The organism is Actinomadura monticuli (assembly GCF_041463655.1).
Lineage (GTDB): Bacteria > Actinomycetota > Actinomycetes > Streptosporangiales > Streptosporangiaceae > Spirillospora > Spirillospora monticuli.
The window spans coordinates 461,374-574,040 of sequence record NZ_JAXCEI010000002.1 but is presented as its reverse complement, the minus strand read 5'-3'; the positions used below and the strand labels follow the sequence as shown (position 1 = coordinate 574,040).

Below are 112,667 nucleotides of genomic sequence, written 5' to 3'. Positions count from 1 at the left end.
GGCGAGCACCACAACCTGGCGATCCTGGGCCATTCGCAGGCGTGCGTGGCGACGCACCCGTCCGATATGGCGGTGGCGCTGGCGGCGCTGGGCGCGTCCGTGCGGATCCAAGGGCGAGAGGGGCTCCGGACCATCCCCATCGACGAACTCCACCGGCTGCCCGGCGACGAGCCGGAGCGCGACACCACGCTGGAGCCGGGCGACCTCATCACCGCGGTGGAGGTTCCCGCGCTCGGCATGCCGTCCCGCTACCGCAAGGTCCGGGAACGCTCGTCGTTCGCCTTCGCGCTCGTCTCCATAGCCGCGGCCCTGGACGCGCGCGACGGCACGGTGCGCGACGTCCGGCTGGCCTTGGGCGGTGTGGCCCACAAGCCGTGGCGGGCCTGGCGTGCCGAGGACGCGCTGCGCGGCGCCGAGGCGAGCCGGGAGTCGTTCACGCGCGCCGCCGAGGCCGAACTGGACGCCGCCGAACCGCTGCGCGACAACGCCTACAAGGTGCCGCTCGCGCGCAATCTGATCGTCCAGTCGCTGATGGAGCTGGGCGGGGTGGAGGAGCCATGACCGACCGGCTGGAGGGCCGCGACAAGGTCACCGGGCGGGCGCGGTACGCGTTCGAGTACCCGGTGGAGGACGTCGCGTACGCGTCGGCCGTCCAGGCGGACGTCGGCAGGGGCGAGATCAGGTCGGTCGACACCGAGGCCGCGTTGCGGCTTCCCGGCGTCATCGCCGTCCTGTCCTGCGAGAACGCGCCGAGGCTCGCCGACACCTCGGACGGCGAGCTGGCCCTGTTCCAGTCGCGGACGGTCTCCTACCGGGGCCAGTTCGTCGCCGCCGTCGTCGGGGAGACGCTGGAGACCGCGCGGGAGGCGGCCCGCCTCGTCCGGGTCGAGTACGCGGCGGAGGAGCCGGACGTCACCCTGCGCACCGACCATCCCGGCCTCTACAAGCCGGAGAAGGTGAATCCCGCGTTCCCCGCCGACACCGAGCAGGGCGAACCGGAGGACGCGTTCGGCCACTCGGCCGTCCGCGTGGACGTCACCTACACGACCCCGGCGGAGCACAACAACCCGATGGAGCCGCACGCGACGCTCGCCCAGTGGAACGGCGACGGCTCCCTGACGCTCTACGACTCCACGCAGGGCGCGTCGTCCGTCTCGGCCACGATCGCCGGGGTGTTCGGGCTCGACCCGTCCGAGGTGCGCGTCGTCGCCCATCACGTCGGCGGCGGGTTCGGCTCCAAGGGGACGCCCAGGCCGAGCGTCGTCCTGGCGGCCATGGCGGCGCGGGCCGTGGGACGTCCCGTCAAGTTCGCCGTACCCCGGCAGCAGATGTTCGCCACGACCGGGTACCGGACGCCGACGATCCAGCGGATGAGGCTCGGCGCCGACCACGACGGACGGCTCACCGCCGTCCTGCACGACGTGTTCGAGCAGACGTCCACCGTCAGGGAGTTCGCCGAGCAGACCGCGACGCCCACCCGCGTCATGTACCGGGGCGCCAACCGGCGCACGACCCACCGCGTGGTCCGCCTGGACGTACCCACGCCGTCCTGGATGCGGGCCCCGGGCGAGACGCCCGGGATGTACGCGCTCGAATCCGCCATGGACGAGCTGGCCATCGCCGCCGGCATCGACCCCGTCGAGCTGCGCGTCCGCAACGACACCGACCGGGAACCGGAGAGCGGGCTGCCGTTCAGCTCCCGCAACCTGGTCGCGTGCCTGCGCGAGGGCGCGGACCGGTTCGGCTGGGAGGGGCGCGACCCCGCCCCGGGCGTCCGGCGGGAGGGGCGCAAGCTCATCGGCACGGGCGTCGCGGCGTCCACTTATCCCGCGTACATGCGGCCCAACAAGGCGACGGCCCGCGCCGAGCCCGACGGGACGTTCACCGTCCGGATCGCCGCCGCCGACATCGGCACCGGCGCCCGCACCGCGCTCGCCATGATCGCCGCCGAGACGCTCAAGGCCGACCTCGACCACGTCAGGATCGAGATAGGCGACAGCTCCCTGCCGCGGGCGACCGTCGCGGGCGGCTCCGCCGGGACGGCGAGCTGGGGCACGGCCGTCTACCGCGCCTGCGAGAGCCTGCGCGGCAGCCTGAACGGCGGGCGTGGGGGGTCGTCCTTCCACACTGGGAACGGCGAGGTTCCGCCGGAGGGGCTGGAGGCGACCGCCGACACCTCCGCGGAGCTCAAGGCCCGGGACGAGTACGCCCGGCACGCGTTCGGCGCGCAGTTCGCCGAGGTCGAGGTGGACGCCGACACCGGCGAGACCCGCGTCCGGCGGATGCTCGGCGTGTTCGCCGCCGGGCGGATCATCAACCCGAAGACGGCCCGCTCCCAGCTCATCGGCGGAATGACGATGGGCATCGGCATGGCGCTGATGGAGGAGAGCGTCATGGACACCGGGTTCGGCGACTACCTGAACCGCGACCTGGCCCAGTACCACGTCCCGGCCTGCGCCGACGTCCGCGACATCGACGCCGTGTGGGTGGAGGAGTCCGACCCGCACCTGAACCCGATGGGCGCCAAGGGCATCGGCGAGATCGGCATCGTCGGCGCCGCCGCGGCGGTCGGCAACGCCGTCCACCACGCGACCGGGATCCGCGTCCGCGACCTGCCCATCACCCCGCCGAAACTGCTCCGGGGGCCCTGACTCGGGACCGCCCCCGACATGACCGGTTGAAAAGTTCACTATCAAGGTGATCCACGTCACGCGGGTGGGTATCGATCCCCTGCTCGGGGGCGCTCCCTACCCGCGAGGTGGTCCCGTGTACCAGCAGGTCCTCGATCCCGTCGCCGACTCGCTCGGCTGGAGCTCACTCGTCGCCGCGCTGCCGCTGGCCGTGCTGTTCGTCCTGCTCGGGGGCGTCCGCATGCGGGCGTGGCTGGCGTCCCTGATCGCGCTGGCGGTCTCCCTCGCCGTCGCGATCTGGACGTACGGCATGCCCGCCGATCAGGCGTTCCTCGCCGGAACCGAGGGCGCGGCGTTCGGCTTCTACCCGATCCTGTGGATCGTCATCAACGCGCTCTGGGTCTACAACATCACCGTCACGACCGGCCACTTCGACGTGCTCCGCCGGTCGTTCGCCCAGGTCAGCGACGACAGCCGGCTCCAGGCCGTGCTGATCGCGTTCTCGTTCGGCGCCCTGCTGGAGGCCCTCGCGGGCTTCGGCACCCCGGTCGCCGTCACGTCCGTCATGCTCATCGCGCTCGGCTTCAAGCCGATCAAGGCCGCCGTGCTCGCGCTGACCGCCAACACCGCGCCGGTCGCGTTCGGCGCGATGGCGACCCCGATCCTCACCCTCGGCAAGGTCACCGGGGAGTCCAGCGACACGCTCGGCGCCATGGTGGGGCGGCAGACCCCGATCCTCGCGCTGTTCGTCCCGCTCGTCCTCGTCTACATCGTGGACGGCAGGCGAGGCTTCCGCGAGACGTGGCCGACCGCCCTGTTCTGCGGCTTCGCGTTCGGCGTCGCCCAGTACGTCACCGCGAACTTCATCTCGGTGCCGCTCGCCGACGTCGTCGCGTCCCTCGTCTCCGCCGCCGCCGTCGTCCTCGTCGTCCGGCTGCGCCCGCGGCCCGCCGCGGCCCGTCCGGCCCCCGTCGCGGGCGGCGCCGCCGACGAGCCCACCCCCGAGTTCGCCGCCCGCGTCGAGTCCGGCGGCGAGCCCGACTCGCGCGCCGAGGTCGCGCGCGCCTACGCGCCCTACGCGATCATCATCGCGGTCTTCGTCGTCTGCCAGATCGACCAGGTCAAGGACCTGCTGGACAAGGCCACCCGGACGTTCTCCTGGCCCGGCCTCGACCTCGCCGGCCCGACCGGCAAGCCGCTCAGCCTGCCCACCTTCACCTTCAACTACCTGACCACGCCCGGCACGCAGATGCTCGTCGCCGGGCTGATCACCATGGCCGTGCTCGGCGTCGGCCTCGGCAAGGCCCTGCGCGCCTACTGGACGACCCTCGTCCAGCTCAGGTGGGCGATCATCACCGTGATGGCCGTCCTCGCCCTGGCGTTCGTGATGAACGCGTCCGGGCAGACGGTCACGCTCGGCACCTGGATGGCCGGCGCGGGGGGCGCGTTCGCGGTGCTGTCGCCGATCCTCGGCTGGCTCGGCACCGCCGTCACCGGGTCGGACACCTCGTCCAACTCGCTGTTCGGCGCCCTGCAGGTCACCGCCGCGAACAAGGCCGACCTCGACACCGTGCTGATGGCCGCCACGAACAGCTCCGGCGGCGTCCTCGGCAAGATGGTCTCCCCGCAGAACCTCGCCATCGCGGCCGCGGCCGTCGGCCTGGACGGCAAGGAGGGCGACATCTTCCGCCGCGTCGTCCTCTGGAGCCTGCTGTTCCTCGCCGGGATGTGCGTGCTGTCGGGCCTCCAGTCCACCGGCGTCCTCGGCTGGATGGTCCCGTGACCGGAAGCGGAGGCGGACGCTACTGCCAGTAGTTCTCCACCTCGCCGGCGGGACGGACCTCGGCGTCGTCCGGGTTCTGTCCCGCCGCCAGCCGGGCCCGCCGCTGGCGCAGCAGGTCCCAGCACTGGTCGAGCGCCACCTCCAGCCGCCGCAGCCGGTCCTGTGCGGCGGCGTCGGTGGTCTCGGCGCGCTCATGGGCCCTGCGAAGGTCGTGCTCCTCCTCGATGAACTCGTTGATCCGGTCCAGAATCGCCTTCTCGTCCATGAAATCCGCCCGGTGGGGTTCATAAGATGCCGACAGGTGAGAGCCTGGCACATACGGGGCCGCGCACGGTAGCGGCGCTCCGTCCAAGGGCGAGGTGCAGATGACGGTCTGGCGGATCACCGGCGGCGAGGGCGCCTCCGGGGCCGGGGAGCGGACGGCTCCCCAGTACGACATCGTCGAGCACGACACGGCGCTCCTGCACATCGCCGCCGCGTCGGCCGCGCCCTGGCTGCGGATGAGCGGCGAGATCGACGTCTCCACCGCTCCCGGCGTCGTCTCCGCCCTGCACGCCGCGCTGTCCCGCGTGCCGGGGGACGTCCACGTCGACCTGGCCGCGCTGTCGTTCATGGACGTCGCCGGCCTGCGCGCCTTCACCGGCGTCGCCCGCGACCTCCACGAGCAGGGCCGCCTGCTCGTCCTGCACACGGTCTCGCCGCACATCGACCGGCTGTTCCGGCTGATCGGCTGGCACACCACGCCGGGCCTCACGATCCACTGCCGTCCCACCGGTCGCTGACCGGGGCCGCGAAGGTCGTCCCAAGGTCGTCCCAAGGTCATCCGATCGTCATCGGGACGTCCGGGCGAGGCAAACGATGGGGTTGATGCCGGAGACTTTCCCGTGCATCCGGCGTGTGGGCAGTTTGACCCTCAATACGACGGTTAGGGGGGTTTTGTAGCTCTCCGATTGCAGAGGGGGATCTCATGGCAAGGCGAAGAGAGCGAGCGGAAGCGCCGATGTCCGGCGAGCGCGGCGCGGCCGCGACACCCGCCGAGGGCGCGGCCACCGCGGCGCCGCACCGCGGCGCGGACGTGCCCGGCGAGCACGCGTTGTGGGAGGACCGGACGCGCGTGTTCCTGCAGCCCATCGCGGCACCGTCCATCCTCGGGCTGTTCGGTTTGGCGGGGGCGACCATGATGGTCGGCGCGTGGCAGGCCGGCTGGTACGGCAATGCCGCCACCCCGCTGATCCTCTGGCCCTTCGTGCTGTTCTTCGGCGGTCTCGCGCAGTTCGCGGCCGGCATGTGGGCCTACCGGGCCCGGGACGGCCTGGCCACCGCCGTGCACGGCATGTGGGGCGCCTTCTGGATCGCCTGGGGCCTGTTGTTCATGCTCGTCAGCATCGGCTCGGCTCCAGCGGCACTGGCACCGATCCTCGGCACCGTCCGGGAGGGATTCGCGTTCTGGTTCGTGGCCTTGGCGGTGATCACCGGGATCTGCGCGCTCGCGGCACTCGGTGAGAACATCGTCTTCGCGCTGCTCCTGGGGTGCCTGGCCGTGGGCGCGGGCTTCACCGCGGCGGGCTTCTGGGCTCCGTCCAACTGGAGCCTGGACGTCGGCGGCTGGCTGTTCGTCGCGACCGCGGTCATCGCCCTGTACGCGGCGGCGGCGATGATGATGGAGAACACCTTCGGGCGGACGATCCTGCCCACCGGCAAGTACCGTGCGGGCGGCAACATCCCGGGCGGTCGCGGCATTCGCCCCCTGGAGTACCGGCACGGTGAACCGGGGGTGAAGATCGGGCAGTGATCTTCGGCGTGTCGCCTTGACATTCCCGTTGCCATATCCTGGGTCGATCCATGGAGATCCGGCTCGGAGGGGAGCGGGAATGTCATTGGCGGTACGGAGGACCTGGCGGCGCCTCGTCCAGACCTACACCGCGCTGTGCGCGCGCGACGACGCGGCGAAGCACGGCGTGACGATTCCCAGCGGGGTCTGGGCGTGCGTGCGCTGCCATGAGCCGCACCTCGAACTGTCCGCGCTCCAGCACCACCTCCGCACCGAGCACCCCGGCGCCACCGCGGGCTGAGGCCCGCTCGACCGTGCGCCGGAGCCTTGTGCGCACCGCGCGCCGTGAGCCCCGCGCCGGCGCGCGACCGCGCGGCGCCGGTCGCGCCGGTCGCGCCGCTCGTGCCGCTCGTGCCGCGAGTGCCGGACGGGCGGCGCCGAGCGCGGAGTGACACCGGACGTGCACGCGTCCGGTGTCTTCTGCTGTATCGGTCTGTCCGTTTCCATCTGTTTTTCGCGGTGGCCGGACCCGGCGCGTCCCGGCTTATTGGCAGTGTGCTAATAGCGTGTTACAAGTAACTCACCACTTATGGGTCGGGGGCCTGGCACCAGGAGGGTCGCCGTGACGACACGCAGAAGGTTCCTACGAGACGCGGGAGTGGCGGGCGCAGCCACCGCGGGCGCGATGGCCGTGGGGCAGCTCCCCGCACGGGCGGCGACAGGGCGCGTCGCCGTCCTCGGCGCCGGCGTCGCCGGACTCACCGCCGCACACGAGCTGATCGACCGAGGCTTCGAGGTCGAGGTCTACGAGCGCACCGCCCTCGGCGGCAAGGCGCGCAGCATCTTCCCGCCGGGCACCGGGACGGGCGGCAGGCTCGACCTGCCGGGCGAGCACGGATTCCGCTTCTTCCCCGGGTTCTACTTCAACCTCACCGACAACATGCGGCGCACGCCCTTCCCCGGCAACTCCAAGGGCACCTGGAACAACCTCGTCCGGGCCGACGCGTACATGATGTCGAGGCAGGGACGCCCCGACCTCACCATCCCGTTCCCCTTCCCGCTTCCGCCGGAATCGCGGATCTACGACGTCAACAGCTTCCTCGCCACGATCGCCTCGGGGCTCCAGACGATCGCCAAGCTGACGGTGACCGAGGCCGCGTTCGCCGCGCAGAAGCTCCTCGTGTACGTCACCAGCTGCGACGAGCGCAAGCTCGGCCAGTGGGACAACATCACCTGGGCCGACTACATCCGCGCCGACTGGTACTCCGACGAGTACAACAAGTTCATCGCCGACGGGACGATCCGCAACCTCGCCGCCACCAAGTCCAAGGACGCGAGCACCCACTCGATCGCGATGGTCGGCGAGGCCACCGTGTGGAGCATCATCGGGCTGGGCAACGAGCCCGGCGGGTCCGTCGACCGGGTGCTGAACGGCTCCTCGTCCGAGATGTGGCTCGACCCCTGGATCGCGCACCTGCGCAACCTCGGCGTCAAGTTCAACGTGGGCTACGAGGTCAACTCGCTCAGCGTCTCCAACGGCAGGATCACGTCCGCGGGCGTCAAGGGCAAGTCCCCGATCTCCGCCGACTGGTTCGTCGTCGCGATGCCGTGCGAGCGGACCGCGACCCTGCTCAGCGACGCCGTCCTGAACGCCGACCCGTCGCTGGCGAACATCCGGGGCCTGCGCACCGACTGGATGACCGGGCTGCAGTTCTTCCTCAAGAAGAAGCTGCCGCTCGCCCCCGGCCACGTGAACTACGGCGACTCGAGCTGGGCGGTCACGTCCATCAGCCAGGAGCAGTTCTGGAAGCGGGACTTCTCCACCTACGGCGACGGCACCGTCCAGGACTGCCTGTCGTCGATCATCTCCGACTGGTTCACGCCCGGCACGTTCAACAAAAAGCGGGCGACGGACTGCCTGCCGAACGAGATCGCCGCCGAGACGTGGCGGCAGATCAAGGCGCACCTCAACGACAGCGGCCAGACCCTCCTCACCGACGCCGACCTGCACTCGTGGTTCCTGGACCCGGCGATCATCCCGAACGGGAGCGGCGGCGTCACCAACGACACCCCGCTGTTCATCCAGCAGCCCGGGTCGTGGAAGCTGCGCCCGACGGCCAAGACCAAGATCCCGAACCTGTTCCTGGCCGGGGACTGGGTCAAGACGCCGATCAACGTCACCACGATGGAGGGCGCCAACCAGGGCGGCCGGCAGGCGGTCAACGCGCTGCTGGACGCGGCCGGCTCGAGCGCCTCGCGGTGCGACGTCCACGAGCTGTACGAGCAGCCGCTGTGGGCGCCGTTCAAGGCCAACGACAAGCTGCGCTATGCGCTGCGGCTGCCGCACCAGTTCGACGTCCTCGACCCGCGCTTCCCCGGGAGGTGACCCTAAGGAAGGGCGCGGCGCGCGACCAGCGCCGCGTGCAGTAGCCGCAGGTCGCTCGGCCGGGCCGGATCGAGCCCGGTCAGAGCGCTGATCCGGCGGACGCGGTAGGCCACCGTGTTCGGGTGGACGTGCAGGGCCGCGCCCGTCGTCCGCCGATCCAGGTCACAGGCCATGTAGCGCTCCAGTGTGCGGAGCAGCTCGGGCTTGCGGTCGAGCGGCGCCAGCAGGGCGGCGAGCCCGGCGAGCGCGCCGCTCGGCCGGCTGAGCTGGTAGTCGAGCAGGACGTCCGCGAGCCGGTACAGGCCCGGCGGGCGGCCCGCCCGCTGGACCAGGTCCATGATCTCGGCGGTCTGCGCGGCGGCGGCGGGGATCCCGGCGGGCCCGGTGATCTCCGCCGCCGCCGTGATCCGCGTGTCGGCGCACTTCGCGGCCCGCGCGACCAGGTCGTACACGTCGTCCCAGCTCGCGGAGAAGGGCAGCAGAGCCGTGCCGCCGGAGGCGTCCAGGGAGGTGAGGGCGGGCTCGTCGGCGACCTCGTCCAGGACCGTCCGGACCCGCCGGATCTTGCGGCGCGCCGCGATCCGGGCGCGCTGGCCCGTGCCCGCCTCGTCCGGATGCGGGGCGAACGCCAGCGTCAGGACCGCGTACCGGGGCGCCGGCCGGAGCCCGGCGGTCTCCCCGGCGAGCAGCGCGGTCATCAGCGCGTGCCGGCCGCCGTGCTCCTGGCTGTCGAGGATCTGCCGCACCTCCAGGTAGGCGGCGCTGACCGCCGAGATCAGCAGCCGCTGGAAGTCCAGGAAGTAGCCGAGCGCCTCCTGGAAGGCGGACAGGTCGGCCGGCTCCGCGCCGGCGCTCAGCTCCTCCCACGCCATCGCCGCGCCGATCTGGTACGCGGCCAGGATCGCGTCCAGCGGCACGTTCTCCTCGGCCCGCAGCGCCGCCGAGTCGCGCTGCCGGGCGAACTCGTGCGGCTCCGCCGGGCGGCGCCGCTCCAGGACGTCCGCGAACTGCCGGAGGCTGTGCTGGACGATCCCGGCGATGTCCCCGGCGACCTCCTCCTGCGGCAGCTCCGCGTAGACGGGCAGCTCGGCGAGCAGCCGTGCGACGACGCGCCGGGTCAGCCGCGGGGCGCGGGCCCGCAGATGGGCCGCCATCGGCCGCCCCGCCATGCACAGCGCCCTGCCGCTCACCTCGGCGCCGGCCAGTTCCGCGCCGTTCACCACGGCGCCTGCCTCGGTGCCGCACACCTCCGTGGCGCCCGCTTCCGTGCTGCCCCCCGCCGTGCTGCCCCCCGCCGTGTTGTCCCGCGTCACAACGGCTCCCGCAAGAGTCTGTTTTCAAGCCAATTGAACGGTCTGTCCAGATTCTGGACGATCACGGCGACATCGTCCATGACGCCGGGAGTTGGCATGAAGCGTCTGTTGCACGGCATGGTCGGCGCGCTCGTTCTCGCGGGAACGGCCCTCGCCGCGACCCCCGCCCACGCGGCCACGGTGGAGTACGTCGCCCTCGGCGACTCGATGGCCTCCGGGCCCCTCATCCCCGACATCACCGGCCCGATCGGATGCGGACGCTCCACCCACAACTACGCGCACGAGCTCGCCGACGCGCTGAACGCCGACCTCCGCGACGTCACCTGCAGCGGCGCCCGGACCAAGCACATGACCGAGGGGCAGAGCACCAGCGTCGGCGGCGTCGACACCGGCACCGTGCCTCCCCAGTTCGACGCCCTCACCGCCTCGACCACCCTGGTCACCCTCACGATCGGCGGCAACGACGTCGGCCTCGTCGGCGTCGCCGAGGACTGCGTCAACCTCGACCCCACCGCCACCCCCTGCAAGGGCGAGTTCGAGGCCGAGGTCGCGCAGAAGACCCGCGACCTCGGCCCGAAGCTCGGCGCCGTCCTGGACGGCATCCGTGCCCGCTCCCCGAAGGCGCGCATCGTCGTGACCGGATACGGCCTCTACATCAAGCAGAACGGCTGCTGGCCCTTCCAGCCCGTCCTGCCGACGGACGCCAACTTCCTCCAGGGCGCCGTCAACGCCATGAACGACGTCATCCGCGTCCAGGCGAACGCCCACGGCGCCACCTACATCGACCTCGTCACGCCGAGCGCCGGGCACGACGGCTGCCAGTCGGCGTCCAAGCGGTGGATCGAGGGCTACGTCCCGCTCAACCCCGCCGCCCCGCTGCACCCGAACGCCCGCGGTGAGGCCGCCTACGCCGGCATCATCGGCAGCGCGCTGGGAGCGTAGTCTCCGGAGGATGAACGAGGAGATGCGCGCCAACACCGCCGCCTACGAGCAGACGGTCCGTTCGACCCTCGCGCTCGCCGGGACGTTCACCGGCGACGACTGGGACCGTCCGACCGACTGCCCCGGCTGGACGGTCAAAGACCAGCTGTCCCATCTGGTCGGCATCGAGCTCGATCTCCTCGGCGACCCCTCACCCGACGTCGACGTCCCCGAGTTCCCCCACGTCCGCAACGACTTCGGCCGGGCCCTGGAGGCGGCGGTGCACCTGCGCCGCCCCGTCCCGGGCCCGGCCGTGGCGGCGGAGCTGGCGGACGCCCTGGAGCGCCGCCTCGCCCAGCTCCCCACCCTCGACCCCGACCGCGTCGTCACGATGCCGGACGGCCGGGAGGGCCCCTACTCCCGCCTGATGATGGTCCGCGCCATGGACTGCTGGACGCACGAGCAGGACGTCCGCCGCGCCGTCGGCCGCCCCGGCAACCTGGACGCCCCGGCGGCGCACTGCTTCTGGACCCTCTTCAGCGGCGCGCTGCCGCTCATCGTCGCCCGCCGCGCGAAGGCCGCGCCGGGCGAGTCCGTCGCCTTCGCCATCTCCGGCCCGCCCGACTTCGAGGCGGCCGTCGAGGTCGGGGAGGACGGACGGGGCCGTCCGTCGTCCGGCGCGGCGCCGACCGCCGAGCTGGCGATGGACTGGGAGACCTACGTCTGCCTGACCGCCGGCCGCCGCGCCCCCGGCGAGGCCGCCGTCCGCGTCACGGGCGACCCGGATCTGGCCGCCAGGGTCCTCGCCGCCATGGCCGTCACTCCCTGAGGGCGCGCCCCGGCAGGCGGTACGTCCGCCACGGGTCGAGGCGGCGCTCCAGGAGCGCGCGGAGGCCCGCCGGAACGGCCCCCCGTCCGGCCCCGCGGACATCCCCGCCCCCGCCGACCGCCGTCCGGCCGCGGGGGAGTGGTTCGGCGGCGGCCCGTCTCGCTGACCCGTCCCGCTGACCCGTCCCGCTCGCTCAGCCGCGGTTGAGCTCGCCCGTGCCGATGACGTTGAGGGCGTCGGCGTCCTGCCAGACGACATGGACGCCCGTGCCCTGCAACGACAGGGTGATGTAGGCGTTCGGCGTGCACGTCCCCCGCACCGTGCGCGTGAGCCGTTCGAGCACGCGAAGGCGTTCGCCCGAGTGCGACACCACCGTCAGCGTCCCCGAGCACCGCATCGCCGGGGACGCGAGGTCGAACGAGCCCGTCTTGTGGTCGACGTCGAGCGTGATGTCCAGCTCCCACCGGTCGCCGGACGGTCGGACGATCGTCCCCCTCCACTGCCCGCCGAACTTCCGGCCGTCGTCGTCGTGCGTGCCGAAGGGGTCGGGCAGCAGCCAGCCGCCGATGGGCACGAGGGCGATCAGGAACGAGACCGCCGACCACAGCGTGAGCTTCTTCTTCTTGTTGGTCATCGCGCTCTCCCAGGGTTCAGGAGCGGCGGGCCAGCCGGCGCCGGAGCACCAGCCAGGCCGCACCGCCCAAGGCGATCGTCATGACGAGGAGCACACCCACATCGGAGATCATCTGGCCGGGGCGGTGCTGCCACAGGACGTCGTCCGGCACCCCGGGGAACGCGGTCCCCGGCACGTCGGACGAGGCGGCGAGCGCCGCGGTGGCCCACCGGGAGGGGAGCAGCCAGCTGATCGCGTTCAGGACGGGGCGCTCCGACAGGTCGAGCAGGCCGCCGCTCAGCGCGACCTGGCAGATCGCCGTCGCGGTCGCCCAGCCGACCGCGCGCTCCACGGTCGGGGCGGCGGCCGAGATCAGCAGCCCGAGGCACATGGCGGTCAGCGCGCCGGCCGCCAGGCAGACCGCCATGTCGGCGTCGGCGCCCAGCAGCAGGGAGTCCGTCGCGGCCGGGCGCAGGAGCCGGAAGACGCCCACGGTGATCATCGCCTGGAGCACCGCGACGACGCCGAAGACCGCGGCCTTCGCCGCGACGACCGCGCCGGTGGACACGCCCGCGCGCCGTTCCCGGCACAGCACGGGGAACTGCGCCACCAGGTCCCCGTAGGTGATCGACTGGCCCGCGAACACGCAGGCGGTGATCAGCAGCGTGAGCGCCTGGACGGCGTGCCCGTTGGTCCCCGCGGGGCCGCCCAGCCCGGCGGCGGAGGCGCCGAGGGCCGCCAGCAGCCCGCCGAGCGCGGGGATCGCGGGGATCTGGAGGAGCGCGAGCGGCCCGCGCGCCCGCAGCAGCGCCAGTTCCCGCGCCGCCAGGACGGGGAACTGCCGGACGGCGCGCCGCCGGGGCGCTTCGGCGCGCAGCGGCGGCTCCTCCGGCGGGGCGGGCGCCGCCGCGGCCAGCCGGGCCGCCTCCGCGGGCACCGGGCCCGCGAGGAACCGGGCCGCCGCCTCGCCGGAGTCGTGGCGGGCCGTCGTCATGAGGTCGGCGAATCCGGTCTCGCCCATGTCATCGAGGACGGCGCCCGGCTCGCCGTAGTACAGCGGGCGGCCGTTGTCGCCGATCACCAGCACCTTGTCGACGCCGTCGAGCTGGTCGGTCGCGTGGGTGACGACGGCGACGGTGCAGTCGCCGTCCGCGATGCCGCGCAGCAGGCGCATCACCGACCGGGCGCGCCCCGCGTCCAGCGCCGACGTCGGCTCGTCCAGCATCAGCAGCCGGGGGCCGCCGAGGATCTCGACGCCGATCGAGACGCGGCGCTTCTCCCCGCCGGACAGCGAGCGGATCGGCGTGCGGGCCAGCTCGGCGATGTCGAGGTGCTCCGCGATCTCCGCGACCCGCGCCGCGCGCCGCGCCGCCGTGCTGCCGGCCCCGGGCAGCAGCCGGGCCGCCTGCCGCAGCACCTGGCCGACCGTGAGGCTCTCGTGCAGGTCGACCTGCTGCGGGACGAACGCGACCATGTCGCGGATCTGCTCGGCCTCGGTGCCGAGGTCGAGCCCCGAGAACAGCAGCCGTCCGGACGTGTCGACCTCGCCGAGCAGCGCCTTGAAGAAGGTGGACTTGCCGGCGCCGGACGGCCCGATCACCGCGAGGATCTCCCCCGAGCGCAGCACGATCGACAGGTCGCTCAGGGCGGGCCGCGGCCGCCGCGCCCCCGGCCGCCACCCCGCGCGGTACGTGGCCGACAGCCCGCTGATGACCAGCGAGGCGCCCCGCGCCCGGCGCGTCTCGCGCAGCGTCTCGTCGTCGAGCAGCGTGAACACGCTGTCGGCGATCGAGAACGAGTCGCCCGCGCGCAGCCGCGCCCACATGATCCGCCGGCCCCGGACGTAGGTCGGCTCGCCCTGCCCGTGGTCGCGGATCTCCAGCCCGGTGACGTCCTGCCGCCGGAGCGTCGCGTGCCGCGCCGCGACGCCCGGGTCCGGGACGTCGATGTCGGCGCCCGGCCCGCTGCCGAGCACGGTCATCGGCCCGCCGATGCGATGCAGCCGGACCTCCGCCCCCGGTCCGCCGGCCGCCGTCCCCGGTCCGCCGGCCTCCGCCACGCCGGGCTGCTGGACGCCGGGCCCGGCCGCGGGGCGCGGCCCGCCGGGCTTGTGGGCGCGGGGTCTGGCCCCGCCGGGTTGCGGGCCGGGTGGGCGCGTGCCGGGGTCGGCTCCGACGGGGTTCGGCCGGCGGGGTGGAGGGGGCGCCGGCACCGGTTCGCTGAAGCCGAGGAGGAGGTCGGCGCGCCCCGTGCCGAGCACGAGGGTCACCGCGGTGTCCCGTGCGGGGTCGAGATGGATGAGCATCTCGTCCCGCGGCGTCCCGTTGACGCGCGTCTCGTCGACGTGCGCGGCCGGGCGCAGGATCCAGTGGCCGAGGAAGCGCAGCCACGCGACCGGCTCGGACGCGCCGCCGAGGTCGACGCGCACGTCCGCGCCCGCGCCGGCGCCGATGGTGTGCTCGCCGGACGGCGCGAGCTTCGTCACCGAGTCGCGGACCGTGACGTAGAGGGCATCGGACATGGGGGCCTCTCGGTTCAGGCGAGCATGATCACGAGGACGATGAACGCGATGGCGAGCACCACGGCGACGGCGAACCCGGTCGGGATCTCCGTCCCGGACGAGGCCGCCGAGGGCGCCTCGGGCGGGGACGCGGACGGCCCGGCCGTGAACGGCCCGGCGGCGTCCGGGCGGGGAGCCCCGGCCGGATGCCACCGCCGCCGCATGCTGGCGTCGGTCTGCACGTAGAGCGCGCGGGGGGTGACGAGCGTCGGCCACACCGACGCCTTGTCGCGCAGCAGCTCCACGGCGTCGGCGGGCCGCCCGCCGCGGCACAGCTCGACGAGCACGTCGCAGGTGCGGGTCTGCATGACCGCACGGAGCCGGTCCCGGTCGGTCGCGGGCGCCGCCGTGTTCTCCTGCAGCGAGCGGACGACCAGCAGGGCGAACTTGTACAGGTCCGTCCGCACCCCGAACGGTTCGGGCCAGGGCGCCTTCCAGTCGGCGGGGTCGCGCTGCGCGTGCGCGGGCTCCCCGGACAGCGGGACGCAGGCGTCGCAGTCGACCAGCAGCACGTCCGCCGTGGCGCCGTCGAAGGAGAACAGGGCGTTGCGCGGCTGCAGGTCCCCGACGGCGTACCCGTGCCCGTGCAGCCACAGCATCGTCCGCAGCACGCGGGCGAGGACGGCGAGCTTCACCGGGGGCGGGTAGTACTCGAACCCGAGCTTGCGGGCCTTGGCCTCCGGCCGCGCGAGCGCGTCGAGATGCCGCGGCAGCGACCACGCCTTCGAGTGGCCGTTGGCGTCCAGGAACATCGCGGCGGGCGCGGGCCGCACGAGAACGCCCTGCACCGCCCGGCCGTCCATGACGACGGACCGCGGCCACGCGCAGGTGCGGTCGAGTTCCGCCCGTTCGTCGCCGCCCAGGCCGAGGCGCCAGTCCGCCATCGCCGCGAGGGCCGGCAGCCGGACCTCCCCGCGCACCTCGGGCGTGTAGGTCTTGAAGACGTACTCGCCGCCGTCCGGGGCGATGCACCGCGCCAGCCTCGCCGACTGCCCGCCCGGCGGCGCGAGGACGCCCACCGGGGCGAGGTCGGCGGCCTGCACGTACACGGGGAGGGCGCCCGCGGCCCTAGCAGCGCCGGTCATGGGTTCCCGGCCAGAGGGCCACGACGGTGCGGTCGTCGGTGAAGGTGGCGCGGCGGAAATCGACGTCCCGGACGAAGCGCAGCAGATCGGGTGGTCGCCCCCACTCCTCCGCGAGCGACACCGACAGCTCGCTGCGGTTGCCGAGGGCGGTGGCGAAGCCGTCGGTGGCGAGCATCAGGACCTCGTCCGGCTCCCATTCGAAGGTGGTGGCGCGCAGGTCGTCCAGGCCGGGCGGCAGCGCGGGTGTGATGTCGTCCCGGACGTGCCCGGACGGACGGCCGGGCCCGAGCGCGAAGGACCACTCGCCGGCGGCGGGGCGCAGCAGCAGCGCCGGCGAGTCCCCGACGGCGGCGATGTGCACCGTGCGGCCCGGCCGGGGGTCGGCCGGGGCGAGGAGGACCAGCAGCGTCGTGCGCCCCGGCCGCGGGCTCCCCGGCCCGCCGCCGACCGTCCGCAGCCGGTCGTCGATCTCGGCGGCCGTGCGGCGGAAGACCGGCTCCCAGTCGCGCGGGCCGAACCCGCCGCGGCCGCGCCCGCCGAGCGTCCGCTCGGCGGGCGCCCGTTCGGTGACCGCCTGCTCGGTGAGTCGGACCGCGGCGGCGACGGCGGCCTGCGCGGCGACCTCCGCGTGCGCGGTGCTGCCGACCCCGTCCGCGACCGCGGCGACGATCCAGCGCCCGTCGGCGGAGGCGCCGACGCAGAACGCGTCCTGGCGCGGCTTGCCGTCCCGCATGTGGGCGCTGCCGCGGCAGGACGCGGCCCGGATCGTCACGCGGCCGACGCAGCCGCCCTCCGCCTGCAGGCTGGAGCGGCCCTCCAGCACGGTCTCCGGCAGGGCGACCGACACGGCCGCGGGCCGGCGCCCGGTGTAGCGGACGAGGTCCGGGTCGGGTGCGGGCGGCGGCGCGGCCGGGAGCGCCGCCGGGCGCCGGTCCGCGGCCGGGGCGCCGCCGCCGGTCCACGGGGCGCGCGGCCTCGTCCACGGTGCTCCCGGCAGTGCCAGGGCGAGTTGCCGCAGCCCCGCGAGGCCGCACGCCCCGCTGACGAACGCCAGGACGAACTGTCCGAACGACACCTGTTCCTCCGATCCCCGGCGGTCAGCCGGCCGCGAGCGGGCAGGCCCAGGCCATGCCCTCCGGGACGCGGACCGCCAGGTCCCCCTGCGCGACCGAGGCCGAGATGCTGATGAACAGGGTGTCGATGAGCGCGCCCAGCACCTCGCTGACGTCCATCGCCCGGTCGGCGATGAAGGCCAGCCGCCGCCCGCCCTGCTCGGACGCCACCCGGCACAGGACGTTCCGCCGCGCCTGCCCGAACCCGAAGGCCACGAGCTGGGGGCGGAAGTCGAAGTCGGGCGCGAGCAGCCGGTTGCGGGCCGGCAGCCACACGCTCTCCGGCTGGTCGCGGTCGCCGACGAACGGGATGCCGTCGGTCAGGAAGAACACCGCGGGTTGCTTGAGGTCGTAGGTCTGCGCCAGCCGCCGGCAGTCCTCGTCGATGCGCCGCCGCAGCAGGTCGAAGACGACCGCGTAGTCGGTCTGGTCGCCCCGGTTGAAACGCCGGAGGTCGTCGGTCTCGCCCGGCCGGGTGAGCGGCAGCAGGACCTCCGCCCGGCTGGAGAATTCGATCACGCTGATGAGCGCGGCGTCGCAGATCGTCTGGTCGAGCTCGGCGCGGTAGATCAGATCGGGAACCGCGTCCTGGAGAACGTCCAAGGGTATCCGCGCCGAAGTGTTGAAATCAGGGTCCCACATGGTCTGCGACACGTCGCAGACGACGTAGAAGGGGAAGGCGCGTTCGCGCCCGCCGTAGTCCAGCACCGTTTTCCTCCCGTGGTGTCGGCTCTCGCCCGCCGGCGCCGATCAGCAAATGATCGATTTCTCCGATCGGGTGACCTTCGGCGGCAGCCCCGGCTGCCGAAGGTGTGCGATCACGAGATCGCGGAGAAGCCGGTAGGCGAATGCGTCCATGCAAGAAACGGGAGCTTGTCTCACGTCCGCGAGCGACAGGGCCGCCGGGCCCCAGGCGGTGCCGCCCTTGTCGGCCAGGGCCGCGCAGGCAGCGCCGAGCCCCTGGTAGACGAACTGGACCCTCTTCGCGCCGAGCCTGCCGATGGAGTCGCAGTCGTGGCTGTTCAGCGCCGCGTGCCACTCCGACGGCTGCTCGCCGGCCGGCGGCGCCACGGTGCTCCAGACCACGCTCGCCGGCTCGGCGGCCGGACCCGGCCTCTTGCCGGGTTCATCCGTTTTACTCGACTTTGTGACTTCCGGCGCGACCCGTTCCGGGTCCCCGGATCCCCCCTTGGTGATCGCGGCGATCGCGCTCACCAGTGAAACGCTGAGCAACACCGAGGCCGCGATTATCCGCGGCGAACTCGCGGCACGCTCCATTGACCCCTCCGTCCGGCATCGTGCCCACCCCCGTGGCGATGCGCGTCCGACGATTATGAGTCAATGGCAATGCAAATGTGAAGTGGTTTCCTGATCCCGGTAAGCAGTAATTGTGCACACTCTGCGACCGGAACCGCCGTCGTTTATCCCGCTATGAAAGTTGCCTTGCTGGCCGCATTGGGACGCCACTCCCGGGTAAATACGGATGGCACCGGCCGCCGAAAGGGGATTTCGCGGAACGAAAGGCACGAATCGGCGGGCGCGTCAGCGGTGCCGGATCGCGCCGGGGAACTGGGAGGCGAGCAGGTCGGGGGACTCCTCGCGGCCGTCCAGAACCCGGTTGGTGCGGGTCACGGCGCGCCAGCCGTCGCCGGTGCGGCGCAGGTGCCAGTGGTTGGCGGTGGCGCGGCGCAGGGCGAAGCCGTCCCTGTTGACGATCATGAGGGTGTAGCCGACGGCGGTGGCCTCGTCGCCGTCCACGGTGACGTGCGGGGGGCCGACGAAGTGGGCGCAGCCGCCGGCGATCCAGCGCTGGTGGTTGGCCGAGCGCACCATGGCGTCGATCTCGGCCTGGCCGGTCATCAGGATCTCGTCCACGTCGTAGACGCCGTCGGGCTCCCACAGGGCGGCGACGTCGGCGGCGCAGCCGCTGTCGACGAGGGGGCCGTAGGAGAGGATCAGCCGGGTGATCTCGCGCTCGTCCTCAAGGGTGCGGAGGCGCTCTTCGAGGGCGGCCAGGCGGGATTCGACGGTCACTGCTTCTCCCCGAATGTCAGGCCGTAGGTGTCGGCGAGGTCGCGCAGGGCGGCCAGTTGCTCGCGGTAGTGCGTCACGGAAGTGGAGGCGAACTTCACGCCGGCGATCGTGGCGCCGGCGTCGCGGAGCCTGGTGAGGGCCGTGCCCGCCGCCTCGGGGTCGTTCAAGGGGTCCAGGAGGCGGGACGGGGCGAGCACCACGTCGAAGCCGTCCGGGACGTCGGCCTCGGCGAGCATCTCGGCGAGGGCCTTCAGCGGCAGGCCGAACGGGACCCAGCCGTCGGCGGTCAGGGCGCGCCGCAGCGAGCGGCCCGAACGGCCGCCGATCCACAGCGGGACCCGCTCCTGGACGGCGTGCGGCTCCACGACCAGGCCCGAGAAGCGGTAGTGCGGGCCGTCGTGCTCGGGGACGCGGCGGCCGAGCGCGGCGCGCAGGGCGGCCAGGGCGTCGTCGGCGCGGGCGCCGCGGCCGGCGAACGGGGCGCCGAGGAGGTCGAACTCCTCCTCCAGGCTGCCGACGCCGAGCCCGAGCGTGAGCCGGCCGCCGCTGATCCGGTCGAGCGTCCCGTACCGCTTGGCGATCGCGAGGGGGTGGTGGTAGCCGAGCACCAGGACCTGCGTGGCGAGCCGGATGCGGGACGTCCGGGCGGCGAGGTAGCCGAACGTGGCGAGCGGGTCCCAGTAGACGCCGCCGCGCCGCTCGGCCGCCTCCGCGGGGACGGCGACGTGCTCGCTGCAGGTGAGGTGGTGGTAGCCGAGCCGGTCGGCCGTCTCGGCGATCGCCGCGATCTCCTCGATTCCCGCGTCCCGCTCCCATGCGGCGTTGCCGGGCGGCGGCTGCGCCACCACCGGCGTGACGATACCGACACGCATCGTTGCTCCCCTCCTCGGCAGGAAAACGTTCTATCACGGACTCCGCGACGGTCAGGGCATCGCGTCTCACTGCCTAAGCTTCGCTGACCTGGACATACATCCCCTCTTGGCAGAGCACCAAGCGGTTGCTACATTCCAGGTAACAAGAATTCATTTCAGTCGGGTTCTGGGAGGTGCGATGACCGAGGCGATGATGCGCGAGGCAGCGGCGCCGGAGGCCATGACGACGGTGTCGGCGGATGCCGCGCGGCGGGAGTCGCCGCCGTCGATGATCGAGCGGATGACGCTGATCCTCGACGCGTTCAACGGGCCGACGGCCCGGCTGACGCTGGAGGACGTCGCGCGCCGCACCCGGCTCCCGCGCTCGACCGCGCACCGGATCCTCGACCAGCTCGTCCGGCAGCGCTGGCTCGCGCACCACTCGTTCGGCTACGGCCTCGGCCAGCGCGCCCTCGGCCTCGGCGGGCAGGACGGCGGGCACGGCAAGATCCGCGAGGCGGCGGCGCCGCTGCTGCACGAGCTGCAGATCACCACCGGGCTCGTCGCGCACCTCGCCGTGCTGGACGGCGCCGAGGTCTTCTACCTGGACAAGCTCGGCGGGCGGCTCGCCACGTCCGTCCCGTCACGGGTCGGCGGGCGCGCCCCGGCGCACTGCACCGCGCTCGGCAAGGCGATGCTGGCGTGGCTGGAGCCCGAGCAGGTGGACGCGCTGCTCGGCGAGAACATCAGCCGGTTCACCAACCGCACCATCGGCGAGCTCGGCACCCTGCACCAGGAGCTGCACCGCATCCGGCAGCGCCGCGGCCTGGCGTTCGAGCGCGGCGAGTCCTTCCCCGGCATCGCCTGCGTGGCGGCCGCGATCCGCAGTGCCGAGGGGCCGGTCGCCGGCATCTCGCTGGTCGGCGACATCCGCACGCCGCTGGAGAACGTCGCGCCGCTGGTCGTCACCGCCGCCCGCGAGATCTCGCAGATCCTCTTCCCCGGCTCGGCGCCCGGCGCCGACCGTGCGCGCGGCCGGCGCGCCGCCCCCCACCGCCGGAGCCAGGAGTCGACATGGTCGGCGGAGACGATGAACCGGCTGCTCGCCGTGGACGGACGCGGCGACTGGATGTGACCCCGCGTCCTGCGGGGCGTCCGGCGGGGCGTCCGGCGTCAGCCCCAGCCCCACCGGTCGCCGAGGCCCCACGGGTCCGGGGCGATCGGCGCGTCCGGCTCGCCGACGCCGAACCGGCTGCGGAAGAACACCATCGGACGCCGCCAGACGCCGTGCCGCACCTCGTGCCGCTCGACCTCCAGGACCCGGCCGATCACGATCTCGTGGTCGCCGGCCTCGTGCACGTCGTGGACGACCGCGTGCACGGCCAGCAGGACGTCCGGCAGCCTGGGGGTGCCCCACTCGGTGACGTCCCAGTCCAGCCCGTCGAACTTCGTGCCCCGGCTGGAGCCGAAGCGCTCGCACAGCTCGCGCTGCTCCTCGCCGAGCACGTTCACGCTGAACCGCCCGGCGGTGCGGATCCGCGGCCAGGACCGGCCGCGCTTGTCCGCGCAGAACAGGATCAGCGGCGGTTCGAGGGACACCGACGCGAACGACTGGCAGGCGAAGCCGACCGGTTCGCCGCCGTCGAGTGCGGTGACCACGGTGACCCCGGTGGCGAACTCCGCCATCGCCTTCCGGAAGTCCGCCGGGTCGGGCGCGGCGGCGTCGGAGGGCGTGCGGCCGGTGTCTGCGGTGAGCGCTGGCTCGGCTGGCATCTGTTCACCTCGGGGATCGGTACGGGACGCTGTCATGGTTCGGCGACGTCCTGTTCAACACCAACATGTCCAACAACAATGCCCAATAAGCGGCAATGTCCAATAAGCGGGGTGGACGTTTCGCCGGTCAAGGGGCCGGTGCGCCTGAAACGTAGGCATGCCCCGGACGGGCGGCGCGTACCGGTCCCGTTGAGTGGAAGCGCCTGCCCCACCGGCCCCGGGAGGCCCGGATGAGACCCGCGTCCCGCTGATCGGGATCGGCCGGGTGACCTTGCCTCCACCAGAATTACGTTCCCGTCAAGCCACCGTCGAAGGACTGGGAGATCATGCCTGCGGAGCTGACCTACGAGTCGACGTTGCGCGAGCTCGCCACCGACCAGGGCGTCCTGCGCTACCACGAGGCCGGCGAGGGCCCGCCGCTGCTGCTGCTGCACGGATCCGGTCCGGGCGTGACGGGCTGGCGCAACTACCGCGGCAACCTCGCCCGGTTCGCCGAGCACTTCCGGTGCCTGGTCCTGGAGTTCCCCGGGTTCGGGGTCAGCGACCCGACCGACGAGCACCCGATGATGGCCGCCGGCGGCGCCGTCATACGGTTCCTGGACGGCCTGAACCTGGGCCAGGTCGACGTGATCGGCAACTCGATGGGCGGCATCGTCGCCACCCAGGTCGCGCTGCGGCACCCCGAACGCGTCGGCCGCCTCGTCACGATCGGCGGCATCGGCCGGAACGTGTTCAGCCCGGCGCCCGGCGAGGGCATCAAGCTGCTGGCCGAGTTCACCGACGAGCCCACCCGCGAGCGCCTCGTCCGGTGGCTGCACTCCATGGTCTACAACCCGAAGGTCGTGACCGAGGAGCTGATCGAGGAGCGCTGGCGGCAGGCCACCGACCCCGACACGCTCGCCTCCGCCCGCCGCATGTACGGGTCGAAGGCGATGGCGGCCCGCGCCAAGGCGATGGCCGCGTCCGACGAGCCGCCCTACTGGGCGATGCTCCACAAGCTCAAGGCCAAGACCCTCATCACCTGGGGGCGCGACGACCGGGTCAGCCCGGTCGACATGGCGCTCGTCCCGATGCGGACGATCCCCGACGTCCAGGTGAACATCTTCCCGAACTGCGGGCACTGGGTGATGATCGAGCAGAAGGCCGCCTGGGAGAGCGCGGTTCTCGCCTTCCTGACCACCAAGGAGCAGGGATGAGCGCCGCCCCCGAGTGGGACCACGAGTACGACCTCGTCATCGTCGGCAGCGGCGGCGGCGGGATGACGGCGGCGCTGACCGCGCACGACGCCGGGCTGTCCGCGCTGATCGTGGAGAAGGGCAAGAAGTTCGGCGGCTCCACCGCGCTGTCCGGCGGCGGCATCTGGATCCCCAACAACCCGACGCTGAAGGCGCGCGGCCACGACGACAGCCGCGAGTCCATCCGCCGCTACCTGGACCTGCTCACCCAGGGACGCGTCCCCGCCGCGCGGCTCGACGCCTACGTCGACAACGGCCCCGCCACGATGGAGCTCATCGGCAAGAGCAAGTGGATGCAGTTCTTCTGGACGAAGGGCTACGCCGACTACCACCCCGAGCTGGAGGGCGGCCGGCCGCTCGGCCGCTCCATCGAGGCCAAGCCGTTCGACACCCGCAAGCTCGGCGACGACGAGCAGTACCAGCGGCCGAACAACATGAAGGGCCCGCTCGGCCTGTGGATCACCGCGAAGGACTACCACGACCTCGCGATGGCCAAGCGCACGTGGGCGGGGCGGCGCGCGTCGCTGGTCGCGGCCTGGCGGGTCTCGTCCAACATGGTCCGCCGCCGGCACATGTCGACCGGTGGCCGGGCCCTCGTCGCCCGGCTGCGGATGGCGCTGAAGGACGCCGGGATCCCGCTCTGGCTGAAGACCGCGATGTCCGAGCTGGTCACCGACGAGGACGGCCGCGTCGTCGGCATCGTCGCGGCCCGGCGCGACGGCGGGACGCTGCGCATCCGCGCGCGCAAGGGCGTGCTGCTCGCGACCGGCGGTTTCGACCACAACCAGGAGATGCGCGACAAGTACCTGCCCAAGGGAGGGCAGGAGGACTTCGCGATGGGCGCCCGCGAGAACACCGGCGACGGCATCCGCGCCGCCGAGGGACTCGGCGCGGCGCTGGACCTGATGGACGACGCCTGGTGGATGCCCGCCGTCCGGCACCCGGCCGGGGCGACGATCCCGCTGGTGTCCGAGCGCGCCATCCCGCGGCAGGTCATCGTGTCCCAGGACGGCAGGAGGTTCACGAACGAGGCCGCGCCCTACGTCAACTTCGTCCACGACCAGCTCGAGGGCGGCCACGTCCCGGCCTGGTTCGTGATGGACGCGAAGTCCCGCGCCCGCTACCCGTTCGCGCAGATCCTGCCGGGCGCCCCGATCCCGAAGGCGTTCTACGACGCGGGCATCGCGTTCAAGGCGGACTCGCTGGCGGAGCTGGCCGGCAAGATCGGCGTCCCGGCGGACGCGCTGACCGAGACCGTCCAGACGTTCAACGGGTACGCCCGCGCGGGCAAGGACCCGGAGTTCGGGCGCGGCGACTCCGCCTACGACCGCTACTACGGCGACCCCAACCTGAAGAACCCGAACCTCGACCCGCTGGAGACGGCGCCGTACTACGCGTTCCGGCTGGAGGTCGGCGACCTCGGCACCAAGGGCGGCCTCGTGTCGGACGAGCACGCCCGCGTCCTGCGCGAGGACGGCTCCGTCATCGAGGGCCTGTACGTGACGGGCAACTCGTCGTCCTCGGTGATGGGCAACGAGTACGCCGGCCCCGGCGCGACCATCGGCCCGTCCATGGTGTTCGGGTACATTGCGGCGCGGCACGCCGCTGGAAAGGCCGCGGAACGGTCATGACGGCTCTGAAGGCGCGGGTGGTGGAGGTCGTCCACGAGACGGCCGACGCGCATTCGCTCGTGCTCGAACCCGCGGAGGGCGACCGGGACCGGTTCAGCTACCGGCCCGGGCAGTTCCTCACCGTCCGGGTCCCGGCGCGGGACGGCTGGGCGGCGCGCTGCTACTCGCTGTGCAGCTCGCCGCACACCGACGACCGGCTGAAGGTCACGGTCAAGCGGGTCGCGGGCGGCCTCGGGTCCAACTGGATCTGCGACAACGTCACGGCCGGCGACGTGCTGGAGGTGCTGCGCCCCGCGGGCACCTTCACGCCGCCCTCGCTGGACGACGACCTGCTGCTCGTCGCGGGCGGCAGCGGCATCACCCCGGTGATGTCGATCCTGAAGTCGTGCCTGGCCGGCGGGAGCGGCAGGATCGCGCTCCTGTACGCCAACCGGGACGAACGGTCGGTGATCTTCGCGGACGAGCTGCGGGAGCTGACCGAGGCGCACCCCGACCGGCTCACGGTCGTCCACCTGCTGGAGTCGGTGCAGGGGCTGCCGACGCCCGCCGTCCTGCGGTCCCTGGCCGCCCCCTACACCGGGCGGCAGGCGTTCGTGTGCGGGCCCGAGGTCTTCATGGACCTGGCCACGGGCGCGTTCACCGACCTTGGCATGCGCGTCCACGTCGAGCGCTTCTTCTCGCTGGAGGGCGACCCGTTCGAGGAGCCCGAGGAGGCGGCCGGGGACACCGGGGATGCGGGCGAGGTCGAGGTCGAGATGGACGGCGAGACGCGGACCGTCCCGTGGCCGAAGTCCGAGCGGCTCCTCGACGCGCTGCTGCGCGCGGGCGTGGACGCCCCGTTCTCCTGCCGGGAGGGCAACTGCTCGGCCTGCGCCTGCATCCGGCTGGAGGGCGAGGTCACCCTGGACGCCAACACGGTCCTCGACGAGCAGGATCTCGCCGACGGCCTCATCCTCGCCTGTCAGGCGAGGCCGGTCAGCGACCGGCTGAAGATCACCTACGACGGCTGAAACACATCACGGGAGACAGGCGATGGCGAACCGCGTGCTTGACACGATCATGGAGAGGGCGGAGCAGATCCGCGAGCTGGGCCCGTCCAACGAGGCCCTCGGCCGGCTGGACGACAAGGCCGCGCAGATCCTGAAGGACGCGGGCGCCATCCGGCTGCTCCAGCCGGAGGCGCACGGCGGCCTGGAGGTGCACCCGCGCGAGTTCGCCGAGACGGTGATGGGGATCGCCTCGCTCGACGGCTCCACCGGCTGGATCGCCGGCATCGTCGGCGTCCACCCGTGGGAGATGGCCTACGCCGACCCGAAGGTTCGCGAGGAGATCTGGGGCCAGGACCCCGACACGTGGATCGCGTCCCCGTACGCGCCGATGGGCATCGCCCGGCCGGTCGACGGCGGCTACATCTTCAACGGCCGCTGGCAGTTCTCCTCCGGCACCGACCACTGCGACTGGATCTTCCTCGGCGCGATGCTGGGCGACGACGAGGGCAAGATGCTCATGCCGCCGCAGTCGCTGCACATGATCCTGCCCCGCTCCGACTACGAGATCGTCCAGGACTCGTGGGACGTCGCCGGGCTGAGGGGCACCGGCAGCAAGGACATCATCGTCAAGGACGCCTTCGTCCCCACGTACCGGACGCTGGAGTACTCCAAGGTCGTGGACGGCTCCGCGCCCCGCGAGGCCGGGCTGACCAACCCCGCCTACCTGATGCCGTTCTCCTGCGTGTTCCCGCTCGGCATCACCTCCGCGGTGATCGGCATCGCCGAGGGCGCGCTGCACCACCACCTCGCCTACCAGCGCAACCGCGTCCAGATCACCGGCACCAAGATCAAGGACGACCCGTACGTGCTGTACGCGATCAGCGAGGCCGCCGAGGAGATCAAGGCGTCCCGGACGGCGCTGCTCGACAACTGCTCGCGCATGTACGACATGGTCGCGGCCGGGCACGTCCCGACGTTCGCCGAGCGCGCCGCCGGCCGCCGCACCCAGGTGCGCGCCGCCTGGCGGGCCGTGCACGCGATGAACGAGATCGTCGTCCGGTCGGGCGGCAACGCGATGCGCACCGACAACCCGATCCAGCGGTTCTGGCGGGACGCGCACGTCGGCCTCGCGCACGCCATCCACGTACCGGGCTCGGTCTACCACGTGAGCGCCCTGACCGACCTGGACATAGAACCCCCCCAGGGCCCGATGCGCTCCATGATCTGACCGCCCCCGCCCCGTTCACTTGCGGCGTGTTGTTGTTATGGGCGCCTCCATAACAACAACACGCCGCAGTTCAACGGAGCAGGGACAGGCCGGCGACCAGCTTGGGTGTCCAGATCACCCTGCCTAGGTATTGCTCCGCCTCCGGGTGCGTGACCAGCCAGACGACGGCCGCCGCGGGGGCCTCCTCGGGCGTCGGCTCGAAGCCCTTCTCCTTGAGGGCGTCCAGGCCGCCGCGCGCCGCGCCGGCGTCCGTGACCACGAACCCCGGGTCGAGGTTGAACGCGCGGACGCCCCGTTTCCGGTACTCGGCGTTGACCGCGCCGGCGAGCCGCCCGAACGCCGCCTTGGACGCCGAGTAGGCCACGCCCCAGCCGCCCGCGCCGGGCGGTCCGGGCGGGTCGCTGGTCGCCGACCCCGAGCACAGGTTCACGATCGTGCCGCCGCCCTGGTCGAGCATCGCCGGCAGGACGGCCTGAAGCAGGACGATCTGGTTCACGTAGTTGCCCGCGACCGTCTGCTCGGCGACCCTGACGTCGAGGTCGAGGAACCGTTCGTGCGTGCCCGCGATGTGCGCGACCGCGTTGTTCACCAGGACGTCGACGCGGCCCCACGCGTCCAGGACGGTCTGCGCGGCGGCCCGCACGCTCGCCCGGTCGAGCAGGTCCATCCGGACGGGCAGGGCGCGCGCGCCGAGCGCCTCGATCTCCGCCCGCGTCGTCGCCAGGCTGCCGGGGACGGGGATCGCCGCCGCCGTCCCGTGCCGCGGCGGTATCCGGCCCGCCCCCTCCTCGACGGTGCGCGCGGTGAAGGCGACGTCGTGCCCGGCGGCGGCGAGCGCGAGGGCCGTCCGCCGGCCGATGCCCCGGCTCGCCCCGGTCACGAGCGCGACCGGTTTCGTTGCTGTCATGCTCCGATGACACCCGCCGTCCGGCCCGGTCCGCCGCGCGACTCTCACTGAGCGGGAAGGACGCGGCGGCGCACCACGCGGTTTGGCAGGTTGAGCATGGACCGCCGCTGCGCGGGCCGCGACATCGAAGGGATCGAGGACAGTGACGCAGATCCGAGGGCTGGGTTATCTGAAGGTCCAGACCCAGCACATCGACCGCTGGCGCGAGTTCGCCCTCGAAGGGCTCGGGTTCGCCGAGGGCAGCGGCCCGGACCCCGACGGCCTGTACCTGCGCATGGACGAGCGCCGGTCGCGGCTCCAGCTGCTGCCCGGCGACAGCGACCGGGTGCTGGCCGTGGGCTGGGAGGTCCGCGACCAGTTCGCGCTGGCCGCCGTCCGCGAGGCGGTCGAGAAGGCCGGGACGGCCGTGACGGCGCTGTCGCCCAAGGAGGCCGCGCAGCGCGACGCCGAGGAGGTCATCGCGTTCACCGACCCGGGCGGCACGCCCGTCGAGGTGTTCTTCGGCCCCGTCCTCGACCACAGCCCGCTCCGCACCGCCTTCGCGCAGAAGTTCGTCACCGGCCCGATGGGCATGGGGCACGTCGTCCTGCCGACGCCGAACTTCGCCGAGACCGTCACGTTCTACACCGAGGTGCTCGGGTTCCTGCCGCGCGGCGCGATGAAGGTCGGCGGCGGCCATGTCCGCATCCGCTTCATGGGCGTCAACCAGCGGCACCACAGCCTCGCGATCTGCCCGGCCCCGCACGACGGCGACCCGGGCCTCGTCCACCTGATGGTGGAGGTCGACACCCTCGACGCGGTCGGCATCGCCCTGGACGCGGTCAAGGAGAAGGGCTTCTCGATCTCGTCCACGCTGGGCCGGCACACCAACGACAAGATGGTGTCGTTCTACGTCCGGGCGCCCGGCGGCTGGGACGTCGAGTACGGCTGCGAGGGCATGCTCGTCGACGAGACGTACTACACCGCCGAGGAGATCACCAAGGACAGCTACTGGGGCCACGACTGGTCGGGCTCCGAGCCGCTGGCCGCGTTCACCCCGCAGAAGAAGGGCTGACCCCGGTGGCGAAGCCTTCGGTGGAACCGGTCGCCGCCGCTGACGTGGAGTTCGACCACGAGTGCGATGTCCTGGTGGTCGGTTACGGGGCCGCCGGCGCCGCCGCGGCGTACGAGGCCGCGACGGCGGGCGCGGACGTGCTCGTCCTGGAGCGGTCGAGCGGCCCCGGCGGGACGTCCGCGCAGTCGGGCGGGGAGCTGTACCTCGGTGGCGGCACGCGGGTGCAGAAGGCGTGCGGCTTCGACGACACGCCGGACGACATGTTCGCCTTCCTCAAGGCGGCGCTCGGCCCGCACGCCGACGAGGAGAAGCTGCGGCTGTACTGCGACGGGAGCGTGGAGCACTTCGAGTGGTTCCGCGCGCGCGGCGTCCCGTTCAAGGAGACCCTGTTCGACGCGCCGGGCTGGATGCCGTACACCGAGGACGGCCTGATGTGGCTCGGCGAGAACGCCTGGCCGTACACCACCATCGCGCGGCCCGTGCCGCGCGGCCACCGCCCCGAGACGCCCATGTTCGCCGGCGGCGTCCTCATGGAGAAGCTGATCGCGGCCGTCGCCGAGGCGGGCGCGGTCACCCACCAGGACACCTACGCCACGAACCTCGTCGTGGACGGTGCCGGCCGCGTCGTCGGCGTCGTCGCGCGCACGTTCGCCGAGACGGTGGCGTACCGGGCGCGCAAGGGCGTCGTGCTCACCTCCGGCGGGTTCGTCGACAACGAGGAGATGCTCGCCGACCACGCCCCGGTCCTGCTCGGGCACGACAAGGTCAGCGACGGCACCAGCGACGGGTCCGGCATCCGGATGGCGACCGCGCTCGGCGCCGCGTCCCGCCGCATGGCCTCGGTGGAGATCGCGCTCACCGCCAACCCCGCCGTCATCTGCCGGGGCATGCTCGTGGACGGCCTCGGCCGCCGCTTCATCAACGAGGACGTCTACCCGGGCCTGTTCAGCCACCGGGCCGTCCAGCACCAGCCCGGCCCCTACTGGGCGATCATCGACGAGGCCGGCCACGACGAGATCGCCGAGGCCGACATGTGGGGCGTCCGGCCCGCGCACGCGGCGGAGACGCTCGCGGAACTGGAGGAGTCCCTCGGCCTGCCGCCCGGTTCGCTGGAGGCGACCGTCGAGACCTACAACCTGTACGCGGAGAAGGGCGAGGACCCCTACTTCCACAAGGACGCCAAGTGGCTGCGTCCCCTGAAGGGGCCGTTCGCGGCGATCGACCCGCGCGACGGGTTCTTCGGCGCGGGCAAGCACGGCGCCGGGACGGGCGCCGGCGGCTTCACCCTCGGCGGCCTGGACACCACCGTGGACGGCGAGGTCCGCAACAACTCCGGCGACGTGATCCCCGGCCTGTACGCCGCGGGCCGCACCGCCTCCGGCATCCACGGCGAGGGCTACATCAGCGGGACGTCCCTGGGCGACGGCACGTTCTTCGGCCGCCGTGCCGGGCGCGCCGCCGCGTCTGGGAAGGTTCCTGAATGAAGTACGCCGTCCTGCTCCCCGTGGCGGCGGGCGTCACCGCGGATCCCGCGTGGATCGGCGAGTACGTCCGGCACGCCGAGACCTGCGGATTCGAGTCCGTCGGCGCGGTCGAGCACGCGGTGGTGGCGAGCGCCTATTCGAGCGTCTACCCGTACGACGCGTCGGGCCGCATGGAGCTCGCCGACGACCTGGACATCCCCGACCCCCTCGACCTGCTGGCGTTCCTCGCCGGGCAGACGTCCCGGATCGGGCTCGCCACCGGCGTGCTCGTCCTGCCCAACCACCACCCGGTGGTGCTCGCCAAGCGGCTCGCCACGATCGACGCCCTGTCGGGCGGACGGCTGCGGCTCGTCGTCGGGATGGGCTGGATGCGCGAGGAGGTCGAGGCGTGCGGCGCCGACTTCGCGTCGCGGGGACGGCGCGGCGACGAGCAGCTCGAAGTGCTCCGCAAGCTCTGGGCCGACACCGCGCCCGAGGGGGCCGCGCACGACGGGGAGTTCTTCCAGTTCAAGGGGCTGATGAGCTACCCGAAGCCCGTCCAGGACGGCGGTGTGCCGATCCACGTGGGCGGCCACACCAAGGCCGCCGCGCGCCGCGCGGGCCGCTACGGCGACGGCCTCCAGCCGCTCGGCGTGGCCGGTGACGAACTGCGTTCGCTCGTCGGGCTCATGCGCGAGGAGGCCGAGAAGAACGGCCGAGACCCGGACGCGCTGGAACTGACGCTCGGCCACTCGCTGTCGGCCGTCACCCCGGAGAAGGCGGCGAAGCTGGGCGCGCTGGGGGCGGGCCGCCTCGTCCTGCGCGGCGCGCCGAGCAGGGACCTGAACGAGGCGAAGGACGAGCTGTCGGCCTGCGCCGAGCGCCTGGGCCTTGCATGACGCTGGGATTCGCGGACCGGGTCGCCCTGGGCGACCTGGTCGCCCGGTACGCGCTGCACGCCGACCGCCGCGAGATCGACGCGATGGGGGAGCTGTTCACCGAGGACGCCGTGCTCGTCCTGCCCGATGCCCCGGACGAACTCGACCCGGTCCGCACGTTCACCGGACGCTCGGAGATCGCCGCCACGCTGTCGGTGCTGAACGGCATCCCGGTCACGGTCCACGCGCTCGTGGGGCAGGTGTTCGGCGCGGGCCCGGAGCCCGGCACGGCCACCGGGGAGATCGCCTGCGTCGCCCACCACATGACCTCTCGCGAGGACGGCAAGGTGTCCGACCTCGTCTGGCACTGCCGCTACACCGACGCCTACCGGCTGGACGGCACCGCCTGGCGGATCGCCCGGCGCGAGCAGCGCATCGACTCGATCGAGACCCGTCCCGTCCGGAGGTGGCGCGGTGCGTGAGGGCACCCGGGTCAGCGTCGTCACGGGCGGCGCGCTCGGCATCGGCGGCGCGATCTCCCGCCGCCTGGCCGCCGGCGGCGACCTGGTGATCCTGAACGACATCGACGCGGACGCCGCCGCCCGCGCGCAGGCCGACATCGACGCGGCCGGCGGCCGGTGCGTCACGGTGATCGGCGACATCGTCGAGGACGAGACGGTCGAGCGGGTCGCCGCCGCCGTTCCCGGCCGGGTGAACGTCCTGGAACACACCTGGGTGCCCTTGGCCCGCTTCGGCGAACCCGACGACTACGCCGCCGTGGTCGCGTTCCTGGCTTCAGATGACGCCCGCTTCGTCACCGGCCACACGATCCCGGTGGACGGCGGCACCCTCGCCGCGTCCGGCTGGTTCGTCCGCGCCGACGACCAGGGCTGGACGAACCGCCCCCACCGCGCCTAGGGAGTACCGATGCCCGCGCTCCAGGACGACCGCCCCGACCACGAGATCACGTTCGCCGAACTGGTCGCCGCCCGCGCGGACGACGACCGTCCCGCCCTGAACTTCGAGGACGCGTCCTGGACGTGGCGCGAGGTCATCGAGGAGGCCCGCCGCCGCGCGACCTTGGCTCGTGCGGCGGGCGGACATGCCGGTCTCTTCCTGGAGAACGGCCCGGAGCACCTGTTCTGGCTGCTGGGCGCCGCCCTGGCCGGCGTCCCGGTCGTCGAGCTGAACCCGACTCGGCGAGGCGCCGAACTGGCGCGCGACATCACCCACACCGACTGCGCGCTGCTGGTCACGGAGACGAGCCGCGCCCCGTTGCTGGACGGTCTGGCGGACGTCCCGACGCTGACGATCGACACCGCCGCCTACACCGAACGCCTGGCGACGGCCTCGTTGGCGGACGTCCGGCCCGTGTCCCCGAAGACGATCTTCTCCCTGGTCTTCACGTCGGGGACGACATCGGCCCCCAAGGCGGTGATCTGCACCCAGGGCCGCCTCGGCCGGATAGCCGTCCAGCAACGCGACCGCCGAGGCTTGACCGGTGACGACGTGTTCTACGTGGTCATGCCGATGTTCCACTCGAACGCCCTGATGGCGGGCATCGCCCCGGCCGTGGCGACGGGCGGCCGCATGGCCCTCCGCCGCAAGTTCTCGGCCTCCGGCTTCCTCCCGGACGTCCGCCGCTACGGCGTCACGTTCTTCAACTACGTCGGCAAGCCCCTCAACTACATCCTGGCCACCCCCGAGAAGCCGGACGACGCCGACAACACCCTCCGCATAGCCTTCGGGAACGAGGCGAACGAACGCGACATCGCCGACTTCTCGCGCCGCTTCGGCTGCACGGTCATCGACTCGTACGGCTCCAGCGAAGGCGAGATCCGCCTGAACCGCGTCCCGGGCACACCGCCGGGCTCCCTGGGCGTGGCCGAGCCGGGCACCCTGGTCATCGACCCGGACACCCTCCAGGAGTGCCCCCGCGCCGGATTCGACGCCCACGGCACGCTCCTCAACGCGGAAGAGGCGATCGGCGAGATCGTCGACACCAACGGGGCGGCCAAGTTCGAGGGCTACTACAACAACCCGGAAGCGACGGCGAAGCGCGTCCGCAACAACTGGACATGGTCAGGCGACCTCGCCTACCGCGACGCCGACGGCTACTGGTACTTCGCCGGCCGCAACGACGACTGGCTGCGCGTGGACGGCGAGAACTTCGCCGCGGCCCCCATCGAACGCCTCCTGGCCCGCTACGAACCCTTCACAGAGATAGCCGTCTACGCCGTCCCGGACGCCCACGTAGGCGACCAGGTGATGGCGGCGGTGTCGCTGCCACCGAACGAGACGTTCGACCCGGCCTCCTTCACCGCCTTCCTGAAGGCCCAGCCGGACCTGGGCACCAAGTGGACCCCCCGCTACATCCGCATAGTGGACGCCCTACCGCGCACCCCCACGAACAAGGTGATCAAACGCCCCCTGCGCGAAGCGGCCCTCAACACCCCGGACCCGATCTACGAGCACCGCAACGACACCTACGAACCCCGTCCCTCCTAACGCCGCAGGATGCCCCCGGCCCTCTGCCTGGATGGACGATCGCGGGAGCCCGACGAGTGCTCATCCAGCGAGCCTCTGCGGAGTGCCGTCCCCTTCAAGGAGGATCAACACGCCGCCGCCCAACGGACGAGGCCGCGCGAGGATGGGGGCATGTATTGCCTTGAGGCGGTCGTAGCCACCGAACCCGTGCTCCGCGAACTGGCCGCCGGTGTTCCCGAGGCGCGTGTGGTTCTCCTCGGCCAGCATCTCTCGCTCCTGCCGATGACCAACGCTCTGTTCGACGCGGTCACGGTCGCCGGAGCACCCGAACTCGCCGGGTTCTGGAAGGCGCCCGCAGGTCTCGGTCGCGTGCTGGCCGCATGCTCGGCGACAGGACCGGCGGCCTACATCGAGGCCGACTACTTCGGCGGGACGGGGACGCAGTCAGCGCAGGTCTGGGACGCGGGAAAGGTGGTCCTCGGCCCCCTGCACCTGGGCGAGCAGGAAACGTTCGCGGCCGGCGGCAGCCCGATCTCCCAGGCACTCCGACGACTCGGGGCCGCCAGGGGCGACCACATCGACGAGTTCGACGCCGTCGGCCTCGGCCGTCACCGCCACACCGACGACTGGCTACCGCCCACGAGTTGACCGTCCGCGACGACCGTGACGCCGCGCGAGCGGCCCAGGCGAAGAGCGCGTTCGGCGTGGACCCCTCGGCACTCGTGATCTACGGCGCCCGCGAACTGGCGCGCGCGGACGGACTCGGCAACGTCACTTTCGAGCCGGCCGACGCACAAGTTCACCGCTTCCCGCCAGAGCGCTTCGACCTGGTGATGCCCGGATGCGGCACGGTGTTCTCAGACGGCCCCGTGACCGCCCTCTCGAACCACAACAGCACCTGTGAACTTCAGGATTCGTCATCCAGTCCCGGAATGACGGCAAAGGACGTCATTCTCCGAAGAGATCGCCTGGTACCCCTGATGTCCAGGTCTCCTGTTGCGGTGACGTGAAGCCCATTCGCGTGTGCCCTCACGGCTTCGTTGTACTCGGGCTCGCCGAGTTCGACTCGGTATCTCCGAGCCACGCCGGAATCGTCGGCCACCCCTTGAATGACCGCTTCTCCGCGTCCAAATCCGCCCTCGCGGAACAGCCGGACGATGAGCCCGGTGACGGTGACACCGGCCCTGGGCTGTCTTGTCCGCAGGTAATCGGCGGCTTCGCCGAGGATCCGCTGCTGCCCCGGCGTGACCCGTAGGAGGGCGGGCTCTGTAGATCCGCCGGCCAATGGTGATTGAGCGAAGCGCATCTGGTAGATGTCATGGTCCGGTCCGCCCAAGGAACTCAGAGCGGCCAGTTCTGTGGCGTTGGGGGCGTCCGGGGTGAATTCGCCGAAAGAGGAGATCGGCAGGTTTCCCTCGCTGACCTCCTCTGCCAGTTGCTGCGCCTTCCGCGTGCTCGCCAGCATCCGGTTCGTCACCTTCCGGCCGAAAGGTTGCGGCGGGACTTCGACCAGCGCGTCCTGGCCCGGCGGAATCGACTCGCCCGACTCGTCCGAGTAGATGTCCGCCAGTGGCAGGGCCAGCGACAGGACGAAGCTTCCCTGCTGGGTGGACAGCCTCGCCTGGGACGCATACGCCTCCGCGCGCTGTGGCCGCCGTGGAGGGAGGACCAGTGAGTTGGAATCCAGCGAGGCCGCCGCGGCCACCACGAAGTTCTTGATCGCGGAAATCGCGGAATGGGCGAGCAGCAGTGGTGCCTCGCCCGGCGGGGCATCCGGGGTCAGGCGGACGGCGATGTTATCCGCTCCGCCGAACTTGATGTCATCGGCTATCTCTTCCGGGAGACGTCGCTCGACGAAGGAGAGCGTTTTGAGTGCGTCCGCCACGCGATCCGCGTAGTCGCGAACGCGCTGGCTTGTCGGCAGCACGACGCGGATACTGTCATGTGCGCCGGGACGTGGCCGCCACATGCTGGTCCGATCGTCGGTGTCTTCAGCAATCCAGCCGGAATTCGTCAGGTAATTCGTGACCGCCGCGAGGTCTGGCACGTTCGCGACCGCTGCACCGGAAGAGTCCGCGCGACTCACGGCTGCTCCCAGACGTTGATGGGGGGAACGGGAGTCGATCGTCGAATTCCGTGCGTTTTGAGCAATCTGTGCAACCCTGGCTGATCCAGAGTATTTCCGAAAGGAAGGTGTATTGCCTGACTTGTCCCGTTCCTTGAGGGCTCCATGCCCTCAAGTGAGATCCACGCCCCGCGACCGCGGAGGAGCGTTCCCTCGCTGTGAAGGCGCACGTTCTCACCTTCCTTGGGAACGCCGATTACCGCAAGGACCCTACCAACGGCATGGTCGGTACGCCGGAGCGCATCGTACGTTTCAAGATCCAGATCGTAACCAAAGTCGCCGGACCTCAGCCGTCTCAACTCGATGGTCGTCTTGACCTGCACGTTCACCGTCGGGAAGTACGTCCCGAGGCCGGTTCCCGGATACACGAGCTGCACGTCCGCCTTCTGGAGGTCCACCGTGGTCGGCCGACCGTGGAGGAGACCGCACCCGGCGGCGACCGCCTCCAGCCAGGCTTCTCCGAAATCGCCCTGGAAGGTGTTCTGGTCTTGATCTCGCACAAGTGCCGATTGTGCCGCATCCAGTAGCGGAGTGTGGCCGTATGAGAACTCTGTGTTTCATGGTCGTGGCCGCGTGGTCTTGGGGTACCTCCCGGTTGAGAGTTTCTCTGGGTGGGTGTCGTGTGCGGTGGTGGGGCGATCGTCTTGTAGGTGAGCGGTTGTCGGTCAGAGGAGGTGAGGGGTGTGTCGGACGAGGACGGGAAGTGGGCGGCGCATCGGGCGTTGGTGGATCGGGTGCTGGGCGGGGACGGGCGGGCGTCCGCGGAGGAGCGGGCGCGGGCCTTCCACAATGACGGGCTGTCGCCGCCCTTGGACGTGCTGGTCGGCAAGGTCGTCGACAGCCCGGCTCAGGTCACGGACGCGGACGTGGCCGCGGTGACGGCGGCGGGGTGCACCGAGGACCAGGTCTTCGAGCTGGTGGTGTGCGCCGCGGTCGGCCAGTCGGCCCGGCTGTACGAGGCGGGGCTGGCGGCTCTGGCCGAGGCGACCGGGGAAGGCGGGCCGGATCATGCGGCTTGACATTCTCAACCACGGTTACAGGGCGCGGGCCAAGGTGTTGTTCGCGGTCATCCGGCTGTTCTCCGGGCATCCGGTGCCGGACGCCGCCAGGCTGGTGTTCTACCGGCCCGATTTCTACGGCGATCGGGCCAAGGAGTTCACGCATGAGGCGATGCGCGGGCCGTCCGACTGGTCGGTGGGGGACCGGGAGTTGATGGCGGCCTATGTGTCCAAGGTGAACGAGACCGAGTTCTGCGTCGGCGCGCATACGGCGACCGCGAGCCGGGCCTATCAGGACGGGACGCGCGTCACGGCTGTACTGGACGACCTGGAATCGGCGCCCGTCGGGGAGCCGTTGCGCGCGACGCTGGGGATGCTCGGGAAGCTGACCCGGGAGGGGAGCGTCAGCGCGGACGACATGCGGGACGTGCTGGCGGTCGGGGTCTCGCCTCGGCAGGTCCGGGACGCGCTGGCGGTCTGCGCCGCCTTCAATGTCACCGACCGGCTCGCCGATGCGTTCGGGTTCGAACTGCTCACCCCGGAGGGTTTCGACGCGGGGGCCAAATACCTGCTCAAAAGGGGTTACCGGTAGCCGGGTCGCCGGCCTTCCGCCTTCCGCACGTGTCCGCCGCCGCATTGCACGGCAGACATTCGGCCCGTTCGTATGGAAAAGTTCGGTGTTGATCATCGGCGGGTGCGGGAGGGCGTGCGGGTGTCCGGCGGGAAAGCGAAGCCGCTCGAGGCGGGTGATCCGAAACGGATCGGTGAGTACCGGCTGCTGGCGCGGCTGGGGGCGGGCGGGATGGGGCGGGTCTACCTGGGCCGCTCCAAAGGCGGACGGGTGGTCGCGGTCAAGGTCATCCATCCGCACCTCGCCGAGGACGCGCAGTTCCGGCGGCGGTTCGAGCAGGAGGTCGCGGCGGCGCGGCGGGTCGGGGGCATCCACACCGCGCAGGTGGTGGACGCCGACACCGGCGCCGAGCCGCCCTGGCTCGTGACCGAGTACATCGCCGGTCCGTCGCTGCACGAGGCCGTCGGGGAGCATGGCGCGTTCTCCGCGGAGGCGGTGGCGGGGCTCGGCGCGGGGCTCGCGGAAGGACTGCTGGCGATCCACGAGCGGGGCGTCGTCCACCGGGACCTCAAGCCCGGGAACGTGCTGCTCGCCCAGGACGGCCCCCGCATCATCGACTTCGGCATCGCCCGCGCGCTGGACGCCACGTCGCAGACCACCCGCACCAGCGTGGTGGGCACGCCCGGGTTCATGTCGCCCGAGCAACTGCGGGGACGCGAGGTCGGGCCGGCCAGCGACGTGTTCTGCCTGGCCGCCGTGCTGGCCTTCGCCGCCACCGGCCGGCGGCCGTTCGGGGAGGGGCCGATCGAGGCCCTCGGCTACCGGGTCGTCAACGAGGAGCCCGACCTGGCCGGCGTGCCGGAGTCGCTGCGCCCGCTGATCGCGGACGGCCTGGCGAAGGATCCGGACGACCGGCCCGGCCTCCACGCGTTCCTCGAACGCTGCTCGGCGGTCGTCCAGGGCGGGGACCCGCCGCTGCCGGAGCCCGTCACCACGATGATCGCCACGCGGGTGGCGGAGACGGAGGTGCTGGCGCCGCCGCGGGAGGGGGGCACCCCGCGGGTCCCGGCGCTCGGGCGGCTGAAGCTCACGGCGGCCGCGGCGGTGGGCGTCCTGCTGGTCGCCTTCGCCGTCTGGGCCGTCGCGGACGGCGGGGACGAGCCCGCCGCCCCCGACGCCGCCGTCCAGGTGACCACCACGTCGGCGTCCGCCGCCCCCCGGACGTCCCCGCCTCAGATGTCCGACAGCCCGAGTGCGTCCGAGTCCGCCGCTCCCAGCCCCGATCCGACGCGGAGGGCGTTCGAGAAGATCTCGGCCGGCGACTGCCTGGACGCCCACCACGACGAGTCCGGCGACTGGAACAGGAGCAGGCCGCGGGCGGTCGCCTGCGGCCGCTCGGACGCCTACCTCAAGGTCTACAAGGTGGCCGTCGACACCGCCGGCTGCAGGAACGGGAGCCCCGGCGACCTGGACGGCGAACTGTGGTGGAGCCATGGTGAGGAAGGGAACGAGATCGTCCTCTGCGTGCGGCGGCAGTTCCGTCCGGGCGAGTGCCTGCTGGCCACGGAGGGCGCGGAGGAGAATACGGTCGCCGTCAGCAACAGCGACCTGATGACCGTGTGGCCGTGCGGGGAGGCCGCTCCGGGCGGGTACGACTTCGTCCTCCGGGTCACCGCGTTCACCGGCGGCGCCTGCCCGTCCGGCGGCAGGAGGGTCTCCTGGGACCTCGGCAGCCGCACCCTCTGCACCCGCATCGTCTGAGGGGCCCGCCCCGGCGGGCGGTTGTGATCAACATCAAGAGGTGCCGTTGTCCTGCGATGATGCGGTGGTTTGTCGGTTGACGTCGCAATCGTGGTGGTGCACGTTTGATGCCGCATTTAGACTCCTCATGATCGGGGAGGCGCGATGGGAGAACTGCGGGTCAGCGAGGCCGATCTGCGCAAGGCGGCGGCCCGGCTCGGACAGGCCATCGACCAGATGGACCAGGATCTCGCCGCGTTCAAGGGCGAGCTGTCCGGCTTCGGGCAGCCCTGGGGCGGCGACGACATCGGGATGCTGATCGGCGCCTGCTACCAGGGCGCGTACGACCTCGCGATGGAGTGCTACGACAGCAACCTCGACGAGCTGGACGGCTTCGCCGAGGACCTCGAGGAGATGGCCGACAACTACAAGGACGCGGAAGACCTCTCCGAGATCGAGGTCAACCGGGTCAGGGAGATCCTCGGCTGATGGGGTTGCAGCTTCCGGGGGAGTTGATCTCCCTCCTCGGCATGCTCGGCTACACGTGGCCGGAGGCGGACGAGACCAAGCTGTTCGAGATGGGGCAGCGCTGGGTGGACTTCGGCGGGACGCTGTCCTCGCGCGTCGGCGAGTCCGGCGGCGCGGCGCAGGCCGTGCACGCCGCCGGCACGGGCCAGGGCTTCGAGGCGTTCCAGCACGCGTGGACCGCTCCCGAGGCGCCGGACTCGCTGCTGCGCGAGGCCGTCACCGGCACGACCGTCGTCGGGATCGGGCTGATCGTGGCCGCCGCGATCGTGCTCGCGCTCAAGATCAGCGTGATCGTCCAGCTGGTGATCCTCGCGATCCAGATCGCGCAGGCGATCGCGACCGCGGCGGTGACCTTCGGCGCCTCGCTGGCGGAGATCCCGATCTTCAAGGAGATCGCCGGGCTGATCATCGACCAGCTCATCGGGATGGCGCTCGACAAGATCCTGGGCGGCTGAGGCGCGGCATGGGACGTGGAAAACGGGGCAGGGCGCGGCGGAACACCAACCGGGGCCGCGGCGCCGCCAGGGGCATGTTCAAGAAGATGGGCCTGCAGGACCTGATGAAGCCCGCGCCGGGCCGCCGCCGGCCCCAGGGGGCCAGTCCGCGGCCGCGGGTCGGGACGCCGAACAACCGCAAGTTCGACGGCCTGGTGAACCGCGCCCGCACCCTGAAGGCGCGGGTCGGCAAGCGCAAGAACGTCGCGACGTCCGACTACGAGGTCTTCCCGCCCGGACGGGGCAGGGAGCGCGGGCAGATCGACACGGTGAGCGGCCGGGGCAACCAGGCGGACAAGGGCTTCACCGACACCGACCGCTCCGGGGACGACCGGCTGCCGAACTACAAGACCGACAACCACGACCGCAGTTTCGACTCGGAGAAGAAGATTTACGAGGACTTCTCCCGGAAATTCCCCGATACGCGCACGAGCGGTCGTATCACCATCTACACCGAACGCCATCCCTGCGACGGATGCTCCATGTCCACCCAGGATTTCCTGCGCCGCTATCCCAATATGAACGTGGACATCGTCTACACCTACCGGGACGTCGACGGCGGCGCCCCGACGATCGGCACGCAGAACAAGTTCCCCGGCGACCACGTGAACAACAGGGTCACCACCCACCACTACACGCGCGGAGCGAGGTAGTCTGCCGAAGATGAGCCGCAAACGCGACCGGGCGGCGCCGGACGCCCTCGACCCGCGGCGCTTCACGATCGCCGAGTACCGGCGGCAGGTGCTCGCGCGGCGGCGGGTGCTGCCGGGTGAGCTGGCCGGATGCTCGCCCGGCGAGATCGACACCCTCATGTACACGCAGCAGGTCGGCCGGGTGCCGTGGCTGTACCGGGAGTTCCTCGGCGCCATGGGAAAGAACCCGCACCCGCTCATGGGAACCGTCGAGTGGTCCTATCCCGACCTGCGCCAGGCCAAGGACGAGGTCATCGGGGATCTGCGCTCCGACGGCGTCGACACGTCCTTTCTCGATGACGCGCTGGTGATCGGTCTCGGCTCCGGTCATTTCATCTTCTACATTCCCGGCGCGAGCACCGCACCGGACGATCCGCCGGTATGGACGACCAGCGACGGAAGTGACCGGAAGCAGATCCATGCGACGTTCCGCGAATTCCTGCTGTCCATTCTGGACGGCGACGGCCACCCAGTGGAGATCAAGTGAGCGATGACGGGTTCTCGGTCGCCCGGTTCCGCGACCGGCTGGTCGCCGAGGGGCTGGCGAACGCGCAGGACTTCCTCGGGTGCTCGGACGAGGAGATCGGCGCCGTGGTGCGGGCGCAGCGGGTCATCGCGCTGCCCGCGCTCTACCGGGACTTCCTCGCCGTGATGGGGAAGCGCCCCTACCCGCTCATGCAGGGCACCGACTGGGCCTACCAGGACCTCCTCGAACTGCGCCAGGACGCGGCCGAGCTGCTCCGGGAGAACGACGTCGACGAGGCCCTGCTCGACGACGCCCTGGTCATCGCGATGCACCAGGGATACGTCCTGTACTACATCCCGCACGCGTCGACCGCACCGGCCGACCCGCCGGTGTGGACGTACGTCGAGGGCGAGGAGCCGCGGCAGTCGTTCGGCACGTTCCGCGAGTTCCTCGTCTCCCTTGAGGTCATGCGCCGCCGCGAGATCGCGACCTACCGCGACCTGGAGGCGTCGGGGCGGTTCAGCATGACGCGGGTCGAGGACGACGGCTGAGATGGACGGCAACGTCGTCACCGCCGACCTGAAGGCCGGCGGTGTGCGGGACTCGTTCGACGCCGCGACCGGTGAGACGGCGCGCGCGGCCTCGCCCCGCTTCGCCGTTCCCGCGCGGGACGCCGGCCACGCCGAGTACCTCGTCCTGGAGGCCGCGGCCGCCCGGGTCGCCAACCGGCGGGCCAAGGGCTTCCTGCGCATGTACAGCGAGCACTACCCGTGCCCGTCGTGCCGCGACGCGATGCAGCAGTTCCTGCGGGCCTACCCGCGGATGAGCATCGAGCTGGGCTACAGCCGCGGCGAGCCGGAGGAGTTCGCGCCCGACCCGGTCAACCCGAGGATCGAGTTGACCCTGGTCGAGGCGTGACGGTCACGGGGACGGCGGCGTGCCGCCGCTCCGGGCGCCGATGCGGGTCATCAGGTCGTCCAGGCTCTGCGTGAACGCCGCCATCTGCCGCAGGCCCTGGTCCTGGGCGTCGCGCAGCCGCTCGGCGAGGACGTCGGGGTCGATCGCGGTGTCGGCGGCCTGCGACCTGGCGCGCAGCTCGCGCAGCGCGGCGTTGACGGCGGACTTCAGCTCCTCCGCCAGCTCCTCGGACGGCATCCGCAAGGCCCGCGGGTCGAGTTCCACCGACGTCAGCTCCCCGCCGGCGCCGGCGACGACCCGGACCTTGCCCTCGGCGCCCTCGCCGCGTCCCTCCATCTCCTCGGCGCCCGGCGGACGCGTCGCACCCCCGCGGATCTGATCGAGGAGACCGCGCGTCTCGCTCAGCATCCGGTCGAACTCGTTGATATCCGCCATTCCGCCTTCCTCGGTCGTCGGCCGAGATCACCCTATTGCCGTCCGGGCGGCGTCCGCTCGCGGAGGGCGGCCCGTCCGTCAGGTCAGGAGGACCGCCTTGCCCCGGCCGTGGCCGGTGGCCACCTCGCGGTGCGCGTCGGCGGCGCGTTCCAGCGGGAACGCCGCGCGCACATGGATGCGCAGGCGGCCCTCGTCGTAGAAGCGGGCGGCCTCGGCCACGCGGGACGCCGACCGCTTCTCGGGCGGGGTCGTCCGGACGCCGAGTCCGGCGGCGCGGTCGTGGTCGACCAGCGTGACGATGCGGGAGCGGTCCTCGACCAGGTTGAGGGACACGTCCAGCGCGTGGCCGCCGGCGCCGTCGAGCGCGGCGTCGACGCCGTCCGGGGCGAGGTCGCGGACGCGCTCCTCCAGACCCTCCCCGTAGGCGACGGGTGTCGCGCCGATCGAGCGCAGGTAGTCGTGGTTGGCCTCGCGCGCCGTGCCGATGACCGCCGCCCCGGCGATGCGGGCGAGCTGCACGGCGACCGTCCCGACCGCGCCCGCCGCCGCGTGGACGAGCAGCGTGTCGCCCGGCCCGACCCTCATCTCCTCCAGCGCGATGTGCGGGGTCATGACGGCGGCGGGGAAGCCGCCCGCCACGTCCCACGGCATGCCGGCGGGCTTGGCCGTCACCGCCTCTGCCGGGACGACGACGTACTCGGCGTAGGCGTTGAGGCGGCAGTTGCCGAGCACCTCGTCCCCCGGACGGACGGTCGTGACGCCCGCGCCCACCCCGTCCACGACGCCCGCGAACTCGTTCCCCGGCACGCGCGGGAAGCCCTCCGGCGTGCCGGGCGGCGTCCACCCCTCCCGGACGGCCAGGTCGAACGGCTGCACCCCGGCCGCCGCCACCCGGACCCGCACGTCGCCGGGGCCCGTCCGCGGCACGGGGACCTCCAACACCTTCAGCACGTCCGGTCCGCCCGGCTCGGTGAATCCCGCGACCCGCATGAGATCGTCCCCCTTCGTCGTCGATCAGGAGGAACGCTAAGACCTCAACCAAACCTGAGGTCAATTCGTCACCGTTAGGATGCCCGGAATGAGCCGTATTTTCAGCCGTTTCTTGGACGGTGCCGTCTGCGCGTTCGAGCCCGTCGCGGATGGACCGCTGGAGCCGGTGGCGATATTCCACGCGGGCGTCGAGGAAGTGTGCGCACACTCGGTCGCGCCCGATCTGAAGCGCGCCGTCTACGCGACTCGGCACGCGGTCGTCTGCGTCGGACGGGACGCCGGCGAACAATGGCGGTACGAGCTGCGACCGCGGTCCGGCGAACGGTACGGGCACCGGCCGGCTTGCGCCTTCTCGCTGGACGGCGCGGAGGTGTGGGTGTACCGGCCGGACGCGATGGCGGGGCGAGGCCCGACTGACCGGTGGGTCGTCCTCGACGCGGGATCGGGGGAGGTCAGGGGGGAGGCCGCCCTGGAGACCGCCGGCCACGGCGGGGAGCATTTCCGGCACATCAGCGGAACCTGCGTTCTGCTCGACGTGGGGGAGGGACAGGACGGCACCGTCATCTACCGGGGCGCGCTCACCGGGGAGGGGCTCGAACTGCACCGCTATCCGTGGGGCGACCGCTGCCTGATCGATTTCGCCCCGGACGGGGCGCGTTTCATGACCGTGAACCACGACCAGGGCGATGTGGCCTTCCATGACTTTCCCGGCGGCGGCGTCCTGCTGCGCCTGCCGCTCGACGCCTTCGGGCATGACGCCGACGATGCGTCCGTGGAGTGGAGCGGCGGTTACCTGGAGGCGGACACGGTGATCGTCACGGTCGGCGGGGAGACCGAAGACGGGGAGGACTGGCACCGCCACTACCGGGTCGATCCGTCCGACGGAAACGTCCTCGGGCCCTTCGACGCGGGCTCGCAGCACGCCTATGACGTCGAGCCCCTCGGGGACGGCTCCTGGCTGGTGTCCGACGGCGCTGGCCGCCCGGTACGGACGAGAGCGCGCCGCTAAGTCGCGAAAGCCTCGATCGCGGACCAGACGGCAGTGGGTTGCTCTTCCTGGGCGAAGTGGCCCGCGTCCCGGATGGTCGCGGTCGTGAGGTTCTCGACTCCGGCCTTGCGGAAGCCCGCCGCGTAGGCCGAGATGTCGCCGCCCTCGCCGTCCCCCCGCAGGTAGAGCACGGGTGTGGTGGTCGGGTCCGTGAGCGCGGCGTTGTCCTTCGCGTCCTGGGGGAAGGCGCGGTAGAGGTCGAAACCGGCGGTCAGCGCGGTGTCGCTCTCGTACGCGGCCACGTGGGCGGCCCGCGACTCGGGGGTGATCCTGGACGGGTCCACCGACAGCACGTCGTAGAAGTACTCGAAGTACTCGGCCTGCCGCCCTCGCACGAGGGTCTCGGGCAGGGAGGGAACCGCGTGCAGCCCGAAATGCCAGATGTAGGGGTTCCGCAGGACGTCGTTCCACGGGTCGACCCCGGGGATCACCGTGTTCATGATCACCACGCGGTCCACCTCGTACCGGCGCAGGCATGCGTAGGCGATCATGCCGCCCGCGTCGTGGCCGACGAGCGTGAGACCGGTCAGGCCGAGCCGCTCCACCAGCGCGTGGACGACCGCGGCCAGCTCGCGCTTCGAGCCGCCCGCCGCGCCGGTCGACTCGCCCGTGCCGGGGAGGTCGATCGCGATCAGGCGCGCCCCGGGCGGCGCGGCGAGCATGACGCCCCGCCACGTCCGCCACGACTCCGGCCAGCCGTGCAGGAACAGGTACGGCCGGCCGGAGGGATCGCCCGACTCCGCGACGTGCAGCGACAGGCCGGCGACGGGGACGTGGGCATGCTGGATCGGCATGCCCCCTGTCTAGCGCGTGCCTAGGACGGTTCCGGCAGCATCCGCTTCATGGCCTCGTGCGCGCCCAGGACCTTCCGGTCGCGCGGGAAGCCCGCGCGCTTCTGCGCCGCCTCGTAGTTGCCGCCCGCGACCCAGACCGGGCCGTCCTTCAGGTGTTCCAGGCCCTCGCGGGCGATGTCGTCGGGTTCGGCGACGTTGAGGCCCGGCATGTCCATGTTGAGTCCGGCGCGTTCCATCGCCGGGGTGCGGGTCACGCCGAGGACGAGTTCCAGGACGTCCACCCCGTGCTCGCGCATCTCCAGCCACAGCCCCTCGGCGAACACCCGCCCGAAGGACTTGACCGCCGAGTAGATGCTGATCTGCGCCTGCCCCATGTACCCGGCGAGCGACCCGACCAGCAGCAGGCCGCCGCGTCCCCGCCCCTTCATCAGCGCGCCGAAGTGGTGCGTGAACGCGAGCTGCGCGGTGATGTTCAGGTCGATGACGCCCTGGAAGCGTTCCAGGTCGCCGGTGACGAACTCGTGGCCGTAGCTGTTCGCGCCCGCGTTGAAGACCAGCAGGCCGACGTCCAGGCCGTCGGTGACCTCGCGGACCCTCTTCAGCGGGTCGGGGGAGACCAGGTCCAGTTCCAGCGTGCGGACCTCCACCCCCTTCGCCCGGACGGCCGCGGCGGTCTCCGCCAGCGGGCCGGGCTTGCGGGCGATCAGCACCAGGTTCAGGCCCGCGTCGGCGAGCCGGTGGGCGAACGCGGCGCCGACCCCCTCCGAGCCGCCGGCGATGACGGCCCACGGGCCATACTCGTCGATCATTGTTCTCCGTCCAGGTCCGGGGTCCAGGCGACGCCGTTGATGTGCGAGCCGCCGTCCGCGAACAGGGTGTTTCCGGTCAGGTAGCGGGCGCCCTCGGACGCGAGGAACACCGCCACCGGTGCGATGTCGGTCTCCGGGTCGCCGAGGCGGCCCATCGGGTTGGCGCGGTCGGCGGCGGCCTCGATCTCCGGATGCTCGGCCGCCATCCGCCGGAACGCCGCGCTCTTGGCGCCCGGGCAGATCGCGTTGACGACCACCCCGGCCGGCGCCCATTCGCGGGCGGCCGTGCGGGTCAGCGTCCGGAGCGCCTCCTTGGCCGAGTTGTACTCCAGGGTCCCCATGTGGGCGTTGACCCCGTTGAGGGAGCACATGTTGACGACGCGCCCCCACCCCCGCGCCTTCATGTGGGGGAACGCGGCCTGCATCGCCCACAGCGGGCCGTAGTAGCCCATGGCGAAACCGCGGGCGAGCTGCTCGTCGGTCTTGTGCTCGACGCGGCCGACGGTCCCGGCGCCCCAGGCGTTGTTGACGAGGACGTCGACCGAGCCCCACGTCTCGACGGCCGCCGCGACCATGGCCTCGACCTGCGCCCGGTCGGTCACGTCCGTCCGGACGAAGCGGGCGTTCTCCCCGATCTCGGCGGCCACCGCCGCGCCGGTCTCCGCGTTCAGCTCCGCCACGACGACGCGGGCGCCCTCCGCGGCGAACCGGCGGGCGACGCCGCGTCCGATGCCGTCGCCCGCCCCGGTCACGACCGCGACGCGCCCCGCCAGCGCGCCCGCCGCGACGGTCACTCGACCACCTTGATGGCGCCGGTCAGCGCCGCCTCCTGGATCGCCGAGCGCAGCGCCGGGCACGTGTCGTGCGGATGCTCGATGCCCACGCACGCGGCCCTGGCCGCGGCGTTCCACTGGATGCTCGTCTGCTCCCAGCTCGACTTGCGCACCAGCACCTGCGCGGCGCAGCGGCGGCAGGCGACCGGGAGCAGCGGGCCGTCCAGGAGGCGCTCGTCCTGACGGGACGTCACGCCGGGGCCTCCGCGGCGTCCAGGCGGGCGAGGTTCTCCTCGACCTCCTTCTTCCACGACTCCACCGGCCGGGTCGTGTCGATCTCGAACTCGAACCGGTCGGTCATCTCCGGCTGCACGTCGGCGACGTCCACGTAGAACTGCTGGTACCAGCGGCGCAGCTGGTAGACGGGCCCGTCCTCCTCGCACAGCAGCGGGTTGTCGATGCGGGTCTTGTTCTTCCAGATCTCGACGTCCTGCTGGAAGCCGAGCAGGATGAACTCCGACAGCTTCTGCGCCGTCGCCTCGGCCGCCTCCGCCGGCAGCTTGTCGCTGTGCTGCACGATGATCCCCGAGTGCAGCGAGAACGAGTTCTCGTCGATCGGGTAGTGGCAGTTGATCAGCACCGAGTTCAGGTCGTACCCCTCGTAGTGGTACGTCAGCTCGTCGATCATGAAGGAGGGGCCGTGGTAGGACGCGACGGAGGTGTTGCCGAGCATCCGCGGCCCGCCCCCGCCGCCGCCCCCCTCGCGCTGCCGGCGGGAGTCCTCGCGGGTCACGCCCTTCATGATCTGGGTGGCGGTCTGCTTCTCGAAGATGTTCTTGAAGTACGTCGGGAACGACTGGTGGATGTAGAAGAAGTGCGCCATGTCGACGACGTTGTCGATGACCTCGCGGGCGTTGGTGTGGACGATCTGCTCCGTCCAGCGCCAGTCGGTCCAGTCGTCGCGGGTGGCGCCCGCGATCAGCGGGATCGTCACGTCCTCCGGCGGCTTGTTGCCCTCCGGGTCGTTCCAGACGAACAGCAGCCGGTCCTGCTCCATCGTCGGCCACGAGGCGGTGCGGGCGCGCAGCGGGACGCGGCGTGAGTACGGGATCTGCTTGCAGCGGCCGTCGCCGCCCCAACGCCAGTCGTGGAACGGGCAGGCGATCTCGTTGCCCTTGACCGTGCCCTGGGAGAGGTCGCCGCCCATGTGCCGGCAGTAGCCGTCGAGGACGTTCGTCTTCCCGTCCGCACCGGTGAAGACCACGAGCTTCTGCCCGAACGCGTGGACCGTGTGGGGCTTGCCGTCCTTGTACTTCTCGGCCAGCCCGAGGCAGTGCCACCCCCGGGCGAAACGGGAGGAGATCGCCTCCGCCTCGATGGCGCGGACGGCGTCCGACTCGGTTGCGGTCACGGTGGATCATCCCTTCAACGATGGATGGGTGATTCGAACGTTAGGTCGCAGGTCACCGTCCCGACCGGCGAGTCCCGGTGGCCGGGACGCACGGCCCCGCGGCGACACGGCAGCATGGTCTCCTGCAAGGGCCGTAATAGGGAAGACGGGAGCAGGGATGAGCAACGAGGTCCTGGAAGCCGTGCGCGGGCTGCTGCCGGGCATCGCCGAGCGGGCCCGGTCCGTCGACGAGAAGGGGAGCATCCCCGCGGAGACGATCCGCGAGCTGTCCGCCGCCGGCGTGTTCCGGATGCTCCAGCCCGCCCGGTACGGCGGCGCCGAGGACGACCCGGTCGCCTTCTTCGAGGTCGTCCGGGAGATCTCCGGGGCCTGCGGCTCGACCGGCTGGGTCGCCGCGATCCTCGGCGTCCACTCCTGGCACCTCGGCCTGTTCCCGGACGAGGCGCAGCGGGAGGTGTGGGGCGCCGGCCCCGACACGCTGATCTCCTCCTCGTACTCGCCCATCGGCCGCCTCACCCCGGTGGAGGGCGGCTACGAGCTGAGCGGCCACTGGTCGTTCTCGTCCGGTGTCGAGTTCGCGTCCTGGGCCCTGCTCGGCGCCCTGGTCGTCGGCGCGGAGGGGCGCCCGGTCGACTTCATGACGGTGCTCGTCCCCGCCCAGGACTACGAGATCCGCGAGGTGTGGGACTCGATGGGCCTGCGCGGCACCGCCAGCGACGACATCGTCGTGGAGGGCGCGTTCGTCCCGTCCCACCGGGCGATGCGCAACTTCGAGCAGGCCCAGCTCCGCAACCCGGGCCGCAAGGTCAACGGCGGCCCCCTGTACCGGATGCCGTTCGGCACCATCTTCACCAGCACCGTCACCGCCAGCGTCATCGGCATGGCGGCGGGCTGCCACGAGCGGTACGTGACCCGCATGCGCGACCGGATCCGGCTCAGCCTCGGCGGCGGCCGCTTCGTCGAGGACCCGCACGCCCAGGTCGCCGTCGCCCGCGCCGCGTCCGAGATCGACGCCGCGATCCTGCAGACGGACCGCAACGTCCGGGAGATCCACGAGTACGCGGCCCGCAACGAGAAGATCCCGATGGAGCTGCGGCTGCGCGCCCGCCGCGACCAGGTGCGCGGCACCGAGCGCGCCATCGAGGCGATCGACATCCTCTTCAAGACCGCCGGCGGCAACTCCCTGCACCGCGGCAACGTCATCGAACGCGCCTGGCGCGACGCCCACGCGGGCAGCGTGCACGTGGCGAACGACGTGGAGCACGCCCTGTCGATGTGGGGCCGCGGCGTCTTCGGCCTGAAGGTCGAGGACAACCTGGTCTGAATCCGGCGCACGCCCCCTAGGAGAGGCGTGCGCCGGATACCCGCCGGGAGGCCCCCTTCAGGAGGACCTTCAGGAGTTGGTGCGCGCGGCGGGGCGGTGGTGGTGGAGGTGCCGGAGCGCCTTCGCGAACGCCCGCGCGTGCGCGGCCTCGTCCCCGGCGATCTCCGTGAAGAGCGCCGCGGCCTTGAGGTTCCCCTCGGCCCGCGCGGTGCGGGCGAAGCCCGGATACATCTTCGTGGCCTCGTAGGTCTCGCCGGCGATGCTCCGGCGCAGGTTGTCCGCGGTGCTGTGGACGAATCCGGCGAGCACCGCCTCCCCGGCGAAGTGCTCGGTCAGCTCCACCGCGGCGGCGCGCCGGAACAGCTCGGCCACCTTGGGGTGGCGGGCCTTCGCGTGCTCGGCGTACAGCGTGTACTTGGCGTTCGCGAACGCCTCGCCGCGCATCGCGGTCTCCAGGTTGCGGAGCGTCCGCTTCGACCGCACCTTCGGCTTGCCCGCGACGACCTTGACGGGTTCGGCCATGAGCCCGGCGGGGACGTCCCCGCGGTGGTGCGTGACGGCGTACAGCGCCTTGGTGAAGTCGCGGGCGTGCCGGGCCTCGTCGCGGGCGATCTCGCTGAACAGGCGGGCGGCGTTGTAGTCCTTGTCCTCCCGCGCCTCCCGGGCGAACCGCGGGTACATGCGCGTCGCCTCCTCCCGCTCGCCCGCGATGCTCTCGCGCAGGTTCGACGCGTCGTCGCGGACGAAGCCGATGAGCCGGGCCTCCTGGGTGAAGTGGTCGTGGAGTTCGGTCCGCGCGGCATCGTCGAACAGGCGGCGCACCTTGTCCAGGCGCTCGTACCCGGCCTGCTTGGCGTAGAAGTGGTAGCTCGCGTGCGCCATGGCCTCACCGTGCATCGCGGTGAGCGTGTTCTCCCGGGTCTTAGGGTGGTTCTCCGTGGCGGACGCGGCCTGCGATGGGATCGCCGCCCCGATCATCATCGCCGCCGCGCAGGCGATACCGGCGCAGGTCCGGGTGAGCCCCGATGCGGTCATCCTCTGCCCCTCCTCGATCGTGCGACCGGCGACAGAACCGCCACCGGTCACGCAATGAACACATTCGACTACAGTGTGTGTATAACACTGGTCGCATGCGCTACCCGGAACAGACCGCGATTCGGTCAAGGCGGACGGCGAATCGGCCGCGAGGAGGCGCCCATCCGGTGCCGGCGGGCGCGTGGCCCCGTCCGGTCGGGGGACGGGGCCGCGCGCTCCCGGTCAGCAGGTGCTGGGCGGGGCTTCGCCGTTCTGGATCGCCTGGGCGAACGTCAGGGACGTCTCGAAGGACGCGTTGATGGCGCCCCGGTGGTCGGCGCCCTCGAACGGCCGGTAGGCGATGCCGCCGTAGCGCTTGCAGAGGTCGGCCACGACGTTCTGCGTCGCGGCGGGGGAGACCTCGCGGTCGGCGGTGCCCTGGGCGACCAGCGTCGGGACCCTGACGTCCAGGCCGAGCGCCTCCTGCGCGTTGTAGTACTCCTCGAAGCGGGTGAGGTCGGCGTCGGGGCGGAACACCCTGTTCAGGGGCAGGTTCGCGCTGAGCTGCTTGAGCTGGAAGAGGCAGGCGTCGGTCCGGCCGGCCTTGGCCACGGCCGCGGCCTCGGGCGTCAGGAGGTCCTCGGGGACGAAGGACGGGTCGGCGGCGTGCGCGCCGTTGAGCAGGACGAACAGGAACGGCAGCGCGATCTCGGCCCCGGGGTACTGCGCCTTCACGTACTGCGCGGTCTGGCTCATGGAGGAGCCGGGCGCGATCGCCACCGCGCCCTTCAGCCGGAGGTCCCGGGGCTTCTGGTCCGCCGCCGCCGTGTACAGCGTCGCCTGCCCGCCCTGGCTGTGGCCCGCGACGAACCAGTCGCGCCCGATGCGGTGGTCGGCCTTGCGGGCGGCGCGGACGATGTCGATGAGGGTGTTCGCCTCGCTGACGCCGTTCATGTACGGGTGCCCGCCGGGCGTGCCGAGGCCCTCGTAGTCGGTCTGGACGACCGCGAAGCCGTTCGACACCCACCTGTCCAGGTACGCCTCGGTGATCGACAGGTAGTCGCGGACCGGGCCGCCGGCGGCGTCGGCCGACGGGGCGCAGTTGTCGGCGGTCCCGGTCGTCCCGTGCGCCCAGCTCAGCACGGGCCAGCCGCCGCGCGGCGGCTCGCCCTCCGGGACGGCGACGGTGCCCGTCACGGTGATCCGCTTCCCGCCCACGCCCTCGGAGGTGTAGGTGACGAACCTGTTGGCGGACGCGCTCGGCAGCGCCGCCAGGTTGGTCAGCGGACGGCTGTCGATCAGCTTGCCGCGCTGCCCCGGCGGCACCCCCTCGCCGCCGGCCCGGGCGGGGACGGCGGCGACGCCGGCCGCCCCCGCGAGGGCGACGGCGGCGACGGCGAGGCCGGCCGAGCGCGCCTTGATCGATTTCACGTGTGGTTCCTCCTGATGTGCTGGACGGCCCGGTAGGCGAACGCCATCGCCGAGCCGATGGGGACTCCGGGGCCCGGGTACACGGGCCCGGTGAACGAGGCACTGGTGTTGCCGGCGGCGTAGAGGCCGGGGATGGGGCGGCCGGAGCCGTCCAGGACGCGGGCGTCGGGGTCGGTGCGCAGCCCGCCCTTCGTGCCGAGGTCGCTGAGCACGACCCGCGCGGCGAAGTACGGGGGCTCGTCGACGGCGACCACGCAGGGCCTTCCGCCGGAGAAGTAGCGGTCGTAGGGGTCCTCGCCGCGGTGGAAGTCGTCGTCGGAGCCCTTCCCGGCGAAGCCGTTGAAGCGTTCCACGGTCTCGGCCAGGACGCCGGCGGGCAGGCCGATCCTCCCGGCGAGCTCGTCCACCGTCGCGGCCCGGACCCACTGGCCGGAGGCGACCTGCTCGTCCATCGCCAGCGGCGGGACGGAGATCGCCGGCAGGCCGCCGGAGCGCGCGTCGAAGATCAGGTGGAAGGGGCCCTCGGCGGCGGCTATCCGCCGGCCCATCTGGTCGTAGGGGAGCGACTCGTTGGCGAACCGCCGCCCGGAGCCGTCCACGATCAGGCCGCCGCGGAACCCGAGCGTGAACGCGGGCCGCCCGTCCGGGGTGAGCAGGCCGGGGCAGAACCACGCCTGGTCCAGCAGCCCGGTGGACGCGCCGATCCGCACGGCGGCCTCGATGGCGTCGCCGGTGTTCGCGCCGTCAGGGGCCATCGTCCAGTCGGCGGCGCCCGGCACGCCGTGCGCGGCCCGCAGCCCGGCGGACGACTCGAATCCGCCGGCCGCCAGCAGCACGCCGCGCGCCGCCCGCAGCCGCAGGGCGCCCGCCTCGACGCCGGCGACCCGGCCGTCCTCCATGACCAGGCCGGTCAGCGGCGTCTCGGTCCGCACGGAGCCGTTGCCGGTCGCGGTGAGCGCCAGCAGCAGCCGCCCGATCAGGGCCCGCCCCTGCGCCATCGGCTTGTCCGAGTGGCCCCGGCCCGCCCGGTCGCGGTCGACGGGCGGGCGCACCAGGTCCGCGAGCTCGCCGAGATCCTCGACCGGCAGCTCCAGCGGGACGAACGACCGCCCCATGTCCAGGCGCCCGGGGGCGGCGAAGTAGTCGGGGAACGCCTGGAACGTGAACTCGAGCGCGGGGTCGCTCTCCAGGAACTCCACCAGCTCGGGAGCGGTCGACAGGAACGCCTCACGGCGCTCCTCCTCGTCATCGCCGAGCAGGGCGCGCAGGTAGGCGCGGGCCCCCTCGGTCGAGTCGCCGATCCCGGCGCGCTGCTGCACCGCGGTCCCCGGCAGCCAGATCGCCGACCCGGAGTAGGCGGACGTCCCGCCGAGCACCCGCGTCTTCTCCAGCACCACCGTCCGCAGCCCGGCCGCCGCCGCGGCCAGCGCGCCCGCCATCGCACCGGCGCCCGACCCGGCCACCACCACGTCGTATTCGTCGTCCCACCGGGTGTTTCCCACGTGACATCCCCTCCCGATCTCGGCGCGCGCACAACGTAAACGGGGGCCGAGCCGCGGCGGGACGCGCCGTCCCACTGACCGGTATCGGCGATCGCGGGGACGGCGCGGAATCCGGATATTGTTCCTTGTCAGCACACGGATGGACCCGGAGGGAGGGCCGTGGCGAGGATCGCAGCGGCGAGGGCGTCCGCCGAGCCGAGCTCACCCGAGCAGCACGACCGGCGGCAGCGCATCCTGCGCGCCGCGTCGCGCATCGGTGCGGAGAAGTCCCTCGAACGCGTCCAGATGCACGAGGTGGCGAAGGCGGCCGGCGTCGCGATCGGGACCCTGTACCGCTACTTCCCGTCCAAGGTGCACCTGTTCACCGCGGTGATGGCGGCGCAGGTCGACCGGCTCCGCGAGCAGGTCGGCGAGCCCGCGCCCGGCGTCGCTCCCGAGGACGCGGTCGCCGACATGCTGGTGCAGGCCAGCCGGAACCTGATGGCCCAGCCCGTGCTCTCGGCCTCCATGCTGCACGCGTCCAACACCGCGCACGTCGCGACCGTCGCCGACACGATCCACATCGACAGCACGTTCCGCGACATCCTGCTGCGCGCCGTCGGCATCGAGGTCCCGACCGCGCAGGACGTCACGCTCGTCCGGCTGCTGATGCAGTGCTGGTACGGGGTGCTCCAGTCGAGCCTGAACGGCCGCGCGTCCATGGCGGACGTGGAGAGCGACATCCGCCTCGCCTGCCGGCTCCTGCTGGCGCCCCGGTCCAACGCCGCCCAGACCTCCCAGTGATCGGGACGGCCCCTGCGGACGTCCCGGGGGCGCGGCTAGCGTGCCGCCATGAATCGCTATGACGGCGTGAAAGTGCTGCTCACCGGGGCGGCGTCCGGGATCGGGCGGGCCACGGCGATCCGCCTCGCCACCGAGGGCGCCGCGGTCTACGCCGTGGACATCTCCGAGAAGGGCCTCGCCGAGACCGCCGGGGCGGTCACCGGGCCCGGCACGGTCACGACCCGCCCGGTCGACGTGACCGACGAGGACGCCGTGATCGCCGCCGTGGCGGACGCCGCCGCGACGCTCGGCGGCATCGACGTCCTCGTGAACGTGGCGGGCGTCCACAAGACCACCCCGATCGAGACGCTGACCGTGGCGGACCTGAACCGGCTGTTCTCCGTCAACCTCGTCGGGACCGCCCTGTTCTGCCGCGAGTCGCTGAAGCACCTTCCCGACCGCACCGGCGTGATCGTCAACACGGCGTCGCTGTCGGCGACGCAGGGGAACCCGTTCATGACGGCGTACTCGGCGTCCAAGGGCGCGGTCCTGGCGTTCTCCCTCAGCCTCGCCGCCGAGCTGGCCGCCCGCCGCATCCGCGTCGTGCCGATCTCCCCGGGCGCCGTCGACACCCCGCTGACCAGGGCGTCCGACATGTTCCCGCCGGGCCTCGACCTGAACTACTTCACCAAGATCCGGTCCTACTACGGCGCCGCCGACCCGGAGATGATCGCCGCGGCGATCGCGTTCGCCGGCTCGTCCGACGCCGCCTACTACACCGGCGCCGACTTCCGGGTCGACGGCGGCGCACACACCTAGGAGGCAGATCATGGCACGCACCATCGCCGTCAGCGGTTCCGCGTCCGGCATCGGCGAGACCCTCGCCGGGCAGCTGCGGGACCAGGGCGACACCGTCATCGGGATCGACCTGCGCGACGCCGACGTCTGCGCCGACCTCAGCGTCCCGGAGGGCCGGGCGAGCGCGGTCGCGGAGACGCTGGACAGGGCCGGCGGGCGGCTCGACGGCGTCGTCGCCTGCGCCGGGGTCTCCGACTTCACGATCATGCCGGTCAAGGTGAACTTCTTCGGCGTCGTCGGCCTGCTGGACGGCCTGCGCCCGGCCCTCGCCGCGGCCGAGGCGCCGCGCGCGGCCGTGGTCGGCTCGATCTCCGGCACCCACCCGGTGGACGACGACGTCGTCCGCCACTGCCTGGAGCTCGACGAGCCGGCGGCGATCGCGGCGGCGACGAAGGTCGAGGAGAGCGGCTACGGGGGGCAGCTGTACCCGTCGTCGAAGTCGGCGCTCGCCCAGTGGATGCGCCGCGTCAGCGTCACCCCCGAGTGGGCGGGCGCCGGCATCCCGCTGAACGCGATCGCGCCGGGCGTCGTCCTGACGCCGATGAGCGCCCCGCTGTTCGAGGACGAGGGCATGGTCGAGGTCATGAAGGAGGCCGTCCCGATGCCGCTGAACGGCTTCGCCGGCCCGGAGGTGATCGCGGAGGCGCTGCGCTGGCTGGTGTCCCCGGCCAACACCCACATGACCGGCCAGGTCATCTACGTGGACGGCGGCGCCGAGGCCGTCCTGCGCGGCCCGTCCGACTTCTGAGGTGGAACACCGGCGGCCGCCCCTCGCGCCGAAGGCGGCCGCCGGTGGGTCTGCGGGCGGGCTCAGTACTTGCTGGTGCCCGTGTTGTCGAGCGCCGCGACGCTGTAGGCGGCGTAGGTCCTGTGCGCGTCGCGGTCCGCGAAGTACGGGGTGACCTGCGCGCCGAACTCCTCGACGGAGAAGACGCCGTCGGCCGCGGTGAACTTCTCCTCCACGGTCGGCGCGGCCATCAGCGCGACCATGTCGCCGTAGACGACGAACACCTGCCCGCTGATCTTCTCGGCCGCGGGGGAGGCCAGGTAGCCGACGAACGTGCCGACCCGCTCGGGGGCCATGGCGTCGAGGCCGCCGGGCGCGGTGCCCTCGGCGAAGGTCGCCTCGGTCATCGCGGTCCGGGCGCGGGGGCAGATCGCGTTGGCGCGGACCCCGTAGCGGCCGAGGCCGGCGGACGTCGACAGCGTCAGCGCGACGATGCCGGCCTTGGCGGCGGAGTAGTTCGGCTGGCCGGCGGACCCGAACAGGAACGCCTCGGACGCGGTGTTGACCACGCGTCCGTAGACCGGGCCGCCGGCGGCCTTGCTGGCGGCGCGCCAGTGCACGGCGGCGGCGCGGGACAGCGACGCGTGCCCCTTGAGGTGGACGTGGATGACGTCGTCCCAGTCCGACTCGGACAGGTTGAACAGCATCTTGTCGCGCAGCACGCCCGCGTTGTTGACCAGGACGTCCAGCGAGCCGAACGTGTCGACGGCCGCCGACACCAGGGTGTCGCCCATCGACCAGTCGCCGACGTCGCCCTTCACCGCGACGGCCTCGCCGCCCGCCTTCCTGATCTCGGCGACGACGTCGTCGGCCGCCGGTCCCATGTCGTTGACCACGACGTTGGCGCCCTGCGCGGCGAGGGCGAGGGCCTCGGCGCGGCCCAGCCCGGCGCCCGCGCCGGTGACGATGGCGGTACGGCCCGCCAGGGACAGGTCAGCGTTCATCGCAGCCTCCGGATCGATGTTCAGGTCGCAGGCCGGAGGCTAGTACGAATTCTAGTTCTGCTCCCCGGCGCCGTCCCGCTGAGTGGGTATTCGCAGGCCGCGTGAAAGGCGAAGACCGCTGAGTGGGACGGAACTTGCCCCACGATGAGAATGAATTCTAGTCTCGCCGCCATGACGCTGAATCTGGCGACCCTCTTCGAGGCCGTCGCGGCGGCCCTGCCCGACCGCACGGTGCTGGTCTGCGGCGACCGCCGGCTGACCTACGCCGACCTGGACGCGCGGGCGGACGCGGTGGGGCGGCGGCTGCGCTCGGCCGGCATCGCGCCCGGCGAGCACGTGGGTCTCCACATGCTGAACGGCATCGAGTACGTGGAGGCGCTGCTCGGCTGCCTGAAGATCCGGGCCGTGCCGGTCAACATCAACTACCGGTACACCGACCGCGAGCTGCACCACCTCTACACCGACGCCGGGCTCGCGGGCCTGGTCGTCGACGACGCGTTCGCGCCGGCCGCCGCCCGCGTCGCCGGGGAATGCCCCGCGCTGCGCGCCGTCTCCGTCGTCCGGACGGGCGAGACCGCCGAGAAGCCGGAATGGCCGTCGGGCGTCAGCGTCGGCGACTACTCGTCCGAGCCCGGCGAGCCCGACCCGTCCCTCCGGGAGGGGCGCTCCGCCGACGACCACTACGTCCTCTACACGGGCGGCACCACGGGCAACCCGAAGGGCGTCGTCTGGCGGCACGAAGACTTCTACATGGCCGCCCTCAAGGGCGGTAACCCGTACGGACCGCCCCGCCTCAGCGCCGAGGAACTGGCCGCCGAGGCGAAGAACGGGTTCGAGCTCAGCTTCCTGCTGACGATGCCGCTCATGCACGGGGCCGCGTCCTACACGCTGCTGATGGCGCTGCTGACCGGGGCCAGGACGATCCTGATGCGGCGCTTCGACGCGATGGACGCGCTCCGCGCGATCGACCGCGAGAAGCCGATGATCGTCGCGGTGGTCGGGGACGCGATCGCGCGGCCGCTCGTGGACGCGATCCGCGCGCACGGCGCCGAGTACGACCTCTCGTCGTTCAAGGTGCTCGGCTCGGGCGGCGCCATCCTGTCCCGCAGCGTCCAGGACGAGTACGCCGAGCTGATCCCGGACATCCACATCAACAACGGGTTCGGCGCGTCCGAGTCGGGCGTGGACGGCAGCATCAGCGTCGGCGCCGACGGCCTGATGCGGCTCGGCGCCGACGCCAGCGTCACCGTCGTCGGCGCGGACATGAAGCCGATCCCGCCGGGCTCGGACGAGGTCGGCTACGTCGCGCGCTCCGGGCACGTCCCGCTCGGCTACCACAACGACCCCGAGAAGACCGCGCGGACGTTCCCCGTCGTGGACGGGACGCGCTGGTCGGTCCTCGGCGACATGGCTCGGGTCGAGGCCGACGGCACGGTCGTCGTCCTCGGCCGCGGCTCCGGCTGCGTCAACACCGGCGGCGAGAAGGTGTTCCCCGAGGAGGTCGAGCAGGCCCTCAAGGCGCATCCCGCGGTGATGGACGCGCTGGTCGCCGGCGTCCCCGACGACCGCTTCGGCGAGCGCGTCGCCGCCGTGGTGGAGCTGCGCCCCGGCGCGTCCGCGACCGCCGAGGACCTGCGGGAGCACTGCCGCGCGCACCTCGCCGGATACAAGATCCCCGCGCTGGTGGCCTTCACGGACGCGGTCGTCCGCTCCCCGTCCGGCAAGGCCGACTACCGCTGGGCCAAGCGCGTCCTCACCGAGAAGAACTAAGGCCCGCCCAGAAGGACCAAGGCCCTGCCGACAAGAACCAAGGCCCACCGACAAGAACCAAAAGGAGACCTTCCATGCCAGAGGCCGTCATCGTCGATGCCGTCCGGACGCCGGTCGGCAAGCGCCGCGGCGCCCTGTCCGGGCTGCACCCGGCCCGGCTGCTGGGGCTGACGCAGCGCGGGCTGCTGGACCGCGCCGGCGTCGACGCGGCGACGGTCGGGCAGGTCGTCGGCGGCTGCGTCACGCAGGCGGGGGAGCAGTCCAACAACGTCACCCGCAACGCCTGGCTCTACGCCGGGCTGCCCTACACGACGGCGTGCACGACGATCGACTGCGCGTGCGGGTCGTCCCAGCAGGCCGTGCACATGGTCGCCGGGCTGATCGCGTCCGGGGCGATCGACACCGGCATCGGCTGCGGCGTCGAGGTGATGAGCCGGGTGTTCCTCGGCCAGGCGCTCACCCCGGAGACCGGCAGCCCCGCGCCCGAGGACTGGGACATCGACTACCCGGACCAGTTCACCGCCGCCGAGCGCATCGCGAACAAGCGCGGGATCACCCGTGGGGCCGCCGACGCGTTCGGGCTGTCGTCGCAGGCCAAGGCCAAGGCCGCCTGGGCGGACGACCGGTTCGCCGGGCAGGTCCTCCCGGTCGAGGCGCCCGTCATGACCAAGGAGGGCCCGACCGGCGAGACGGCCGTGGTCACCCGCGACCAGGGGCTGCGCGACACGACCGCCGAGGCGCTCGCCGGGTTGAAGCCGGTCATCCCGGACGGCGTCCACACCGCCGGGAACTCGTCCCAGATCAGCGACGGGGCCGCCGCGGTGCTGCTGATGTCCGCCGAGCGGGCCGCCGAACTGGGGCTCCGCCCCCGCGCCCGGATCGTCGCGTCCGGGATGGTCGGCTCCGACCCGTACTACCACCTGGACGGGCCGATCGACTCGACGCGGCACGTTCTGGCGCGGGCGGGCATGAAGCTGTCCGACATCGACCTCGTCGAGATCAACGAGGCGTTCGCGTCGGTCGTGCTGTCGTGGGCGTCCGTGCTCGACGCGGACATGGACAAGGTCAACGTCAACGGCGGCGCCATCGCGCTCGGCCACGCGGTCGGCTCGACCGGGGCCCGCCTCATCACGCAGGCCGTGAACGAGTTGGAACGGTCCGACCGGTCGACCGCCCTCGTCACGATGTGCGCCGGCGGCGCGCACTCCACGGCCACCATCATCGAACGGATCTGAGCATGACCATCGGGTTGACCGAGGAGCACCGCGACCTGCGCGACGCCGTGCGGGCCTTCACGTCCCGGCACGTGACGCCCGCCGTGGTGCGCGCCGCCGTGGACGCCGAGCGCGAGAAGCCGCCGCCGTTCTGGGACGACCTCGCCGCGCAGGGGCTGCTCGGCCTGCACCTCCCGGAGGACGCGGGCGGCGCGGGCTACGGGCTGGTCGAGCTGGCCGTCGTCCTGGAGGAGCTGGGGCGGGCCGTCACGCCGGGGCCGTTCCTGCCGACCGTCCTGGCGAGCGCCGTGCTGTCGCGCGCGGGGCACACCGGGCACCTGCCGTCCCTGGCGGACGGCAGCGCGTTCGGCGCGGTGGGCCTGGACGCGGGGAGCCTCGCGCTGACCCGCTCCGGCTCGGGCGCCACGGTGACCGGCGTCTCGGGGCCCGTCCTGGGCGCGCCGCTGGCGGACGTCCTCATCGTCCCCGCGAAGGACGGCGACGGGACGGCCTGGGTCGTCCTGCCCCGCGACGCCGTCGCCGTCGACGAGCTGCCGAGCCACGACCTGACCCGCCGCCTGGCCACGATCTCCTGCGACGGCGCCGAAGCGCCGGTCCTCGACACCGGCACGCAGGGCGTCCGCGACCTCGCCGCGGTGCTGTTCGCCGCCGAGGCGTCCGGCCTGGCCGACTGGGCGACGGCGACCGCCGCCGGCTACGCCAGGGTCCGCGAGCAGTTCGGCCGCCCGATCGGCCAGTTCCAGGGCGTCAAGCACCGCTGCGCCCGGATGCTCGCGCACGCCGAGCAGGCCCGCGCCTGCGCCTGGGACGCCGCCCGCGCCCAGGACGAGCCCGACCCGCGCGAGGCGTCGCTCGCGGCGGCCGTGGCCGGGGCGACCAGCGTCCAGGCCGCGTTCCAGACCGCCAAGGACTGCATCCAGACCCTCGGCGGCATCGGCTTCACCTGGGAGCATGACGCGAGCCTCTACCTGCGGCGGGCGCAGACCCTCCGCATCCTGCTCGGCTCCACCGCGTCGTGGCGGCGCCGGGTCGCCCGCCTGACGCTGGACGGCGTCCGCCGCGAGCTGAGCGTCGAACTGCCGCCCGAGGCCGAGGAGGTCCGCGCCCGCGTCCGGGCCGAGCTGGAGCCCGCGAAGGCCCTGGACGGCACGGAGCGGCTCACCTACCTGGCCGACCGCGGCTACACCTCGCCGCACCTGCCCGCCCCGTGGGGCAAGGGCGCGGACGCCGTGGCCCAGCTCGTGATCGCCGAGGAGATGCGCGCCGCCGGCCTCCGCGCGCACGACATGATCATCGGCAACTGGGTGGTGCCGACGCTGATCGCGCACGGCTCGCCCGCCCAGCACGAGCGCTTCCTGCCCGGCTCGCTGCGCGGCGACGTCCGCTGGTGCCAGCTCTTCTCCGAGCCGGGCGCGGGCTCCGACCTCGCCGCGCTGTCCACCCGCGCGGAGAAGGTGGAGGGCGGCTGGAAGATCACCGGCCAGAAGGTGTGGACGTCCATGGCCCGCGAGGCCGACTGGGGCATCCTGCTCGCGCGCACCGACCCGTCCGTCCCGAAGCACAAGGGCCTGTCGTACTTCCTCCTGGACATGAGGTCCCCGGGGATCGACATCCGCCCGCTGCGCGAGCTGACCGGCGACACCCTGTTCAACGAGGTGTTCCTCGACGGCGTCTTCATCCCGGACGACCTGCTCGTCTCCGCCCCCGGCGACGGCTGGAAGCTCGCCCGGACGACCCTCGCCAACGAGCGCGTCTCGCTGTCGAACGACTCGTCCCTCGGCAGCGGCGGCGAGGCCCTGCTCAAGCTGGCGGCGGACGCCGACGACGAGCGGCTGACCACGCTCGGCGGCATCCTCTGCGACGCCCAGTCGAGCAGCCTGTTCGGCCTGCGCACCACGCTGCGGTCCCTCGCCGGCGGCCAGCCGGGCGCCGAGTCGAGCATCGGCAAGCTGATCGGCGTCGAGCACATCCAGCAGGTGTGGGAGACGGCCATGGACTGGATCGGCCCCGACGCGCTCTCCGGACGCGGCGAAGGCGGCATGAAGGATCCGACCTGGATGTTCCTGAACTCCCGGAACATGTCCATCGCGGGCGGCACGACGGACGTGCAACTGAACATCATCGGGGAGCGCATCCTCGGCCTGCCCCGCGACCCGGTGGCGTGATGGCCATCGACCTGCGCTCGGAGTTCCAGGCCCCCGCCGTGGACGCGGCCGCCGACGCGGCCCGCCGGGTGATCGACGCCCTGGTCCGGTCCGGCGGCATGACGGACGCCGACATGTCCGCGATCGCCGACCGGCTCAACGCCGTCGCCGACGACCTGGAGGCGGCGGCCCCGCCCGTGGCGGACCGCCTGGTCGACATGTGGCGGGGCGACGGCATCACCCGCCACGACCCCGTCGCGGGCCCGGAGAACCCGATCGCGCCGCCGCTCGAATACTCGGCCGTGGACTCCCGCACCATCGAGGCCGTGACGACGCTGGGCCTGCCCTACCAGGGGCCGCCGTCCTGCGTGCACGGCGGAGTGTCCGCACTGCTCCTCGACCACACGCTGGGCGTGGCCAACGGCTGGGCGGGCGTGTCGGGGATGACGGCGGAGCTGACCCTCCGCTACCACCGCACGACCCCGCTCTTCGAGCCGCTCACCGTGACCGCCCGCCAGGTCTCCGTGGACGGCCGCAAGATCCGCACGACGGGCGAGATCACGGCCGGCGGCGGGACCTGCGTGTCGGCCGAGGGCCTCTTCATCGCCAAGCACCCGCCCCGCCCCCGCTGACCGGCCGCTCCACCACCCACACGGGTCGGCGCACTCCACGCCGACCCGCATCACCTACAGCCTCCACCACCCCGAAGGCGACGCCGCCTGGCCCGTTACCACCAGGTGGACGGGAACATCAGGTGCTTGAGCTCTGGATGACCCCCCTCCGTCCGGTCCGCCGCGATGATCGCCCGCGTGAAAGTCCGTTGATCTGCGGCGTGTTGTTGTTTTCGGTGCGCTCATAACAACGACATGCCGCAGGTCAACGCGCCCGGTCAACGAGCCCACCGCCTGCCTGGCCGAGCAGGGGGAGGTAGCGGTCGAGGCGGGCGGCCGCCTTGAGCATGGCGAGGCCTTGGGCGGTCAGCTTCCGCCGCCAGTCGTCCAGGGCGCGGGCCAGTTCGCCGGTGCCGCCCGCCGACCGGATCTGCCGCACGACCACGGAGATCTGCTCTAGGGGGTAGCCGCCGCGCCTGAGAAGGCGGGCGAGTTCCGCGTCGCGGACGCGCCGCCGCGTGCACCTCGGTGTAGACGCGGTACCCGCTGGGGGTGCGCTCCGCGGGCGGGACGAACCCGTCCCGCTCGTAGTTGCGCACCGCCTGCGCCGAGATGCCGTGCTCGCGCGCGAGGTCGGAGGGCCGGTAAGTGATCACCGGTCCGAGACTCTACAGCGCGCCGCGCCGCCGGTCAGCGCGCCGGACGGTGTTCGTAGACGCTGACGTGGCGCCAGGCGTCGGCCGTGAACGGCTCGCCTTCCCAGCCCGCCCACCGCTCCCGCAGCCGGAGCCCCGCGATGCGGGCCATGAGGTCGAACTCCGGGGGATGGGCCAGGCGGAGCCTGATGGGGTCGAAGACGACGCCGTCCGCGCTGATGCGGACGTGGTTCTTGTCGAGGATCTGCGTCACCGGGTCGTACCGGCACACGTCCAGGCCGACGGCGTCGACGTCGATGTGCGCGGGGTCGACGAACTGGTGACCGGGCCTGGACGGGGCGGTGGGGACGCGGCATTCGAGGACGAACACCCCGTCGCGGGCAAGGTGCCGGGCGGCGTTCTCGAAGCAGCGGACCTGGCCGTCCTGGGTGAGGACGTTGCCGATCGTGTTGAACACCAGGTAGACGAGCCCGTAGGTGCGCCCGGTGGCCGCGCGGGACATGTCGCCCATGGTCACCTCGATCCGGTCGCCGTCCGGCTTCTCGCGCATCCGGGCGACCATGTCGGGCGACTGCTCGATGCCGTCCACCCGCACGCCGGTCCGCGACAGCGGCAGCGCGACGCGCCCGGTGCCGACCGCGAACTCCAGCGCGGGACGTCCGGCGGCGAGGCCGGCGAGGAACGCGGCGGTCTGCTCCTCGTCGCCCCGGGTCTCCTCGGCGTCGTAGCGCTCGGACACGTCCTTGCCGAAGCTGGCCCGCGGGTCGAAGCCGCTCATGTCGTGATGTGTCATGGGAAGAGTCCACGCCGGGCGGGCGCGGCGGCCAACGGATGTAGCGTGGGGCTTAATGATCAGCTTCGGGCTCGGCGTCGAGGACCTCGCGGACACGCGGTTCGCCCTGTCCCCGCTGGACGACACGCTGCTGAGCCTGCGCGTGCTCCGCGAGCCCGGCCTGCAGGCGCTGCACCTGCCGTGGCGCAGGTCCGCGCTCGCCCGGCTCGACCCGCGCGACGTGGGGCTGCTGACGTCGCTGGTCGGGACGCGGCTGGCCGTCCCGGACTTCCTCGGGCCCCGGCCCGCGACGTTCGCGCCGGTGTTCGAGGAGCAGCTGGCCCTCGTCCGGCGGACGCCTCCGGAACGCGTCCGCCGGGACATGGAGGCCGCCCTCGTGCGGGCGGCGCCCCGCGACGATGAGGCGGCCGCCCGGCTCCGCGACGAGGCGTGCGACGCGCTGCTGCGGTACTGGCGGGCGGTGCTCGAACCGGTCTGGCCGCAGATGCGGCTGGTGCTGGAGGCCGACATGACCTACCGGGCGCGGCGGCTGGCGGTGGGCGGCGCGCGCCTGCTGTTCGCCGACATGCACCCGAACCTGGCGTGGCGGGACGGCGTGCTCCGCATCGACAAGATGGTCGGGCACCACCACGTGCCCGCGGCCGGGCGCGGGCTGCTCCTCATGCCGGCGGTGTTCGCCCACAAGCCCGCCCCGCCCGTCCACCCGGACCAGCCGCCCAGCCTGCTGTATCCGAGCCGGGGCGTGGCGAGCCTGTGGACGCCCGCGCCGGCGCCGGATCCCGCCGCCCTGGTGCCGCTGCTCGGCGCCCGCCGCGCCGCGCTGCTCGCCCTCCTGGACGAGCCGCTCCCGACGGTGGAGCTCGCCCGGCGCCTGAAGGTGACCCCCAGCGCCGTTTCGCAGCACCTGCGGGTGCTGCACGGCGCGGGCCTGCTCGCCCGTGCCCGCGACGGGCGGCACGTCCTGTACCGGCGGAGCCCGCTCGGCGACCGCCTCCTCAGACCGTGAGCGGGGGTCAGCCGGCCAGGCGGCGGCGCATCTCGGCGTCGTAGTCGGCCATCGGCCGGAGGCCCACGGCGGCGCGGCGTCCTTCGAGGTTCTCCGGCTCCTTGCGCGTGTCGCGTGTCCGGCCGTTTCGCTGGTCCGTGCCCGCTACGTCCATTCCGCCCGGAAGAGCTGGTGCGGGAGGCCGTCGCTCCAGCGGCCGGTCGCGGCGAGCGACGCGGTGAGGCGGCCGAGTTCGTCCGCGGCCATGACACCGCGTTCGCCTTCGACGACGACCACGACGTTCTCGTCGGCGTGGTCGATGTACGGGTGGCCGGTGTGGTTGGTGGAGACCAGGCAGGGCCGCACCCGGGCCGGGCCCAGCGCGGCGGCCGTCTCCGCGGGGAGCAGTTCGCGCAGGAGGGTGAGCGCCGGGGCGATGTCGTCCTCGGCGCCCCCGGTACGGACCCACGCGGCGATCTCGTCGCGCGTGCCGAGCGGGTTGTCGAGCAGGCTGGTGCCCGAGCACTTGATGTACCAGCGGCCGTCGGGGTAGCGCAGCGGCGTCATGACGATGCCGCCGTAGAGGAGTTCCTCGCCGCGCTGCTTGTAGTACATGATCCCGGGCAGGTCGACCGCCTCCGGGCCGGGGACCTCGATCAGCACGACGGTGGCGCCGAGCGTGTCCATGGCGAGCCTGCGGGGCAGCAGTCCGCCCGCGTTGGTCGACGCTCCCGTGGCGACGACCACCGTGTCCGCGGTCCACGACGTGCCGGACCGGGCGGTCAGCCGGCGGCGGGGGCCGTCGGCCGCGATCGCCGTGATCTCGTCGCGGACGAGCGTCGCGCCGGCGGCGGTGGCGGCGGCCAGTTCGGCGGTGGTGAGGTCGCGCGGGTTGACGATGAACGCGTCCCGCTGCACCACGCATTCATGGCCCGGCTCGAAGGTCAGGTGCGGGTACCGCTCGCGGAGCCGGGCCTCGGAGAGGTGCTCGACGGGCTGCCCGACATCCTCGGCGTTCCGCACCAGCCTGCCGAGGTCGAACCATTCGGACGGCGTGCCGCCGTCGAGGGCGGCCGGCATGACGGCGAGCGAGTGGACCGGCCGGGTGAACTCCACTCCGGTGCGCCGCGCGAGTTCGCCGAAGCGCCGGATCGAGCGTGCGGCGAGCAGTGCGGCGACGAGCGGCACTTCGAGGACGTGCCCGAGCCGTCCCTGGTCGTAGTGGCCGGACCACACGCCGTCGTGGCCGGCGAAGTCCGGGGGCTCCGCCGGGCCGACGATCAGGACGCGCGCGCCCCGGTCGGCGAGGTGCCGGGCGGTGGCGGCACCGATGGGGCCGGCGCCGACAACGGCGACGTCGAATCCGGTGTCTTCCTGCATGGGGTTGCCTTTCACTCGGTGCACGCGGCGGACTCAGTGCACGCGGCGGGTCTGGGAGACGGTGCGGTGCAGGTCGACACCTAGTCGCGGCACGACCTCGTGCAGGAACGGCTGCGGGTCCACGCACGCCTCGGGCGCGAGGACACCGGTCCGGTCGATCTCCCCGTCGACGAGCCGGCGCAGGAAGGCGGCAGCGGGGATCGCCGTCATGTCGCCCTTGTCCTTCAAGAACTTCTTGGTCATGTCGTGGTGCATCTCGATGACCACGGACGCCGCGGCGCCGTCCTTCTCGCCTTCGGCGCGGATGTGGAACGCGGCTCCGATGGGGTCTCCGGAGATGTCGACGCCGACGGCGCGCTCGCCCTCCGGCGTGCAGAAGTGCCGGGCGAGGAAGGACTGCGGCGACAGGGGGAGGCCGCCGCGTTCGGGGCTCATCAGGCCGAGTTCGGCGAACCGGCGGTAGATCTCGTTGCCCTCGCTCTGCCACCAGGTGAACCGGCAGGTGGCCTCCTTGAGGCCCGGGATGAACCGGGGCAGCGTGAGCGGCTCGGCGTGCCCGAAGTAGCCGAACTCGCGGAGGCCGTACGGGGCGAGCAGTTCGAACGTCCTCGGATCGCCCCACGCGGGCACCTTGCGGTACTCGCCGCCGAGGAACTGGGTGACCTCGCCGCTGAGCGAGTGGAACATGTGCTCCAGGATGGTCGGCCCGAGGTTGGGAACGAACGGGAGGCCCATGACCACGTGGACGGCGTCCGCGCGGTCGAGTTCGTCGCACGCCCAGCGCGCCATGAGGTTGGTCATGCCGGGCGCAGAGCCGCAACTGGTGAGGACGGTGACGCCCGCCGCCTTGGCCCGCTCGTCGTACGCGGGGTCGGTCACCAGGGCCTCGGCGACGTCGAATTCGTCGCAGATGTCGATGTAGTGCGCTCCGGCGCCGATGGCGGCGTCGATGATCGGCAGTGCGAAGCGGTAGAACGGGCCCACGCCGTTGAAGACCACGTCCGCGCCGGCGACGACCGCGGCGATGCTCTCCGGGTCGGTCGCGTCGAAGCGCGCGTGGCCGGCGCCGACGGCCGCGCCGAGGGCCTTCGCGCGGTCGCCGTCGAGGTCGGCGACCACCAGGTCGTCGATTCCGTCGAACGCGGCGGCGCTGCGGGCGACGCGGCTCGTGACCGAGCCGCAGCCGAGTATGGCGACCTTCACGTGGACCTCCGGGGAAAGGGCATGCGTCCAGAGCCGGCGGATCGCCGGTGGCGGGGCCGGGCTGCGGACGGAGACGGGTACCGGTGGACGGCATCGGCCGCACACCGGAACGGTGGGAATCGCCCCGGTGGAAAGCCGACGGCCTGACCACCGCGGGGCATGGTCCATGATGGGACCACCTTGAAGCTAAAGTCAACACTATGACCCTTTTGGTGGATCGAGATGAGCGACGGCACGACGCGGCCGGCCCCCGCAGCGCACACGTCACCGGCGGACGCCGCCGAACCGCCGCGTGAACGCGTCCGCACCGGCGGTCGCAGCGAACGGGTCCGCCAGGCCGTCGCGCAGGCCGTCCTGGACCTTCTCGCCGAACGCGTCGTCGACTTCGGCCCCAGCGAGGTCGCCGCCCGCGCGGACCTCAACCGCAAGACCATCTACCGCTGGTGGCCCACCTTCGCCGACCTGGTCCGCGAGGGGCTCAACGCCCATTCCAGCACCGTCGAGGTGCCCGACACGGGCTCGTGGGAGCGGGACATCCGCGAACTGGCGCACCGTCTCGCGGCGTTCTTCGCCGGCCCCGTCGAGGTCGCCACCAACGCGATCATCGCCGCGCGCGGCACGCCCGAGTTGAGCGCGCTCATCGTCGAGCACTTCGAGCCGATCCAGGAATCCTGGCGATCCGTGGTCACCCGCGGCATCTCCCGCGGCGAGGTCCACCCGGACTGCTCACCGGAGGCAGTGCTGAACACGCTGGCGAGCCCGCTCATCCTCACCCCGCTCACCCGGCATCGGTCCGCCACCCGGCAGGAGGTCGACACCCTGGTGGACCTCGTCCTCCGCGCGACCCGCCCCTGAGGCGCGCCGCAAGCAGATCGAGACCGAAACCTCCTGATCTCGGGGCGTCGAGTCAGGACACCGAGTCCTCGACCTGCTTGCGCAGGACCTTCCCGGTCGCGTTGCGGGGGAGCGGGTCGGTCGTGATGTGCCAGCGGGACGGGACCTTGAAGTAGGCGACGCGCTCCTTCATGAACGCGGTCAGCTCCTCGGCCGTGGGCGGGTCGCCGGCGGCGACGACGACCGCCGCGACCTCCTGGCCGAGGTCGGCGTGCGGGATGCCGACGACGATGCACTCGGAGACCCCCGGGTACTCGGCGAGGATGTTCTCGATCTCGACCGGGTAGACGTTCTCGCCGCCGCGGATGATCAGGTCGGAGCGGCGGGTGGTGAGCCGCAGCCGGCCGTTGTCGATCACGCCGATGTCGCCGGTGCGCAGCCACCGGTCCGGGTCGATGCTCGCGGCGGTGGCCTCCGGGTCCCGCCAGTAGCCGATCATGTTGAAGGCACTGCGGGCGCAGACCTCGCCCTCGGTGCCGTCAGGGACCGGCTTGCCCTCGGGGTCGCGGATCTCCACCTGGACGCCGAGGTTCGGGGCCCCGAGCGTCCCCGGCGCCTCCGCGAGGTCCATCGGGGTGGCGACGGAGATGGCGGTGCACGACTCGGTCAGCCCGTAGCTGTCGACGAGGGCGCCGCGCGCCGGCGGGAACACCGACTGGAGCCGCTCCTTGAACGCGGGCGAGGACGGCGCGGAGGCCAGCGCGAACGCGGTCAGCGACGACAGGTCGTACTTCGACAGGTCGTCGTGCTGCATCATGCGGTGCGCCATCGTGGGGACGGCGCCCCAGTTCGTGACCTTCTCCCTCTCGACCAGGCTGAGCACCTCGTCCACGTCGAAACCGCCCATGTGCATGACCACGGCGGTGCCGGTGGCGAGGCGCGGGACGGCCAGGTTGTGCAGCGACGCGATGTGGAACAGCGGCAGCGCGAGGAGGTAGCGACGGGAGGAGGCGTCGATGCCGAACGCGCCCATGATGGCGTCGTTGTACCGGTGGTACTCGATCACCGAGGTGAGGTTCCGGTGCGAGTGGACGGCGCCCTTCGGGCGGCCCGACGTGCCGCTCGTGTACAGGATGACCGCGGGGTCGTCCTCGGCGACGTCCGGGACGTCCAGCTCCGCGCCGGGGTAGCGGGAGGTCAGCGAGGGGACGTCCTTCTCGATCGTCAGCACGTCCTCGGAGATCAGCGCGGCCCGCTTCGCGTCGGCGATCACGATCTTCGGGTCGGTGTGGCCGAGCGCGTACTCGATCTCCTGCGCCGTCCACCAGGCGTTGTAGCCGACCGCGACCGCGCCGGCGGCGATCGCCGCCCAGAACGAGATGATCCACTCGGGGCTGTTCGCGGCGTTGATCGCGATGCGGTCGCCGGGCCGGACGCCGAGGTCGTCCCGCAGCGCCTTCGCCATCGACGCGACGGCGGCGGCGTGCTCGGCGAACGACAGCCGGCGGGACGCGGTGACGATGTAGTCGCGGTCGCCGTGGGCCGCCGAGCGGGCGAGCACCTCGCCGAGGCTGCGGGCCCGGTTCGCGAACACCGGAAGGCGCGTGCCGAGCACGTCCTCCTCCCGCAACTCGAACTCGCCGCCGGGACCGGTCAGCTTCGCGATCATCTCCATCGGACCCCTCCTCCTCGCCGGAACGGTCCATTGTGCGCTGGGGCACACCGGCGCCACCAGGGTATTCCGCTCAGCGGGACGGTCACGGACCGTGTCCCGCCGAACTCATTCCCGCTGAGCGGGACTGGGCCTTTTGCGTGCGCCGCGTCACATCACCATGACCGCACCAGGACTGAGCAGACCGGACTGACCAGGCATGACCTGGACGGGCCGGGCTGGGCGCGCAAGCAGGACTGAGCGGAGAACCAATGGCAAGCCTCAGCGACAAGGTCGCGATCGTCACCGGAGCGGGACAGGGCGTCGGGCAGGGCATCGCGCTCGCGCTGGCCTCCGAGGGCGCCGCCGTCGCGGTGCTCGGCCGCACGGCGGCCAAGCTGGACGCGACGTGCGAGCTGATCCGGGAGCGCGACGCGAGGGCCGAGCCGTTCGCGTGCGACGTCGCCGACACCGAGTCGATCCCCGGCGTGGTGGATCGGGTCGCCGAGACGTTCGGCGGCATCGACATCCTCGTCAACAACGCCTACTCGGGCTCCTTCGGCCCGCTGCTGGAGATGAGCGACGCGAAGTTCCGGAAGGGGTTCGTCACCGGCCCGTTCGCGGCGTTCGCGTTCATGAAGGCGTGCCACCCGCACATGAAGGCGCGGGGCGGCGGCAGCATCGTCAACCTGGTCACCTCCGCCATGGTCCGCTGGGACCCGGCCACGTACGGCGCCTACGCCGCCGCCAAGCAGGCCCTCCGGTCGCTGACCCGCACGGCCGCGGCCGAGTGGGGGCCGGACGGGATCCGCGCCAACAACATCGCCCCGCACGCCCTGTCCCCGGGGCTGAAGTGGTGGGCGGAGAACAACCCCGAGGCGGCCGAGGAGTTCCGCAAGACGATCCCGCTCGGCTACATCGGCGACTGCGAGGACGACATCGGCAAAGCCGTGGTCGCGCTCGTCCAGCCGGCGATGCGCTACCTCACCGGGGCGACGATCCCGCTGGACGGCGGCCAGGCCAACTTCGGCTGACGCCGCCCCGTTCCGCGCTGACCTTCCCCCGCGTCCGAGCGACCCCGCCCAAGCGGGGCGCGACAACCCGCAGCACTCCATAACTCGCAGCACCCCCCGTCTCCCGGCGCCAGAGGGTCGCCGGTAGACGCGGATTACCCACGAACCCCGTCCCCCGCCTGCCCGAAACACCACTTGCCGCCGCGGCGGCCAGTGAAAGGAGTACGACCTATGAAGGTCGACAAGATCGGACGCCTCGCCGCAGGCGTCCTCGCGGTGGCGCTCGTCACCGCGTCCTGTTCCAGCGAGCGTTCGGGCACGGACGGCGTGTCCGAAGGCACCGGCTCGGACGGCGGCGGCGCCGCGGCGAGCAAGGCGTTCGGGACGCTGCCGTCCCCGTGCGGCCCCGGTGACGCCAAGGGCAAGACCGACCAGGGCATCACCGACGACGCCATCACCATCGGCTTCGGCGACGACCGCGGCTTCTCCGCGGCGCCCGGCCTGTCCAAGGAGATGGGCGACGCCGTCGCCGCGATGATCGACTGGTGCAACCAGCAGGGCGGCATCAACGGACGCAAGATCAAGGGCAACCAGTACGACGCCGCCTACATGCAGTCCGCGAAGGTGATGCAGGAGGCCTGCAAGCAGGACTTCATGCTCGTCGGGCAGGGCTTCGCGATGGACGAGGCCGCCGAGCAGTACCGGGTGGCGTGCAAGCTGCCGACCGTCGCCGGCTACACCGTCGGCCCGAACTCCTCGATGGGCCCGATGAAGTACGAGGCCGTCCCGTACCCGGTGGACCTGATGAACATCGGAGGGCTCCGCCTCGCGGAGAAGCTCTTCCCCGACTTCAAGGACAAGACGGACATCCTCCAGTCGACGTCGCCCGCCGTCAGCACCGGCAACAACAAGATCGCCAGTGCCATGAAGGACATCGGCGTCAAGCGCGTGGACTGCGGCGTCCGGCTGAACGACAAGGGCGAGAGCAGCTACATGCCCTTCGCCGAGAAGATCAAGGACTGCGGGGCGAAGGTCCTGTGGTCGTCCGACTCGCCCGACCCCGGCCAGTTCAGCCTGCTGGAGTCGATCGAGCGGGCCGGCGCGGAGCCGAAGTACGTGTTCGAGTCGACCTGGTACAGCCCGCTGGTGTCCAAGTGGAACACCTCGGGCGCCGGTGACAACCTGCACATCGGCATGATCTTCCAGCCGCTGGAGAACGCGGACAAGGTGCCGGCGGTCAAGCAGTACGTGGACGCCGTGAACGCCAAGAAGGGCAAGATCGCCATGCTCGGAATGCAGGCGACCTCGTCCTTCCTGCTGTGGGCGCAGTCCGCGCAGAAGTGCGGCTCGGACCTCACCCGGCAGTGCGTGATCAACGAGCTGTCGAAGGTGCACGAGTGGACGGGCGGCGGCCTGCACGCGCCGACCGACCCGGGCAACAACAAGCCGGCGTCCTGCTCGCTCATGGTGAAGCTCAACAAGACCACGTTCGAGCAGGTCATGCCGAAGAACGCCGGCGAGTTCGAGTGCGGTCCCGAGTTCGTCGTCAAGACGGACCCGAAGACCTGGGGCGCGAAGCTGAACGACGACCGGATCTCGACGAAGTTCCTGACCGGCGACGTCATCAAGCCCCAGTCCTCCTGATCCGACCCGCCGGAGGCGGTACCACATGGCGGTGAGCAAGTGACGACGTTCCTCACGTACACGATCCTGGGCCTCGTCCTGGGGTCGGTGTACTCCATCGCGGCCTCGGGCCTCGTACTGACGTACAACACCTCGGGCATCTTCAACTTCGCCCATGGCGCGCAGGCGATGTTCGGCACGTTCCTGTACTGGCACTTCACCGAGCGGTGGGGATGGCCGGTGTGGCTCGCGCTGATCGTCGTGATCGGTTTCGTCGGTCCTGCGATGGGCGCCGCACTGCACGCCGCGATCATGAAGGGGCTGCGCGGCACCGCCGACGTCACGAAGATCATCGTGACGGTGGCGGTGCTGCTCGGCACCGTCTACCTGGCCCAGTGGATCTGGAACCCGGACGAGGCCCACACCGTGGACATGTTCTTCGGTGCGGGCGCGAAGATCACGCTGGCCGGCGTGGTGATCCGGTACCACGAGATCGTCTGCCTGGCCGCCGCCGTGGCGATCGCCGTCGGGCTGCGGGTGCTGTTCACCCGCAGCCGGACGGGCGTGGTCATGCGCGGCTCGGTCGACGACCCCGACCTGCTGCGCCTCAACGGCCACGACCCCGAGCGCGCCGCGATGCTGTCGTGGGCGCTCGGCTCCACCCTCGCCGTCCTCGCCGGGGTCCTGATCGTGCCGATCAGCGGCGGCGGCCTGGACGCGAACATGCTCACCCTGCTGGTGATCGACGCGTTCGCGGCGGCGATGTTCGGCCGGCTGCGCAGCATCCCCCGCACGTTCGTGGGCGCGATGGTGCTCGGTCTGGCCGCCAACTACGTGCTCGCCTACCTGCCGTCGGCGGGCACGTTCACCGGCAATCTGCGCGTCTCGCTGCCGATGATCCTGCTGTTCGTGGTGCTGGTGGTGCTGCCGCAGGACCGGCTGCGCGGCGCCGCGATCCGGACCCGCGAGCGGTACCGGGTGCCGACCGTCCGGGGCGCGGCCGTGTGGGGCCTCGTGCTCGTCGCGGTCGTCTACCTCTACAGCCTGCTGCTGTCGGACGGCGCGATCACCACGTTCTCGCTCGGCATGACGTTCGCGATCATCGCGCTGTCGCTGACCGTCCTGACCGGCTACGCGGGCGAGCTGAACCTCGCTCCGCTGGCGTTCGGCGCGGTCGCGACCGTCGTGGCGTTCCACGCCGGCGTGGTGGGCACCGGCCTCGACGCGCGGATGAACATCCAGGGCGTGCTGCTGGCCGTCGCGGCGGCGGCGATCGTCGGCGGGCTCGTCGCACTGCCCGCGCTGCGGCTCCGCGGCCTCTACCTGGCCCTCGCGACGATGGCGTTCGGCGAGTTCCTGTCGAACATGGTGCTGCGCGACACCACCGAGCACGAGCTGTTCGGGATGACGTTCACGCTGTTCCCGGACGGATCGCTGGTCATCCCGCCGCTCAAGGTCGGCCCGCTCGACCTGCGGGACGGGACGACGTCGCTGATGACCGCAACGGTCCTGTTCGCGCTGATCGCCGTCGGGCTCGCGGCCCTTCGCAACAGCGGGTACGGGCGGCGGCTCGCGGCGATGAAGGACAGCCCGGCGGCCTCGGCGATGCTCGGCCAGAACCTGGTCCGGCTGAAGCTGAGCGTCTTCATGATCTCCGCGGCGATCGCGGGCCTCGGCGGCGTGCTGATGTCGGCCGCGACCGGGACCGTCGCGCAGGAGAACTTCACGTTCCTCGGCAGCCTCGCCTTGCTGATGCTCGTCGTGGTCGCGGGCATCGGCTACATCAGCGGCGCCCTGTTCGGGGGCCTGATGGCGGGCGTCGGGTCGGCGGTGCTCGTGTCCACGTTCAGCGACCTGGCGCTGGACAACGAGGGCATGGCCACCATCTACACCACGCTCGGTCACCTCATCATGGTCAGCACGGCGCTGCTCGGGATGGGCGTCGGCAGGAACCCGAGCGGTTTCCTGCACGACCTCATCGAGGGCTACCGGGCGACGCGGAACGCCAAGCCCGTCCTGTACGGGGCGGCGGCGCTGTGCGCCGTCCTCTACCTGCTCGCGCTCACCGGTGTGATCGGGACGTGGACGTTCGCTCTGGTCGCGCTCTGCGTGGGCATGCTGCTGCCGGTCTTCGGCCGCATGTACCTGGACGAGGGGCGGCGCGACCGCCCGACTCCGCTGGAGCTGATCGGCGTGGACGAGCCCTACACCGACGAACTGCGCGCACGCCTCGACCGCGAACTCGGCCTGCCCGCCGTCCTGGAGAAGGGAGGTTCTCGTGCCACTGCTTGAGACACAGGGCATCACCGTCCGGTTCGGCGGCAACACCGCCGTCGACGATGTCGGCCTCACCATGGCCGAAGGCCAGATCACCGGCCTGATCGGACCGAACGGCGCCGGCAAGACGACGATGTTCAACACCATCACCGGCTTGCAGAAACCGGCGTCCGGCCAGGTTCTCCTGGACGGCGCCGACATCACCAGACTGTCCCCGGCCAAGCGCGCGCGGCGCGGCATGGCGCGGACGTTCCAGCGCCTGGAGCTGTTCCTGTCGCTCTCGGTCCGCGACAACGTCCGCGTCGCGGGCGACATCCTGCGCAGCCACAGCCGCAAGCGCTTCGACCTGGACGAGCGGACCGACAGGGTCCTCGAACGGACCGGGCTCACCGACATCGCCGACCGCGATGTGTCCGACATCCCGATCGGACGGGCCCGCGTCGTGGAGGTGGCGCGCGCGCTGATGACCTCACCGCGCGTCCTGCTGCTGGACGAGCCCGCGTCCGGCCAGACCGAACGGGAGACGGAGGCGTTCGCCGAGATGCTCACCGGCCTCGCCGGTGAGGGCCTGACGATCTGCCTCGTCGAGCATGACCTGCCGCTCGTGATGAAGCTGTGCTCGACCATCCACGTCCTCGACTACGGCGCGCTGATCGCGTCCGGCACGCCGGCGGAGATCAAGGAGTCGCCCGAGGTCATCGCCGCCTACATCGGCACCGAGGAGGCATCGCATGGCTGACCCGAAGGCGGTCCCCGCGCCGCGCACCGCCGCCGGGGAGGCGAGCCCGGAGCCGCTGCTCGAGCTGGTGGACGTCCGCGCGGGCTACGGCGCGATCGAGGTGCTGCACGGCGTCGACCTGGCGCTGCGGCCCGGGTCGCTGCTGGCGCTGCTCGGCCCGAACGGCGGCGGCAAGTCGACCACCATGCGCGTCTGCGCGGGCCTGCACGCCCCGACCGGCGGGGAGCTGCGGTTCGCCGGGCGCAAGGTGAACGGCATCTCGGCGCAGGACGCGGCCCGCCTCGGCGTCTGCTCGATCCCCGAGGGCCGCGGGATCTTCCCGAACCTGACGGTGCGGGAGAACCTGTGGGCCGCCACCGGAACCGGCGCGAAGCTGGAGGATCTGGAGGAGAAGGCGTACGCCCGCTTCCCCCGCCTCGGCGAGCGCCGCCACCAGCTCGCCGGATCCATGTCCGGCGGCGAGCAGCAGATGCTCGCGCTGTCGCGCGCGCTCGGCACCGACCCGGCGGTGCTGCTGCTCGACGAGCTGTCCATGGGCCTCGCGCCCATGATCGTCACCCGGATGTACGAGACGGTCGCCGAGCTGGTCGAGGGCGGCCTGTCGGTGCTGGTCGCGGAGCAGTTCGCCCGCGCCGTCCTGCCGATCGCCGACACCGCCGCGCTGATGCTGCACGGGCGCGTGGTGGCGGCCGGCCCGCCCGAAGAGATCGAAGACCGGCTGTCCAGCGATTACCTGGGAGGTTGACCCATAATGCTCACCGAGGAACGACGCCAGCAGTTCAAGGACGACGTGGCGGGCCAGAAGCTGAAGACCGACCAGTCCCGCTTCGACGGGGTGCTCCGCATCGTCGGTCTCGTCGCGATGGTGGCCGGCGTGGCCGGCGTCTTCATCGCCTACAACGTCTCGCTCGCCAAGGACGACATGCGGGACGTGGGCTCACTGCAGACCCTCGCCCTCGGGTTCCTGGCGGTGACCGTCCTCGGCGCGGCCCTGTACCTCGCCGCCGCCGTCACCCGCGTCCTGCGGCTGTGGCTGCTGCGCCAGCTGGTAGAGCAGCAGGCGCAGACGGACCAGATAGCCGCCGCCCTCCGCAAGGACGCCTGACCCTCACGTTGACCTGCGGCGAGTCGTTGTTATAAGCCACCGGATAACAACGACACGCCGCAGGTCAACGAAGCGGCGGGCGAGAGGCCGCGGGGCCGACGCTCCCGGTCAGCGGGATGCCCGGAGTGCCCGGACGGCCCGCTGATTAACGTCTAGCCCAGATGGAGGACTCTGAATGAACGACGCGAAGCCCGACGTGTCCAAGCTGCCCAACGTGCCTGACGTGCCTGACGTGCCCGATGTGTTCGCCCCCGCCAAGCTGGGGCCCGTCACGCTCCGGAACCGCACCGTCAAGGCGGCGACGTACGAGGGGCTGACCAAGGACGGCCAGGTCACCGACGCGCTGATCGACTTCCACGTCCGGCACGCGCGCGGCGGCGTCGGGATGACGACCGTCGCCTACTGCGCGGTCGCGCCGGAGGGCCGCACCGACCGCCGGCAGATCTACTGGCGCGAGGAGGCGATGCCCGGCCTGCGGAAGCTGACCGACGCCGTGCACGCCGAGGGCGCGGCCGTCCAGGCGCAGATCGGGCACGCGGGACCGGTCGCCAACCCGAAGAGCAACAAGCTGCCCGCGCTCGCGCCCAGCCGCCACTTCCACATGACGACGCAGACCTTCACCAAGGCCGCCACGCCGGCGGACCTGAAGCGCGTCGTCGAGGGGCACGCCCGCGCGGGCACGATGGCGATCGAGGCCGGTTTCGACTCGATCGAGATCCACATGGGGCACAACTACCTGACCAGCTCGTTCCTCAGCCCCAAGGTCAACCACCGCAAGGACGAGTACGGCGGGTCGCTGGAGAACCGGGCCCGGCTGGCCCGCGACATCGGCCGCGCCGTCCGCGACGCCGTCGGCGACCGCATCGCGATCACCGCGAAGCTGAACATGGACGACGGCGTGCCCGGCGGCTTCTGGATCGACGAGGCCATCCAGGTCGCCCGGTGGCTGGAGGCCGACGGCTCCGTCGACGCCCTGCAGATGACCGCCGGCAGCTCCCTGCTCAATCCGATGTACCTGTTCAAGGGCGACGCGCCGCTGCACGAGTTCGCGGCTGTGATGAAGCAGCCGACCAAGCTCGGGATCAAGCTGATCGGCAAGCACTTCCTGAAGTCCTACCCCTACGAGGACCTCTACCTGCTCAAGGACGCCCGCCAGATCCGCGCCGCGGTGAAGCTGCCGATGATCCTGCTCGGCGGCGTCACCGACAGGGCCGGCATGGACACCGCCATGGCGGAGGGCTTCGAGTTCGTCGCGATGGCGCGCGCCCTGCTGCGCGAGCCCGACCTGATCAACCGGATCAAGGACGACCCCGCGACCGAGTCGCTGTGCATCCACTGCAACAAGTGCATGACGGCGATCTACGGCGGCACCCACTGCGTCCTGTCCACCGAGCCGGCCTGGGGCAGCGCGAGTGCGTGACGAGACGATCGCGGGGATGCTGCTGGCACGGCTGGGCGACGACAGGCCGGGCCTGCGCAGCCGCGAGCGCACGTGGACGTGGGACGAGGTCGTCCGGGAGAGCGCGGCGCGCGCGTCGCTGGCGCGGGAGCTGCGCCGGGACGGGCCGTTCCACATCGGCGTGCTGCTGGAGAACGTCCCCGAGTACATCCTGTGGCTGGGCGCGGCGGCGCTGAGCGGCGCGACGATCGTCGGCGTCAACTCGACGCGGACCGGCGCCTACCTGGAGCAGGAGGTCCGGCACACCGACCTGCAGCTCCTGGTCACGGACCGGGCGGGGCTGAAGCTCCTGGACGGCCTCGACATCGGCGTCCCCCGCGACCGTTTCGTCCTGATCGACGACGGCGGCTACCCGGCCCGGGTGGACGCCCACGCCTGCGAGCCCGCGGCCGACGCGTCGGTCACCCCCGGGACGCAGCTGCTGCTGCTGTTCACGTCCGGGACGACCGGGGCGTCCAAGGCGGCGCGGTGCTCGCAGGGCCGGCTCGCCGAGCTGGGCCGCGACAACAGCGCCAAGTACGACGTCAAGCGCGACGACATCAGCTACTGCTCGATGCCGCTGTTCCACGGCAACGCCCTGATGGCGCTGTGGGCGCCGTCGCTCGCGGTGGGCGCGACCGTCGCGCTGGCGCCGAGGTTCTCCGCGTCCGGGTTCCTGCCGGACGTCCGGTTCTACGGCGCGACGTTCTTCACCTACGTCGGCAAGGCGATCGGGTACGTGCTGTCCACGCCCGAGAAGCCCGACGACGCCGACAACACCCTCACGCACGGGTTCGGCACCGAGGCGTCCCCCGAGGACAAGGCCGAGTTCCTGCGCCGCTTCGGCGCGAAGCTCGTCGAGGGCTACGGCTCCAGCGAGAGCGCCGGCATGATCAAGCGGGACCCGGCCGCGCCGCCGACCGCGTTCGGCCGCCCCGCCCACGACGGCGTCCGGATCGTCAACCCGGAGACGCGCGAGACGTGCGCCCCGGCGGTCCTGGACGAGCACGGCCGCGTCACCAACGCCGAGGCCGCCGTCGGCGAGATCGTCGACGTGCACGGCGCCGCGAAGTTCGAGGGCTACTACAACAACCCCGAGGCGGACGCCGAACGCGTCCGGCACGGCTGGTACTGGACGGGCGACCTCGGCTACGTCGACGGCGACGGGTTCCTGTACTTCGGGGGGCGGTCCGGCGACTGGATCCGGGTCGACTCGGAGAACATCTCCGCGCTGCTCACCCAGAACGTCGTCCGCCGCCACCCGAAGATCGTGGACGCGGTCGCGTTCGGCGTCCCCGACCCGCGCTCCGGCGACCAGGTGATGGCCGCGATCGAGATCCCCGAGGGCGTCGAGTTCGCCGACCTGGACTTCGCGGCGTTCCTCGCCGCCCAGGACGACCTCGGCACCAAGGGCGCGCCGCGGTTCGTGCGCGTCTCGCACGCGCTGCCGACGACCGGTTCGGGCAAGCTCAAGAAGAAGGAGCTCCAGCTCGACGGCTGGCGCACCGCCGACCCGGTGTTCCGGTGGGCGGGCCGTGCGGTCAAAGGAACGGGGGCGCCCGAGTACGTCCTGATGACCGAGGCGGACAAGGCGGCGCTCCGCGCGGAGTTCGTCGCCGCCGGCCGCCGGCGCTTCCTCCCGTGAACGGCAGAAAGGGCAGGTATGGATCTGCGTGAGTCCGACGCGCATCGCGAACTGCGCGCGGAACTGAGGGCGTACTTCGCGGGCCTGCTGCCCGAGGACGTGCGGCGCCGCGCCGGCGAGCAGGGCGTCGGCGGCGACCGGTTCCGCGAGATCGTCAAGATGCTCGGCAACGACGGCTGGCTCGGCTACGGCTGGCCGGCCGAGTACGGCGGGCAGGGCAGGTCGATCGCCGAGCAGTACGTGTTCTTCGACGAGGTGCAGCGGGCCGGGCTGCCGTTCCCGTTCGTCACCGTCAACACGGTCGGCCCGACGCTGATGCGCTTCGGGACGGACGAGCAGAAGAAGAAGTACCTGCCCGGCATCCTCTCGGGCGACATCGTGTTCGCCATCGGCTACACCGAGCCCGAGGCCGGCACCGACCTCGCGTCGCTGCGGACCAAGGCCGTCCGGGACGGCGAAGGGTTCGTCATCGACGGCAGCAAGGTCTTCACGAGCGGCGCCAACACCGCCGACCACATCTGGCTCGCCGCCCGCACCAACCCCGACGCCCCCAAGCACAAGGGCATCTCGATCCTCATCGTCCCGACCGACGCGGACGGGTTCTCCTGGAGCCCGATCCCGACGGTCGGCGGCATGGTCGTGACGTCCACGTACTACAACGGCGTCCGGGTGCCCGCGTCGTCGGTCGTCGGGGACGTCGACGGCGGCTGGAGCCTCATCACCACCCAGCTGAACCACGAGCGCATCGGCCTCGCCGCGCTCGGCGGCCGGATGATCCGGCTGTGGGAGGACGTCCGCGACTGGGCCCGCGACAACGGGGCGCTGGAGCTGCCCTGGGTGCGCGCCGACCTCGCCCGGACCTACGCCCGGCTGGAGGCGATGCGGCTGATGAACTGGAAGATGACCATGGCGGTCGACGCCGGGGAGCTCACGGGCGCGCAGGCCGGGGCCACCAAGACGTACGGGACGGAGACGCACATCTTCGTCCAGCGCACCCTGACCGGGGTGCTCGGGGCGGCCGGGCGGATCCGTCCGGAATCGCCGGGTGCGGTGCTGTACGGGCAGATCGAGCAGCTGTCCCGGCAGGGCATCGTCAACACGTTCGGCGGCGGCGTCAATGAGGTGCTGCGCGACATGGTCGCCGTCCAGGGACTGGGTCTGCCGAGGATGAAGCGGTCATGAGCGACAGCGGTCACGACGACTACGAGGACAGGCTGCAGGCGTGGGTCGGGCGCGAGCTGCTGACCCGCCGCTTCGGGCAGGACCCGGTGAACGTCCCCATGATCCGGCACTGGGTCGAGGCCATGGAGGACGACAACCCCGTCCACCTGGACGAGGACGCCGCCCGCGAGACCGGACGCGACGGCGTGGTGGCGCCCGCGTCGATGGTGCAGGCGTGGACGATGCGCGGCTACGCGGCGTCCGTCCGCCCCGACCCGGCGCCGACCGGGTCGGACGAGCTGACGGCGCTGCTCGCCGAGGGCGGATACACCTCCGTCGTCGCGACCGACTCGGAGTTCGAATTCGTCCGGGAACTGGTGCCGGGCGACCGGGTCAGCGTCGAGGAGGTCGTCCAGTCGATCTCGCCGGAGAAGAAGACCGGGCTCGGCGCGGGCCGCTTCATCTCGACCCTGCGCACCTACCGGGACGCGTCCGGCGAGGTCGTCGCGACGCAGGGCTGGCGGCTGCTGCGCTTCCGCCCCGCTGAGAAGCCGGCGCCGAAGGCGCTGCGCCCGCGCCCCCCGATCAACCCCGACAACGCGTTCTGGTTCGAGGCGGCGCGCGAGCACCGGCTCGTCATCCAGCGGTGCGCGGACTGCAAGTCGCTGCGGCACCCGCCCGGCCCGTGCTGCCCGCAGTGCGGCTCGTTCGCGTGGGACACCGTGGAGGCGCAGGGGGACGGCCACGTCTACAGCTATGTGGTCAACCACCATCCGCGCCATCCCGCGTTCGACTACCCGCTGGTCGTCGCGGTGATCGAGCTGGCCGAGGGCACCCGGCTGATCGCCAACATGACCGGGGTCGCGCCGGCGGACGTCGAGGTCGGCATGCCCGTCGTCCTCGACTGGATCGACCCGGACCCCGACCTGTCCCTGCCGGCCTTCCGCCCGGCCGACGCCGCTAAGGAGAGCTGATGGACTTCACCCTGGGCGAGGAGCTGGAGGCCGTCCGGGACCTGGCCCGGCAGATCTTCGCCGACCAGGCCACGCAGGTGCGGATCAAGGCCGCCGAGGCGTCCGAGCGCGGGCTCGACGAGAGCCTGTGGGCGGAGCTCGGGGACACGGGCCTGCTCGGCGTCGCGCTGCCGGAGGCGGTGGGCGGGGCCGGGCTCGGCGTCGCCGGGCTGGCCGTCCTGCTGGAGGAGCAGGGGCGGGCCGTCGCGCCCGTCCCGGTCTGGCCGGTCGTCACCGCCGCGCTGGCGCTCGCCTCGCACGGGTCGGCGGCGCAGCGGGAGATCCTGCCCCCCGTCCTGGACGGGTCCGTGCGGCTGACGGTCGCGCTGGAGGAGTTCGGGCCGTCCGACCCGGCGTCGCCGCGCTGCGCCGCCGTCCGGGACGGCGACGGGTGGCTGCTGACCGGGACGAAGGCGGTCGTCCCCACACCTTTCGGGACGAGTCACGTGCTGGTGTCGGCCTCCTCGGCGGACGGCCCCGGGCTGTTCCTGGTCGAGACGTCCGCCGGCGCCTGGGAGCACGCCGAGACCACCGCGCACGACAGGGCCGGCCACCTCACGCTGGACGGGGCACCGGCGCAGGCCCTCGGCGAGGGCGCGCTCGCGGAGGCGCTGCGGACGGCCCGGGTGTCGCTGGCCGCCGTGCAGGTCGGCGTGGCCGACGGCGCGCTCCGCATGGCCGCCGACTACCTGGCCGGACGCGAGCAGTTCGGCCGCCCGCTCGCCACCTTCCAGGCCGCGCAGCACCAGCTCGCCGACTGCTACATCGAGATCGACGCGCTCCGCGTCTGCCTCTGGCACGCGATCTCGCTGATCGCCGCCGGGGAGGACGCCGAGACCGCCGTCCTGGTCGCCAAGTGGTGGTCGGACGAGGGCGGGCTGAACGTCGTGCACCGCGTCCAGCACCTGCACGGCGGCATCGGCGTGGACGTCGACTACCCGGTGCACCGCCACTTCCTGTGGGGCAAGCAGCTCTCCGGGACGCTCGGCGGCGCGTCGTCCGACCTCGACCTGCTGGGAGCGGCCCTGTGACGACGGGCACCGTGAAGCTCGACGACGTGACGGTGGGGGAGGAGCTGCCCGAGCTGCGCATCCCGCTCACCCGCACGATGATCGTCGCGACCGCGCTCGCGAGCCGCGACTACCAGGACGTCCACCACGACCCGTCGCTCGCCGTCGAGCGCGGTTCCAAGGACATCTTCATGAACATCCTGACGACCAACGGGCTCGTCGAGCGGTACGTGACGGGCTGGGCCGGGCCGGGCGCCGTCGTGACGGCCATCAAGATCCGCCTCGGCGCGCCCAACTACCCGGGCGACACCATGGTCCTGACCGGCACCGTGGCGGGCAAGCACGACGACGGCCGGGTCGAGGTCGCGGTGCGCGGCGTGAACGAGATCGGCCCGCACGTGACCGGCACGGTCGTCGTGCGGCTGCCCTCCGTCCGAGCACAGGGGAGTGACTCATGAGCGTCCTGCCAGGGGCGGCCGCGATCGCCGGGATCGGCGCCACCGAGTTCTCCAAGGAGTCCGGCCGCAGCGAGCTGCGGCTCGCCTGCGAGGCGGTGCTCGCCGCGATCGTGGACGCGGGCCTCCAGCCGTCCGACGTGGACGGGATGGTGACGTTCACCGCCGACACCAGCTCCGAGATCCACATCGCCCGCAACCTCGGTATCGGCGAGCTGAAGTTCTTCTCCCGCATCGGGCACGGCGGCGGCGCGGCGTGCGGCACCGTCCAGCAGGCCGCGATGGCCGTCGCGACCGGCGTCGCCGACGTCGTCGTCTGCTATCGGGCGTTCAACGAGCGCTCGGGCACCCGCTACGGCCTCGGCCAGGCGAACCGGCCGATGGACGTCAGCGCCGACAGCGCCGCGTACGCGTGGATGAACCCGTTCGGGCTGTCGACCCCCGCGCAGTGGGTCGCGATGTTCGCCCGCCGCTACATGTACGAGTACGGCGCGACGAGCGAGGACTTCGGCCGCGTCGCCGTCGTCGACCGGGCGCACGCCGCGACGAACCCGGCCGCGTGGTTCCACGGCCGCCCGATCACCCTGGCGGACCACCAGGCGTCCCGCTGGATCGCCGAACCGCTCCGGCTCCTCGACTGCTGCCAGGAGAGCGACGGCGGCCAGGCCCTCGTCGTCGTCTCCGCCGAGCGCGCCCGCGACCTGCCGCACCGTCCCGCGCTGATCTGGGGCGCCGCGCAGGGGTCCGGCAACGACCAGCACATGATGACGAGCTACTACCGGTCCGAGATCACCGGCATTCCGGAGATGGGCCTGGTGGGACGGCAGCTGTACGCGCAGTCGCGGCTGACCCCGGCCGACGTCCAGGCCGCGATCCTCTACGACCACTTCACGCCGCTGGTGCTGCCGCAGCTCGAAGAGCTCGGCTTCTGCGCCAAGGGCGAGGCCAAGGACTTCATCGCCGACGGCAATCTCGAACTCGGCGGCCGGCTGCCGGCGAACACGCACGGCGGCCAGCTCGGCGAGGCGTACATCCACGGCATGAACGGCATCGCGGAGGGCGTGCGGCTCGTGCGCGGCACGTCGGTGAACCAGCCGGGGGACGTCCACAACGTCCTGGTCACCGCCGGAACCGGCGTGCCGACCAGCGGACTGATCCTGGGAGCCGACGCGTGACCGGGCGAAGCGAGCCGGGGGGTGCGGGGGGCCGCCCCTCCACGGGCGGCAGGAACGAGTGGCACGGCAAGGACCTCGGCACCAGGACCGTCGGCTACGACGAGACGCAGGCCATCCTCTACGCGCTCGCCGTGGGCGCCGCCGCCTCCGACCTCGATCTGGTCTTCGAGGAGAGGCTGCGCGTCCTCCCCACGTTCGCGCTGACCCTCGCGCAATGGGCGCCGGACGTGCTCGGCTCCGCCGGGGCGTTCGACGTGCGGACGGCCGTGCACGGCACGCAGCGGCTCCGCGTCCTGAAGCCCCTTCCCCGCTCGGGCAGCGTCGAGATGACGGCCCGCGTCGCCGAGGTCTGGGACAAGGGTTCGGCGGCCGTCTTCGACGTGGCCGTGGAGAGCGAGTACTTCGCGGCGACCTGGTCGCTGTTCGCCCCCGGCCGCGGCGGGTTCGGCGGCGACCGGGGGCCGTCCGCCCGCCGCCGTCCCGAAGCGGCCCCGTCCGGAGAGCTGACCGTCCGGACGGCCGGCAACCAGGCGGCCCTCTACCGCCTCCTCGGCGACCGCCACCACCTGCACATCGACCCGGAGGCGGCGAAGACGGCCGGAATGCCGCGCCCGATCATGCACGGCCTGTGCACGCTCGCGGCGGCGACACTGCCGATCGCCGCTTCCCTGGGCGCGCACCCGGCCGACCTGGTGGAGCTCGAAGGCCGCTTCGCCGCCCCGGTGTTCCCCGGCGACGCGCTCCGGATCGAGACGTGGAAGGACGACGGCCCGGCGGTCCTCTTCGAGGCCGCCGCGGACGACAGGACGGTCATCTCGGCGGCCCGCGCCCGCTTCGCCTGAGGGCCGCGGGCCTCACCCCGTGGCGGTGTCGCCCTCGTCGCGGGGCAGGGCGCCGGGAAGCTGCCTGCGGGAGCTGATCCCGAGCTTGGTGAAGATCTTGCGGAGGTGCCACTCGACGGTGCGCGGGCTCAGGAAGAGCCGGGCCCCGACCTCCGGGTTGGACAGGCCGTCCCGGACGAGCAGCGCGATCTGCTTCTCCTGCGGGGTCAGCTCGTCGCTCGCCGAGGTCTCGTTCCCGCGCTTGCGGACGGTCTCGCCGGTGGCGAGGAGCTCGCGCCTGGCCCGCTCGGCGAACGCCTCCATCCCGATCGCCGTGAACATGCCGTAGGCGGTGCGCAGGTGGGTGCGGGCGTCCACGCGGCGGCGGTCCCGGCGCAGCCACTCGCCGTACAGCAGGTGGGCGCGCGCCAGTTCGGGGCGCAGCAGCGTGCGGCCCAGCCGCTCGATCGCCTCCCGGTAGAGGGCGCCCGCGTCCGCGTCGTCGTCGCTCAGCAGCGCCCGGCAGCGGGTGAGGATCCCCTGGGCCCAGTCGGTGTCGCACGGTTCGGCGGCGTCCGCCAGCTCGTCGAGCGCCCTGCGCGCCGCGGTGTCGTCGCCGACGCGCGCCGCCGCCTCGACGAGCTCGGTCAGCACCCACTGGCCGGTGCACACGTCGGCGGTCCGGACGCAGTCCCGCGCCGCGGCCAGCGCCTCCTCGTACCGGGACAGGCCGTTGCCGAGCACCGCGCCCGCCCAGTGCGCGACCGCCGCGCCGTTCAGCTGGCCGTCCGCGCTGGTCCACGCGATGCTGTCGGCGATCAGCGCCGACGCCTCGGCCTCCCTGCCGCGCAGCGCCGTGAGGTGGAGCCTGGTGTGCTGCGCGATGGGCATGCCCGTCGCGGCGGCGACGGCCTCGGACTCGGCGACGAAGCCCGCCGCGTCCGCGAACTCGCCGGTGAGCAGGCTCGCGATCCCCAGCGAGGACAGGTACATGGGCAGCTCGGTCAGGGCGCCGGCCGCGCGCACCACCTCGGCGGCGCGGGCATAACCGGCGATCATGGCGCGGTCGTCCCAGAGGTAGGGGCTCACGGCGCAGGCCGTCCAGCCCCATTTCAGGATGTCCTCCGGCGGGCACTCCGCCAGCGCCGCCTGCGCCTCCCGCAGCTTGGGGATCGCGGCGCGCCGGCCGCCGGTGACGGCCAGGGCGTAGCCGTCGAGGACGAGATCGAGGGCGCGCGGGCTCCGGTCCGGGGCCGGGAGCGTTCCCATGGCCTGCGAGATCGCCCGCAGGCCGTCCCGGTCGCCGGCGGCGAACGTCGCGCCGGCCCAGGCGAGGAGGTAGGTCTCCCGCGCCAGGTCCGCGTCGAACGGCTCCAGCCGCCGCGCGGCCGCCAGCAGCATCGGCGGCGCCTCGTCGTTGAAGCCCGCCGCGAACGTGAGGCGGCCGCGGACGAGCTGGGCCCGTACCCGCTGGAACTCGCTCCGGGCGCTCCGATCGGCGGTGGCGACGAGCCTGCGCGCGGCGTCGAGATCGCCGGCCCGGAGGCTGGCGTCGGCGGCCGACAGGGCGCGCTCGGCGCGCTTCGACGCGTCGGCGGTCAGCGTCGCGGACCGCTGCAGGAACGCCGCCGCGGCGGCGAGCCCGCCGCGCCCCTGCGCCCGGTCGGCGGACCTCTCCAGTTCGGCGGCGACGTCCTCGTCGGGCCCGGTCGCCGCGGACGCGAGGTGCCAGGCGCGGCGGTCCGGATCGGTCCGCGCGTCGGTGGCCTCCGCCAGCGCCAGATGGGCGGCCCGGCGGTCCTTCTCGGCCGCCGACCCGTACACGGCGGAGCGCACGAGCGGATGCCGGAAGATCACCCGCACGTCGAACGCCAGCAGCCCGTCCGTCCCGCTCGCCAGCGCGGCCGCCGAGGCGATGCCGAGGCGTTCGGCGGCCCGCCGCACCAGGGTGGGGTCGCCGGTCGGCTCGGCCGCGGCGACCAGCAGCAGCAGCCGGGTCTGCTCGGGCAGCTCCTCGATCCGGGTCAGGAAGCTGCGCTCGATCCGTCCCGGCAGCGCGGCGGCGGCGTGCGGCAGGCCGAACCCGCCGGCGAGCTGGGTCACGCTCAGCCCGCTCGACAGCTCCAGCAGGGCGAGCGGGTTGCCGCCGGTCTCGGCCACGAGCCGGTCGCGGACGTGCCGGTCGAGCCGGGTGCGCGCCACCGACTCCAGCAGCGCGTGGGCGTCCTCGGCGCGCAGCCCGGCGACCTCCAGCTCCGGCAGCCCGAGCAGCTCCCGGGCCCGTTCCCGGGAGCTGAACACGAGGCCGACCGACTCGGCCAGCAGCCGGCGGGCGACGAAGCCGAGGACCTGCGCCGAGGCCCGGTCCATCCAATGCGCGTCGTCGACCGCGCACAGCAGGGGGGCCTCCTCGGACGCCTCCGACAGGAGGCTCAGCACCGCCAGCCCGACCAGGAAGCGCTCCGGCGGGGGCCCCGCCCGCGTCCCGAACACCGTCTCCAGCGCGTCGCGCTGCGGCGCGGGCAGGCCGCCCAGCCCGTCCAGCAGCGGCGCGCACAGCTGGTGCAGGGCGGCGAACGGCAGCTCCATCTCGGACTCGACCCCGGCCGCGCGCAGCACCCGCATGCCCGCCGCCGCGTGCTCGGCGTAGTCCAGCAGCGCCGACTTCCCGACGCCGGCGGGGCCGTGCATCAGCAGCACGCGGCTCTGCCCGGTGCGGACGGCCTCGACCATCTCGTCGAGGAGGGCGCACTCCTGCCCCCGTCCGAGCAGCCCGACCTTCTCGCCGTGCCCCGTGCCGTGCGTCGTCTGGTCCACTGCCCCCGCCTCGACTGCGGTCACCGCCGTTAGGCCCGGTCAATTATGTCCGAATCATCCTTGGGCTGGGAGGTACGGCGGCGTCGGCCCGGGGTGCGGCAGGGCCTGGCCGCCGGCACGCCCGCGTCCCGGCGGAACGCGCGGGAAAGTGCCGCTGCCCGGCCCGCCGTGCGGTCCAGGCGGTGCCGAATAAAGGCGCAATAAAATTCGCGGGGACCCGCCGGGATGGCGCGGCGCTCTCCCGCGCGGTGCGGCCGTCATCGGTCGTCGCGGGCTCGATCGGGAGTCGACGGGCCGTGGGACGTCACCGTCCCCGCGCCGGAAGCCCCGCCGCCCGTGAGTTCGCAGGTCGCGGACGTGCGGGCGGGCGGTGACGGCAGCATCCGACCAAGGGCGGGGCCGCGCGTGGGCAAAGCGTGACATTTAACCGCAAATGCCTGAAATGCCACCGTCGCAGTGCCGCCGTTCCCGATCCCCCTCGGGGCGCCCCCCGCCCTGGCCGGGAACGGCCGCGGAAGGGCTCCTCCGATGCGACGCCTGCTGCTGTTCCTGCTACCGGCCGTCCTGGCCGCGGCGCTGGTCGCCGCCCTGGACGCGCCGGCGTCCGCGACCCCGCCCAACATCCCGTCCGCCGCCACGGCCGCGAGCCGCCTCGCCACCCTCACCGTCGCCGCCGAATCGCACCAGAGCACCTACGACCGCGACCTGTTCCCGCACTGGATCACGATCTCCGGGGCGTGCAACACCCGCGAGACCGTGCTCAAGCGGGACGGCACGAACGTCGTCACCGACTCCTCCTGCGCCGCGACGTCCGGCAGCTGGTACTCGCCCTACGACGGCGCCACCTGGACGGCCGCGTCCGACCTGGACATCGACCACATGGTCCCGCTGGCCGAGGCGTGGTCGTCCGGCGCCTGGGCCTGGACGACGTCCCGCCGCCAGACCTACGCCAACGACCTCGGCGGCCCCGAGCTGTGGGCCGTCACCGACAACGTCAACCAGTCCAAGAGCGACAAGGACCCCGCCGAGTGGCAGCCGCCGCGGAGCGCGTTCCGCTGCACCTACGCCCGCGCCTGGATCCAGGTGAAGTACTACTACGGCCTCACCGTCGACGCTGCCGAGAAGAGCGCCCTCACCTCGATGCTCAACACCTGCTGACCCGCCCCGGCCCGCCGCCCGGCTTGGACGGGCGGCGGGCTGTCCCGGAGCGGGTCGGCTTAGCGCCGCCGGGTGATCCGCGCCGCCGGTCCGGCGGGGATTTACGCATCTCGCGTCCGCTCCGCCGGCCTGCCTCCGGGGCGGCGGCGGAGCCGGCCCCACGGCTTGGCGACGGCGAGGACGGTGGCGAACGTCAGGGTCGTCAGGGAGACCGCCGGCGGGAAGAACAGGTTCGAGATGAAGGCCGGTTCGGGGGTGTCGGCGGTGAAGGCGCGTCCGTACTCGTTCACCTCGTCCATGCCCGGCTGGAGGGCCACCAGGATGAGGGTGCACAGGATCAGGTTGAGGACGAGCTTGACCGCCACCCACCAGTAGCGCACCAGGCCCCAGCGGGTGCCGAGGCCCAGGATCACGCCTGTGACCAGGCAGATCAGCGCGGACGTCAGCATGGGCCACACGACGAAGGTCGCGAGCGCCCGGTAGGCGAGGCCCCGGACGTCGTCGCTGGTGCCGAACCGGCCGGTCAGGACGAGGACGGCCACGATGACGTCGATCCCGATCCAGGCGCCCGCGGACACGATGTGGACGATCAGCGTCGTTCTGCGCCAGTTCCGGCCGAGCCGGAAGCGGCCGTCCGTGCGGGCTCGGATGCGGTCCTGCTCCTGTGTCGCCATGTCTCCGGGTCCTTTCTGGACGTCGTCCTTCTGGACACGACGATGCTGGGCGGGTGCGGGGCGTGTCGTCGGGTGCGCGGCGGCATCGCCCGTACGACGGGCGGCGCAGGGAGGGGGCGGCCCGTACCACGGCCGGCGTATTAGAGAACCTCTCTAGAGAATGTCTCTGGAAATCGGTAGGGTGCCCGGCATGGGCGAGGCGTTGCGAGTGGCCGTCACCGGCGGGAACCGGGGCGTGGGACGGGCGGTGGCGGCCGAGGCCGCCCGGCGCGGGCACCGGGTGGTGATCGTGGCGCGGCGGCCGGACGCGGGGGCGGCCGCCGCCCGCGAGGTCGGCGCGGAGCTGGTGGTGGGCGACCTGTCGTCCGTCCGGGCGGTGCGCGAGCTGGCCGGCGGGCTGGCCGACGTCGACGTGCTCGTCCACAACGCGGGGCTCTGGCCCAGCCGCCGGGAGCTGAACGAGGACGGGTTCGAGCAGGCGTTCTTCACCAACCACCTCGCGCCGTTCCTGCTGAACCGCCTGCTGGAGGACCGGCTGCGCAGGGTGGTGCAGGTCAGCGCGGCCCTCTACGTCACGGGCAAGGTCGACCCCGACCGGACGCCCACGGGCGAGGACTTCCACCTCGTCAACACCTATGCCGGCACCAAGCTGGCGAACCTGATGATGGTCCCGCTGTTCGCCGAGCGGTGGAAGGACGCCGGGGTGACGATCGACGCGGTGCATCCCGGCGTGCTGCGGACGGACCTCGGCTCCCGTCCCGGCGTCCGCGGTCTCGTGCTGCGGACGATGAAGTGGGCGTTGAAGCCCGTCCGGATGAGCGGCCCGCCCGTCGCGGACCTGATCACCGCCGAGGGGACGGGCCGGTACTTCCAGGTGCGCAAGGAGAAGCCGCTCAAGCCGAAGGCGCTGGACGGGCCGCTGGCGGCCAGGCTCTGGGCCGACGCCGAGAAAGTCCTCGATGTCCCCTAAGCGCCAGGGCACTAAGCACCAGGGCACGGACGAGACCGTCGCGCGGATCCTGGCCGAGGCGCTCCGGGTGCACGCCGAGCGCGGGCACGAGGGGTTCACGATGAGGGCCGTCATCGCGGCCACCGGGATGAGCAGCGGCAGCCTGTACCACCATTTCGGCTCGTTCGACGGCCTCGCCGCCGCCCTCTACGCGCGGTGCATGGCCGAGCTGCTCGACGCCCTGCTGGAGGTGCTGGACGACGGTGCCGATCCGCGGCCGGGCATCGAGGCGGCGGCGCGCGCGTACCTGCGGTTCACGCGCGAGCGCGGCGACGCCGCCCGGTTCGTCCACGCCTCGGCGTACGCGGCGTTCCTCCCGGAGCACGCGGCCGTCATCGCCGCGTCGAAGGCGCCGCGCATGGAGCGCCTCATCGCGTGGGTGGCGCCGCACGTCGCGGCCGGGCGCGTCGCGCGGCTGTCGCCCGCGATGATGGAGATGCTCCTGGTCGGGCCGCTCGCCGAGACCGCGCGGCGCTGGCTGTCCGACCCGGCGTCGGCCGACCTGGACGAGGCCGCCGCCGTCCTGCCGGGCCGGATCTGGCGCTCGCTCCAGCCCTGAACGGGCGCCGCCGCCCCCGCCGCGGGCGGCGGGGGCGGCGGCGCGGCGGGGGCGGAGCCGGGTCAGTACAGGCCCCACAGCTCGTAGCTGGCCCAGGGCGCGGAGCTGCCCTTGCAGTCGTAGGACTGCCAGCCCGAGTTCACGCCGGCCTGGCCGGCCGCGGCGCAGCTCGAGTACCAGTAGAAGGTCTGGCCGGTGTTGTGCCATGAGGCGGTGAGCGCCGGGCCGGTGGTGTCGGCGAACGCCGGGGCGGCGGTGGCGCCGACCGTGAGCGCCGAACCGGCGACCGCGATGGCGACGGCGGCTTTCCTGATCTTCATGAGCCCTCCCGTGTGACTCTCAGTGACCGAACAGCAACAGAATGCGTTCGGCCTGGTCAGGGCGGTATCCGGGAAACCACGTACCTTCGCCGCGCGCCGGCGGCGGGGCGCTGCGTACGCCGCCGGCGGCGCTACCGGGTCTCGGCGCGGCGCCACATCTCCAGGTAGGTTTCGGCGCCGTTCGCCAGGTCGTCGATGATCTCGGGCCCGCTGATGTCGCGCATGTCGGCGATCCAGTCGGGGACGAGCCCGTAGTTCGCGACGCCGTCGGTGTTGACGTCCCAGGTGCGCTGCCCGGTGCTCTGCCGGTCGAGCACGACCCCGTTGACCGGGGACGTGAACGGGTACCGCAGCGGGTTCGCGGAGTTGCCCGCGCGCGGCGGCGGCAGCGCGCCCATGCCGTTGGCGTCCAACCCGTAGCCGTAGCCGAACGCGTAGCGGGGGTCGCGGTACTGCTTGTTGCGCCGCCATTCCGCGACGAACCGGTCGGAGGCGTTGCCGTAGCCGGCGACCATTCCGCCGAGCCCGTAGATGCGCCGGACGTAATGCTCGTCGGTCCAGCTGTGGGACGAGATGACCCCCGAATAGCCCGCGTTCTCCAGGACGTCCAGGGTCGCGGCGGCGGCCTTGGCGCTCACGTGGTCGATCTCGACGATCATGTGCCGATCCATCATTCCCTGGAGCATGTGATGCCCGAGGTCCGTCAGGCCGAGGATGTTGCAGTGCGGCGCCTTCGGATAGAGCGGCAGCGTGATGCCCGCCTTTCCGAGCCGCAGCAGCAACGCCGCGACCTCGTCGTCGACGGTGCCCGCGGACGCGAGCGTGTTGTCGTGCGCGGCTCCGGTGCACGTCTCGGCCTGCCAGAAGCGGCCGGTGCCGAGGAAGTTGCCGGTGTTGACCAGGGCGCCGGTCGTCCCGCCGTCGAAGCGGACGCCGCACAGCGCGTTGTCGAACTTGTGGCACAGGAACATCGAGGAGACGCCGAGGCGCTTCACCTCGTCCAGGCCCTTGTCGATGTCCGCGCGCGTGCACTGCGGGACGCCGCCGATGACTTGGCACCCGAACGGCTCCGACGTCTCGATGCCCAGCACGACGGCGAGTTTTCCGTCCTGGACGACCCGCCGGGCCTCGGCCGAATCGCGCACGATGCGGAACCAGCCCTTGCCGGGTCCGCCGTTCTTCTCGTCGATGTAGGACTCCATTTCGCGCATGCGCTGCGCCTGGAGCCGGATGACGCCCATCTCGTCGCAGGCGTTGCGCTTGAGCGGATACACCTCGCAGAGTTGCCGGTTGGCGACCAGGTGGTTGACAAGGACGCGCTGCCCGGCGCGCCAGGAGCGTTCCAGCCAGGTGTAGTAGACCTGCTGGTGGGTGCGGGAGTTCCAGGCGGGCCAGTCCTTGAACGCCGGCCATCCGTTCGGGTCGTGCGTCCCGAACGGGGTGCCGTTACGCATGAAGTTCTCGAACCAGGCGAACGCGCCGTTCCCGGCGTGGTCGGGGCAGTCGCGCAGCGCCTCCTGGATGCCGCGCGGGTCGAAGGGCTTGCCGCAGAGCACCTGCCCGCCGAACGCCTCGTAGGACATCAGGTGGCTGTGGGCGTCGACGTAGCCGCGCACCCCGTCGTCGGCGTGCGCGGCGGGCGCGGCCGGGACGGCGAGCAGCAGGGCGGCGAGGAGGACGAGGACGGCGGGGACGTGGAGGGGACGTCGCAAGGGCATGGGGGCACCTCGACCGGGGTGGGGGTCCACGACTTCTCCATCGAGTGAAACACCGATCAGGACAAAAGTGAACAACCCTCACATTGACCCGGTACGGGGGTACCGGTCAGCGGGACGGGAATGGCCCGATCGGCCCCGCCGCGCCCATCATGGAGGGTTATGAGCGAGCTGACGATCCCGGGTGTGCTGGCGCGTGCCGCGAAGGACTTTCCGGACGCGGAGGCGGTCGTGGACGGCGACGTCCGCGTCACCTACGCGGAGTTGCGCGATCAGGTCCGCGAGGCCACGGCCGCGTTCATCGGCGCGGGCGTCGCATCCGGCGACCGCGTCGCGATCTGGGCGCCGAACGGCCTGCGCTGGATCGTCACCGTGCTCGGCGCCATGGGCGCGGGCGCCACGCTCGTCCCGCTGAACACGCGGTACAAGGGCGAGGAGGCCCGGTGGCCGCTCACCAAGGCCCAGGTCAAGATCCTCTTCGTGGAGGACGGGTTCCTCGGCATCGACTACCCCGGGATGCTCGGCCTGGACGAGTCGGGCGCCGTCCCGGGGCTGCCCGGACTCCAGGCCATCGTCACGTTCAACGGCCCCGCGCGTCCGGGCGTCACCGACTGGGACGGGTTCACCGCCGGGGCGGTGCCTGCGGCGGGGGCCGACGCGCGGGCGGCGGCCGTCCGGCCGGACGACATCGCCGACATCCTGTTCACGTCCGGGACGACCGGCCGGCCCAAGGGCGTCGTGGTCACCCACGAGCAGAACATCCGCACCTACGCGGCGTGGACGGGCCGGACCGGCCTGAAGGCCGGCGACCGCTACCTCATCGTCAACCCGATGTTCCACACGTTCGGCTACAAGGCGGGCGTGCTGGCGTGCGTGCTGAAGGGCGCCGCGATGGTGCTCCAGCGCACGTTCGACGTCCCGGAGACGCTGCGGCTGATCGAGCGGGAGAAGATCACCGTGCTGCCGGGGCCGCCCACGATCTACACCTCGCTGCTGGACGCGCCGGGCCGCGACGAGCGGGACCTCTCCTCCCTCCGGCTCGCCGTGACGGGCGCGGGGGACGTGCCCGTCGCGCTGGTGCGGCGCATCAAGGAGGAGCTGTTCCCGCAGGTCGTCACCGCGTACGGGCTGACCGAGTCGTCCGGGACGGTGACCGCGTGCTCGGTCGACGACGATGACGAGACCATCTCGACCACCTCCGGGCGCGCCATCGCCGACGTCGAAGTGAAGATCGTCGACGAGAAGGGCGAGCCGGTTCCGGCGGGCACGGACGGCGAGATCCTCGTCCGCGGCTACAACGTCATGAAGGGCTACCTGGACGACCCGGAGGCGACGGCCGAGGCGATCCGCGACGGCTGGCTCGACACCGGCGACCGGGGCCGCCTCGACGAGCGCGGCAACCTCGCCATCACCGGGCGGACCAAGGAGATGTTCGTCGTCGGCGGGTTCAACGTGTACCCGGCCGAGGTCGAGGACGCCCTCGCCCGCCACGACGCGGTCGCCGAGTCGGGCGTCATCGGCGTCCCGGACCAGCGGATGGGCGAGGTCGGGCGCGCCTACGTCCGGCTCCGCCCCGGCCGGGAGGCCACGGCGGACGAGCTGATCGCGCACTGCCGGGAGCGGCTCGCGAACTTCAAGGTCCCCCGGGAGGTCGTCTTCGTGGACGACCTCCCGAAGACCGCGTCCGGCAAGGTCCGCCGCGTGGAGCTCAGAGAGCGCTGACGACGCGGGCCCGGTGCTCGGCCACCGTGCCCCAGGCCGAGTACAGGGCGCGCGCCTTGCGGATCCACAGCGACGGGTCGTACTCGTCGGTGTAGCCGATCGCGCCGTGCACCTGGAGGGCGGTCTTGGCCAGCCCGTAGGACGCCTCCGACGCGGCGGCCTTCGCGGCGGACACGTCCCGCGCGAAGTCCGGCGTCCCGTACGACAGCGCCGCCCCGTACACGAGCGGGCGCGCGAACTCCAGCTCGACCATCGCGCTCGCCAGATGGTGCTTGATCGCCTGGTACTCGCCGATCGGGCGCCCGAACTGCTGCCGTGTCTTGGCGTACTCCACGGACACGTCCAGCAGCGCCCGGCCGAGCCCGATCTGCTGCGCCGCGCACAGCAGCGCGCCGAAGTCGGTGAACCCGGCCCCGCCCTCGGCGCGGAACAGCCGTCGCGCCGGGTCGAGCGACGCGAGCGCCTCCCCGGGCCGCCGCTCGACGCCGTCGAGGGTCAGCACGAGGTCGGCGACGTCGGCGTCCAGCGCGTGCGGGACGGCCAGCGACACGATCGCCTCGCCCTCCGCGATCCGCGGCAGCCACGGCGACTCGCCGAGCAGCTCGGCCGCCGCGAGGGTCTCCACGTACGGGCCGGGAACGGCGGCGCGCCCCAGCTCCTCGGCCGCGACGGCCAGCTCGACCGGCAGCAGCCCGGCGCCGCCGAACTCCTCCGGCACCGCGACCGCGAACACCCCGGCCTCCGCGACCGCCGCCCACAGCGCCCGCCCCGGCCCGGCGTCCCCGGCCGCCCACGCCCGCGCGATCTTCGCCGGGCCCGCGTCGGCGAGCAGCTTGCGCAGCGTCTCGCCGAACATCCGCTGCTCGGCATCGAGTACGAACCTCATCGTGATCCCCTCGGCAGGCCGAGCAGCCGCTCGGCGATCACATTGCGCTGGATCTCGTTGGTGCCCGCGTAGATCGGCCCGGCCAGCGAGAACACGTAGTTCTCCAGCCACTCCGAGGCCAGCTCTCCGTCCGGGCCGAGCAGGTCGAGCGCCGTCTCGTGCAGCGCGACGTCCAGCTCCGACCAGAAGACCTTGTTCAGGCTGGACTCGGCGCCGATGTCGTCCTCCCGCGAGACCGTCTCGAAGCCCTTGAGCCGGTAGGCGCGCGACCTGATCCACACGTCCGCGACCCGGTCGCGCAGCGCCGTGTCGGACGGGTCGGCGCGCTCCTTCCACAGCTCGACGAGCCGCTCGGCCGCCGCCGTGAACCGCCCCGGGCTGCGCAGCGTCAGCCCGCGCTCGTTGCCGGCCGTCGCCATCGCGACCCGCCAGCCCTCGCCCGGCGCGCCGATGACGTCCTCGTCCGGGACGAACACCTTGTCGAGGAACAGCTCGGCGAACGCGGGCTTGCCGTCCAGCCGCCCGATCGGGCGCACGGTCACGCCCTCGGCGTCCAGCGGGAACATCAGGTACGTGAGCCCCTTGTGCCGGGACGACCCGGGGTCGGAGCGGAACAGCCCGAAACCCCGGTCGGCGAACGCGGCGCGCGAGCTCCACGTCTTCTGCCCGTCCAGCAGCCAGCCGCCGTCGGTGCGCGTGGCGGTCGAGCGCAGCGCCGCGAGGTCGCTGCCCGCGCCCGGCTCCGACCACGCCTGCGCCCAGATCACCTCGCCGGCCGCCATCGGCGGCAGGATCCGCGCGAGCTGCTCCGGCGTCCCGTGCTTCAGCAGCGTCGGCGCCAGCAGGTTGATCCCGTTCTGGCTGACCCGGCCGGGCGCGCCCGCCGCGTAGTACTCCTCCTCGAAGATCAGCCACTGCAGCACCGAGACGCCGCGGCCGCCGTACTCCGCGGGCCACGACACCACCCCGAGCCGCGCCGCGCCGAGCGTCCGCTCCCACTCCCGGTGGGCCGCGAACCCCTCCTCGGTCTCCAGTGAGGGCAGCGGCTCCGCCGGGACGTGCGCGCGCAGCCACTCCCGCACCTCGGCGCGGAACGCCTCGTCCGCCGTCCCGAACTCAAGATCCATTGAGAACCTCTTTCTAACAACTGTTTGGTAGAGTAACCCCCCGCCGGCACCCCCGCCGCCGCCTCCCGCCCAGTGAGATCCCGCGCGTCCTGTCGGCTCCGGCCCGTAGGGGCTAGGATCGCGACTCTAGAATCGCGTTCGGAAACCCGGAGGGGCCATGGCGAGGATCATCGAACACGGCACCTGGACCCTGGAACCCGCCGACGAGGGACTTCACGAGCCCGGCTCCGAGCTGCTGTGGAACGAGTCCTACTACTTCGACTTCGCCGCCCCGGACGGATCCGTCGCCGGCTACGTCCGGCTCGGCCTCTACCCCAACTGGGACCGCGCCTGGTACTGGGCGGCGCTGGTGCGGCCCGGGCAACCGCTCGTCATCCTCGCCGACAACGACGCGCCGCTCCCCAAGCCGGGGACGGCCGACGTCCACGCCGAGACCTACACGGCGACGCAGCAGATCACCGACCCCTTCGGCCCGGCCAGGATCACGCTGACCGGGACCGCGTCCCTCGTGCCCGACGACGGCTCCGCCGAAGAGAAGACCGGCCTGTCCTTCGACCTGCGCTGGGACACCGCCGGCGGCGTCTACCCCTACAAGGACATCCCGCGCTACGAGATCCCCTGCACCGTCACCGGCCTGGTCAGCGTGGGCGGACGGAAGATCCCGATCGACGCGCACGGGGAGCGCGACCACAGCTGGGGCGAGCGCGACTGGTGGAAGGTCTCCTGGCTCTGGACGTCCGGACGCCTCGACGACGGCACCTTCGTCCACGGCATGCAGGCCAACGTCGGCTTCCCGCTCGCGTGGCCGTGCTTCGCCGTCCCGCCGGACGGCGACATCGAGCACCGCGACGGCTTCAGCGTCGCGACCGTCTTCGAGGACGGCCTGCCCGCCCGCTCCGACCTCCGCTTCCCCGGCGCGCCCATGACCGTGACCCCGCTGGCGTTCGCGCCGGTCTCGGTCACCTCGCCCGCCGGCCGCCCGGCCCGCTTCCCCCGCGCCCTGTGCCGCTTCGAGACCGAGGACGGGCGCACCGGCCACGGCTGGACGGAATGGCACCAGCCGCCCGGCTGGGAGGACCACGGCTGGACCCACCTCGCCGGGGAGGACGCGTGAGCGCCTCCGGCGGTGTGAGCCCCGCCTCCGGCGCCGGAGACCTGACGGCGTCCTGGCTGTCGGACGCCCTCGGGGCGAAGGTGACCGCCGTCCGGGCCGAGCCGGTGGGCACCGGCCAGGTCTCCGACAGCCTCCGCCTGCACCTCACCTACGCGGGCGGGACGCCCCTCCCGCCCACCATGGTCGCCAAGGTTCCGGCCGCCGACCCGTCCAGCCGCGCCGCAGCCCGCGCCATCCGCACCTACGAGGTCGAGGCGAGCTTCTACGCCGCACTCGCGGGCGGCCTCGACGCGGGCATCCCCACCTGCTACTTCTCGGCCTACGCCGCCGAGGAGGACGAGTACACAGTCCTGCTGGCGGACCTCGCCCCCGCGCGGCCCGGCGACCAGCTCGCGGGCATCACCCCCGAGGACGCCGCCGCCGCGATCACCGAGATGGCCGCCTTCCACGCGGCGGGCTGGGAGGATTCCGGCCTCGCCGCCCTGCCCTGGCTCAACCGCCACGACGCTGACGCCGCCGCCTTCACCGCCGCGATGGTCACCGACCTCTACACCGGTTTCAAGGAGCGCTACGCCGCCGAGCTGGGCCCCGACGTCATCGCCCTGATCGAGGACTTCATGCCCTCGCTGCCCGCCTACCTGACCGCCCGCGAGGGGCCGCTGACCCTGTCCCACGGCGACTTCCGCGCCGACAACCTGCTGTTCGGCGGCCCCCGCACCGCCGTCCTGGACTGGCAGACCTGCGCCTACGGCCCCGGCCTCGCCGACCTCTCCTACTTCCTGGGCTCAAGCCTGCCCACCGAGGCCCGTCGCGCCCACGAGAAGGCGCTGGTGGAGCGCTACCGCGAAGCCCTGACGGCTCGAGGAGTCGCCCTGACCTGGGACGACTGCTGGACCGCCTACCGTCACCACACCTTCCACGGCATCGTCATGGCGATCGGCGCCTCGATGCTCGTGGAACGCACCCCGCGCGGCGACGAGATGTTCCGCACCATGACCACCCGGCACGCCCACCACGCCCGCGACCTGGACTCCCCGTCCCTCATCGCCTGATGCTCCGAAGGCCCGGACCGCACGAACGCCGTGCCGAAACCGAGCGCCGCATAACCGTGCCCAGGAAGAGGACGGTGACGAACACGTTCAGCGCAAGGCGCGACCAACTCCACATTCCGCGTTCATAGGCGATTCCTCGCCCATCTCGACGCGGTGTACGCACGCCTCCACGCGGAGCGCGGGGAGGTACGGCTGGCCAGGGAGGCCGCCCGGGCGATCTCCGGCGAGCCGCTCGACGACGTCCGCGCCTCGGACGCGATGAGCATCCCCGAACTCGCCGCCGCGCTCGGCGTGCGACGCGTGCTCCAGAGCCCTCCTCGACGGCGCCGCCGCACTCGGCGCCCTGCTCTCGGCGACCGACGGGAGCGGCGCGGTCTGATGTACTGGATGGGTTCCCACCCGGCGGAGACCATGAGGAGGCGTGCGGCATGGTGAACGAGAACGCCGACCGGCTGGCGGTGCTCATCGACGCCGACAACGCGCAGCCCGGCGTCGTCGAGGGGCTGCTGGCCGAGGTCGCCAAGTACGGGACCGCGCACGTCAAGCGCGCCTACGGCGACTGGACGGGAACGAACCTGCGGGGCTGGAAGGAGCACCTGCTCGACCAGTCGATCCAGCCGATCCAGCAGTTCGCCTACACCTCCGGCAAGAACGCCACCGACGCGGCGATGGTCATCGATGCGATGGACCTGCTGTACTCCGACCGCTTCGACGGGTTCTGCATCGTCTCCAGCGACAGCGACTTCACCCGGCTGGCGGCGCGGATCCGCGAGTCCGGGCTGACCGTCTACGGCTTCGGGGAACGCAAGACGCCCAAACCGTTCGTCGCGGCGTGCGACAAGTTCATCTACATCGAGAACCTGCTGTACGACCAGAGCCCGACCACCCCGGCCGCCGAGACGCTCAAGCCGGCGCCGCCGACGTCGGCCGCCAAGCTGAAGCGGGACGCCGCGCTCGTCAACCTTCTCCGCAACGCCGTGGACGCCGCGTCCGACGAGGACGGGTGGGCCGCCCTGGGCAGCGTCGGCCAGATCATCACCAAGCAGCGCCCCGAGTTCGACTCCCGCAACTACGGCTACAGCAAGCTCAGCGAGCTGATCGCCGCGACGACCCTCTTCGTCCTGGACCGCCGCGGCCCCGGCGAGGGCAAGGGCAACACCATCTACGTCCGCGACAAACGCCACCAGGACGGCAAACCGTCCTAACCTCCAATGCCCTCATCGCCCCGGGCATCGGCGCATCCGTTCGGTATGGACGCTGTTCCTTCGGCGCCTTCTGAGGGATGCGGGAGGACGGACTGCTGACGCGCATGCCGTCCGCCAGCCAGGTCTCGGGTTCGGCCAGGATGGTGTCTATCTCGGGGAACGGCTCGGACAGTGAGCTCTCCGGCGAGAAATACGACGCGGTGAACGGCCTGCTGACCTTGCTGCGCACCGTCGACCCCCGGCCGTGAGCACGGCCAGTCCAGTGGTTCCTGGCCGGAGGCCCGGTCAGAAGCGACAGGTCGCTCGTGTGTCTCGTGGAGCGCGCCGCACGTCATCTCCCTGCCGCGACATGCAAGTCCAATAAGAGTCAGCGGTTGGTGGGGGAGCCGCAGCACTTCTTGTACTTGCGGCCCGAGTCGCACCAGCAGGGGGCGTTGCGTTCGGGGGGCCAGTCGAGGGTGGGGGCGCCTTCGCGGATGCGGTCCCTCAGATGGTCGGCGCGGGTCTGCTTCTCCTTCGGGTCGCGGTCGTGGTCGCTCGCGTACTTGAGGAGGTCGTCCACCATCGTGGGGAGGACGCGGAGCTTGGACGCGCCGATCTCGTCGCTGGAGGCGCGCCAGCCGCGTTCGACGTCGCGGAAGTAGCCGGACGCGTCGGTGGGGGCGGTGCCGTGGACGAGGCCCTCGGCGAAGGCGCGTTCGACGTCCGCGCGGACGAAGAACGAGCCCGCGTTCGCTTGCGAGGGGGCCGCGGCCCTCTCGAAGAGCTCGACCATCTCGGCCTGCTCGTCCTCGGTGTGCAGGTCGAGGTCGTCGGGCGGGAGGCCGAGCGCTTGGCGGACGCGCTGGCGTCCCCGCAACTCGGGTCGGACGAACAGCTTGGCCTCGGCGAGTTCTCCGTCGTCCGTCATGAGGTCGCGGCAGGCGGTGTTGAACCAGGTGAGAGCTTCTTCGAGTCGTCCCTGCTCTTCGAGGAACTCCGCGACCAGGTAGGCCGGCCCGGGGCGGACGTGGGCTCGGCCCAGCCGGATGATCTCCGCTTCCGCCTCGTCGGCACGGCCGAGCTCGGCGAGCAGGGAGATCTTCTCCGCGGCGGCGAACTGTGAATCCTCGCCCGCGTCCATGGCCATGACGCCGTCGTAGATCCGCAGGGCACGGTCGGGTTCGCCCGCCAGGGACCATTGGCCGCCCGCCTCCAGCAGGATCTCCGCGCACTCGTCCGGATACTTCACGGCGTCGCGTTCGAGTTCCTGGGCGAGAAGACGCGCCCGTTCCTTGGAGTCCTTCACGAGGAGAGCGTATAGGCGTCGATGCCGTCAGGTGGCCAGGTCGGTGAGGAGGCCGGCGAGAACCTGCTCCTCCTCCACTCGGACGGCGCGGTCCCTCATCGCGGCGGCCAAGAGCGGGTCCCAGGGGGTCGGGACGGGACGGCCCGTCAGGGGGGTGTCCGAGACCGCCTTGAGGTAGGCGGGCGCGTCGTAGCGCCAGGGGCGCCAGCCGATGCGGGTGTGGACGGCGGCGGCGATCGCCACGCCGCCCCAGTCGAAGTCGCCGTGGTAGGCGAACTCGGCGCCGCCTTCCGCCAGGAGTTCGAGCAGGCGCCAGACCGCCGTTGACGGACGGCCGTTGCAGCAGACGAGCGGCGGGCAGGCCGAACCCAGCGCGTCGGCCGCGGCGGCCACCACGACCGGGTTCTCGCAGATGCGGACGAGGTCTGCCCGCATGGGAGCCGTGTGGCGGCGGAGCTGGCGGAGGGTGAGCGACACGGGTTCGCCGCGCATGGCGGCGAGCATGCGGCCCATGGGGGTGTGCGCGTCGCCGGGCAGGCCGAGGCACAGGACGGTGGAGGAGAGCTCGTCCAGGTGCACGCCCACGGCCGCCCAGGTCTCGCGGCGGGACTCGGCGCCGCCGTCCGCGCGGAACGGCAGGTCGGCGAGGGCGCGTGCGGACGAGAGTGCCAGGGTGGCGAGCGGGCCGTCGTCCAGGGCGTGGGCGTGCCCGCAGGTCTCGGCGGCGAACCGGCCGAGGGGGATGTCCGGGGACGGCAGGCGGCGCAGCACGGCGGCGAGGCGGCGGAGCACGTCCGCGGCTTCGGCGGGGTCGGACGTCAGGCGCCGGACGAGGCCGGTCGCGTCCAGCCATGCGCGCCATTCGGCCAGTTCGGGGCGGGAGGCGAGGGCCTCGTCCAGCGGGGCGAAGGCGTCCCGCCACGCGGCGGCGATCGAGGCGTTCTCGCGGGCCAGGTCGCGGACGGGGCCGTCCAGGAGTTCGACGGCGGCGGCCAGGCCGTCCGGGGACGCGCCGCTGGCGCGCAGCACGCGGTCGACCTCGGGGAGCGACAGCGACAGCGACGTCCCGGTGCCGGCGCGGCGGCCGAGCAGCAGCTCGGCAGCGCGGCGTTCGGCGGCCGTGGCCCGCGCCAGGGTCACTTTGCCGGTGAGCGGCGTGCCGCGTTCCAGGCGGGAGCGGACGCGCCGCACCAGCCACGCGGTGTCCGGCCCGCCGAGCAGGCGGCGGAGGCGGTCGGCGTCCGTCACCCGAAGATGTCCGCCTGCCCGGTCGCCGGTTCCGGGTCGGGCAGGTCGGCGCGGGTGCGTTCGCGGCCGTCCCAGCGCCAGGGGGTCACCAGGACCGCGTCGATGCCGTCGCGGCGGGACAGCTGGCAGATCGACAGGCCCGGCACCTGCGGATAGCAGCCCCATTCACGTTCGCTGGTCATGACCACGTCCATGTCGAAGGTGGCGAGCAGGCCGAGGCATTTGGCGCGGGAGTCGTCGTCCACGCCGGCGAACGCCTCGTCCAGCGCGACGAGGCGGGGCGCGTGGGGGTTGCCGGCAGACTTGTAGTGCGCGGACGCGGCCGCGAAGAGGGGCACCGAAGCGGCCAGCACCCGTTCGCCGCCCGATGCGGGGCCGGTCGCGGGGCGCCACTGGCCGTCCTGGAGGCGCTGGATCGTGAACGCGTGCCACGACCGGTAGTCCAGCGCACGGGTGAGCTGCTCCGTCCAGCCGGACGCCGGGTTGTCGGCGTGCTCGCGCGCGATCTGCTCCTGGAGGAACCGGCCTACGGCGGCGCGGTCGTCGATCGACCAGGCGTCGATGGTCTGCCGCAGCTTCTCCCGGACGCGGTCGAGGCCCTCGGGGGCGTCCTTCGCGGGCTTCCAGACGAGCCGCAGCCGCATCCCGGTGGACGTCGGGCGAGAGGTCAGCTCGGCGTTCATCTCCCGCACCTCGTCCTCGGCGGCGGCGATGAGCTCCTGGAGGGTGCCGGCGACCTCGTTCAGCAGGTGGTTCTCCAGTATCTCCCGTTCGCGGGCCGACAGGAGGCGGGCGCGCTGCTCCGTCTCGGCGTCGAGCGCCTCCGCGAGCCCGGGGACGTCGCGGGTGCGGCCCTGGAACAGGACGTCCACGACCATGATCCCGTCGTGGACGGTGAGGCCGACCGAGTGCCCGTGCCGGGACATCGCGTCTGACAGCAGCTTGTGCTCCTCGGAGACCCGCTTCTGGACCCGGTCCCACGGGCCATCGCCGTCGTCCACCGCGTCGAGTTCGGTGTTGACCGCGCGGGCCAGGAGAACGGCGGGGTTGGGCGCCCATTCCTCGGACGGGTCCGGGACGTCCAGGGCGGGCACGGCCACGGCCAGAAGGCCGGTCGCGGCGAACGCGCGGAACTCCGCCACCGCCTTGTCGCGGATCTCGGCCGCCTCGGTGATCTGCTCGCGCAACCTGTCGCGGGCCTCCTCGGCCTTGCCGCGTTCCGCGACCGCCGACCGCTCCCGGTCGCGTGCCCGCGACTCGGCGCCGTCCCGGTCGGTGATGGCCCGCTTGACCTCCTCCAGCCGCCGGAACAGCTCGTCGACGGCGGCGCCCGCCGTCTCGACCAGCGCCCGGTGCGCCTCGGCGGCGGCATCGGCCTGCCCGCGCGCCTGCGCGGCCCGCTCCGCCTCCTCCGCCAGCCGTTCCCGCACGCGCGCGACTTCCTCGGCCGCCTCCCCGGCCGACTCCCTCGCGGCCAGCAGTGTCTGCGCGGCGGGCCACAGCTCCGCCAGCGCCATCCGGTAGCCGTCCACCGCCTCGCGCACCCGCGCCAGTTCCGGTTCGCCGTCGGGCAGGCCGACGTCGGAGGCGAACTCGGCGGCCCGTTCCGCCGCCGCCGTGACCTCCGCGCGGCGCCGTGCCACGGCCTCTTCCGCGCGCGTGAGCTCGCCGGCGAGCTCCCGCCGCCTGCGGTGCTCGCCGGCGAGCCGGACGTGGGCCTCGCGCAGCGCGGTGTCGCGGGGAACGGCCCGGTGCTCGGAGGCCAGCGTCTCCCGCCGCGCCGCCAGGCCGTCCAGCTCCGTGCCCAGCGCCTTGATCCGGGACCGGGTCTCGGTGAGGTCGGCGCGAAGCCGGTCGATGCGGGCGCGGCGGGCGGCCTCGCGGGCGCCCTCGCCGACGAAGCCGGCGCTGTCCTTGCGCCAGGTACCGCCGAGGACGCCGTTCGCCCACCGGCCGTCCACCGCGACCCACGTCCGCGCGCCCGGACCGAGCCCCAGCCCGGTGAGGACGGCGTGCACGGCGTCAGCGGTGAGCGCGGCGGCCCGCGGGTCGGCGCGGTCGATCGCGGGACGCAGCACCAGGGCGCACGACGGCCCCTGCACTGCCTCCCCGGTCAGCAGGAACGTGTCGTCCGCGCCGAGCAGCGCGCCGTCCGGCGTCACCCAGGCGTCGAGGATGCCGGAGGCCTCCAGCGCGGCCTCCAGCCCGGCGCGGTGGTCGGCGGGCACGGTCTCGGCGAAGTCGACGACCTTCCACAGCGGCGCGCCCGGCCGGCCCTCCCGGGCCGCGGTGCGCGTGTACGGGACGGGCGGCGCGTCATGCCCGCCCGCCTCGAGCCGCCCGATCTCCTCCAGCAGCGAGGTCTCGGTTGCGCGTTCGGCCCGCAGCCGGGACTCCGCGTCCGCGACCCGGCCGCCGAGCACGGCCGTGGCCTCGCGGGCGGCGTCGTCCACGGCGGTCGCCGCGGGATTGCGTCCGTCGGCGGTCTCGGCCCACTCCTCCAGCTTCGCCAGGACCGCGTCCGGGTCGTCCACCTGGATCTCGGCGAGCCCGGCCAGGTAGGCGACGTAGGCGTCGAGCAGGTCCGCCGCGCCCGCCCGCGTCTCCGTTTCCGCCGCGGAGATCCGCTCGGCCGCGGCCTGTAGTTCGCCGACCAGCCGTTCCGCTTCGGCGGTGGCGGTCTCCAGCCGGGTCCGCGCGGCGGTGACCGCCGCCATCAGCCGGTCGAGTTCGGTGAGGGCGCGGGAGCGGTCGTCGGCGAGCGCGCCGGTCGCGCGGCGCGCCTCCGTGAGGCCGGCCTCCCAGCCGTCCACGGCGGAGGCGTGCGCCGGGCCGCATCCGGCGGCCGCCGCCAGCGTCGCCGAACGGTCCCGGACGGCGCCGAAGGACGACTCGGCGTCGTCCGCGCGCGACCGCGTCGTCTCGGCCCTGGCCTGCTTGCGCGCCGCCTCGCCGGACAGTTCGTCGCGGTCGCGTTCCCGCGCCTTCGCGTGCGCGTCCCGGCGCCGAGCCTCCTCGCCCATCTGCTCGATGCGCTCGGCGTCGCGCATCTCCGGGCTGGCCTCCAGCGCCTGCCGGCGCGCCTCCAGCCTGGTCTTCTCCGCGGCCAGCGCGTCCAGAAGCCCGGCCACCTCGGTCAACTCGGTCTCGGCCGCCGCGAACCGCGTCTCCGCCTCGGCGAGGTCGCGGTTGAGGTGCTCGTACCTGCTCTGCGTGAGGCGGGGGCCGGCGGCCTTCCGCTTCGCGGCGATCCGGCCGTACCGGGTGTAATGCCCGAGGAAGTCCGTCGCCGCCTTGTGCGCCTCCTCCAGGGCGCGCAGCGCGTCCCGCTCCTCGTCCAGGCCCCGGAACGCCTCCGCGACCGTCGTGATCAGCGCCGGGCTGAGCGGCGGCAGCGCCTCCGTCAGCGCCCGCGACAGCAGCCGCTCGTCCGGCTTCTTCGACAGCTGGGGCTGCCTGAGCTGGATCAGCAGATTGACCAGCGCCTCGTAGCGGTGCTCGCCCAGCCCGAACAGCGCGTCGTCCACGGCCCGCCGGTAGTCCGACGCCCGGTCGTAGACGATGCCGTGGCCGTCCACCGCTTCACGGAGCTTCTCGCGCGTCAGCGACACGCCGGTCTCCGAGACGAGGGAGAGACCGGCGCCGACCCGCTGCGGGGTGACGAAGAACCAGTGCCGGACGATGCCGCGGTCCTTCACCGCCTTGAGCCCGCAGCCGAGCGTCCGGTACTCCGGCGTCCCGTCCGGGTGCAGCCGGCCGAACTCCAGCCATGTGTAGCCGAGCCGCTCCGGATGCGGATGCTTACCGCCGAGCAGCAGGTTCCATTCCATCCGCTTCTGCCGGTCGCCGTCCGGCTCGACGCGGTGCGGGGACAGCTCGCCGTCCAGCAGGAAGGGCAGCGTCAGCGCCAGCACCTTCGACTTGCCGGTGCCGTTGTTGCCGCGCAGCAGCAGCCGCCCGTCATGGAACCGGAACTCCTCGACGTCGTAGTAGAACATGTCGACCAGCCCGGCGCGCAGCGGCTTCCAGCGCTCCGACGTCGGCAGGGGCGCCTGTGTCACCTTTCCGCCTTTCTCGTGTTACCTGCGGGGGGACGATCCCCCATGCCGCCCCGCGACCGCCCCGGCTCCCGGACGGTCGGCTCATCGACGGCGTACCGCGCTATCGCGGGAAGCGCCCGGACCCGGCCGTCCGGGAGCACCTCCACCAGCCGCAGCGCCGCCAGCTTCCCGAGCGCGATGTCCAGAAGTTCGGACTCGGCACCCGGCTCGGTCACGCCCTTGCGCCAGAACGACTTGTGCCGCGCCGCCGCGTCCCGGACGAAAGACTCCAGCTCGTCGCGCCCAGCCTCGGAACGCCCGGCGAGGTGCTCGGCGACCAGCAGCGTCACGTGCCCGTCGGTGCGCTGCTCGGGCATCCGCACGTCGGTCAGTTCGTCGTCCGGATCGACCATGGCGACCCCCTCTGCCCGCAGCTCGGGCACGAGACCGGTCGCCTCCTCGATGCGGCGGGTGATCGCGATGCGCTGGGAGACGAGGTAGCCGCGCTCGGCGTCGTCCAGGTCGTCGTAGTACAACACCGGGTCCTCCAGCAGCCGGCGCGTGAGGCGGCGCCGCAGCGCCCGGTTGCGCAGCTCGTCGGTGTCGGGGACGGGCTCGCCGGTCAGCTCGGCGAGCCGTTCCTCGAACCCCGCCGCGGTGACCGTGGACGGTCCGCGCGCCCCGGTCAGCAGCGACGCGAGGACGACTCGCCGCACGTCGTACAGGACGTCCCCGGACGCCGACAGGTACGACTCCTCGTCGCCGGAGACCCGCCGCAGCACGCCCCAGCCGAGCAGCAGCCGCACCACGGCGACCAGGTCGGCGCGCTCCGCCCGGCTGTCCAAGGTGAACGGGAACGCCAGGTCCGGCTCGGCCGCGGCGTTCAGCACCTCCTCGGCGAGCCGGCCGAGCGTCGTCTGCGCGTCGGCGCGCTCCAGCACCGCCAGCGCCAGGCACAGCACGACGTAGCGGCGCCGCCCGAAGGGCTCGCCGGCCTTGCCGCGCGCCGGATGCGTCCCGTCGTCGAGCGCCGGCGCCGTCTTGAACAGCCGGGCCGTCTCGGCGTCCACCTGGAGGCGCCAGCCCGTCTCCCGGTTCAGCCAGTTCCGCAGTTCCGACTGGTGCCGGCGGACGAGGACGAGGTCCTCCGGATCGGACTCGACCGTCAGCAGCGGTCGCTTCAGCAGCGCCCGCAGCGCCGACCTCCGCCGAGCGAGGTCGTCGTCGCTCACGTGCCCGCCCCGCTCAGATCGGTGATCTCGATGATGTGCTCGGGGCCGGTGAGCACGCCGTCCTCGGTCACGATCCGGATCTCGCCGCCGTCCGGGACGAGAGACAGCCGCACCTCCATCGACCCGTCCCCGGTGAGCGCCTTCACCTCCGTCTCACCTGGCAGGCGAGCCGCCAGCGCGTCCCCCAGCAGCGCCAGGAACAGGCGGAAGGCCCGCGGGTCCAGGACGCCCAGCTCCGACAACCGCACCGGGCCGCCGGTCCGGAGCCGCGCCCGTGCCGCCGCCGTCTCCGCCGCCTCGCGGTCGGCGCGCTCGCGGAGCAGCCGGCGCAGTTCCGACCGGTCCTGGACGCGGTTGGGCTTTCCGCGCCGCTCGTAGGAGCCGGTCCGGCGCAGCTGCGGCGAGACCCGCACCGGCGGCGCCTCCGCCCAAGGCAGCCCCTGCGGAGCCTCCTCCTCCCACGCCGCCACGGTCGCCGCGGTGACGGTCAGGTGCCGCGCGGAGGTCAGCCCGAACGCCGCCCGCCACAACCGGTGCATCGCCTCCTCGTCCGGCGCCTCGGCGAACCAGCGGGCCAGTGCCCGGAAGTCGGCGGACCGGTCCGACCGGCCCGAGCGCCGCTCGTTCAGCAGTCCCACCGTGTCCACCAACTGCTTGATCGCGGTCACCGCCGACTGGCGGAGCAGCCGCGCCTGCGACGGGCGGGCCGTCCCGCCGGACACGAACCAGTCGCGCAGGCCCCGCCACCGGTTGCGCCACGACTCCAGCGCCGCCGCCTCGGCGCGGTCGTACGCCTCGGCGGCGTCCGCGCCCTCCGGGACGGCGTCGGACGCCTCGCGCCGCGCCGCCACCGCCAGCAGCCGGTCGTGGCCGCGCGACTCCACTTCGGCCAGCAGCGCCGCGATCCGGGCGCCCGAGTTGGCGAGGTCGGCGATGAACCGGTTGATGTAGTCGATGAGCCGCTCCTTGTAGGCGATGAACCCCTCCACATCGCCGTCGGAGAAGTCGATCGCCCGGCGCAGCGAGGCCATGAACGCCTGCGCGTTGTCGGCCAGCGAGGAGAACCGCTCGGCCAGCGTCAGCAGCAGCAGATGGACCTTGGCCGGGTCCGGGCCGGGCTCGTCGGCCAGTGCCGCCAGGGCCGCGAGCTGGTCGGCGATGTCGGCCAGCGCCACCGACTGCAGGACGCCGCGCTGCCCGATCGCCTCCTCGTAGAACGCGATGGCCTGCTCGGCGGCGTGCCCGGCCGGAGTCAGCTGGAACAGGAACCGCTTGCGGTGGAAGTCCTCGACGGTCGTGACGCGGCCGGTGTCGGCGTCGGCGCGCAGGTTGCCCCATTCGACGAGCTTGTCCAGCGCCTGGGTGAGCTGCTCGTCGGAGTCGCGGCGCAGCTCCGCGGCCACGTCCTCCGGACGCAGGTGGACGATGAAGCGCTCCTTGGCCCGCGCGAACGAGCGCAGGACGTCCCGGTAAAGGGCGGCGTTCGGCGCGCTGAGATGCGCGAAGGGCAGTGGCCCGTCCGGCCCCGAGTCCAGATCAGTCACCGCACCATTGTGGTGCCTTGGGCCTGATGGTCACGCCCGTTCAGACCGTCGCCCATCGTGCCGGAGACCCCCGTCACCACGCCCTTCCGTACGGTCGCCTCGGCGGTGTCCGTGCTGCACGGGTCGCTCCGCACCAGGTCGGTCCCGCACATCGCGCGCTGCCGCGACACCTCGCCCCACTCGGGGCCGAACGCGCGCTGCTCCCGGGAACCCGGACGCGGCCGCGAACGACGCTTTCCTCGGGGCTTGCGGGGGTTGTGGCGAAGATTTTCCAGGTATGTCCGACTCTCCGTTAACCTGTGCGCCGGACTGCGGCCATACGACCGCCACACGAAGGCTTCTGGGTGGTGACACGGTGCCATGGGCGCGAAGCCGCTTCAACGGCGAACGGTCTTGATCGCCTTCCTGTCTCCCCGCTCGGCCCCCATCACAGGAGGTTTCCGTGCAGGTTCCAGATCCCCAGGTCGTCTCCCGCGAGTCCCGCCGGCCCCGCCGCCTGCGGCGCGCCGTCGCCGCCGCCGGCCTGATGGCCCTCGGTGCCATCGCCGGCCTGGGCCAGACCGCCCAGGCCGCGACGGTTCCCACCCCCGCCCACGTGGTCGTCGTGGTGTTCGAGAACCACGCCTACTCCCAGGTGATCGGCAGCTCCAGCGCCCCCTATATCAACTCGCTCGCCAACAACGGCGCGAAGTTCACCAAGTTCTACGCCGAGACCCACCCGAGCCAGCCGAACTACTTCGCCATGTTCTCCGGCGGCACCCAGGGCGTCACCAACGATTCCTGCGTCACGCCGGGATCCAAGAGCGCCGCCAACCTCGGCGCGGAGGTCATCGCGGCGGGCCGCACCTGGGGCAGCTACAACGAGGGCCTGCCCTCGCAGGGCTCCACGGTCTGCACCAGCAGCTCCGGCAAGTACGCCCAGAAGCACAACCCGTGGTTCGCCTTCAGCAACGTGCCGGCCTCCACGGGCTACACGATGTCGCAGTTCCCGACCAACTACGCCAACCTGCCCACGGTCTCGTTCGTGGTGCCGAACCTGTGCAACGACATGCACGACTGCTCGGTCGGCACCGGTGACACCTGGCTCAAGAACAACCTGAGCGCCTACGCCACGTGGGCCAAGAGCAACAACAGCCTGCTCGTCGTGACCTTCGACGAGGACAACAGTCTGTCCGGCAACAAGATCGCGACCGTGTTCTACGGCGCGAGCGTCAAGACGGGCGCCTACTCGACCCAGTACAACCACTACAACCTCCTCCGCACGATCGAGGACATGTACGGCACCACCCACGCCGGCAACGCCGCCTCGGCCAGCCCGATCACCGAGGCCTGGCAGTAGCGCCACCGCGGTCCCCGGCCACGGCGCGTCCGTGGCCGCGGGCACCGGAGGGAGCCGCTGAGCGGCTCCCGATCCGACGCCCCCCGGCGTGCCGGCCCGCTCCGGCTGCGCGGGGGGAGTGCCCCCGCACCCCAAGGCAAGGAGCACCATGGCGTACGTGTCGGCCGGCCGTGCCGCGGACGCGGCACGCGGCGTTCCCGTCGGAGCCGGCGGTACGGGCGGTTCTCCCGAATCCCCCGGGGCGGGCGGCCGGACCGGCCGGGCGGGCCGGCTCGTCGCCGCCAACGTCATCGCGCTCGGCGCCGTCAGCATGATTACGGACGTGTCGTCCGAGATGGTCACCGCCGTGCTCCCGCTCTATCTGGTCGCCGGCCTGGGGCTGTCGCCGCTGGCCTTCGGTTTCCTCGACGGGTTGTACGGCGGGGTGACCGCTCTCGTACGCCTGCTGGGCGGGCACGCCGCCGACCGGTGGCGGCGGCGCAAGCTCGTCGCCGGGATCGGGTACGGGCTGTCGGCGATCACCAAGCCCGCGCTGCTGGTGGCGGGAACCGTGCCGGTGATCGGCGCGGTGCTCGCGGCCGACCGCACCGGCAAGGGGCTGCGCACCGCGCCGCGCGACGCGCTGATCTCGCTGTCCAGCCCGGCCGGCGAGCAGGGCAGGGCGTTCGGGGTGCACCGTGCGATGGACACCGCGGGAGCCCTGCTCGGCCCGCTGGTCGCGTTCGGCATCCTGGCACTGGCGGCACAGGGCTACGACGCGGTGTTCATGGTCAGCACCTGCGTCGCCGCGTTCGGTGTGCTGGTCCTCGTGCTCTTCGTGCGAGACCGTCGGGAGCGGGACGAGACTCCGCCCGACGGCGGAGGCACCGAGCCTCCGGCCGGCGAGACGGACCGGCCGTCGCTCCGCGTGACCCTCCAGGCGCTGCGACTGCCC

At 72.4% G+C, this 112,667-nt stretch carries 109 protein-coding genes (2 of these 109 only partly in view); 66 read left to right on the top strand and 43 right to left on the bottom strand.

Annotation, left to right across the window (positions count from 1 at the left end; genetic code table 11):
- From SM611_RS06185 to SM611_RS06175, 3 genes are all read left to right on the top strand, one after another.
- Nucleotides 1–561 carry the 3' portion of an FAD binding domain-containing protein gene (locus SM611_RS06185; protein ID WP_371947908.1) on the top strand. 420 nt of this gene lie to the left of the window's left edge, so the window shows 561 of its 981 coding nt (coding positions 421–981); its start codon lies off the left edge, out of view; it ends in the stop codon at nt 559–561.
- Complete coding sequence (locus tag SM611_RS06180; RefSeq protein ID WP_371947906.1) at nt 558–2,651, top strand: xanthine dehydrogenase family protein molybdopterin-binding subunit; 2,094 nt, start codon at nt 558–560, stop codon at nt 2,649–2,651. The genes SM611_RS06185 and SM611_RS06180 overlap by 4 nt, the downstream gene beginning before the upstream one ends.
- 115 nt (nt 2,652–2,766) lie before the next feature.
- On the top strand, nt 2,767–4,413 hold the full coding sequence (locus SM611_RS06175) for an L-lactate permease (RefSeq protein WP_371947905.1): 1,647 nt from the start codon (nt 2,767–2,769) through the stop codon (nt 4,411–4,413).
- A 19-nt stretch (nt 4,414–4,432) separates the two neighbouring features.
- Here the strand turns inward: SM611_RS06175 and SM611_RS06170 are convergent, their stop codons facing one another.
- Complete coding sequence (locus SM611_RS06170) at nt 4,433–4,678, bottom strand: DUF2630 family protein (RefSeq protein ID WP_371947903.1); 246 nt, start codon at nt 4,676–4,678, stop codon at nt 4,433–4,435.
- A gap of 100 nt (nt 4,679–4,778) precedes the next feature.
- On the opposite strand from SM611_RS06170, the gene SM611_RS06165 reads away from it, so the two are divergent.
- The 4 genes from SM611_RS06165 to SM611_RS06150 all read left to right on the top strand — a co-directional run bounded on the left by SM611_RS06165 (nt 4,779) and on the right by SM611_RS06150 (nt 8,570).
- Complete coding sequence (locus SM611_RS06165; protein ID WP_371947902.1) at nt 4,779–5,195, top strand: STAS domain-containing protein; 417 nt, start codon at nt 4,779–4,781, stop codon at nt 5,193–5,195.
- Between the two features lie 218 nt (nt 5,196–5,413).
- Nucleotides 5,414–6,205 (top strand): acetate uptake transporter family protein, encoded by a 792-nt coding sequence (locus tag SM611_RS06160; protein WP_371947901.1) that lies wholly within the window; start codon nt 5,414–5,416, stop codon nt 6,203–6,205.
- 79 nt (nt 6,206–6,284) lie between these two features.
- A complete protein-coding gene (locus SM611_RS06155) occupies nt 6,285–6,485 on the top strand; it encodes a hypothetical protein (protein WP_371947900.1) in 201 nt (66 codons plus the stop codon).
- Between the two features lie 321 nt (nt 6,486–6,806).
- On the top strand, nt 6,807–8,570 hold the full coding sequence (locus tag SM611_RS06150; RefSeq protein ID WP_371947899.1) for a hydroxysqualene dehydroxylase: 1,764 nt from the start codon (nt 6,807–6,809) through the stop codon (nt 8,568–8,570).
- 2 nt (nt 8,571–8,572) lie between these two features.
- Here the strand turns inward: SM611_RS06150 and SM611_RS06145 are convergent, their stop codons facing one another.
- Nucleotides 8,573–9,883 (bottom strand): PucR family transcriptional regulator, encoded by a 1,311-nt coding sequence (locus SM611_RS06145; RefSeq protein ID WP_371947898.1) that lies wholly within the window; start codon nt 9,881–9,883, stop codon nt 8,573–8,575.
- Between the two features lie 96 nt (nt 9,884–9,979).
- On the opposite strand from SM611_RS06145, the gene SM611_RS06140 reads away from it, so the two are divergent.
- Together SM611_RS06140 and SM611_RS06135 are read left to right on the top strand one after the other, a co-directional pair.
- Nucleotides 9,980–10,825 (top strand): SGNH/GDSL hydrolase family protein, encoded by an 846-nt coding sequence (locus SM611_RS06140; RefSeq protein ID WP_371947897.1) that lies wholly within the window; start codon nt 9,980–9,982, stop codon nt 10,823–10,825.
- A gap of 10 nt (nt 10,826–10,835) precedes the next feature.
- Nucleotides 10,836–11,633, top strand: a complete 798-nt coding sequence (locus SM611_RS06135) for a maleylpyruvate isomerase family mycothiol-dependent enzyme (RefSeq protein ID WP_371947896.1) — start codon at nt 10,836–10,838, stop codon at nt 11,631–11,633.
- Nucleotides 11,634–11,826: 193 nt separating this feature from the next.
- Here the strand turns inward: SM611_RS06135 and SM611_RS06130 are convergent, their stop codons facing one another.
- The 8 genes from SM611_RS06130 to SM611_RS06095 all read right to left on the bottom strand — a co-directional run bounded on the left by SM611_RS06130 (nt 11,827) and on the right by SM611_RS06095 (nt 19,909).
- Nucleotides 11,827–12,267, bottom strand: coding sequence for a hypothetical protein (locus SM611_RS06130; protein WP_371947894.1), 441 nt, complete (start codon nt 12,265–12,267; stop codon nt 11,827–11,829).
- Nucleotides 12,268–12,283: 16 nt separating this feature from the next.
- Nucleotides 12,284–14,767 (bottom strand): ATP-binding cassette domain-containing protein, encoded by a 2,484-nt coding sequence (locus tag SM611_RS06125; RefSeq protein ID WP_371947893.1) that lies wholly within the window; start codon nt 14,765–14,767, stop codon nt 12,284–12,286.
- Between the two features lie 14 nt (nt 14,768–14,781).
- Entirely contained in the window at nt 14,782–15,891 is a 1,110-nt protein-coding gene (locus SM611_RS06120) for a hypothetical protein (protein WP_371947892.1), read from the bottom strand.
- On the bottom strand, nt 15,875–16,966 hold the full coding sequence (locus tag SM611_RS06115; protein ID WP_371947890.1) for a protein phosphatase 2C domain-containing protein: 1,092 nt from the start codon (nt 16,964–16,966) through the stop codon (nt 15,875–15,877). Before SM611_RS06115 ends, SM611_RS06120 begins: the two co-directional genes overlap by 17 nt.
- A 22-nt stretch (nt 16,967–16,988) precedes the next feature.
- A complete protein-coding gene (locus SM611_RS06110; protein ID WP_371947889.1) occupies nt 16,989–17,711 on the bottom strand; it encodes a vWA domain-containing protein in 723 nt (240 codons plus the stop codon).
- A gap of 42 nt (nt 17,712–17,753) precedes the next feature.
- Nucleotides 17,754–18,281 (bottom strand): hypothetical protein, encoded by a 528-nt coding sequence (locus SM611_RS06105; RefSeq protein WP_371947887.1) that lies wholly within the window; start codon nt 18,279–18,281, stop codon nt 17,754–17,756.
- Nucleotides 18,282–18,545: 264 nt separating this feature from the next.
- Nucleotides 18,546–19,037 (bottom strand): nuclear transport factor 2 family protein, encoded by a 492-nt coding sequence (locus SM611_RS06100; RefSeq protein WP_371947885.1) that lies wholly within the window; start codon nt 19,035–19,037, stop codon nt 18,546–18,548.
- Nucleotides 19,034–19,909 carry a TIGR03619 family F420-dependent LLM class oxidoreductase gene (locus tag SM611_RS06095; RefSeq protein ID WP_371947884.1) on the bottom strand — a complete coding sequence of 292 codons (876 nt, stop codon included), beginning with the start codon at nt 19,907–19,909 and terminating at the stop codon, nt 19,034–19,036. The genes SM611_RS06100 and SM611_RS06095 overlap by 4 nt, the downstream gene beginning before the upstream one ends.
- 178 nt (nt 19,910–20,087) lie before the next feature.
- On the opposite strand from SM611_RS06095, the gene SM611_RS06090 reads away from it, so the two are divergent.
- The gene (locus SM611_RS06090) at nt 20,088–21,023 is read left to right on the top strand and encodes an IclR family transcriptional regulator (protein WP_371947883.1); all 936 of its coding nucleotides are present in this window, start codon (nt 20,088–20,090) and stop codon (nt 21,021–21,023) included.
- Between the two features lie 38 nt (nt 21,024–21,061).
- On the opposite strand, the gene SM611_RS06085 is transcribed toward SM611_RS06090, so the two are convergent.
- The gene (locus SM611_RS06085) at nt 21,062–21,661 is read right to left on the bottom strand and encodes a flavin reductase family protein (RefSeq protein ID WP_371947882.1); all 600 of its coding nucleotides are present in this window, start codon (nt 21,659–21,661) and stop codon (nt 21,062–21,064) included.
- A 326-nt stretch (nt 21,662–21,987) separates the two neighbouring features.
- Between SM611_RS06085 and SM611_RS06080 the strand changes: the two genes are divergently transcribed.
- The 4 genes from SM611_RS06080 to SM611_RS06065 are packed head-to-tail and all read left to right on the top strand — an operon-like array spanning nt 21,988 to nt 26,744.
- A complete protein-coding gene (locus tag SM611_RS06080; protein WP_371947881.1) occupies nt 21,988–22,857 on the top strand; it encodes an alpha/beta fold hydrolase in 870 nt (289 codons plus the stop codon).
- The gene (locus tag SM611_RS06075) at nt 22,854–24,527 is read left to right on the top strand and encodes an FAD-binding protein (RefSeq protein ID WP_371947880.1); all 1,674 of its coding nucleotides are present in this window, start codon (nt 22,854–22,856) and stop codon (nt 24,525–24,527) included. Before SM611_RS06080 ends, SM611_RS06075 begins: the two co-directional genes overlap by 4 nt.
- Complete coding sequence (locus SM611_RS06070) at nt 24,524–25,537, top strand: 2Fe-2S iron-sulfur cluster-binding protein (protein WP_371947879.1); 1,014 nt, start codon at nt 24,524–24,526, stop codon at nt 25,535–25,537. Before SM611_RS06075 ends, SM611_RS06070 begins: the two co-directional genes overlap by 4 nt.
- 22 nt (nt 25,538–25,559) lie before the next feature.
- Nucleotides 25,560–26,744 carry an acyl-CoA dehydrogenase family protein gene (locus tag SM611_RS06065; RefSeq protein WP_371947878.1) on the top strand — a complete coding sequence of 395 codons (1,185 nt, stop codon included), beginning with the start codon at nt 25,560–25,562 and terminating at the stop codon, nt 26,742–26,744.
- Nucleotides 26,745–26,814: 70 nt separating this feature from the next.
- Here SM611_RS06065 and SM611_RS06060 read toward each other — a convergent pair whose 3' ends face one another.
- A complete protein-coding gene (locus SM611_RS06060) occupies nt 26,815–27,651 on the bottom strand; it encodes an SDR family NAD(P)-dependent oxidoreductase (RefSeq protein ID WP_371947877.1) in 837 nt (278 codons plus the stop codon).
- A gap of 142 nt (nt 27,652–27,793) precedes the next feature.
- Here SM611_RS06060 and SM611_RS06055 point away from each other — a divergent pair, with 142 nt between their 5' ends.
- From SM611_RS06055 to SM611_RS06030, 6 genes are read left to right on the top strand one after another with little or no spacing between them, the layout of a single operon-like run.
- On the top strand, nt 27,794–28,705 hold the full coding sequence (locus SM611_RS06055; protein WP_371947875.1) for a VOC family protein: 912 nt from the start codon (nt 27,794–27,796) through the stop codon (nt 28,703–28,705).
- Nucleotides 28,706–28,710: 5 nt separating this feature from the next.
- A complete protein-coding gene (locus SM611_RS06050; RefSeq protein WP_371947874.1) occupies nt 28,711–30,189 on the top strand; it encodes an FAD-dependent oxidoreductase in 1,479 nt (492 codons plus the stop codon).
- Nucleotides 30,186–31,067: an LLM class F420-dependent oxidoreductase gene (locus tag SM611_RS06045; protein WP_371947872.1), complete on the top strand. Its 882-nt coding sequence runs from the start codon at nt 30,186–30,188 to the stop codon at nt 31,065–31,067. The genes SM611_RS06050 and SM611_RS06045 overlap by 4 nt, the downstream gene beginning before the upstream one ends.
- Nucleotides 31,064–31,528: a nuclear transport factor 2 family protein gene (locus SM611_RS06040; RefSeq protein WP_371947871.1), complete on the top strand. Its 465-nt coding sequence runs from the start codon at nt 31,064–31,066 to the stop codon at nt 31,526–31,528. The genes SM611_RS06045 and SM611_RS06040 overlap by 4 nt, the downstream gene beginning before the upstream one ends.
- Nucleotides 31,521–31,964: an SDR family oxidoreductase gene (locus SM611_RS06035; protein ID WP_371947869.1), complete on the top strand. Its 444-nt coding sequence runs from the start codon at nt 31,521–31,523 to the stop codon at nt 31,962–31,964. The genes SM611_RS06040 and SM611_RS06035 overlap by 8 nt, the downstream gene beginning before the upstream one ends.
- A 9-nt stretch (nt 31,965–31,973) precedes the next feature.
- Complete coding sequence (locus tag SM611_RS06030; RefSeq protein ID WP_371947868.1) at nt 31,974–33,554, top strand: AMP-binding protein; 1,581 nt, start codon at nt 31,974–31,976, stop codon at nt 33,552–33,554.
- 60 nt (nt 33,555–33,614) lie between these two features.
- Here the strand turns inward: SM611_RS06030 and SM611_RS06025 are convergent, their stop codons facing one another.
- Entirely contained in the window at nt 33,615–33,800 is a 186-nt protein-coding gene (locus tag SM611_RS06025; RefSeq protein WP_371947867.1) for a hypothetical protein, read from the bottom strand.
- 15 nt (nt 33,801–33,815) lie between these two features.
- Here SM611_RS06025 and SM611_RS06020 point away from each other — a divergent pair, with 15 nt between their 5' ends.
- Nucleotides 33,816–34,181 carry a hypothetical protein gene (locus tag SM611_RS06020; RefSeq protein ID WP_371947866.1) on the top strand — a complete coding sequence of 122 codons (366 nt, stop codon included), beginning with the start codon at nt 33,816–33,818 and terminating at the stop codon, nt 34,179–34,181.
- A 259-nt stretch (nt 34,182–34,440) separates the two neighbouring features.
- Here SM611_RS06020 and SM611_RS06015 read toward each other — a convergent pair whose 3' ends face one another.
- Nucleotides 34,441–35,619 carry a hypothetical protein gene (locus tag SM611_RS06015; protein WP_371947865.1) on the bottom strand — a complete coding sequence of 393 codons (1,179 nt, stop codon included), beginning with the start codon at nt 35,617–35,619 and terminating at the stop codon, nt 34,441–34,443.
- The gene (locus tag SM611_RS06010) at nt 35,616–36,158 is read right to left on the bottom strand and encodes a DUF4365 domain-containing protein (RefSeq protein ID WP_371947864.1); all 543 of its coding nucleotides are present in this window, start codon (nt 36,156–36,158) and stop codon (nt 35,616–35,618) included. The genes SM611_RS06015 and SM611_RS06010 overlap by 4 nt, the downstream gene beginning before the upstream one ends.
- A 183-nt stretch (nt 36,159–36,341) precedes the next feature.
- On the opposite strand from SM611_RS06010, the gene SM611_RS06005 reads away from it, so the two are divergent.
- The 9 genes from SM611_RS06005 (at nt 36,342) to SM611_RS05965 (ending at nt 42,065) form a co-directional block, all read left to right on the top strand.
- Nucleotides 36,342–36,677, top strand: a complete 336-nt coding sequence (locus SM611_RS06005) for a hypothetical protein (protein ID WP_371947863.1) — start codon at nt 36,342–36,344, stop codon at nt 36,675–36,677.
- A complete protein-coding gene (locus SM611_RS06000; protein WP_371947862.1) occupies nt 36,667–37,248 on the top strand; it encodes a carboxymuconolactone decarboxylase family protein in 582 nt (193 codons plus the stop codon). The genes SM611_RS06005 and SM611_RS06000 overlap by 11 nt, the downstream gene beginning before the upstream one ends.
- Nucleotides 37,249–37,350: 102 nt before the next feature.
- Entirely contained in the window at nt 37,351–38,988 is a 1,638-nt protein-coding gene (locus SM611_RS05995) for a serine/threonine-protein kinase (RefSeq protein ID WP_371947861.1), read from the top strand.
- Between the two features lie 144 nt (nt 38,989–39,132).
- Nucleotides 39,133–39,456 (top strand): WXG100 family type VII secretion target, encoded by a 324-nt coding sequence (locus tag SM611_RS05990; RefSeq protein ID WP_371947860.1) that lies wholly within the window; start codon nt 39,133–39,135, stop codon nt 39,454–39,456.
- Nucleotides 39,456–39,950 carry a WXG100-like domain-containing protein gene (locus SM611_RS05985; RefSeq protein ID WP_371947859.1) on the top strand — a complete coding sequence of 165 codons (495 nt, stop codon included), beginning with the start codon at nt 39,456–39,458 and terminating at the stop codon, nt 39,948–39,950. Before SM611_RS05990 ends, SM611_RS05985 begins: the two co-directional genes overlap by 1 nt.
- 8 nt (nt 39,951–39,958) lie before the next feature.
- Nucleotides 39,959–40,642, top strand: coding sequence for a deaminase domain-containing protein (locus tag SM611_RS05980; protein WP_371947858.1), 684 nt, complete (start codon nt 39,959–39,961; stop codon nt 40,640–40,642).
- A gap of 10 nt (nt 40,643–40,652) precedes the next feature.
- The gene (locus SM611_RS05975) at nt 40,653–41,168 is read left to right on the top strand and encodes a hypothetical protein (protein ID WP_371947856.1); all 516 of its coding nucleotides are present in this window, start codon (nt 40,653–40,655) and stop codon (nt 41,166–41,168) included.
- On the top strand, nt 41,165–41,698 hold the full coding sequence (locus tag SM611_RS05970) for an SMI1/KNR4 family protein (RefSeq protein ID WP_371947855.1): 534 nt from the start codon (nt 41,165–41,167) through the stop codon (nt 41,696–41,698). The genes SM611_RS05975 and SM611_RS05970 overlap by 4 nt, the downstream gene beginning before the upstream one ends.
- Nucleotide 41,699: 1 nt before the next feature.
- Nucleotides 41,700–42,065, top strand: coding sequence for a deaminase domain-containing protein (locus tag SM611_RS05965; protein ID WP_371947854.1), 366 nt, complete (start codon nt 41,700–41,702; stop codon nt 42,063–42,065).
- A 3-nt stretch (nt 42,066–42,068) separates the two neighbouring features.
- Here SM611_RS05965 and SM611_RS05960 read toward each other — a convergent pair whose 3' ends face one another.
- Nucleotides 42,069–42,500 (bottom strand): YbaB/EbfC family nucleoid-associated protein, encoded by a 432-nt coding sequence (locus tag SM611_RS05960; protein WP_371947852.1) that lies wholly within the window; start codon nt 42,498–42,500, stop codon nt 42,069–42,071.
- A gap of 78 nt (nt 42,501–42,578) precedes the next feature.
- On the bottom strand, nt 42,579–43,490 hold the full coding sequence (locus SM611_RS05955; RefSeq protein WP_371947850.1) for an NADP-dependent oxidoreductase: 912 nt from the start codon (nt 43,488–43,490) through the stop codon (nt 42,579–42,581).
- 88 nt (nt 43,491–43,578) lie between these two features.
- On the opposite strand from SM611_RS05955, the gene SM611_RS05950 reads away from it, so the two are divergent.
- Nucleotides 43,579–44,499, top strand: a complete 921-nt coding sequence (locus tag SM611_RS05950; RefSeq protein WP_371947849.1) for a hypothetical protein — start codon at nt 43,579–43,581, stop codon at nt 44,497–44,499.
- Here SM611_RS05950 and SM611_RS05945 read toward each other — a convergent pair.
- Genes SM611_RS05945 through SM611_RS05925 form a run of 5 tightly spaced genes read right to left on the bottom strand, consistent with a single transcriptional unit; the run spans nt 44,496 to nt 48,325 of the window.
- The gene (locus tag SM611_RS05945) at nt 44,496–45,332 is read right to left on the bottom strand and encodes an alpha/beta fold hydrolase (protein ID WP_371947848.1); all 837 of its coding nucleotides are present in this window, start codon (nt 45,330–45,332) and stop codon (nt 44,496–44,498) included. The genes SM611_RS05950 and SM611_RS05945 overlap by 4 nt on opposite strands.
- Nucleotides 45,333–45,352: 20 nt before the next feature.
- Complete coding sequence (locus tag SM611_RS05940; RefSeq protein WP_371947846.1) at nt 45,353–46,141, bottom strand: SDR family NAD(P)-dependent oxidoreductase; 789 nt, start codon at nt 46,139–46,141, stop codon at nt 45,353–45,355.
- A complete protein-coding gene (locus tag SM611_RS05935; protein WP_371947844.1) occupies nt 46,138–46,935 on the bottom strand; it encodes an SDR family NAD(P)-dependent oxidoreductase in 798 nt (265 codons plus the stop codon). The genes SM611_RS05940 and SM611_RS05935 overlap by 4 nt, the downstream gene beginning before the upstream one ends.
- On the bottom strand, nt 46,932–47,168 hold the full coding sequence (locus SM611_RS05930) for a ferredoxin (protein ID WP_371947842.1): 237 nt from the start codon (nt 47,166–47,168) through the stop codon (nt 46,932–46,934). The genes SM611_RS05935 and SM611_RS05930 overlap by 4 nt, the downstream gene beginning before the upstream one ends.
- Nucleotides 47,165–48,325 carry a 3-ketosteroid-9-alpha-monooxygenase, oxygenase component gene (locus SM611_RS05925; RefSeq protein WP_371947841.1) on the bottom strand — a complete coding sequence of 387 codons (1,161 nt, stop codon included), beginning with the start codon at nt 48,323–48,325 and terminating at the stop codon, nt 47,165–47,167. The genes SM611_RS05930 and SM611_RS05925 overlap by 4 nt, the downstream gene beginning before the upstream one ends.
- A 157-nt stretch (nt 48,326–48,482) precedes the next feature.
- On the opposite strand from SM611_RS05925, the gene hsaA reads away from it, so the two are divergent.
- The gene (gene hsaA, locus SM611_RS05920; protein WP_371947839.1) at nt 48,483–49,649 is read left to right on the top strand and encodes a 3-hydroxy-9,10-secoandrosta-1,3,5(10)-triene-9,17-dione monooxygenase oxygenase subunit; all 1,167 of its coding nucleotides are present in this window, start codon (nt 48,483–48,485) and stop codon (nt 49,647–49,649) included.
- 69 nt (nt 49,650–49,718) lie between these two features.
- Here hsaA and SM611_RS05915 read toward each other — a convergent pair whose 3' ends face one another.
- From SM611_RS05915 to SM611_RS05905, 3 genes are all read right to left on the bottom strand, one after another.
- Complete coding sequence (locus SM611_RS05915) at nt 49,719–50,684, bottom strand: ferritin family protein (RefSeq protein WP_371947837.1); 966 nt, start codon at nt 50,682–50,684, stop codon at nt 49,719–49,721.
- Nucleotides 50,685–50,906: 222 nt separating this feature from the next.
- Nucleotides 50,907–52,094, bottom strand: a complete 1,188-nt coding sequence (locus SM611_RS05910) for an alpha/beta hydrolase family protein (protein WP_371947836.1) — start codon at nt 52,092–52,094, stop codon at nt 50,907–50,909.
- Nucleotides 52,091–53,596 (bottom strand): FAD-dependent oxidoreductase, encoded by a 1,506-nt coding sequence (locus SM611_RS05905; RefSeq protein WP_371947835.1) that lies wholly within the window; start codon nt 53,594–53,596, stop codon nt 52,091–52,093. Before SM611_RS05905 ends, SM611_RS05910 begins: the two co-directional genes overlap by 4 nt.
- Before the next feature lie 159 nt (nt 53,597–53,755).
- Between SM611_RS05905 and SM611_RS05900 the strand changes: the two genes are divergently transcribed.
- From SM611_RS05900 to SM611_RS05890, 3 genes are read left to right on the top strand one after another with little or no spacing between them, the layout of a single operon-like run.
- Nucleotides 53,756–54,379 (top strand): TetR/AcrR family transcriptional regulator, encoded by a 624-nt coding sequence (locus tag SM611_RS05900; RefSeq protein ID WP_371947834.1) that lies wholly within the window; start codon nt 53,756–53,758, stop codon nt 54,377–54,379.
- Nucleotides 54,380–54,427: 48 nt separating this feature from the next.
- The gene (locus tag SM611_RS05895; RefSeq protein ID WP_371947833.1) at nt 54,428–55,177 is read left to right on the top strand and encodes an SDR family NAD(P)-dependent oxidoreductase; all 750 of its coding nucleotides are present in this window, start codon (nt 54,428–54,430) and stop codon (nt 55,175–55,177) included.
- A 10-nt stretch (nt 55,178–55,187) separates the two neighbouring features.
- A complete protein-coding gene (locus SM611_RS05890) occupies nt 55,188–55,964 on the top strand; it encodes an SDR family oxidoreductase (RefSeq protein WP_371947832.1) in 777 nt (258 codons plus the stop codon).
- A 62-nt stretch (nt 55,965–56,026) separates the two neighbouring features.
- Here SM611_RS05890 and SM611_RS05885 read toward each other — a convergent pair whose 3' ends face one another.
- Nucleotides 56,027–56,947 (bottom strand): 3-oxoacyl-ACP reductase, encoded by a 921-nt coding sequence (locus SM611_RS05885; protein ID WP_371947830.1) that lies wholly within the window; start codon nt 56,945–56,947, stop codon nt 56,027–56,029.
- 171 nt (nt 56,948–57,118) lie between these two features.
- Here SM611_RS05885 and SM611_RS05880 point away from each other — a divergent pair, with 171 nt between their 5' ends.
- The 4 genes from SM611_RS05880 (at nt 57,119) to SM611_RS05865 (ending at nt 62,728) form a co-directional block, all read left to right on the top strand.
- Nucleotides 57,119–58,717 carry an acyl-CoA synthetase gene (locus SM611_RS05880; RefSeq protein WP_371947829.1) on the top strand — a complete coding sequence of 533 codons (1,599 nt, stop codon included), beginning with the start codon at nt 57,119–57,121 and terminating at the stop codon, nt 58,715–58,717.
- A 74-nt stretch (nt 58,718–58,791) separates the two neighbouring features.
- Entirely contained in the window at nt 58,792–59,952 is a 1,161-nt protein-coding gene (locus SM611_RS05875) for a steroid 3-ketoacyl-CoA thiolase (protein ID WP_371947827.1), read from the top strand.
- A 2-nt stretch (nt 59,953–59,954) separates the two neighbouring features.
- Complete coding sequence (locus SM611_RS05870) at nt 59,955–62,117, top strand: acyl-CoA dehydrogenase family protein (RefSeq protein ID WP_371947826.1); 2,163 nt, start codon at nt 59,955–59,957, stop codon at nt 62,115–62,117.
- The gene (locus tag SM611_RS05865; protein WP_371947824.1) at nt 62,117–62,728 is read left to right on the top strand and encodes a PaaI family thioesterase; all 612 of its coding nucleotides are present in this window, start codon (nt 62,117–62,119) and stop codon (nt 62,726–62,728) included. Before SM611_RS05870 ends, SM611_RS05865 begins: the two co-directional genes overlap by 1 nt.
- Nucleotides 62,729–62,972: 244 nt before the next feature.
- On the opposite strand, the gene SM611_RS05860 is transcribed toward SM611_RS05865, so the two are convergent.
- Nucleotides 62,973–63,152 carry a MerR family transcriptional regulator gene (locus SM611_RS05860; RefSeq protein WP_371948015.1) on the bottom strand — a complete coding sequence of 60 codons (180 nt, stop codon included), beginning with the start codon at nt 63,150–63,152 and terminating at the stop codon, nt 62,973–62,975.
- A gap of 245 nt (nt 63,153–63,397) precedes the next feature.
- Nucleotides 63,398–64,156, bottom strand: coding sequence for a class I SAM-dependent DNA methyltransferase (locus tag SM611_RS05855; RefSeq protein WP_371947822.1), 759 nt, complete (start codon nt 64,154–64,156; stop codon nt 63,398–63,400).
- A 55-nt stretch (nt 64,157–64,211) separates the two neighbouring features.
- Between SM611_RS05855 and SM611_RS05850 the strand changes: the two genes are divergently transcribed.
- Complete coding sequence (locus SM611_RS05850; RefSeq protein WP_371947820.1) at nt 64,212–65,162, top strand: ArsR/SmtB family transcription factor; 951 nt, start codon at nt 64,212–64,214, stop codon at nt 65,160–65,162.
- A gap of 7 nt (nt 65,163–65,169) precedes the next feature.
- On the opposite strand, the gene SM611_RS05845 is transcribed toward SM611_RS05850, so the two are convergent.
- Genes SM611_RS05845 through SM611_RS05835 form a run of 3 tightly spaced genes read right to left on the bottom strand, consistent with a single transcriptional unit; the run spans nt 65,170 to nt 67,724 of the window.
- Nucleotides 65,170–65,316 carry a hypothetical protein gene (locus SM611_RS05845; RefSeq protein WP_371947818.1) on the bottom strand — a complete coding sequence of 49 codons (147 nt, stop codon included), beginning with the start codon at nt 65,314–65,316 and terminating at the stop codon, nt 65,170–65,172.
- Entirely contained in the window at nt 65,307–66,521 is a 1,215-nt protein-coding gene (locus tag SM611_RS05840) for an NAD(P)/FAD-dependent oxidoreductase (RefSeq protein WP_371947816.1), read from the bottom strand. The genes SM611_RS05845 and SM611_RS05840 overlap by 10 nt, the downstream gene beginning before the upstream one ends.
- Nucleotides 66,522–66,554: 33 nt before the next feature.
- Nucleotides 66,555–67,724, bottom strand: a complete 1,170-nt coding sequence (locus SM611_RS05835) for a saccharopine dehydrogenase family protein (protein WP_371947814.1) — start codon at nt 67,722–67,724, stop codon at nt 66,555–66,557.
- A gap of 222 nt (nt 67,725–67,946) precedes the next feature.
- Here SM611_RS05835 and SM611_RS05830 point away from each other — a divergent pair, with 222 nt between their 5' ends.
- The gene (locus SM611_RS05830) at nt 67,947–68,579 is read left to right on the top strand and encodes a TetR-like C-terminal domain-containing protein (protein WP_371947812.1); all 633 of its coding nucleotides are present in this window, start codon (nt 67,947–67,949) and stop codon (nt 68,577–68,579) included.
- A gap of 52 nt (nt 68,580–68,631) precedes the next feature.
- Here SM611_RS05830 and casG read toward each other — a convergent pair whose 3' ends face one another.
- Nucleotides 68,632–70,233 (bottom strand): steroid-24-oyl-CoA synthetase, encoded by a 1,602-nt coding sequence (gene casG / locus SM611_RS05825; RefSeq protein ID WP_371947810.1) that lies wholly within the window; start codon nt 70,231–70,233, stop codon nt 68,632–68,634.
- Nucleotides 70,234–70,481: 248 nt separating this feature from the next.
- Here casG and SM611_RS05820 point away from each other — a divergent pair, with 248 nt between their 5' ends.
- The 14 genes from SM611_RS05820 (at nt 70,482) to SM611_RS05755 (ending at nt 85,705) form a co-directional block, all read left to right on the top strand.
- Nucleotides 70,482–71,243 carry an SDR family NAD(P)-dependent oxidoreductase gene (locus SM611_RS05820; protein WP_371947809.1) on the top strand — a complete coding sequence of 254 codons (762 nt, stop codon included), beginning with the start codon at nt 70,482–70,484 and terminating at the stop codon, nt 71,241–71,243.
- A gap of 210 nt (nt 71,244–71,453) precedes the next feature.
- The gene (locus SM611_RS05815; protein WP_371947808.1) at nt 71,454–72,866 is read left to right on the top strand and encodes an ABC transporter substrate-binding protein; all 1,413 of its coding nucleotides are present in this window, start codon (nt 71,454–71,456) and stop codon (nt 72,864–72,866) included.
- Between the two features lie 39 nt (nt 72,867–72,905).
- On the top strand, nt 72,906–75,137 hold the full coding sequence (locus SM611_RS05810) for a branched-chain amino acid ABC transporter permease (RefSeq protein ID WP_371947806.1): 2,232 nt from the start codon (nt 72,906–72,908) through the stop codon (nt 75,135–75,137).
- Nucleotides 75,124–75,861: an ABC transporter ATP-binding protein gene (locus tag SM611_RS05805; RefSeq protein WP_371947805.1), complete on the top strand. Its 738-nt coding sequence runs from the start codon at nt 75,124–75,126 to the stop codon at nt 75,859–75,861. Before SM611_RS05810 ends, SM611_RS05805 begins: the two co-directional genes overlap by 14 nt.
- Nucleotides 75,854–76,606 carry an ABC transporter ATP-binding protein gene (locus SM611_RS05800; protein ID WP_371947803.1) on the top strand — a complete coding sequence of 251 codons (753 nt, stop codon included), beginning with the start codon at nt 75,854–75,856 and terminating at the stop codon, nt 76,604–76,606. The genes SM611_RS05805 and SM611_RS05800 overlap by 8 nt, the downstream gene beginning before the upstream one ends.
- Nucleotides 76,607–76,612: 6 nt before the next feature.
- Nucleotides 76,613–76,966 carry a hypothetical protein gene (locus SM611_RS05795; RefSeq protein WP_371947802.1) on the top strand — a complete coding sequence of 118 codons (354 nt, stop codon included), beginning with the start codon at nt 76,613–76,615 and terminating at the stop codon, nt 76,964–76,966.
- A gap of 175 nt (nt 76,967–77,141) precedes the next feature.
- Entirely contained in the window at nt 77,142–78,386 is a 1,245-nt protein-coding gene (locus SM611_RS05790) for an NADH:flavin oxidoreductase (RefSeq protein WP_371947801.1), read from the top strand.
- Nucleotides 78,379–80,049 carry a steroid-22-oyl-CoA synthetase gene (gene casI, locus SM611_RS05785; protein WP_371947800.1) on the top strand — a complete coding sequence of 557 codons (1,671 nt, stop codon included), beginning with the start codon at nt 78,379–78,381 and terminating at the stop codon, nt 80,047–80,049. Before SM611_RS05790 ends, casI begins: the two co-directional genes overlap by 8 nt.
- An 18-nt stretch (nt 80,050–80,067) precedes the next feature.
- Nucleotides 80,068–81,231 carry an acyl-CoA dehydrogenase family protein gene (locus SM611_RS05780; protein ID WP_371947799.1) on the top strand — a complete coding sequence of 388 codons (1,164 nt, stop codon included), beginning with the start codon at nt 80,068–80,070 and terminating at the stop codon, nt 81,229–81,231.
- Nucleotides 81,228–82,184, top strand: a complete 957-nt coding sequence (locus tag SM611_RS05775; RefSeq protein WP_371947798.1) for a bifunctional MaoC family dehydratase N-terminal/OB-fold nucleic acid binding domain-containing protein — start codon at nt 81,228–81,230, stop codon at nt 82,182–82,184. The genes SM611_RS05780 and SM611_RS05775 overlap by 4 nt, the downstream gene beginning before the upstream one ends.
- Nucleotides 82,184–83,254, top strand: a complete 1,071-nt coding sequence (locus SM611_RS05770) for an acyl-CoA dehydrogenase family protein (RefSeq protein WP_371947797.1) — start codon at nt 82,184–82,186, stop codon at nt 83,252–83,254. Before SM611_RS05775 ends, SM611_RS05770 begins: the two co-directional genes overlap by 1 nt.
- Nucleotides 83,251–83,691 carry a MaoC family dehydratase gene (locus tag SM611_RS05765; RefSeq protein ID WP_371947796.1) on the top strand — a complete coding sequence of 147 codons (441 nt, stop codon included), beginning with the start codon at nt 83,251–83,253 and terminating at the stop codon, nt 83,689–83,691. Before SM611_RS05770 ends, SM611_RS05765 begins: the two co-directional genes overlap by 4 nt.
- On the top strand, nt 83,688–84,863 hold the full coding sequence (locus SM611_RS05760; protein WP_371947795.1) for a lipid-transfer protein: 1,176 nt from the start codon (nt 83,688–83,690) through the stop codon (nt 84,861–84,863). Before SM611_RS05765 ends, SM611_RS05760 begins: the two co-directional genes overlap by 4 nt.
- The gene (locus tag SM611_RS05755; protein WP_371947794.1) at nt 84,860–85,705 is read left to right on the top strand and encodes a MaoC/PaaZ C-terminal domain-containing protein; all 846 of its coding nucleotides are present in this window, start codon (nt 84,860–84,862) and stop codon (nt 85,703–85,705) included. The genes SM611_RS05760 and SM611_RS05755 overlap by 4 nt, the downstream gene beginning before the upstream one ends.
- Nucleotides 85,706–85,717: 12 nt before the next feature.
- Here SM611_RS05755 and SM611_RS05750 read toward each other — a convergent pair whose 3' ends face one another.
- Nucleotides 85,718–88,501, bottom strand: a complete 2,784-nt coding sequence (locus SM611_RS05750) for an ATP-binding protein (RefSeq protein ID WP_371947792.1) — start codon at nt 88,499–88,501, stop codon at nt 85,718–85,720.
- Nucleotides 88,502–89,029: 528 nt separating this feature from the next.
- Here SM611_RS05750 and SM611_RS05745 point away from each other — a divergent pair.
- Nucleotides 89,030–89,659 (top strand): HNH endonuclease family protein, encoded by a 630-nt coding sequence (locus SM611_RS05745; RefSeq protein WP_371947791.1) that lies wholly within the window; start codon nt 89,030–89,032, stop codon nt 89,657–89,659.
- A 101-nt stretch (nt 89,660–89,760) separates the two neighbouring features.
- Here the strand turns inward: SM611_RS05745 and SM611_RS05740 are convergent, their stop codons facing one another.
- Nucleotides 89,761–90,333, bottom strand: coding sequence for a hypothetical protein (locus tag SM611_RS05740; protein WP_371947790.1), 573 nt, complete (start codon nt 90,331–90,333; stop codon nt 89,761–89,763).
- A gap of 190 nt (nt 90,334–90,523) precedes the next feature.
- Between SM611_RS05740 and SM611_RS05735 the strand changes: the two genes are divergently transcribed.
- Nucleotides 90,524–91,303, top strand: coding sequence for an SDR family NAD(P)-dependent oxidoreductase (locus tag SM611_RS05735; RefSeq protein WP_371947789.1), 780 nt, complete (start codon nt 90,524–90,526; stop codon nt 91,301–91,303).
- Nucleotides 91,293–91,901 (top strand): TetR/AcrR family transcriptional regulator, encoded by a 609-nt coding sequence (locus SM611_RS05730; RefSeq protein WP_371947787.1) that lies wholly within the window; start codon nt 91,293–91,295, stop codon nt 91,899–91,901. Before SM611_RS05735 ends, SM611_RS05730 begins: the two co-directional genes overlap by 11 nt.
- A gap of 62 nt (nt 91,902–91,963) precedes the next feature.
- Here SM611_RS05730 and SM611_RS05725 read toward each other — a convergent pair whose 3' ends face one another.
- Both SM611_RS05725 and SM611_RS05720 read right to left on the bottom strand, forming a co-directional pair.
- Nucleotides 91,964–92,221 carry a hypothetical protein gene (locus SM611_RS05725; RefSeq protein ID WP_371947786.1) on the bottom strand — a complete coding sequence of 86 codons (258 nt, stop codon included), beginning with the start codon at nt 92,219–92,221 and terminating at the stop codon, nt 91,964–91,966.
- A 131-nt stretch (nt 92,222–92,352) separates the two neighbouring features.
- The gene (locus SM611_RS05720; protein ID WP_371947785.1) at nt 92,353–93,939 is read right to left on the bottom strand and encodes a Coagulation factor 5/8 type domain-containing protein; all 1,587 of its coding nucleotides are present in this window, start codon (nt 93,937–93,939) and stop codon (nt 92,353–92,355) included.
- Nucleotides 93,940–94,098: 159 nt separating this feature from the next.
- Here SM611_RS05720 and SM611_RS05715 point away from each other — a divergent pair, with 159 nt between their 5' ends.
- Entirely contained in the window at nt 94,099–95,658 is a 1,560-nt protein-coding gene (locus SM611_RS05715; protein ID WP_371947784.1) for a FadD3 family acyl-CoA ligase, read from the top strand.
- On the opposite strand, the gene SM611_RS05710 is transcribed toward SM611_RS05715, so the two are convergent.
- Both SM611_RS05710 and SM611_RS05705 read right to left on the bottom strand, forming a co-directional pair.
- A complete protein-coding gene (locus SM611_RS05710) occupies nt 95,645–96,544 on the bottom strand; it encodes an acyl-CoA dehydrogenase family protein (protein ID WP_371947783.1) in 900 nt (299 codons plus the stop codon). The two genes, SM611_RS05715 and SM611_RS05710, sit on opposite strands and share 14 nt — an antisense overlap.
- Nucleotides 96,541–97,671, bottom strand: a complete 1,131-nt coding sequence (locus tag SM611_RS05705) for an acyl-CoA dehydrogenase family protein (RefSeq protein ID WP_371947782.1) — start codon at nt 97,669–97,671, stop codon at nt 96,541–96,543. The genes SM611_RS05710 and SM611_RS05705 overlap by 4 nt, the downstream gene beginning before the upstream one ends.
- A 157-nt stretch (nt 97,672–97,828) precedes the next feature.
- Here SM611_RS05705 and SM611_RS05700 point away from each other — a divergent pair, with 157 nt between their 5' ends.
- From SM611_RS05700 to SM611_RS05680, 5 genes are all read left to right on the top strand, one after another.
- Nucleotides 97,829–98,785 carry a DUF7064 domain-containing protein gene (locus SM611_RS05700; RefSeq protein ID WP_371947780.1) on the top strand — a complete coding sequence of 319 codons (957 nt, stop codon included), beginning with the start codon at nt 97,829–97,831 and terminating at the stop codon, nt 98,783–98,785.
- Nucleotides 98,782–99,837: a phosphotransferase family protein gene (locus SM611_RS05695; protein WP_371947779.1), complete on the top strand. Its 1,056-nt coding sequence runs from the start codon at nt 98,782–98,784 to the stop codon at nt 99,835–99,837. Before SM611_RS05700 ends, SM611_RS05695 begins: the two co-directional genes overlap by 4 nt.
- Before the next feature lie 153 nt (nt 99,838–99,990).
- Nucleotides 99,991–100,272, top strand: a complete 282-nt coding sequence (locus tag SM611_RS05690; RefSeq protein ID WP_371947778.1) for a hypothetical protein — start codon at nt 99,991–99,993, stop codon at nt 100,270–100,272.
- Nucleotides 100,266–101,042: an NYN domain-containing protein gene (locus SM611_RS05685; protein WP_371947777.1), complete on the top strand. Its 777-nt coding sequence runs from the start codon at nt 100,266–100,268 to the stop codon at nt 101,040–101,042. Before SM611_RS05690 ends, SM611_RS05685 begins: the two co-directional genes overlap by 7 nt.
- A gap of 77 nt (nt 101,043–101,119) precedes the next feature.
- Nucleotides 101,120–101,290, top strand: a complete 171-nt coding sequence (locus SM611_RS05680) for a hypothetical protein (protein WP_371947776.1) — start codon at nt 101,120–101,122, stop codon at nt 101,288–101,290.
- 119 nt (nt 101,291–101,409) lie between these two features.
- Here the strand turns inward: SM611_RS05680 and SM611_RS05675 are convergent, their stop codons facing one another.
- The 5 genes from SM611_RS05675 to SM611_RS05655 are packed head-to-tail and all read right to left on the bottom strand — an operon-like array spanning nt 101,410 to nt 110,394.
- On the bottom strand, nt 101,410–102,330 hold the full coding sequence (locus SM611_RS05675) for an SEC-C metal-binding domain-containing protein (RefSeq protein ID WP_371947775.1): 921 nt from the start codon (nt 102,328–102,330) through the stop codon (nt 101,410–101,412).
- A 27-nt stretch (nt 102,331–102,357) separates the two neighbouring features.
- Nucleotides 102,358–103,578: a TIGR02679 family protein gene (locus SM611_RS05670; RefSeq protein ID WP_371947773.1), complete on the bottom strand. Its 1,221-nt coding sequence runs from the start codon at nt 103,576–103,578 to the stop codon at nt 102,358–102,360.
- A complete protein-coding gene (locus SM611_RS05665) occupies nt 103,575–107,639 on the bottom strand; it encodes a TIGR02680 family protein (RefSeq protein WP_371947772.1) in 4,065 nt (1,354 codons plus the stop codon). Before SM611_RS05665 ends, SM611_RS05670 begins: the two co-directional genes overlap by 4 nt.
- Entirely contained in the window at nt 107,636–108,850 is a 1,215-nt protein-coding gene (locus SM611_RS05660; protein WP_371947770.1) for a TIGR02678 family protein, read from the bottom strand. The genes SM611_RS05665 and SM611_RS05660 overlap by 4 nt, the downstream gene beginning before the upstream one ends.
- The gene (locus tag SM611_RS05655; RefSeq protein ID WP_371947768.1) at nt 108,847–110,394 is read right to left on the bottom strand and encodes a TIGR02677 family protein; all 1,548 of its coding nucleotides are present in this window, start codon (nt 110,392–110,394) and stop codon (nt 108,847–108,849) included. Before SM611_RS05655 ends, SM611_RS05660 begins: the two co-directional genes overlap by 4 nt.
- Nucleotides 110,395–110,836: 442 nt before the next feature.
- On the opposite strand from SM611_RS05655, the gene SM611_RS05650 reads away from it, so the two are divergent.
- Together SM611_RS05650 and SM611_RS05645 are read left to right on the top strand one after the other, a co-directional pair.
- On the top strand, nt 110,837–111,733 hold the full coding sequence (locus SM611_RS05650; RefSeq protein WP_371947766.1) for an alkaline phosphatase family protein: 897 nt from the start codon (nt 110,837–110,839) through the stop codon (nt 111,731–111,733).
- 148 nt (nt 111,734–111,881) lie between these two features.
- Nucleotides 111,882–112,667 carry the 5' portion of an MFS transporter gene (locus SM611_RS05645; protein ID WP_371947764.1) on the top strand. 549 nt of this gene lie beyond the right edge of the window, so only the first 786 of its 1,335 coding nucleotides appear in the window; it begins with the start codon at nt 111,882–111,884; the stop codon falls past the right edge of the window.

Bases quoted from the DNA above. Each gene is read 5' to 3' on its own strand.
- SM611_RS06180 (WP_371947906.1), top strand. From the start codon at position 558: ATGACCGACCGGCTGGAGGGCCGCGACAAGGTCACCGGGCGGGCGCGG.
- SM611_RS06170 (WP_371947903.1), bottom strand. From the start codon at position 4,678: ATGGACGAGAAGGCGATTCTGGACCGGATCAACGAGTTCATCGAGGAG.
- SM611_RS06165 (WP_371947902.1), top strand. From the start codon at position 4,779: ATGACGGTCTGGCGGATCACCGGCGGCGAGGGCGCCTCCGGGGCCGGG.
- SM611_RS06160 (WP_371947901.1), top strand. From the start codon at position 5,414: ATGTCCGGCGAGCGCGGCGCGGCCGCGACACCCGCCGAGGGCGCGGCC.
- SM611_RS06155 (WP_371947900.1), top strand. From the start codon at position 6,285: ATGTCATTGGCGGTACGGAGGACCTGGCGGCGCCTCGTCCAGACCTAC.
- SM611_RS06140 (WP_371947897.1), top strand. From the start codon at position 9,980: ATGAAGCGTCTGTTGCACGGCATGGTCGGCGCGCTCGTTCTCGCGGGA.
- SM611_RS06135 (WP_371947896.1), top strand. From the start codon at position 10,836: ATGAACGAGGAGATGCGCGCCAACACCGCCGCCTACGAGCAGACGGTC.
- SM611_RS06130 (WP_371947894.1), bottom strand. From the start codon at position 12,267: ATGACCAACAAGAAGAAGAAGCTCACGCTGTGGTCGGCGGTCTCGTTC.
- SM611_RS06125 (WP_371947893.1), bottom strand. From the start codon at position 14,767: ATGTCCGATGCCCTCTACGTCACGGTCCGCGACTCGGTGACGAAGCTC.
- SM611_RS06120 (WP_371947892.1), bottom strand. From the start codon at position 15,891: ATGACCGGCGCTGCTAGGGCCGCGGGCGCCCTCCCCGTGTACGTGCAG.
- SM611_RS06105 (WP_371947887.1), bottom strand. From the start codon at position 18,281: ATGGAGCGTGCCGCGAGTTCGCCGCGGATAATCGCGGCCTCGGTGTTG.
- SM611_RS06095 (WP_371947884.1), bottom strand. From the start codon at position 19,909: ATGCGTGTCGGTATCGTCACGCCGGTGGTGGCGCAGCCGCCGCCCGGC.
- SM611_RS06090 (WP_371947883.1), top strand. From the start codon at position 20,088: ATGACCGAGGCGATGATGCGCGAGGCAGCGGCGCCGGAGGCCATGACG.
- SM611_RS06085 (WP_371947882.1), bottom strand. From the start codon at position 21,661: ATGCCAGCCGAGCCAGCGCTCACCGCAGACACCGGCCGCACGCCCTCC.
- SM611_RS06080 (WP_371947881.1), top strand. From the start codon at position 21,988: ATGCCTGCGGAGCTGACCTACGAGTCGACGTTGCGCGAGCTCGCCACC.
- SM611_RS06075 (WP_371947880.1), top strand. From the start codon at position 22,854: ATGAGCGCCGCCCCCGAGTGGGACCACGAGTACGACCTCGTCATCGTC.
- SM611_RS06070 (WP_371947879.1), top strand. From the start codon at position 24,524: ATGACGGCTCTGAAGGCGCGGGTGGTGGAGGTCGTCCACGAGACGGCC.
- SM611_RS06065 (WP_371947878.1), top strand. From the start codon at position 25,560: ATGGCGAACCGCGTGCTTGACACGATCATGGAGAGGGCGGAGCAGATC.
- SM611_RS06060 (WP_371947877.1), bottom strand. From the start codon at position 27,651: ATGACAGCAACGAAACCGGTCGCGCTCGTGACCGGGGCGAGCCGGGGC.
- SM611_RS06045 (WP_371947872.1), top strand. From the start codon at position 30,186: ATGAAGTACGCCGTCCTGCTCCCCGTGGCGGCGGGCGTCACCGCGGAT.
- SM611_RS06040 (WP_371947871.1), top strand. From the start codon at position 31,064: ATGACGCTGGGATTCGCGGACCGGGTCGCCCTGGGCGACCTGGTCGCC.
- SM611_RS06030 (WP_371947868.1), top strand. From the start codon at position 31,974: ATGCCCGCGCTCCAGGACGACCGCCCCGACCACGAGATCACGTTCGCC.
- SM611_RS06025 (WP_371947867.1), bottom strand. From the start codon at position 33,800: ATGCTGGCCGAGGAGAACCACACGCGCCTCGGGAACACCGGCGGCCAG.
- SM611_RS06020 (WP_371947866.1), top strand. From the start codon at position 33,816: ATGACCAACGCTCTGTTCGACGCGGTCACGGTCGCCGGAGCACCCGAA.
- SM611_RS06000 (WP_371947862.1), top strand. From the start codon at position 36,667: ATGCGGCTTGACATTCTCAACCACGGTTACAGGGCGCGGGCCAAGGTG.
- SM611_RS05990 (WP_371947860.1), top strand. From the start codon at position 39,133: ATGGGAGAACTGCGGGTCAGCGAGGCCGATCTGCGCAAGGCGGCGGCC.
- SM611_RS05985 (WP_371947859.1), top strand. From the start codon at position 39,456: ATGGGGTTGCAGCTTCCGGGGGAGTTGATCTCCCTCCTCGGCATGCTC.
- SM611_RS05980 (WP_371947858.1), top strand. From the start codon at position 39,959: ATGGGACGTGGAAAACGGGGCAGGGCGCGGCGGAACACCAACCGGGGC.
- SM611_RS05975 (WP_371947856.1), top strand. From the start codon at position 40,653: ATGAGCCGCAAACGCGACCGGGCGGCGCCGGACGCCCTCGACCCGCGG.
- SM611_RS05965 (WP_371947854.1), top strand. From the start codon at position 41,700: ATGGACGGCAACGTCGTCACCGCCGACCTGAAGGCCGGCGGTGTGCGG.
- SM611_RS05960 (WP_371947852.1), bottom strand. From the start codon at position 42,500: ATGGCGGATATCAACGAGTTCGACCGGATGCTGAGCGAGACGCGCGGT.
- SM611_RS05955 (WP_371947850.1), bottom strand. From the start codon at position 43,490: ATGCGGGTCGCGGGATTCACCGAGCCGGGCGGACCGGACGTGCTGAAG.
- SM611_RS05950 (WP_371947849.1), top strand. From the start codon at position 43,579: ATGAGCCGTATTTTCAGCCGTTTCTTGGACGGTGCCGTCTGCGCGTTC.
- SM611_RS05945 (WP_371947848.1), bottom strand. From the start codon at position 45,332: ATGCCGATCCAGCATGCCCACGTCCCCGTCGCCGGCCTGTCGCTGCAC.
- SM611_RS05940 (WP_371947846.1), bottom strand. From the start codon at position 46,141: ATGATCGACGAGTATGGCCCGTGGGCCGTCATCGCCGGCGGCTCGGAG.
- hsaA (WP_371947839.1), top strand. From the start codon at position 48,483: ATGAGCAACGAGGTCCTGGAAGCCGTGCGCGGGCTGCTGCCGGGCATC.
- SM611_RS05915 (WP_371947837.1), bottom strand. From the start codon at position 50,684: ATGACCGCATCGGGGCTCACCCGGACCTGCGCCGGTATCGCCTGCGCG.
- SM611_RS05895 (WP_371947833.1), top strand. From the start codon at position 54,428: ATGAATCGCTATGACGGCGTGAAAGTGCTGCTCACCGGGGCGGCGTCC.
- SM611_RS05890 (WP_371947832.1), top strand. From the start codon at position 55,188: ATGGCACGCACCATCGCCGTCAGCGGTTCCGCGTCCGGCATCGGCGAG.
- SM611_RS05885 (WP_371947830.1), bottom strand. From the start codon at position 56,947: ATGAACGCTGACCTGTCCCTGGCGGGCCGTACCGCCATCGTCACCGGC.
- SM611_RS05880 (WP_371947829.1), top strand. From the start codon at position 57,119: ATGACGCTGAATCTGGCGACCCTCTTCGAGGCCGTCGCGGCGGCCCTG.
- SM611_RS05875 (WP_371947827.1), top strand. From the start codon at position 58,792: ATGCCAGAGGCCGTCATCGTCGATGCCGTCCGGACGCCGGTCGGCAAG.
- SM611_RS05870 (WP_371947826.1), top strand. From the start codon at position 59,955: ATGACCATCGGGTTGACCGAGGAGCACCGCGACCTGCGCGACGCCGTG.
- SM611_RS05865 (WP_371947824.1), top strand. From the start codon at position 62,117: ATGGCCATCGACCTGCGCTCGGAGTTCCAGGCCCCCGCCGTGGACGCG.
- SM611_RS05855 (WP_371947822.1), bottom strand. From the start codon at position 64,156: ATGACACATCACGACATGAGCGGCTTCGACCCGCGGGCCAGCTTCGGC.
- SM611_RS05850 (WP_371947820.1), top strand. From the start codon at position 64,212: ATGATCAGCTTCGGGCTCGGCGTCGAGGACCTCGCGGACACGCGGTTC.
- SM611_RS05845 (WP_371947818.1), bottom strand. From the start codon at position 65,316: ATGGACGTAGCGGGCACGGACCAGCGAAACGGCCGGACACGCGACACG.
- SM611_RS05840 (WP_371947816.1), bottom strand. From the start codon at position 66,521: ATGCAGGAAGACACCGGATTCGACGTCGCCGTTGTCGGCGCCGGCCCC.
- SM611_RS05830 (WP_371947812.1), top strand. From the start codon at position 67,947: ATGAGCGACGGCACGACGCGGCCGGCCCCCGCAGCGCACACGTCACCG.
- casG (WP_371947810.1), bottom strand. From the start codon at position 70,233: ATGGAGATGATCGCGAAGCTGACCGGTCCCGGCGGCGAGTTCGAGTTG.
- SM611_RS05820 (WP_371947809.1), top strand. From the start codon at position 70,482: ATGGCAAGCCTCAGCGACAAGGTCGCGATCGTCACCGGAGCGGGACAG.
- SM611_RS05815 (WP_371947808.1), top strand. From the start codon at position 71,454: ATGAAGGTCGACAAGATCGGACGCCTCGCCGCAGGCGTCCTCGCGGTG.
- SM611_RS05800 (WP_371947803.1), top strand. From the start codon at position 75,854: ATGGCTGACCCGAAGGCGGTCCCCGCGCCGCGCACCGCCGCCGGGGAG.
- SM611_RS05795 (WP_371947802.1), top strand. From the start codon at position 76,613: ATGCTCACCGAGGAACGACGCCAGCAGTTCAAGGACGACGTGGCGGGC.
- SM611_RS05790 (WP_371947801.1), top strand. From the start codon at position 77,142: ATGAACGACGCGAAGCCCGACGTGTCCAAGCTGCCCAACGTGCCTGAC.
- SM611_RS05780 (WP_371947799.1), top strand. From the start codon at position 80,068: ATGGATCTGCGTGAGTCCGACGCGCATCGCGAACTGCGCGCGGAACTG.
- SM611_RS05775 (WP_371947798.1), top strand. From the start codon at position 81,228: ATGAGCGACAGCGGTCACGACGACTACGAGGACAGGCTGCAGGCGTGG.
- SM611_RS05770 (WP_371947797.1), top strand. From the start codon at position 82,184: ATGGACTTCACCCTGGGCGAGGAGCTGGAGGCCGTCCGGGACCTGGCC.
- SM611_RS05760 (WP_371947795.1), top strand. From the start codon at position 83,688: ATGAGCGTCCTGCCAGGGGCGGCCGCGATCGCCGGGATCGGCGCCACC.
- SM611_RS05745 (WP_371947791.1), top strand. From the start codon at position 89,030: ATGCGACGCCTGCTGCTGTTCCTGCTACCGGCCGTCCTGGCCGCGGCG.
- SM611_RS05740 (WP_371947790.1), bottom strand. From the start codon at position 90,333: ATGGCGACACAGGAGCAGGACCGCATCCGAGCCCGCACGGACGGCCGC.
- SM611_RS05735 (WP_371947789.1), top strand. From the start codon at position 90,524: ATGGGCGAGGCGTTGCGAGTGGCCGTCACCGGCGGGAACCGGGGCGTG.
- SM611_RS05730 (WP_371947787.1), top strand. From the start codon at position 91,293: ATGTCCCCTAAGCGCCAGGGCACTAAGCACCAGGGCACGGACGAGACC.
- SM611_RS05725 (WP_371947786.1), bottom strand. From the start codon at position 92,221: ATGAAGATCAGGAAAGCCGCCGTCGCCATCGCGGTCGCCGGTTCGGCG.
- SM611_RS05720 (WP_371947785.1), bottom strand. From the start codon at position 93,939: ATGCCCTTGCGACGTCCCCTCCACGTCCCCGCCGTCCTCGTCCTCCTC.
- SM611_RS05715 (WP_371947784.1), top strand. From the start codon at position 94,099: ATGAGCGAGCTGACGATCCCGGGTGTGCTGGCGCGTGCCGCGAAGGAC.
- SM611_RS05710 (WP_371947783.1), bottom strand. From the start codon at position 96,544: ATGAGGTTCGTACTCGATGCCGAGCAGCGGATGTTCGGCGAGACGCTG.
- SM611_RS05705 (WP_371947782.1), bottom strand. From the start codon at position 97,671: ATGGATCTTGAGTTCGGGACGGCGGACGAGGCGTTCCGCGCCGAGGTG.
- SM611_RS05700 (WP_371947780.1), top strand. From the start codon at position 97,829: ATGGCGAGGATCATCGAACACGGCACCTGGACCCTGGAACCCGCCGAC.
- SM611_RS05685 (WP_371947777.1), top strand. From the start codon at position 100,266: ATGGTGAACGAGAACGCCGACCGGCTGGCGGTGCTCATCGACGCCGAC.
- SM611_RS05680 (WP_371947776.1), top strand. From the start codon at position 101,120: ATGCGGGAGGACGGACTGCTGACGCGCATGCCGTCCGCCAGCCAGGTC.